The sequence below is a fragment of the Aequorivita marisscotiae genome, from assembly GCF_029814825.1.
GTDB lineage: Bacteria > Bacteroidota > Bacteroidia > Flavobacteriales > Flavobacteriaceae > Aequorivita > Aequorivita marisscotiae.
On record NZ_CP122379.1, the window covers coordinates 2,950,172 to 3,065,514 of the forward strand.

91 protein-coding genes and 2 pseudogenes (1 of these 93 cut by a window edge) are annotated in these 115,343 nt (G+C 38.9%); 36 read left to right on the top strand and 57 right to left on the bottom strand.

The window, feature by feature from the left end; genetic code table 11:
• The first annotated feature begins 488 nt into the window (after nucleotides 1-488).
• A complete protein-coding gene (locus QCQ61_RS13210; RefSeq protein ID WP_279448114.1) occupies nucleotides 489-1,130 on the top strand; it encodes a DUF6266 family protein in 642 nt (213 codons plus the stop codon).
• 165 nt (nucleotides 1,131-1,295) lie between these two features.
• Here the strand turns inward: QCQ61_RS13210 and QCQ61_RS13215 are convergent, their stop codons facing one another.
• Nucleotides 1,296-1,442, bottom strand: a complete 147-nt coding sequence (locus QCQ61_RS13215) for a hypothetical protein (RefSeq protein ID WP_279448115.1) — start codon at nucleotides 1,440-1,442, stop codon at nucleotides 1,296-1,298.
• A 449-nt stretch (nucleotides 1,443-1,891) separates the two neighbouring features.
• Between QCQ61_RS13215 and QCQ61_RS13220 the strand changes: the two genes are divergently transcribed.
• The 3 genes from QCQ61_RS13220 to QCQ61_RS13230 all read left to right on the top strand — a co-directional run bounded on the left by QCQ61_RS13220 (nucleotide 1,892) and on the right by QCQ61_RS13230 (nucleotide 5,979).
• The gene (locus QCQ61_RS13220) at nucleotides 1,892-5,029 is read left to right on the top strand and encodes a PAS domain S-box protein (protein ID WP_279448116.1); all 3,138 of its coding nucleotides are present in this window, start codon (nucleotides 1,892-1,894) and stop codon (nucleotides 5,027-5,029) included.
• A complete protein-coding gene (locus QCQ61_RS13225; protein ID WP_279448117.1) occupies nucleotides 5,022-5,387 on the top strand; it encodes a response regulator in 366 nt (121 codons plus the stop codon). The genes QCQ61_RS13220 and QCQ61_RS13225 overlap by 8 nt, the downstream gene beginning before the upstream one ends.
• Before the next feature lie 163 nt (nucleotides 5,388-5,550).
• Nucleotides 5,551-5,979 (top strand): FKBP-type peptidyl-prolyl cis-trans isomerase, encoded by a 429-nt coding sequence (locus tag QCQ61_RS13230; protein ID WP_279448118.1) that lies wholly within the window; start codon nucleotides 5,551-5,553, stop codon nucleotides 5,977-5,979.
• A 1,049-nt stretch (nucleotides 5,980-7,028) separates the two neighbouring features.
• On the opposite strand, the gene QCQ61_RS13235 is transcribed toward QCQ61_RS13230, so the two are convergent.
• The gene (locus QCQ61_RS13235) at nucleotides 7,029-8,579 is read right to left on the bottom strand and encodes an NAD(P)/FAD-dependent oxidoreductase (protein WP_279448119.1); all 1,551 of its coding nucleotides are present in this window, start codon (nucleotides 8,577-8,579) and stop codon (nucleotides 7,029-7,031) included.
• A gap of 113 nt (nucleotides 8,580-8,692) precedes the next feature.
• Between QCQ61_RS13235 and QCQ61_RS13240 the strand changes: the two genes are divergently transcribed.
• Complete coding sequence (locus tag QCQ61_RS13240; RefSeq protein ID WP_279448120.1) at nucleotides 8,693-10,816, top strand: TonB-dependent receptor; 2,124 nt, start codon at nucleotides 8,693-8,695, stop codon at nucleotides 10,814-10,816.
• Here the strand turns inward: QCQ61_RS13240 and QCQ61_RS13245 are convergent.
• Nucleotides 10,765-11,169, bottom strand: coding sequence for a hypothetical protein (locus QCQ61_RS13245; protein WP_279448121.1), 405 nt, complete (start codon nucleotides 11,167-11,169; stop codon nucleotides 10,765-10,767). The genes QCQ61_RS13240 and QCQ61_RS13245 overlap by 52 nt on opposite strands.
• A gap of 32 nt (nucleotides 11,170-11,201) precedes the next feature.
• Between QCQ61_RS13245 and lplA the strand changes: the two genes are divergently transcribed.
• Complete coding sequence (gene lplA / locus QCQ61_RS13250; protein WP_279448122.1) at nucleotides 11,202-12,200, top strand: lipoate--protein ligase; 999 nt, start codon at nucleotides 11,202-11,204, stop codon at nucleotides 12,198-12,200.
• A gap of 778 nt (nucleotides 12,201-12,978) precedes the next feature.
• Here the strand turns inward: lplA and QCQ61_RS13255 are convergent.
• The 10 genes from QCQ61_RS13255 to QCQ61_RS13300 form a co-directional block, all read right to left on the bottom strand.
• Nucleotides 12,979-13,380, bottom strand: coding sequence for a hypothetical protein (locus QCQ61_RS13255; RefSeq protein ID WP_279448123.1), 402 nt, complete (start codon nucleotides 13,378-13,380; stop codon nucleotides 12,979-12,981).
• A 277-nt stretch (nucleotides 13,381-13,657) separates the two neighbouring features.
• Nucleotides 13,658-14,170, bottom strand: coding sequence for an azurin (gene azu / locus QCQ61_RS13260; RefSeq protein ID WP_279448124.1), 513 nt, complete (start codon nucleotides 14,168-14,170; stop codon nucleotides 13,658-13,660).
• A gap of 1,457 nt (nucleotides 14,171-15,627) precedes the next feature.
• Entirely contained in the window at nucleotides 15,628-17,994 is a 2,367-nt protein-coding gene (locus tag QCQ61_RS13265) for a GumC family protein (RefSeq protein ID WP_279448125.1), read from the bottom strand.
• Nucleotides 17,995-18,197: 203 nt separating this feature from the next.
• Nucleotides 18,198-18,560, bottom strand: a complete 363-nt coding sequence (locus QCQ61_RS13270) for a four helix bundle protein (RefSeq protein ID WP_279448126.1) — start codon at nucleotides 18,558-18,560, stop codon at nucleotides 18,198-18,200.
• Nucleotides 18,561-18,745: 185 nt separating this feature from the next.
• Nucleotides 18,746-19,537, bottom strand: a complete 792-nt coding sequence (locus tag QCQ61_RS13275; RefSeq protein WP_279448127.1) for a polysaccharide biosynthesis/export family protein — start codon at nucleotides 19,535-19,537, stop codon at nucleotides 18,746-18,748.
• 1,742 nt (nucleotides 19,538-21,279) lie between these two features.
• Nucleotides 21,280-23,319: a polysaccharide biosynthesis protein gene (locus QCQ61_RS13280; RefSeq protein ID WP_279448128.1), complete on the bottom strand. Its 2,040-nt coding sequence runs from the start codon at nucleotides 23,317-23,319 to the stop codon at nucleotides 21,280-21,282.
• 4 nt (nucleotides 23,320-23,323) lie between these two features.
• On the bottom strand, nucleotides 23,324-24,460 hold the full coding sequence (locus QCQ61_RS13285; RefSeq protein ID WP_279448129.1) for a DegT/DnrJ/EryC1/StrS family aminotransferase: 1,137 nt from the start codon (nucleotides 24,458-24,460) through the stop codon (nucleotides 23,324-23,326).
• Between the two features lie 2,300 nt (nucleotides 24,461-26,760).
• Nucleotides 26,761-27,003: a hypothetical protein gene (locus QCQ61_RS13290; protein ID WP_279448130.1), complete on the bottom strand. Its 243-nt coding sequence runs from the start codon at nucleotides 27,001-27,003 to the stop codon at nucleotides 26,761-26,763.
• A 366-nt stretch (nucleotides 27,004-27,369) separates the two neighbouring features.
• Nucleotides 27,370-27,993 carry a hypothetical protein gene (locus tag QCQ61_RS13295; protein ID WP_279448131.1) on the bottom strand — a complete coding sequence of 208 codons (624 nt, stop codon included), beginning with the start codon at nucleotides 27,991-27,993 and terminating at the stop codon, nucleotides 27,370-27,372.
• A gap of 77 nt (nucleotides 27,994-28,070) precedes the next feature.
• Nucleotides 28,071-30,479 carry an aminotransferase class I/II-fold pyridoxal phosphate-dependent enzyme gene (locus tag QCQ61_RS13300; RefSeq protein ID WP_279448132.1) on the bottom strand — a complete coding sequence of 803 codons (2,409 nt, stop codon included), beginning with the start codon at nucleotides 30,477-30,479 and terminating at the stop codon, nucleotides 28,071-28,073.
• Between the two features lie 426 nt (nucleotides 30,480-30,905).
• Here QCQ61_RS13300 and QCQ61_RS13305 point away from each other — a divergent pair, with 426 nt between their 5' ends.
• The 5 genes from QCQ61_RS13305 (at nucleotide 30,906) to QCQ61_RS13325 (ending at nucleotide 35,661) form a co-directional block, all read left to right on the top strand.
• Complete coding sequence (locus QCQ61_RS13305; protein WP_279448133.1) at nucleotides 30,906-31,280, top strand: DUF7793 family protein; 375 nt, start codon at nucleotides 30,906-30,908, stop codon at nucleotides 31,278-31,280.
• A gap of 14 nt (nucleotides 31,281-31,294) precedes the next feature.
• Nucleotides 31,295-32,233 (top strand): helix-turn-helix domain-containing protein, encoded by a 939-nt coding sequence (locus QCQ61_RS13310; RefSeq protein ID WP_279448134.1) that lies wholly within the window; start codon nucleotides 31,295-31,297, stop codon nucleotides 32,231-32,233.
• A 235-nt stretch (nucleotides 32,234-32,468) separates the two neighbouring features.
• Nucleotides 32,469-33,149, top strand: coding sequence for a hypothetical protein (locus QCQ61_RS13315; RefSeq protein ID WP_279448135.1), 681 nt, complete (start codon nucleotides 32,469-32,471; stop codon nucleotides 33,147-33,149).
• Between the two features lie 297 nt (nucleotides 33,150-33,446).
• On the top strand, nucleotides 33,447-34,913 hold the full coding sequence (locus QCQ61_RS13320) for a MauE/DoxX family redox-associated membrane protein (RefSeq protein ID WP_279448136.1): 1,467 nt from the start codon (nucleotides 33,447-33,449) through the stop codon (nucleotides 34,911-34,913).
• A gap of 487 nt (nucleotides 34,914-35,400) precedes the next feature.
• Entirely contained in the window at nucleotides 35,401-35,661 is a 261-nt protein-coding gene (locus QCQ61_RS13325; RefSeq protein ID WP_279448137.1) for a DUF6520 family protein, read from the top strand.
• A 30-nt stretch (nucleotides 35,662-35,691) separates the two neighbouring features.
• Here QCQ61_RS13325 and QCQ61_RS13330 read toward each other — a convergent pair whose 3' ends face one another.
• The 3 genes from QCQ61_RS13330 to QCQ61_RS13340 form a co-directional block, all read right to left on the bottom strand.
• Nucleotides 35,692-38,247 carry an alpha/beta hydrolase family protein gene (locus tag QCQ61_RS13330; RefSeq protein WP_279448138.1) on the bottom strand — a complete coding sequence of 852 codons (2,556 nt, stop codon included), beginning with the start codon at nucleotides 38,245-38,247 and terminating at the stop codon, nucleotides 35,692-35,694.
• Nucleotides 38,248-38,282: 35 nt separating this feature from the next.
• The gene (locus QCQ61_RS13335; protein ID WP_279448139.1) at nucleotides 38,283-39,509 is read right to left on the bottom strand and encodes a RagB/SusD family nutrient uptake outer membrane protein; all 1,227 of its coding nucleotides are present in this window, start codon (nucleotides 39,507-39,509) and stop codon (nucleotides 38,283-38,285) included.
• A gap of 195 nt (nucleotides 39,510-39,704) precedes the next feature.
• Nucleotides 39,705-42,695, bottom strand: coding sequence for a SusC/RagA family TonB-linked outer membrane protein (locus QCQ61_RS13340; protein ID WP_279448140.1), 2,991 nt, complete (start codon nucleotides 42,693-42,695; stop codon nucleotides 39,705-39,707).
• A gap of 704 nt (nucleotides 42,696-43,399) precedes the next feature.
• Here QCQ61_RS13340 and QCQ61_RS13345 point away from each other — a divergent pair.
• The 4 genes from QCQ61_RS13345 (at nucleotide 43,400) to QCQ61_RS13360 (ending at nucleotide 45,247) form a co-directional block, all read left to right on the top strand.
• Nucleotides 43,400-43,621, top strand: coding sequence for a helix-turn-helix domain-containing protein (locus QCQ61_RS13345; protein WP_279448141.1), 222 nt, complete (start codon nucleotides 43,400-43,402; stop codon nucleotides 43,619-43,621).
• A 206-nt stretch (nucleotides 43,622-43,827) separates the two neighbouring features.
• Nucleotides 43,828-44,187, top strand: coding sequence for a DUF4411 family protein (locus QCQ61_RS13350; protein WP_279450267.1), 360 nt, complete (start codon nucleotides 43,828-43,830; stop codon nucleotides 44,185-44,187).
• A 521-nt stretch (nucleotides 44,188-44,708) separates the two neighbouring features.
• Nucleotides 44,709-44,951 (top strand): hypothetical protein, encoded by a 243-nt coding sequence (locus QCQ61_RS13355; protein ID WP_279448142.1) that lies wholly within the window; start codon nucleotides 44,709-44,711, stop codon nucleotides 44,949-44,951.
• On the top strand, nucleotides 44,933-45,247 hold the full coding sequence (locus QCQ61_RS13360; RefSeq protein WP_279448143.1) for a type II toxin-antitoxin system RelE/ParE family toxin: 315 nt from the start codon (nucleotides 44,933-44,935) through the stop codon (nucleotides 45,245-45,247). Before QCQ61_RS13355 ends, QCQ61_RS13360 begins: the two co-directional genes overlap by 19 nt.
• 85 nt (nucleotides 45,248-45,332) lie before the next feature.
• On the opposite strand, the gene QCQ61_RS13365 is transcribed toward QCQ61_RS13360, so the two are convergent.
• The gene (locus tag QCQ61_RS13365; RefSeq protein ID WP_347814835.1) at nucleotides 45,333-45,917 is read right to left on the bottom strand and encodes a VapC50 family PIN domain-containing toxin; all 585 of its coding nucleotides are present in this window, start codon (nucleotides 45,915-45,917) and stop codon (nucleotides 45,333-45,335) included.
• Nucleotides 45,886-46,347 (bottom strand): helix-turn-helix domain-containing protein, encoded by a 462-nt coding sequence (locus QCQ61_RS13370; RefSeq protein WP_279448144.1) that lies wholly within the window; start codon nucleotides 46,345-46,347, stop codon nucleotides 45,886-45,888. Before QCQ61_RS13370 ends, QCQ61_RS13365 begins: the two co-directional genes overlap by 32 nt.
• Before the next feature lie 359 nt (nucleotides 46,348-46,706).
• Between QCQ61_RS13370 and QCQ61_RS13375 the strand changes: the two genes are divergently transcribed.
• The 7 genes from QCQ61_RS13375 (at nucleotide 46,707) to QCQ61_RS13405 (ending at nucleotide 52,955) form a co-directional block, all read left to right on the top strand.
• Nucleotides 46,707-46,835, top strand: a complete 129-nt coding sequence (locus QCQ61_RS13375; protein WP_279448145.1) for a hypothetical protein — start codon at nucleotides 46,707-46,709, stop codon at nucleotides 46,833-46,835.
• A gap of 315 nt (nucleotides 46,836-47,150) precedes the next feature.
• A complete protein-coding gene (locus QCQ61_RS13380) occupies nucleotides 47,151-48,311 on the top strand; it encodes a T9SS type A sorting domain-containing protein (RefSeq protein ID WP_279448146.1) in 1,161 nt (386 codons plus the stop codon).
• A 47-nt stretch (nucleotides 48,312-48,358) separates the two neighbouring features.
• Nucleotides 48,359-49,588, top strand: a complete 1,230-nt coding sequence (locus QCQ61_RS13385; protein WP_279448147.1) for an IS256 family transposase — start codon at nucleotides 48,359-48,361, stop codon at nucleotides 49,586-49,588.
• Between the two features lie 643 nt (nucleotides 49,589-50,231).
• Complete coding sequence (locus QCQ61_RS13390; protein ID WP_279448148.1) at nucleotides 50,232-50,987, top strand: hypothetical protein; 756 nt, start codon at nucleotides 50,232-50,234, stop codon at nucleotides 50,985-50,987.
• Nucleotides 50,988-51,005: 18 nt separating this feature from the next.
• Nucleotides 51,006-51,416, top strand: coding sequence for a DUF5675 family protein (locus QCQ61_RS13395; RefSeq protein ID WP_279448149.1), 411 nt, complete (start codon nucleotides 51,006-51,008; stop codon nucleotides 51,414-51,416).
• Nucleotides 51,417-52,493: 1,077 nt separating this feature from the next.
• Nucleotides 52,494-52,772 carry a hypothetical protein gene (locus QCQ61_RS13400; protein WP_279448150.1) on the top strand — a complete coding sequence of 93 codons (279 nt, stop codon included), beginning with the start codon at nucleotides 52,494-52,496 and terminating at the stop codon, nucleotides 52,770-52,772.
• Between the two features lie 12 nt (nucleotides 52,773-52,784).
• Nucleotides 52,785-52,955: a hypothetical protein gene (locus QCQ61_RS13405; RefSeq protein ID WP_279448151.1), complete on the top strand. Its 171-nt coding sequence runs from the start codon at nucleotides 52,785-52,787 to the stop codon at nucleotides 52,953-52,955.
• Nucleotides 52,956-54,149: 1,194 nt separating this feature from the next.
• Here the strand turns inward: QCQ61_RS13405 and QCQ61_RS13410 are convergent.
• A pseudogene (locus QCQ61_RS13410) lies at nucleotides 54,150-54,368 on the bottom strand (acetyltransferase); the annotation flags it as partial.
• 14 nt (nucleotides 54,369-54,382) lie between these two features.
• Here QCQ61_RS13410 and QCQ61_RS13415 point away from each other — a divergent pair.
• The 3 genes from QCQ61_RS13415 to QCQ61_RS13425 all read left to right on the top strand — a co-directional run bounded on the left by QCQ61_RS13415 (nucleotide 54,383) and on the right by QCQ61_RS13425 (nucleotide 56,379).
• A complete protein-coding gene (locus tag QCQ61_RS13415; RefSeq protein WP_279448152.1) occupies nucleotides 54,383-54,649 on the top strand; it encodes a hypothetical protein in 267 nt (88 codons plus the stop codon).
• A gap of 324 nt (nucleotides 54,650-54,973) precedes the next feature.
• On the top strand, nucleotides 54,974-55,969 hold the full coding sequence (locus tag QCQ61_RS13420; RefSeq protein ID WP_279448153.1) for a HipA domain-containing protein: 996 nt from the start codon (nucleotides 54,974-54,976) through the stop codon (nucleotides 55,967-55,969).
• Between the two features lie 5 nt (nucleotides 55,970-55,974).
• Complete coding sequence (locus QCQ61_RS13425) at nucleotides 55,975-56,379, top strand: HipA N-terminal domain-containing protein (RefSeq protein WP_279448154.1); 405 nt, start codon at nucleotides 55,975-55,977, stop codon at nucleotides 56,377-56,379.
• 299 nt (nucleotides 56,380-56,678) lie between these two features.
• On the opposite strand, the pseudogene QCQ61_RS15560 reads toward QCQ61_RS13425, so the two are convergent.
• The 3 genes and pseudogenes from QCQ61_RS15560 to QCQ61_RS13440 form a co-directional block, all read right to left on the bottom strand.
• Nucleotides 56,679-56,888, bottom strand: a pseudogene (locus QCQ61_RS15560) (ATP-binding protein); the annotation flags it as partial.
• The gene (locus QCQ61_RS13435) at nucleotides 56,861-57,073 is read right to left on the bottom strand and encodes a hypothetical protein (RefSeq protein WP_279448155.1); all 213 of its coding nucleotides are present in this window, start codon (nucleotides 57,071-57,073) and stop codon (nucleotides 56,861-56,863) included. The gene QCQ61_RS13435 and the pseudogene QCQ61_RS15560, both read right to left, overlap by 28 nt.
• Complete coding sequence (locus QCQ61_RS13440) at nucleotides 57,064-57,474, bottom strand: LuxR C-terminal-related transcriptional regulator (RefSeq protein WP_279448156.1); 411 nt, start codon at nucleotides 57,472-57,474, stop codon at nucleotides 57,064-57,066. The genes QCQ61_RS13435 and QCQ61_RS13440 overlap by 10 nt, the downstream gene beginning before the upstream one ends.
• A 260-nt stretch (nucleotides 57,475-57,734) precedes the next feature.
• On the opposite strand from QCQ61_RS13440, the gene QCQ61_RS13445 reads away from it, so the two are divergent.
• Nucleotides 57,735-57,947, top strand: a complete 213-nt coding sequence (locus QCQ61_RS13445; RefSeq protein ID WP_279448157.1) for a hypothetical protein — start codon at nucleotides 57,735-57,737, stop codon at nucleotides 57,945-57,947.
• 12 nt (nucleotides 57,948-57,959) lie between these two features.
• On the top strand, nucleotides 57,960-58,130 hold the full coding sequence (locus tag QCQ61_RS13450; RefSeq protein ID WP_279448158.1) for a hypothetical protein: 171 nt from the start codon (nucleotides 57,960-57,962) through the stop codon (nucleotides 58,128-58,130).
• A gap of 116 nt (nucleotides 58,131-58,246) precedes the next feature.
• Here QCQ61_RS13450 and QCQ61_RS13455 read toward each other — a convergent pair whose 3' ends face one another.
• The 28 genes from QCQ61_RS13455 to QCQ61_RS13590 all read right to left on the bottom strand — a co-directional run bounded on the left by QCQ61_RS13455 (nucleotide 58,247) and on the right by QCQ61_RS13590 (nucleotide 86,875).
• Nucleotides 58,247-58,834 carry a sugar transferase gene (locus tag QCQ61_RS13455; RefSeq protein ID WP_279448159.1) on the bottom strand — a complete coding sequence of 196 codons (588 nt, stop codon included), beginning with the start codon at nucleotides 58,832-58,834 and terminating at the stop codon, nucleotides 58,247-58,249.
• Between the two features lie 36 nt (nucleotides 58,835-58,870).
• Nucleotides 58,871-59,713: a sulfotransferase family protein gene (locus tag QCQ61_RS13460; RefSeq protein ID WP_279448160.1), complete on the bottom strand. Its 843-nt coding sequence runs from the start codon at nucleotides 59,711-59,713 to the stop codon at nucleotides 58,871-58,873.
• 4 nt (nucleotides 59,714-59,717) lie between these two features.
• Nucleotides 59,718-60,923, bottom strand: a complete 1,206-nt coding sequence (locus QCQ61_RS13465; protein WP_279448161.1) for a glycosyltransferase family 4 protein — start codon at nucleotides 60,921-60,923, stop codon at nucleotides 59,718-59,720.
• Nucleotides 60,924-60,925: 2 nt separating this feature from the next.
• Nucleotides 60,926-62,101 (bottom strand): DegT/DnrJ/EryC1/StrS family aminotransferase, encoded by a 1,176-nt coding sequence (locus QCQ61_RS13470; RefSeq protein ID WP_279448163.1) that lies wholly within the window; start codon nucleotides 62,099-62,101, stop codon nucleotides 60,926-60,928.
• Nucleotides 62,102-62,118: 17 nt separating this feature from the next.
• A complete protein-coding gene (wecB, locus tag QCQ61_RS13475) occupies nucleotides 62,119-63,252 on the bottom strand; it encodes a non-hydrolyzing UDP-N-acetylglucosamine 2-epimerase (protein ID WP_279448164.1) in 1,134 nt (377 codons plus the stop codon).
• A 116-nt stretch (nucleotides 63,253-63,368) separates the two neighbouring features.
• Nucleotides 63,369-63,737, bottom strand: a complete 369-nt coding sequence (locus QCQ61_RS13480) for a GxxExxY protein (RefSeq protein WP_279448165.1) — start codon at nucleotides 63,735-63,737, stop codon at nucleotides 63,369-63,371.
• A gap of 92 nt (nucleotides 63,738-63,829) precedes the next feature.
• Nucleotides 63,830-64,948: a polysaccharide biosynthesis C-terminal domain-containing protein gene (locus QCQ61_RS13485; RefSeq protein WP_279448166.1), complete on the bottom strand. Its 1,119-nt coding sequence runs from the start codon at nucleotides 64,946-64,948 to the stop codon at nucleotides 63,830-63,832.
• Nucleotides 64,949-65,056: 108 nt separating this feature from the next.
• Nucleotides 65,057-65,476 carry a WxcM-like domain-containing protein gene (locus tag QCQ61_RS13490; protein WP_279448167.1) on the bottom strand — a complete coding sequence of 140 codons (420 nt, stop codon included), beginning with the start codon at nucleotides 65,474-65,476 and terminating at the stop codon, nucleotides 65,057-65,059.
• 105 nt (nucleotides 65,477-65,581) lie between these two features.
• Entirely contained in the window at nucleotides 65,582-66,592 is a 1,011-nt protein-coding gene (locus tag QCQ61_RS13495) for a polysaccharide biosynthesis protein (protein WP_279448168.1), read from the bottom strand.
• Nucleotides 66,576-67,241 (bottom strand): CatB-related O-acetyltransferase, encoded by a 666-nt coding sequence (locus QCQ61_RS13500; protein WP_279448169.1) that lies wholly within the window; start codon nucleotides 67,239-67,241, stop codon nucleotides 66,576-66,578. The genes QCQ61_RS13495 and QCQ61_RS13500 overlap by 17 nt, the downstream gene beginning before the upstream one ends.
• Nucleotides 67,242-67,243: 2 nt before the next feature.
• Nucleotides 67,244-68,302, bottom strand: coding sequence for a glycosyltransferase family 4 protein (locus QCQ61_RS13505; protein WP_279448170.1), 1,059 nt, complete (start codon nucleotides 68,300-68,302; stop codon nucleotides 67,244-67,246).
• 120 nt (nucleotides 68,303-68,422) lie between these two features.
• Complete coding sequence (locus tag QCQ61_RS13510; RefSeq protein WP_279448171.1) at nucleotides 68,423-69,547, bottom strand: glycosyltransferase; 1,125 nt, start codon at nucleotides 69,545-69,547, stop codon at nucleotides 68,423-68,425.
• A 96-nt stretch (nucleotides 69,548-69,643) separates the two neighbouring features.
• The gene (locus tag QCQ61_RS13515; RefSeq protein WP_279448172.1) at nucleotides 69,644-70,780 is read right to left on the bottom strand and encodes an O-antigen ligase family protein; all 1,137 of its coding nucleotides are present in this window, start codon (nucleotides 70,778-70,780) and stop codon (nucleotides 69,644-69,646) included.
• Nucleotides 70,781-70,860: 80 nt separating this feature from the next.
• Nucleotides 70,861-71,916, bottom strand: coding sequence for a polysaccharide pyruvyl transferase family protein (locus tag QCQ61_RS13520; protein ID WP_279448173.1), 1,056 nt, complete (start codon nucleotides 71,914-71,916; stop codon nucleotides 70,861-70,863).
• 64 nt (nucleotides 71,917-71,980) lie between these two features.
• Complete coding sequence (locus QCQ61_RS13525; RefSeq protein WP_279448174.1) at nucleotides 71,981-73,459, bottom strand: lipopolysaccharide biosynthesis protein; 1,479 nt, start codon at nucleotides 73,457-73,459, stop codon at nucleotides 71,981-71,983.
• A 278-nt stretch (nucleotides 73,460-73,737) separates the two neighbouring features.
• Nucleotides 73,738-74,745 (bottom strand): sulfotransferase, encoded by a 1,008-nt coding sequence (locus QCQ61_RS13530; RefSeq protein WP_279448175.1) that lies wholly within the window; start codon nucleotides 74,743-74,745, stop codon nucleotides 73,738-73,740.
• Between the two features lie 110 nt (nucleotides 74,746-74,855).
• On the bottom strand, nucleotides 74,856-75,875 hold the full coding sequence (locus QCQ61_RS13535) for an NAD-dependent epimerase/dehydratase family protein (protein ID WP_279448176.1): 1,020 nt from the start codon (nucleotides 75,873-75,875) through the stop codon (nucleotides 74,856-74,858).
• On the bottom strand, nucleotides 75,875-77,284 hold the full coding sequence (locus QCQ61_RS13540) for a nucleotide sugar dehydrogenase (protein WP_279448177.1): 1,410 nt from the start codon (nucleotides 77,282-77,284) through the stop codon (nucleotides 75,875-75,877). Before QCQ61_RS13540 ends, QCQ61_RS13535 begins: the two co-directional genes overlap by 1 nt.
• A gap of 50 nt (nucleotides 77,285-77,334) precedes the next feature.
• Nucleotides 77,335-78,591: a sulfate adenylyltransferase subunit 1 gene (locus QCQ61_RS13545; RefSeq protein ID WP_279448178.1), complete on the bottom strand. Its 1,257-nt coding sequence runs from the start codon at nucleotides 78,589-78,591 to the stop codon at nucleotides 77,335-77,337.
• A gap of 53 nt (nucleotides 78,592-78,644) precedes the next feature.
• Complete coding sequence (locus QCQ61_RS13550) at nucleotides 78,645-78,992, bottom strand: four helix bundle protein (protein ID WP_279448179.1); 348 nt, start codon at nucleotides 78,990-78,992, stop codon at nucleotides 78,645-78,647.
• Between the two features lie 46 nt (nucleotides 78,993-79,038).
• Nucleotides 79,039-79,944 (bottom strand): sulfate adenylyltransferase subunit CysD, encoded by a 906-nt coding sequence (gene cysD / locus QCQ61_RS13555; protein WP_279448180.1) that lies wholly within the window; start codon nucleotides 79,942-79,944, stop codon nucleotides 79,039-79,041.
• Nucleotides 79,941-80,537: an adenylyl-sulfate kinase gene (cysC, locus tag QCQ61_RS13560; protein ID WP_279448181.1), complete on the bottom strand. Its 597-nt coding sequence runs from the start codon at nucleotides 80,535-80,537 to the stop codon at nucleotides 79,941-79,943. Before cysC ends, cysD begins: the two co-directional genes overlap by 4 nt.
• Nucleotides 80,538-80,547: 10 nt before the next feature.
• Nucleotides 80,548-80,964, bottom strand: a complete 417-nt coding sequence (locus tag QCQ61_RS13565; protein ID WP_279448182.1) for a DUF2061 domain-containing protein — start codon at nucleotides 80,962-80,964, stop codon at nucleotides 80,548-80,550.
• Nucleotides 80,964-81,773, bottom strand: coding sequence for a 3'(2'),5'-bisphosphate nucleotidase CysQ (cysQ, locus tag QCQ61_RS13570; RefSeq protein ID WP_279448183.1), 810 nt, complete (start codon nucleotides 81,771-81,773; stop codon nucleotides 80,964-80,966). The genes QCQ61_RS13565 and cysQ (QCQ61_RS13570) overlap by 1 nt, the downstream gene beginning before the upstream one ends.
• A 40-nt stretch (nucleotides 81,774-81,813) precedes the next feature.
• Nucleotides 81,814-83,025: a UDP-N-acetyl-D-mannosamine dehydrogenase gene (wecC, locus tag QCQ61_RS13575; RefSeq protein WP_279448184.1), complete on the bottom strand. Its 1,212-nt coding sequence runs from the start codon at nucleotides 83,023-83,025 to the stop codon at nucleotides 81,814-81,816.
• Nucleotides 83,026-83,221: 196 nt separating this feature from the next.
• On the bottom strand, nucleotides 83,222-84,358 hold the full coding sequence (gene wecB, locus QCQ61_RS13580; protein WP_279448185.1) for a non-hydrolyzing UDP-N-acetylglucosamine 2-epimerase: 1,137 nt from the start codon (nucleotides 84,356-84,358) through the stop codon (nucleotides 83,222-83,224).
• A gap of 62 nt (nucleotides 84,359-84,420) precedes the next feature.
• Nucleotides 84,421-85,419, bottom strand: a complete 999-nt coding sequence (locus QCQ61_RS13585) for an SDR family oxidoreductase (RefSeq protein WP_279448186.1) — start codon at nucleotides 85,417-85,419, stop codon at nucleotides 84,421-84,423.
• Nucleotides 85,420-85,498: 79 nt separating this feature from the next.
• Nucleotides 85,499-86,875, bottom strand: coding sequence for a nucleotide sugar dehydrogenase (locus QCQ61_RS13590; RefSeq protein ID WP_279448187.1), 1,377 nt, complete (start codon nucleotides 86,873-86,875; stop codon nucleotides 85,499-85,501).
• Nucleotides 86,876-88,428: 1,553 nt separating this feature from the next.
• On the opposite strand from QCQ61_RS13590, the gene QCQ61_RS13595 reads away from it, so the two are divergent.
• Nucleotides 88,429-89,658 carry an IS256 family transposase gene (locus QCQ61_RS13595; RefSeq protein ID WP_279448147.1) on the top strand — a complete coding sequence of 410 codons (1,230 nt, stop codon included), beginning with the start codon at nucleotides 88,429-88,431 and terminating at the stop codon, nucleotides 89,656-89,658.
• Nucleotides 89,659-89,740: 82 nt separating this feature from the next.
• Here QCQ61_RS13595 and QCQ61_RS13600 read toward each other — a convergent pair whose 3' ends face one another.
• Nucleotides 89,741-90,388, bottom strand: coding sequence for a hypothetical protein (locus QCQ61_RS13600; RefSeq protein WP_279448188.1), 648 nt, complete (start codon nucleotides 90,386-90,388; stop codon nucleotides 89,741-89,743).
• A 278-nt stretch (nucleotides 90,389-90,666) separates the two neighbouring features.
• The gene (gene cysQ, locus QCQ61_RS13605; RefSeq protein ID WP_279448189.1) at nucleotides 90,667-91,458 is read right to left on the bottom strand and encodes a 3'(2'),5'-bisphosphate nucleotidase CysQ; all 792 of its coding nucleotides are present in this window, start codon (nucleotides 91,456-91,458) and stop codon (nucleotides 90,667-90,669) included.
• Between the two features lie 1,458 nt (nucleotides 91,459-92,916).
• On the opposite strand from cysQ (QCQ61_RS13605), the gene QCQ61_RS13610 reads away from it, so the two are divergent.
• Nucleotides 92,917-93,408, top strand: a complete 492-nt coding sequence (locus tag QCQ61_RS13610) for a Dps family protein (protein WP_279448190.1) — start codon at nucleotides 92,917-92,919, stop codon at nucleotides 93,406-93,408.
• 1,294 nt (nucleotides 93,409-94,702) lie between these two features.
• Here QCQ61_RS13610 and QCQ61_RS13615 read toward each other — a convergent pair.
• Together QCQ61_RS13615 and QCQ61_RS13620 are read right to left on the bottom strand one after the other, a co-directional pair.
• Nucleotides 94,703-98,416 carry a metallophosphoesterase gene (locus tag QCQ61_RS13615; RefSeq protein WP_279448191.1) on the bottom strand — a complete coding sequence of 1,238 codons (3,714 nt, stop codon included), beginning with the start codon at nucleotides 98,414-98,416 and terminating at the stop codon, nucleotides 94,703-94,705.
• A 6-nt stretch (nucleotides 98,417-98,422) separates the two neighbouring features.
• Nucleotides 98,423-102,100: a bifunctional metallophosphoesterase/BamA family protein gene (locus QCQ61_RS13620; protein ID WP_279448192.1), complete on the bottom strand. Its 3,678-nt coding sequence runs from the start codon at nucleotides 102,098-102,100 to the stop codon at nucleotides 98,423-98,425.
• Nucleotides 102,101-102,152: 52 nt separating this feature from the next.
• Between QCQ61_RS13620 and QCQ61_RS13625 the strand changes: the two genes are divergently transcribed.
• Complete coding sequence (locus QCQ61_RS13625; protein WP_279448193.1) at nucleotides 102,153-103,337, top strand: Pycsar system effector family protein; 1,185 nt, start codon at nucleotides 102,153-102,155, stop codon at nucleotides 103,335-103,337.
• 1,032 nt (nucleotides 103,338-104,369) lie between these two features.
• On the top strand, nucleotides 104,370-105,056 hold the full coding sequence (locus QCQ61_RS13630; RefSeq protein ID WP_279448194.1) for an SIMPL domain-containing protein: 687 nt from the start codon (nucleotides 104,370-104,372) through the stop codon (nucleotides 105,054-105,056).
• A 1,345-nt stretch (nucleotides 105,057-106,401) separates the two neighbouring features.
• Here QCQ61_RS13630 and QCQ61_RS13635 read toward each other — a convergent pair.
• On the bottom strand, nucleotides 106,402-107,514 hold the full coding sequence (locus QCQ61_RS13635; RefSeq protein WP_279448195.1) for a redoxin domain-containing protein: 1,113 nt from the start codon (nucleotides 107,512-107,514) through the stop codon (nucleotides 106,402-106,404).
• A gap of 165 nt (nucleotides 107,515-107,679) precedes the next feature.
• Between QCQ61_RS13635 and QCQ61_RS13640 the strand changes: the two genes are divergently transcribed.
• Nucleotides 107,680-110,019, top strand: coding sequence for a GAF domain-containing protein (locus tag QCQ61_RS13640; protein WP_279448196.1), 2,340 nt, complete (start codon nucleotides 107,680-107,682; stop codon nucleotides 110,017-110,019).
• 34 nt (nucleotides 110,020-110,053) lie between these two features.
• On the opposite strand, the gene ychF is transcribed toward QCQ61_RS13640, so the two are convergent.
• A complete protein-coding gene (ychF, locus tag QCQ61_RS13645) occupies nucleotides 110,054-111,148 on the bottom strand; it encodes a redox-regulated ATPase YchF (protein WP_279448197.1) in 1,095 nt (364 codons plus the stop codon).
• A 308-nt stretch (nucleotides 111,149-111,456) separates the two neighbouring features.
• Between ychF and QCQ61_RS13650 the strand changes: the two genes are divergently transcribed.
• Nucleotides 111,457-111,930 (top strand): hypothetical protein, encoded by a 474-nt coding sequence (locus QCQ61_RS13650; protein ID WP_279448198.1) that lies wholly within the window; start codon nucleotides 111,457-111,459, stop codon nucleotides 111,928-111,930.
• 270 nt (nucleotides 111,931-112,200) lie between these two features.
• The gene (locus QCQ61_RS13655; RefSeq protein ID WP_279448199.1) at nucleotides 112,201-112,728 is read left to right on the top strand and encodes a hypothetical protein; all 528 of its coding nucleotides are present in this window, start codon (nucleotides 112,201-112,203) and stop codon (nucleotides 112,726-112,728) included.
• 86 nt (nucleotides 112,729-112,814) lie between these two features.
• Here QCQ61_RS13655 and QCQ61_RS13660 read toward each other — a convergent pair whose 3' ends face one another.
• Entirely contained in the window at nucleotides 112,815-113,165 is a 351-nt protein-coding gene (locus tag QCQ61_RS13660; RefSeq protein WP_279448200.1) for a 4Fe-4S binding protein, read from the bottom strand.
• A 63-nt stretch (nucleotides 113,166-113,228) separates the two neighbouring features.
• On the opposite strand from QCQ61_RS13660, the gene QCQ61_RS13665 reads away from it, so the two are divergent.
• Together QCQ61_RS13665 and serC are read left to right on the top strand one after the other, a co-directional pair.
• The gene (locus QCQ61_RS13665; protein WP_279450272.1) at nucleotides 113,229-114,236 is read left to right on the top strand and encodes an acyl-CoA reductase; all 1,008 of its coding nucleotides are present in this window, start codon (nucleotides 113,229-113,231) and stop codon (nucleotides 114,234-114,236) included.
• A 175-nt stretch (nucleotides 114,237-114,411) separates the two neighbouring features.
• Nucleotides 114,412-115,343, top strand: the 5' portion of a protein-coding gene (serC, locus tag QCQ61_RS13670) for a 3-phosphoserine/phosphohydroxythreonine transaminase (RefSeq protein WP_279448201.1). 136 nt of this gene lie beyond the right edge of the window; only the first 932 of its 1,068 coding nucleotides appear in the window; its start codon is at nucleotides 114,412-114,414; the stop codon falls past the right edge of the window.

Genomic DNA, 115,343 nt, shown 5'->3' on the forward strand with positions numbered 1-115,343 from the left:
CAACCCTCCCAAACCCGCCTTATTAAAAGCTTTCTCTTTTATTTTTTTTCCTTTTTTCTTTTCTCTTTTGAAAAAAAATATGGGAAATGGATGGCTGTTGAATTTGCGAACATCTTTGAAAATGCAAATTGAAGTGGGCAATCGCGGCAGGCAAGGTTTTATTGGCTCACTGTATGAAAACGTTTCAAATCAGACCTCATCGGCCGTTTGACACTTGTTCCAACCCCATTTTTTTTATCCAAGATATGGGATTGACTTCCGGAAGGCAGATTATCTTGTAGAAACTATTTAGCCAATCATTCACATCCTGAACTCGGTAAATGTCAAAAAATCAAATTCCACAAGGCAAACAAAAGCAAATAGGAGCAACAATTCCCTTGCCCGAACCTTAGCATATATATTGAAGTAATTTTGAATGAAAGGGCAAAAGCCGAGTCAAGTCCGTGCCAAGTCCGAACATTTGTTTAACCCATAAATACATATAAATTATGGCAATCATCAATCAAGGTATTCTCGGCGGTGTATCCGGAAAAATCGGGAATGTAATCGGTGGGACCTGGAAGGGCATCGATTACCTACGAATCAAACCTTCCAGCGTAGCGAACCCCAAAACCGAAGGACAAGTTGACCAGCGCTCAAAGTTTTCAACCGTGCTTCGTTTCCTGCAACCTATGACAGACTTCCTACGGGTTGGTTTCAAATTGTATGCAAACAAGATGACCCAATTCAATGCTGCAATGTCTTACAACTTGTACAATGGAGTAACAGGATCCTATCCTAACTATTCCATTGACTATGGAAACGCTTTGGTAACCCGTGGTAATCTAACCGGAGTAGTTGGCGGTGCCGCGGCTTCCACAGTCGCATCAACGGTTGACATTAACTGGACTGACAATTCAGGAAGTGGAAGTGCAATGGTAACAGACAAAACTTTGATCTTGCTCTATAACGAGTCAAGAGGAGAAGTAGTCTTTACCACCGCTGGACCAACAAGATCAGCCGGAACAGAAAGTATTTCAGTACCACCTGAATACACCGGCGAAGATGTGGAGGTGTTCTTAGGGTTTATTTCCGAAGATGGTTCTAAAGTGTCCAATAACGCTTATTTAGGTTCTGTAACAGTTGCGTAAAAGCGATTGACGTTTTCTTGGAAAACCGTCCTCATTTGGGGGCGGTTTTTTTATCTTTACACCTCCCGATTTTCTTATCTTTAGTCTTTAATTAGCTATAATTCAACACTTCTTGTTGCTTATTTGTATCTATTGATAGCTAATTAACTGATAATCAAACATACATTACATTTTGCATCGGGAAGTAACCACTTGGTTGGCGACGGCAAAGGCCAAACGGAGCACAAGAACCGAAGCTGTAGTAGCATATTCTGTTTTTATGGCCTTTGAGAGAAAACTTGCAGCTGGTGTTACAATTTTAAAATATTGCATAGGAGAATACTACTATTTACTTCAATATTCTTCTATAATAAGTCCGATAATTTCCGTTGAAAAGGGTTAAACTTACATTATGGGGGGGTTTTATTTTATTTATGTTAAATTTTCTTTAACTTGTACCTTTGGTATTGTTTTGGTAAATGGATATTAAACAGTATCAAGGTATTACCTTTTGGTATTAAAAAACAGTATAGCAGAATTTCATTGAGCAACAAATCTATTTTAGCATGATTAATCTTTACAAGGCAATAGATAGGAAACTATTATCTAAAAAATGTGAGTTTGCAAATTCATTTTCAGGTGCCACAACAATTGGTTGGCATCCATTTCTCTTCTTCGAAAATGTAATTATTAGCCATTTCGGCAAACATCGATTTCAATTCAATTTGTTTTATAGGTATTTACCGGTATAGCTTTTTCGCTTAAAACAACCATTTTTATCTATGAGCAGTTCTATTGAGAAATACAATTTCCCAGATCAGGAAATATTTGATCTATACCCTTTCCCTATGTGGATTTACGACGTTGAAACACTTCGGTTTTTAGCGGTAAATCAAGAGGCAATAAAGCATTATGGCTATTCGGAAGCGGAATTTATGTCGATGACCATAAAAGACATTAGGCCTGAAGAGGAAATTCCGAGATTATTAAAGGCGGTAAAGGAAACGCGGGCTAGAACAAAACAATACAAAGACTATCTGTATGTTCACCAAAAAAAAGATGGAAGTCTTATTCGGGTTCAAATAAAAAGCAATCTACTTCATTTTAAAGGCAGGCAGGCAGATATAGTTACTGCCATAGATTTAACGGAGCACTATTTACAGGAAAAGCGAATTAGTGAGCAAAAGCAATATCTGGCAATAATTGGAGAGCTGAATCAGCTATTGTTACGGTCGGAAAATTGGGTAGTGGCTTTAAACCGTTGTTTTCAAATTGTGGGCGATACGCTTGAAATAGATAGGGTTTATTTTTTTCAGAATAATTTAGAGAAGAATACCACCTCCCAGCGTCTTGAATGGGTTCGGGATAGCAGCGATATGCAAATAGACAATCCGGAGCTGCAGCATATACCCTACTCCCAGTTTCCACTATTTATAAACCAGTTACAGGAAGGTAAATTGTTTGAGGCCATTGTATCAGAACTGCCCAACACCCCTATAAAGCACATTTTACAAAAACAGAACATACGGTCTATTTTAGTGCTTCCCGTGATGATTAACAGGGAATTTAGCGGGTTTATTGGAATAGACGACTGCGTACATGAACGAAGGTATAAGGAACATGAATTAGCGCTTTTAAAAAACCTCGCATCCAATTTGGGACATGTTATTAAAGCGAAGCAGGCACAGCAAAAGTTAATAGATAGTGAGGCACGGTTTAGGTCGCTCGTTCAAAATGGAACCGATTTAATTGCCATTATTAACAAGGAAGGATTTTATACCTATGTAGCCCCGAATTCGACTAAAGTACTGGGTATTCCGCCAAAAGATTTTATAGGTAAAAATGCATTCGATTTTATATATGAAGAAGATGCGCCCCGCTTATTAAAACATCTGGAGGAAATTTTAACAACGGAAAGAGTATCTATTGCCCCTTTTAGGTTTCCGGATGTCCATGGAAATTGGCGGTGGATACAAACTGAATTAACGAACCATCTTCAAGACCCAGCCATAAACGGCATTGTGGCAAATACGAAGGATGTAACCCCAGAGGTTGAAAAAAACCTAGGAAAGGAACTTGTAGCCTCCCTCACCAAACACATTAATGGCCCTGGGTCGTTATCCACTTGTTTGACGGAGGCCTTAAAGGAATTGATTAAGTTATCGGGAATTCATATTAGCGAAGCTTGGCTAATTTCGGAAGACAGCGCGACGTTGAATTTAATTTCAAAATGGCAACAGGATATTGCACTTAACGAGTTTTACGACAGCTCGAAAGAGGTTCACAGTTTTAAGATAGGCAGTGGATATCCGGGGCATATATGGCAATCTAAAGAATCGTTTATATGGCAGGATATTCAAAATTGCAACACTTTTGTTCGGACTGATGCTGCAGATATCACCAATTTAAATTCGGCTATAGGCATACCCATTATTTTTAACGAAGAATTTTTGGGATGTATTATCTGTTTTTCACAATTTGAAGATCAGTATCTGTCAGAATATCTTAAAATTTTGGTGGACGTAGGGCAACAGATAGGCGCCGTGGTAAAGCAGAAAATGATAGCGGAGGAATATCATAACTTCTTCGATATTTCGCCAGATCCACATTGTTTGGTTGGTTTGGATGGCACCCTAATAAAATACAACAAGGCATTTAAGAATTTATTGGGCTATACCAATGCGGAGATAAAGAACAGTCCGATTTTAAAATATGTAATTTTCAAGGAAGACAGGGCTGCGTTTATAGAGATATTAAAGACCAATCCCGATAGTATAAGTTCATTTGAATCTAAGTTAAGAACAAAAAGTGGAGCAATAAAATGGTTGCGATGGAGTGCTACAATCAATAAGGAAGCTAAGGTTATTGTGGCGGTTGCCAAGGATATTACGGAACAAAAAATTGCAGAACAAAGTTTAGAAGCCGCGTATTTGCGATTACGGAATGCACAAAAAATTGCGAAGTTAGGGTATTGGAGTAGAAATTTAGATACCGATTTATCAGATTGGAGTGAAGAAATGTACGCTATATTTGGGTACACAGTTTCAAACTTCACCCCTACTTTAGAGAATATTGCGCGTACTTTTCATCCTTCTGACCGGCATTTATTTCTAGATAATATTATTGTTGATTCACTTAAACCCGGGCAGGTTAAAAGTTTTGAACACCGCATTATAACTGCGACAAACGAAGTTAGATGGGTACGTCAGGAAGCTCGCTTAATACTAGACGACGCAGGCAAACCAGCCCGGCTGGAAGGTACCATACAGGATATAAACGAGAGCAAGGAAATCCAACAACAGTTAGCCTATAGCAATGAACGGTTTAGGTTGGCAATGCAAGCCAGCAACGAAATGATCTGGGAAATAGACCATCAAAAACAAACTGTTTCGCGGGGTAAGGGGTATGAAGGCACTTTGCATTACGACACCAGCGAACCTTTTGTAATAGACAATTCGTGGTTTGGAAATGTACATCCGGAAGATCTACCCGATTTATGGGAGTCGTTGCAAACCGCTTTCCGCAATAAAGAAAAAAAATCGTGGGAAAGGGAATACAGACTGCTTAAAGAGGATGGGAGTATTGCATATTTTGTAGATAGGTGCTATATTATACGAGACGAAGAGGGCAATCCGATTAGATCTATTGGTTCGGCCTTAAATGTTACCATATCGCGGCAGCAACTGGAGCAAATAAAAAGACAGAATACTAATTTACGTGAAATTGCTTGGATGCAGTCGCACGTAATTAGGGCCCCACTTTCCAAAATCATGGGATTGATATATCTTTCGGAGCTTGAGGATAAGGACCAGGCGACCAATGAAATTTTTAAAATGATTTCTGATGCCGCCCATGAGCTCGATGAGGTTATTCATAAGATAACGCATAAAATAAATACCATTGAAAACGAAGATGCGTGAAATATTATTAATTGACGACGACCCTATCATTAACTTGATTAATACAAGGGTAATTAAGTCGCAATTTCCAGATTTGCCCATTACGGCTCTAAAAAGCGGTGTTGAGGCGCTGGAATATATTCGTGAGCATCAAACTGATTCGTATCTTGTTTTTTTAGATATTCATATGCCAGAGATGAATGGGTGGGAATTTATAGCAAACATCAGAAAGGAAAAAATTGAGCGCAACTTACAGATACATATACTCACCTCTTCCGTAGATAATACCGATATTATAAAAGCAAAAGAAAACGCGGAGGTACTTTCGTACTTATTAAAACCTTTAAAAATAGAAGTCCTTTCCTCTTTAGTTGGCTAATCACAAAGCATAATCCGCAATTATTTTTTATAATAACGCAGCGGAAACCGATACGTTAATTTTTCCTTAATCTGTTATATTTAGGCATTATTCTGTGGAATTGGCAACTCAAACCCATAGTTTTGCCAACTTATTGATTAAATAATCGAAAAAAACAAATATTATGAGTCAAGTACAAGGAAATGAAACCGTAAAACTTCACTACACGGGAAAATTAAATGACGGGCAGGTGTTCGACAGTTCTGTGCAGCGCGAGCCATTGGAAGTAAAATTGGGTGAAGGCCGACTTATTCCTGGTTTTGAAAAAGGATTGGTAGCAATGAAGGTTAATGAAAAGAAGACCATTACCATTCCAAAAGAAGAGGCATACGGGGAAGTTCAAAAAGAGCTATTCCAGAAGATACCCAATGAAAACTTACCACAGGAAATAAAGCCTGAGGTTGGGATGGGGTTAGTATCTAAAAATCCTGATGGAACTGAGCGTCAGTTGCGTGTTGCAGATGTAAAGGACGATTTTATTATTGTAGATGCCAACCACCCTTTGGCTGGACAAGACTTGACCTTTGAACTGGAATTACTTGAAATAAAGTAGATTACTAGCACTAATACTGAATAATTAAGAAAAGCTTCTCTGTAATGGAGGGGCTTTTTTTTGTCGGGTGTCTGTTGTCGGTTGTCGGTTGTGGGTTGGCGGTTGTCGGTTGGCGGTTGTCGGTTGGCGGTTGTCGGTTGTGGGTTGTCGGTTGGCGGTTGTCGGTTGGCGGTTGGCGGTTGTCGGTTGGCGGTTGTCGGGTGTCTGTTGTCGGTGGTCGGTTGTCTGTTGTCGGTTGGCGGTTGTGGGTTGGCGGTTGTGGGTTGGCGGTTGTCGGTTGGCGGTTGTCGGTTGTCTGTTGTCGGTTGTCGGTTGGCGGTTGTGTGTTGTTGGGACTGTGTAATTGGTTAATTGGTTAAATCGGGGAGGATTAAAGCGGAGATGGGTTATTTCCCCCTTAGAAAGAGGGTTGGGGGGATGTTTTTAGGGGGTGATTGTGGGTTTTTTTGTGTTTTTAGTGGTAGGTGCTAGCATGTAGAGGTTGCCGCGGTCGTGCCTCCCTCGCAATGACCCGTCTACTTCGTGCCGGGCAGGCGAGTTAGTATCAATAAAAATTCGAAATGGTTGTTGCGCTGCGCTCGCAATGACCCGTCTACTTCGTGTTGGGCAGGCGAGTTAGGTTTTATTGAAATTTGGATGGATTACTTTGCTTCGCTGGCAATATTTTTGAGCAATTGTATTACTTCGTTTCAATTTTGATAGATTGAAACTAGTTGCCTGTGCCGTAGGCACAACATATGGGTAGAAAAAATAGTAATGAGTAAACCATTGTTCTGTAGGGACAACATATGAAAAGCCGGGTTTTTTGGAAATGATTGGTTTTTTTAGTTTAGAGTTGAGGGGTGTCGGGTGTCTAATGTCGGTTGTGAGTTGTCGGTTGTGGGTTGTCTGTTGGCGGTTGTCGGTTGTCTGTTGTCGGTTGTCGGTTGTCTGTTGTCTGTTGTCTGTTGGCGGTTGTCTGTTGTCTGTTGTGGGTTGTGGGTTGTGGGTTGTCTGTTGTCTGTTGTCTGTTGGCGGTTGGCGGTTGTCTGTTGGCGGTTGGCGGTTGGTTATTGTTTTTTGGCGATGGCGTCTATGCAGTTAATGCCGTCTATGGCGGCGGAGATGATGCCACCGGCGTAGCCAGCGCCTTCGCCGCAGGGATATAGGCCTTTTATTTCGCGGTGTTCTAAGGTATCGGGGTTTCGGGGGATATTTATTGGGGAAGAGGTTCTACTTTCAGGGGCGTGTAGTACGGCTTGGTTGGTATAATAGCCGTTAATTTTATTGCCGAAATCTACGAATGCCTTTTTGAGACGTTTTGAGAGTAATGGGGGAAGTACTTTGTTTAAGTCGGCAGAAACAATTCCGGGTTGATAGGATGTTTTTGGGAAGTCTTCGGATATTCTACCTTCCACAAAATCTATCATCCGTTGGGCGGGGACTTTTTGGGTCTTCCCTCCTGCTTCCCAACAGCGCTGCTCTACTTCTTTTTGAAAGTTTAAGCAAACAAATGGATCGCCTGGTGTATAATTTGGCAGATCTTTGGGCGAAACACTTACCACTATACCTGAGTTGGCGTATGGATTGTTGCGTTTGCTCGGGCTCCAACCGTTGGTTACCACTTCGTCCTGAGCAGTGGCACAGGGAGCAATAATTCCGCCGGGGCACATACAAAAGGAATACACTCCAAGACCATCTACCTGGGTGACCAAGGAATAGCTGGCTGGCGGTAGATACGGGTTATCGTCATTGCCGTGATATTGAATATAATCTATTAACGCCTGCTGATGCTCTACCCGTACGCCAATAGCAAAAGGTTGCGCTTCAATTGCGATGTTTTTTGCATGTAGTAGATAAAAGATATCGCGTGCGGAATGGCCCGTGGCAAGGATTACGTTTTTAAAGGGAAACCAAGTTTCATTATTAATTTGAATAGCACTAATAGCCTCCGCCTCCACTTTTAAATCGGTTAATTTTGAATTAAAGTGTACTTCTCCCCCATTTTCTATAATGGCCTCCCGCATGCTACTTATAATTTTTGGCAGCTTATTGGTGCCAATATGCGGATGGGCATCAACGAGAATTGATGGATCGGCTCCAAAGTGTACAAACCACTCCAAAGCCTTGAGAACATTGCCGCGCTTTTTGGATCGGGTATAAAGCTTACCGTCGGAATAAGTGCCGGCCCCTCCTTCGCCAAAGCAGTAATTGCTTTCTGGGTTTACACGGTGGTCTTTATTTATTGCCGCTAAATCTCTTCGGCGTTCGCGGACGTCTTTTCCACGTTCAAATACTATAGGTTTTAATCCCGCCTCCAGCGCCCGAAGTGCCGCGTAAAGTCCGGCGGGACCAGCGCCAATGATAGCAACCGGTTTAGCTTCCTTTACATTTTGAGGAATAAAGGGCGGAATGGTTTCGCGCGTTTCGCCCTGTAACCACAACTCAAGCTGTAGGTTTATTTTTATAGGCTTACGACGCGCATCGATGGAGCGTTTGCGAATTCGCCAATCGCTTATAGCGCCCTTTCGGAGTTTTGCCTTTTCCAGCGCAAGGTCTAGAATAAAGGCATTATCCTCTTGTTGATGCGGTAAAACGGAAATAGCAACCAATCTGCTCATGAGGAGCAAAGGTAAATGTTAATTCGTTACTTTGTATAATGGAAGGTGGATTATTGAATACGTGTTGCGTGTTTTAATTTGTTAGAAGAAATCCACTGAAATTGTAAAACTGTATGAAGACTTCACCTTATAAAATTTTTATATTTCTATTAATAGCCACAATTAGCTATGGCGCAGTGGCACAAGACGACAGAAAGAATGACAAAGCAAAGGATAGTACCGATTTAAAATTTCAATATTTAGAAGAAGTGCAAGTGGCAGGTTTTGGAAGAAAGGATTCGCTAAGCAGGTCCAATGCCAATATAATTATCCCTACAGCGATTCTTTCCACCGAAAAAATAGAAGCCTATAGTCCCGTTGAGCTAGTTTCGGCAATAAACGAAATCCCGGGAGTGTATATTCAGCGTGGGGCCATTAACACCAATAGAATTACGATTAGAGGGGTGGGATCGCGAACGCTTTATGGCACCAATAAAATTCGCGCATATTTTAACGGCATCCCCATTACAAATGGCGGTGGGGAAACGGCGATTGATAGTTACGATCCCGAATATTTGGAGGCAGTAGAAATTGTAAAAGGTCCGAAAGCCACTGCATACGGCACTAATTTAGGGGGTACCATTTTGCTCACTTCAAAAGAGGTAGCAGCGGGGAAAACTGAATTTAATAGTAGCTTAACCCTTGGCTCATTTGAGCTTTTTAAAAATACGATTGCCGTGGCAACTGCTACGGAAAAGTGGGCCGTAAACCTAAAGTACGATCATCTGCAGACGCAGGGATTTAAGGAAAACAATTATTACAATAGAAAGGCGCTGCTACTAAATTCGAGTTATAAATTTAACCGACATTGCACCGTATCGCTATTGGCAAAATACACAGATTATTACGCGCAGATACCCAGCTCCATCGGGAAGACCGCCTTTGAGGAAGACCCTACGCAGGCCGCTTTTAGCTGGAAGGCCGCACAGGGCTTTGAAGACAATCGGCAAACCTTAATTGGTATCGGTTTTACACATCAGTTTTCTGAAAACCTCAGCAATAGCAGTAGTGTTTTTTATAGTTATTTAGACCATTACGAGCCCCGGCCATTTAATATTTTGGATGAATACACCCATGGCTACGGTGCCCGAACAGTATTTACCGGCGATTTTAAGCTGTTGAAGAAAGTCGTTACCTTTAGTTTGGGGAGCGAATATTACAAAGATGAATACAATTGGAAAACCATAGAAAATCTATATGAAGAAAACAATGGCAACGGCAGTTTGGAAGGTTCGGTAGCTAGTGAAAATTTGGAACTTAGAAGTAATTTTAATGCTTTTGCCACAATTACCACAGTGTTTTTAAAAAAGCTTAAAACCCAAGTGGGGCTTAACTTTAACGCAACGGAATACACCTATAGAGATCATTTTAATACTGGAGCGGCCAATAAAAGTGCAGACAGAAACTTTAAGCCTATTTTGGCCCCCAGCGTAAATTTACATTATACGTTTAGTGAAAACCTGCTTGGATATTTTAGTTTTAGTCGCGGGTTTAACTATCCTTCCCTAGAAGAAACCCTTACCCCAGATGGAATTATCAATCCGACCCTCGGCCCTGCAAAGGGGTATAATTATGAAGTGGGAAGCAATGTATTTCTCTTTAACCGAAAGCTTTCCCTAGAAGTTGCAGCTTATTTTTTGAGTATAACCGATCTGTTGGTTGCAGACCGAATTGGAGAGGACCAGTATATTGGCAGAAATGCCGGAAAGACCCATCATAAGGGTATTGAAATTGGGGTGCGTTATTTTCAGAAAATGGGTAGGGAGTTTACTATTTCACCGTATATAAATTCGGAATTTACGCGGCATAGATTTATTGATTTTACAGACGGGGAAAGTGATTATTCGCAGAAGAAGCTCACGGGGGTACCGGCATTAAAAGTAAGTGGAGGCTTAAACTCAAACTTTAATCAATTTACATTAAACGCTAATTTTCTGCACGTTGGAGAAATGCCGATGACCGATAGTAATTCGTTATATTCTGATGCTTACACTGTTTATAATTTAAAGACTACCTATACGCAGGAATTAGGCAAGCGGTTACAATTGCAATTGCATTTGGGCGTAAATAATATAGGCAATAAAAAATACGCTTCTTCCATTTTAATAAACGCCACTAGTTTCGGTACTTCTGAACCACGGTATTATTATCCCGGGTTGCCTCGAAATTGGTATGGAGTGGTGAGTTTGTGGTTGTGAGGTTGGCGGTTGTCGGTTGTGGGTTGTCTGTTGGCGGTTGTGGGTTGTCTGTTGTCTGTTGTCGGTTGTCTGTTGGCGGTTGGCGGTTGGCGGTTGTGGGTTGGCGGTTGGCGGTTGTCTGTTGTCGGTTGTCTGTTGTCGGTTGTGGGTTGTCTGTTGGCGGTTGTCGGTTGTCTGTTGTCTGTTGTCTGTTGGCGGTTGACTGTTGTCGGTTGACGGTTGGCGGTTGGCGGTTGGCGGTTGTCTGTTGTGGGTTGTCTGTTGTCTGTTGGCTGTTGGGAGTTGGAAGCTGGAAGTTCATGGGGAAAGGATGGGTTGTTTTTTGGGATTGGGAATTGGGTTGTGCTTATCACAATTAATTATCTTTGTATAAAACTACATTACAATGATTTTTATAGAGAACGAGAACAATACTAATCCGCGTTTAAACTTGGCACTGGAGGAATACGCATTGCGAAATTTTAGCGCCGAACACGATTATTTACTGTTTTATATCAACGAACCTTCCATTATAATCGGTAGAAACCAAAACACCCTAGAGGAGATAAATCACGAGTATGTGGATAAGAATAAAATCCATGTAGTACGCAGAATATCGGGTGGCGGTGCCGTGTATCACGATTATGGGAATCTCAATTTTAGTTTTATCACCAATCACGATATAAAGAGCTTAAACAATTTTAAAAAGTTTACCGCGCCCGTTATAAAAGTGCTGAAGAGCTTAGGGCTTGATGCCGAATTAAAAGGGAGAAACGACATACAGGTAGAAGAGAAAAAGATTTCCGGAACCGCGCAGTTTTCTACTGGAAAGCGAATGGTAAGTCACGGGACGCTCCTACTGGACACCAACTTGGGAGAGGTAGTAAATGCGCTTAATGTAAAGATGAGCAAAATAGAATCCAAAGGTCATAAGTCTGTGCGTAGCCGTGTGGCCAATATTTCGGAATACTTAAAAACGCCCTTAAAAATTGAAGCCTTTAGGCAGCTTTTATTAGAAGGCTTATACGAAGAGAGCGAACCGTTTGAGAGCTATCATTTAAGTGCGGAGGAATGGCAGGCAGTACACAAATTAAAGGAAGAGAAGTACGATACTTGGGATTGGAACTACGGGCGTTCGCCAAAGTTTAATATTCAGCGGAGCAAGCGTTTTCCCATAGGGGAAATTGATTTACGCATTTTTGTGGAGAAGGGATATATAAAAGACTTTAAGATTTTCGGGGATTTCTTCGGAAAGGAGCCCACGGAAAACCTTGAAGCCTTGTTGATAGGAAATAGATATGAAAAGGAAGGTATTTTGGAAGTACTGAAAGATGTTGATGTGAAGGAGTATTTTGGAGATATTGGGAAGGCGGAGTTTATTGAGTTGGTTTATGGGGGAAGTTAGGTTGTGGGTTGGCGGTTGTGGGTTGGCGGTTGTGGGTTGTCTGTTGTCTGTTGTCTGTTGTCTGTTGTGGGTGGCTGTTGATTTTTGATTGTTGATTGTGTAATTGTTTAACTGTTTAATTGGTTAACCACAAAGGACGAAAGGATGAAAGGACGAAAGGATGAAAGGACGGAATAGAGTTGAATTGTTCAACTTTGTAACTGGTTAATTGTTCAAGTTTTTGAAGATTAAAGCCGATGTGGGTTATTACCCCCTTAGAAGGGGGGGTTGGGGGGATGTTTTTAGGGAGTTGATTGTGAGGTGGTTTTGTGTTTGGTGTGGTAGGTGTTAACATGTAGAGGTTGCCGCGCTGCGCTCGCAATGACCCGACTACTTCGTGCCGGGCAGGCGAGATATGTTTAATTGAAATTTGGATGTATTGCTTTGCTTCGCTCGCAATATTTTAGAGCGATTGTATTACTTTGTTTGAGTTTTGGTATATTAAAATTAATTGCCTGTGCCGTAGGTACGGCATATGGGTAGAAAAATTAGTGATGAGTAAGCCATTGTCCTGTAGGGACAACATATGGAAAGATGTGTTTTTTAGAAATGATTGATTTTTTAGTTTAGAGTTGTGGGGTTGATTGTGGGGTGGTTTTGTGTTTTCTTTGGTAGGTGCAATCATGTAGAGGTTGCCACGGTCGTTCCTCCCTCGCAATGACCCGACTACTTCGTGCCGGGCAGGCGAGATATGTTTAATTGAAATTTGGATGTATTGCTTTGCTTCGCTCGCAATATTTTAGAGCGATTGTATTACTTCGTTATAGTTTTGATAGATTGTAATTAACTGCCAGTGCCGTAGGTACGGCATATGGGTAGAAAAATTAGTAATGAGTAAGCCATTGTCCTGTAGGGACAACATATGAAAAGATGGGTTTTTTTGAAATGCGTGAGGGTTTGGTTGGGGGGTGTCTGTTTTCGGTTGTCGGTTGTCGGTTGTCGGTTGTCTGTTGTCGGTTGTCGGTTGTCGGTTGTCGGTTGTCTGTTGTCTGTTGTCGGTTGTCTGTTGTCGGTTGTCGGTTGTCTGTTGTCTGTTTTCGGTTGGCGGTTGTCGGTTGTCTGTTGTCTGTTGTGGGTTGTGGGTTGTGGGTTGTGGGTTGGCGGTTGTGGGTTGTCGGTTGGCGGTTGTGGGTAGATGCATTTATGATTTGGGAATGATAGTTTGATATTTGTTGTAATGAAATTGATATTTTATATACTAGCAGCGATAATTACGATTATTGGAGTGGTGACGGGGAAGTTTTTGTTTCTTTTAATTTGGTTGCCACTTGGATTATTTAGTGGGAAGAAGGAATAAAAAAAGCCGCAATTGAATTGCAGCTTTTTTAAGTAAAGTATTAGACTGTGTTTGGTCTAATATAGTTTGTAATTCTGTTTCTAGCGTATTGTTGGACACTAGGAAAGATTTATCGCTTTTATTACTCTACGATAAATTTACCTTGCATTAAGGCGTAGTGGCCTGGGAAGGTACACATAAATGTATAGGTCCCCGGGGCAGGAGCGTCGAACTCTATAGTGTCGGTTTCGCCGCCACCAAGCATTTTGGTATGAGCGATAATTTTATCGGTCATATCGGTTGGGATATAGTCTGAGTCTTTTGCTGAAGCAGCAGCTTGACCTACAGCAGCCATATCGGCATCTTGTGTAAGCAGTGCCCAGTTGTGGCCCATAACAGTAACATCCATTGTTCCTACGTGTTTTAAGGTTAGAACTACCTTTTGACCAGCTTTAACGCGAATTTCAGATTTGTTGAATTTCATTTGGTCGTTTCCTTCTATGGTAATATTGGCTACTGTATCGTCAGTAGTTTCGGCTGGGGCAGCCTTTTCTTCCACTTGGGTACCAATTTGAATTCCAGGTTTTTCTTCTTTTTTGTTGTCGCCGCAACTAATTGCAACTGCGGCCATAAATACTAAGATTAACTTTTTCATTATATAGAATTTAGATTAATTATAAATTAGAGACAAAATTAGCTTCTATTTTTAGGATTGCAAAATATACGCGCTATGAATTGTGAAAATTTAGGAATGTTGTAACATTTTTTTAGGAGGAGATTTGTTTTGAGATTTGAGATGTATTGTGTTTGTGGTGGTAGGTGGGATCGTGTCGAGGTTGTCGGTTGGCGGTTGTCTGTTGGCGGTTGTCTGTTGGCCGTTGTCGGTTGTGGGTTGGCTGTTGTGGGTTGGCTGTTGTGGGTTGTCGGTTGTCTGTTGGCGGTTGTCTGTTGTCTGTTGTCTGTTGTCGGTTGTGGGTTGTTGGTTGATTGAGTAATTGTTTAACTGTTTAATTGGTTAATTGGTCAAATTGGGGAGGATTATAGGCGAGGTAGGTTATTCCCCCCTTAGAAGGGGGGGTGGGGGGATGTTTTTGGGAGGTTGACTGTGGTTTTTTTGTGTTTGGTGTGGTGGGGGTTTTGTGTTTGGTGTAGTAGGTGCTGTCATGTAGAGGTTGCCGCGGTCGTGCCTCCCTCGCAATGACCCGTCTACTTCGTGCCCCGGGCAGGCGAGATAGTATTAATAAAAATTCGAAATGGTTGTTGCGCTGCGCTCGCAATGACCCGACTACTTCGTGCCGGGCAGGCGAGATATGTTTAATTGAAATTTGGAGGTATTGCTTTGCTTCGCTCGCAATATTTGAGAGCGATTGTATTATTTCGTTTTAGTTTTGATAGATTGTAATTAACTGCCAGTGCCGTAGGTACGGCATATGGGTAGAAAAATTAGTAATGAGTAAGCTATTGTCCTGTAGGGACAACATATGTAAGGCCGGGTTTTTTTGAAATGCGTGAGGTTTTGGTTGAGGGGTTGATTGTGGGGTGGTTTTGTGTTTTGTGTGGTAGGTGCTGACATGTAGAGGTTGCCACGGTCGTGCCTCCCTCGCAATGACCCGTCGACTTCGTGCCGGGCAGGCGAGTTAGGTTTAATGAAGATTTGGAGGTATTGCTTTGCTTCGCTCGCAATATTTGAGAGCGATTGTATTATTTCGTTTTAGTTTTGATAGATTGTAATTAACTGCCAGTGCCGTAGGTACGGCATATGGGTAGAAAAATTAGTGTGAGTAAGCCATTGTCCTGTAGGGACAACATATGGAAAGATGGGTTTTTTTGAAATGATTGATTTTTTAGTTAAGATGTTGATTTGTTGAGAGTTGATGGTGGGTATGTTTTGTGTTTGGTGTGGTAGGTGTAATCATGTAGAGGTTGCCACGGCCTACGGCCTCGCAATGACCCGTCTACTTCGTGCCGGGCAGGCGAGATAGGTTTAATGAAAATTTGAAATGGTTGTTGCGCTGCGCTCGCAATGACCTGTCGGCTTCGTGCCGGGCAGGCGAGATAGGTTTAATGAAAAATTGGTAGATGCTATATGTTAGATGTTTGCTTGGGATTTAATTAGCGTTTGCCGAAGGCTTTTTGCCAGAAGGTTTGTTTCTTTTGGCCGTAGGTGTAGCCGTATTTGTTGCCGTAGCCGAAATTGGCCATGCTTACGTTGTTAAGAACAAATGCTACGTGTTTTAGCTTTTTAGTTTTTTCCTGTTCTATTGGGAAATCTAGGAGTTTCTTTTCGGTGTAGCCGGCTCTTAGGGTGTATAGGGTAATGTCTGCGTATTTGTTGATAAGAAGGGTGTCTGTTACCAACATAGATGGGGCGGTATCGACCACTACATAATCGAATTGGTTGGAGAGCTCGCTAAAAAGTTCGCCGGCTCTTTTTTGCATCCACAACTCTGCAGGGTTTGGGGGGATGGTACCACTCATCATTAGCCAAAGGTTGTCCTGGATTTTTGAAGGTTGTAAATACTCCTTGGCAGTAGAATCTTTATATACTAAATACTCCACTACCCCACTGTTTATATATTCGTGATGAATATAGCGTTGTAATTGCGGATTACGAATGTCTGCACCCACCAGGGCTACTTTGGCACCACTGTTTGCCAAAGTGATGGCGAGGTTGGAGGAAACGAAGGTTTTCCCCTCTCCCTTTACCGTAGAGGTGACAAAAATTACCTTGCCCCGCTCTGTTGCTTCTTGCTTGTCTAATACCAAATATTGGAGGTTAGTACGGAGAATTCTAAAGGACTCTGCAAGAATAGAGTAATCGTTTACCTTAATTAGCTCGTCATCCTTTTTACTGAGTTCAGGCACTTCCCCAACTATAGGGATGTCGCCGCCATTGCGCTCAATGTAGGCGCGGTTTCTAATTTTGTTATCCAACAATTGGCGGATATAAATTACGAGAAACGGAATTAACAGCCCTAAAATAAGTGCTGCTAAAAGAATTATCTGCGTTTTTGGCGATACTGGGCTTGAAGAACTATACGCATTATCAACAATTTTTGCCTTAGGGGTAGTAACGGCTAAAGAGATAGCGGTTTCCTCGCGTTTTTGCAATAAGTAAAGGTATAATGCCTCCTTAATTTCCTGTTGGCGGCTAATGCTTCTAAACTGTTTTTCCTTCTCTGGAATGGCCGAGATGGCCCCTCCTATTTTAGCGCCCTGTTGATTTAATCTATTGCGTTGAATTTGTAAACCGTTTTTTACATTGGAAAGGCTTTGTTTAATGTTGGCGCGCAAGCCAGCGATTTGATCTTCAAGGCCAATTACCAAGGGGTTTTTCCTGGTGCTACTTTGTAAGAGCTTGTTGCGTTGAAGGATTAATTGGTTATACTGGCTTATTTCCTCGGCAAAACCTTCTTTTTCAACCCCTAGATTTGCTGGAAGAAGATTGTCTGGGCTACCGTTATTTATGTATTCCTGCATGGTATTTACCAAGGCGATCTGGGTTTCGACCTCCAATTGTTTTTTGTTAAACTCACTGGCGTTTTCCAAGAATAATTGCCCTTCGGCAGCAATATCGGTTAACCTATTGCTTTCCTTAAACTCCACTTTGTTAGTTTCTACACTATCCAGCTCAGTGGTGATAATCTCCAAACGGCTTTGAATAAAGTCGGCTGTATTGCGGGAAATCATGTTTTTATCGTCTATAGCATCCTCATTGTACTGCTGTATTAATTCGTCTAGAATAGCTTTTGCTTTTTCAGGCACAGGAGAAACCAATTCAAGACCTATAACGGTACTGTTTTTACTTACCTGTGTAGCTTGAATATTTTGCCTAAGATTATCTACAACTGCATCTTTATTGCTGATGCTTACTCGTAGCTCGTTGCCTTCAACACCTTTATTTAAAACTGCGAGATTGGGAGTGACGATGATGCTGCCCCAATCAAAGCTTATTGGTTCTCCGAAGTTGTGGGTTTCCTTGTTTTGACCTTCAACTTTAAGGGAAAAGGTAGTGGTTGAAAGTGGATCTATATATAAATATCCTAATGGAGTACCACTCTTCTCCGACGTGGGAAGCAGTTTTACATTAAAGGGGCGATTGCTAAATACTTCTGCATCGCGCACGTTCCCTTCTTTGTAATAGCGAATCTGTAAGTTTAGCTCCTCCACCACTTTTTCGGTAAGGGATTTGGATTTTAGGATTTCGAGTTCATTATCGAAATCGGAGGTAGAAAGCCCTGCCAAGCCCATGTCCTGAAAAGCAGAAAGTTCGGTAAGGGCATTACTTTTTTCATCTTTAATTAAGATGGTAGCCGTTACCTTATAAGAAGGAACGGTATAACGCAGGTATATATAAGCACCCGTTAAGGTCAATAAGACCGCAATAATAAACCAGGGCCAATAGCGCAAATATGTTTCCAGTTGCTCCCGGAGGGTTAGTTCCTGCTCTTCATTTGGGTTTTGGGGTAGGTCTTGCATGTTGTTGTCTGTTGTCTGTTGTCGGTTGTCTGTTGTCTGTTGGCGGTTGTCGGTTGTGGGTTGGCGGTTGGCGGTTGTCGGTTGTGGGTTGGCGGTTGTCTGTTGTCTGTTGTCTGTTGGCGGTTGTGGGTTGTCTGTTGTCTGTTGTCGGTTGTCGGTTGTCTGTTGTCTGTTGTCTGTTGGGTGTTGTCTGTTGTGGGTTGTTAGGTTCTCCAGTTTTCTTCTACATATTTTATAAAAGTAAAAATTTTTGCACCTAAGTTATCATATTTTATTATTAAATCGGGTATTTCTGGGATGTTGTAAAGTTCGTTAATCGTTTCTAATTGACCTTTACACTCAAGTAAAGACGCATGCGAATATGTCAAAAATTTAATGAAATCATTTTTATATGCTTTTCTACCATAACCCTCAATAATATTATCTTTTATACTTTTTGACGACCTTCTAAGTTGGCTACCTTGCTCGTATAATTCAAATTTCGGCATTTTTAATGAGACGTGATGTACCTCAATGCTATATTCGAAAGCCAAATTGTAAATGTCGAGATCTTTGTAGGATTTCATCGGTTGTCGGTTGTCGGTTGTCGGTTGTCTGTTGTCTGTTGGCGGTTGTCGGTTGTCTGTTGTCTGTTGGCGGTTGTCGGTTGTCTGTTGTCTGTTGGCGGTTGGCGGTTGTCGGTTGTCTGTTGGCGGTTGTCGGTTGGCGGTTGTGGGTTGGCGGTTGTGGGTTGTGGGTTGTGGGTTGTGGGTTATCTAAAAATAATTACCAATACACTTAACAAGAGCGAGGCTACGCTGATATAGATGCTGGTGTTTCTGTTAAAGCTACTGCTTTGAATTTGGGCGTTATTGGGTTCAACGTATACTACATCATTTTGCTGTAAGTAGTAGAAATCGCTGTTTAAAACATCGGAATCCCGAAAGTCTAAATACTTATACTCCTTGCTGCCTCCATTGTCGCGAATAACCAAAACATTGTCCCTACGGCCAAAGATTGTCATATCGCCTGCCAAGCCAAGGGCTTCGGGCAAGGTGAGCCGCTCCCCTTCTACATTATAAGTACCGGGACGGGCTACTTCGCCTAATACACTTACCTTAAAGTTTACGATGCGTATGGTTACTATAGGATCCTTTACATATTCCGAAATACGTTGAACGAGCATTTCGCTCAACTCCGTACGGCTTAGGCCGGCTACTTTAATCCGTCCCAAAACCGGGAAATCGATGGTGCCGTCTTCGGCGGTAAGGTAGTTTTGTTGTTGGGCAGTACCTGATGCTAAACCAGCATACCCTGTTGTAGGCCGTGTTTCACTAATTAAATTAAAAGGTCTAACAGCTTCTAGATCGTAGGCGGAGACTACGATGTTTAACAGGTCGTTTGGTTGTATTTTAAAAGTGTTTTGGATGCTATCCATCAAGGCTTTTTGCTGCTCTAGGTCTTGGAAGTAAACAATTTTTTCTCGAGAAACACAAGAGGCTCCCAGAACAGTAATAAGTAGTAATAATAAAAGTTTATTAAACACTGCTTTTATTCCCTTCATTTGATTTGATTTGATTTTTTGCAAAGATATGGTTTCTAATAGTATTTATGGAAGTTTTTTTTTCGGTTGTCGGGTGGCGGGTGTCGGTTGTCGGTTGTCGGGTGGCGGTTGTCGGTTGTCGGTTGTGGGTTGTCGGTTGTGGGTTGGCGGTTGTCTGTTGGCGGTTGTCTGTTGGCGGTTGTCGGTTGTCGGGTGGCGGTTGTCTGTTGGCGGTTGTCTGTTGGCGGTTGTCTGTTGTCTGTTGTCTGTTGTCGGTTGTCGGTTGTCGGTTGTCGGTTGTCGGTTGGCGGTTGGCGGTTGTGTGTTGTTGGGACTGTGTAATTGGTTAATTGGTTAAATCGGGGAGGATTAAAGCGGAGATGGGTTATTTCCCCCTTAGAAGGGGGGTTGGGTGGGTGTTTTTGGTGGGTTGATTGTGGGTTTTTTTGTGTTTGGTGTGGTAGGGGTAATCATGTAGAGGTTGCCGCGGTCGTGCCTCCCTCGCAATGACCCGTCGACTTCGTGCCGGGCAGGCGAGTTAGGTGTAATGAAAATTTGAAATGGTTGTTGCGCTGCGCTCGCAATATTTTAAAGCGATTGTATTACTTCGTTTTAGTTTTAATAGGTTAAAATTAATTGCCTGTGCCGTAGGCACAACATATGGGTAGAAAAAATAGTGATGAGTAAGCCATTGTCCTGTAGGGACAACATATGTAATGCCGGATTTATTAGAAATGATTGATTTTTTAGTTTAGAGTTGAGGGGTTGATTGTGGGGTGGTTTTGTGTTTTCTTTGGTAGGTGCAATCATGTAGAGGTTGCCACGGTCGTTCCTCCCTCGCAATGACCCGTCGACTTCGTGCCGGGCAGGCGAGTTAGGTTTAATGAAAATTTGGATATTGCTTTGCTTCGCTCGCAATATTTTAGAGCGATTGTATTATTTCGTTTTAGTTTTGATAGATTGTAATTAACTACCAGTGCCGTAGGCACAACATATGGGTAGAAAAATTAGTAAAGTAAGCCATTGTCCTGTAGGGACAACATATGTAATGCCGGGTTTATTAGAAATGATTGATTTTTTAGTTTAGAGTTGAGGGGTTGATTGTGGGGTGGTTTTGTGTTTTCTTTGGTAGGTGCAATCATGTAGAGGTTGCCACGGTCGTTCCTCCCTCGCAATGACCCGTCGACTTCGTGCCGGGCAGGCGAGTTAGGTTTAATGAAAATTCGAAATGGTTGCCGCGGTCGTGCCTCCCTCGCAATGACCCGTCGACTTCGTGCCGGGCAGGCGAGTTAGGTGTAATGAAAATTCGAAATGGTTGTTGCGCTGCGCTCGCAATGATCCGTTTACTTCGTGCTGGGCAGGCGAGATAGGTTTAATTATAATTAGGAGGGTTGGTTTGAGGTTGACGGTGTTTTGTGTTTTCTATGGTAGGTGCAATCATGTAGAGGTTGCCGCGGTCGTGCCTCCCTCGCAATGACCCGTCTACTTCGTGCCGGGCAGGCGAGATAATTTTAATTATAATTAAGTGGGTTGGTTTGAGGTTGACGGTGTTTTGTGTTTTTTGTGGTAGGTGCTGACATGTAGAGGTTGCCGCGGCCTACGGCCTCGCAATGACCCGTCTACTTCGTGCCGGGCAGGCGAGATAGGTTTAATGAAAATTTGAAATGGTTGTTGCGCTGCGCTCGCAATGACCCGTTTACTTTGTGCTGGGCAGGGGAAATAGTCTTGATGAGGAAGGGGGTACTTTGGGTGTACTGAAATGTTTAATTACCGGTTTTGGCGTGGATGGGTTTTGGTTTTTGGGAGGGGAGAGTGTGGCCGTTAAGGACGGTGACGTCAACGGGTTTTTCTAATAAATCTAAATCGACGTAAACGGAGTTTTGGCTTTTAAATTCGGGTACGAGTTGTTTTAGGGTTTTGATGATTTCCCGCTTTTTTACTACTTTGTTTATCAGTATGTCTAAATTGTTTAAGGCTTGGCTTATATATTCGTAGTCGTACTCCACTACTCCACTGACCATAATTTTGGGATGAAAAGTTGTAAGGCTGCATTCGCCAGCGTTTAGAAGTTCTTCGTAAAGCTTTTCGCCTTCCCTAAGACCTGTAATTTCAATAGGGATATCGTCATAAGGTTTTAGACCGCTTAGTTTAATCATACGCTCCGCCATATCGAGGATACGTACCGGCTTGCCCATATCAAACACAAAAATCTCCCCTCCTTTTCCCATTGTGCCGGCTTGTAATACTAACTGACAAGCTTCTTGAATGGTCATAAAGTAGCGGATAATATCTTTGTGGGTAACGGTTACGGGGCCGCCATTTTTTATTTGTTCTTTGAAGAATGGAATTACAGACCCGTTACTGCCCAGAACATTACCAAAGCGGGTAGTTACAAATTTTGTGGTAACCCCAGGTTTGCGTTGTAAGGCCTGTACATACATTTCGGCGGCTCGTTTAGTGGCGCCCATTACATTACTTGGATTTACCGCTTTATCGGTAGAAATCATCACAAAGCGTTCGCAACCATAATCGCAGGCCAATTTAGCTACAATGCGCGTACCCATTGTATTGATGCGAATGCCCTCTCGAGGATGGTTTTCAATCATTGGCACATGTTTGTAGGCCGCGGCGTGATATACCACATCAAAATGGAATTTTGCAAAAATACCTTCCATCCGTCCCTTTTGGGTAACGTCTGCCAAGTAGCACTGATATTTTAATTTTGGGAAGTTTTTTTTAAGGTGAAGATCTATTGCGTGTAGGGCGCTCTCGGCATTGTCTAAGACTATCATTTTCTTAGGCTTAAAGGCCGCGATCTGTTTGGCAAGTTCGCCACCAATACTTCCCGCACCTCCGGTAACCAAAATGGTTTTGCCTTGAAGGTCGGAAGAAATTAGGTTTGAATCAATTTCTATCGGGTCGCGTTCCAGCAGATCTTCAATTTGCAAGGGTGCAATTTTAAGATGTACATCAGAAAGTTTGTCCCATTTCTCGGGCATAAACGTGTTATACACCTCTAGGCCAGCGGCAAAGGTTTTTTCTACGATGTTATTTTTTTCGGGAACGCTTAATGTATCGCCCACTAGCAAGACACCCTGGGCATTGTATTTTTCCTTAATACGTTTTAAATCGTTTTCAATGGTACCACAACACGTTAGGATGGGGAGGTCCATTATTTTAAAATTATGACCTTTTTCACTGGTGCTTAAAAAAGCTACAGGACGATAGGGAGAATGCGCATCGCCGATAAGAGATTGCGCCAAACCGATACTAGTATCTGAAACCCCAAAGACCAAGATGCGCTTTTTAGAGTTTTGGGAGGCGGTTTTACTTAAGAATCGATAGGTTTCCTTTACAAGAATACGGAAGGCCATTAATAACCCAAAAGACAAGCAGGTATATAACAGAAGGCCCGTACCCGCAAATACGTGTTGACCGGTATAGGAAGCATAGGCATTATTACCTACCATAGTCAATAAAAAGACTGAGCTCGAGGCCAAAGCTATTCTGTAAACATCGGTAAAGGTACTGTGACGAATAATCCCCGAATAAGTTCTAAACACACTAAAGCACAGTAATTGAACGACCAGGATAAGAAGCGATTTTTCAATCAAGGTCAATACCGTAGGGGTGGTAATTGGAACGCTACGAAGGATAAAGATTGTAATAATAAATGCAAAGAGACAGAGGGATAAATCTATGATCACCACCATCCAACGAGGCAAGAAGTTTTGCTCCAGAACAAAGTTTCGAACTCCAGCGTACTGTTTGTTTAAAAAAGTGAGCTTCATGTTTTTTTCCATAATACTATCTTTTAAAATATTTGAGGATAGCGTTTGCAATACGGTCGCGAGCCCCTTGGTCTAGGTTACTGCCAGAAGGCAGGCAGAGGCCTGTATTAAAGAGGGTTTCGCTGGTTGTATTGCCATAATATGGGGAGTTTTTAAAAACTGGCTGTAAGTGCATTGGTTTCCACAGGGGTCTGGATTCAATGTTTTCGGCCATTAATGATTCTCTTAGCGCATTAGGATTGTTATTTTTATCGGGTTTATTAAAGGTAATACAACTAAGCCAATGGTTGCTAAAAAGGTTGTTGTTGTATTCTTTAAAGACCTTAATTTCACTAAAGTTAGAAAAAAGATCTTTATAAAACAAGTTCATTTCTCTTCTAAGCGCCACATGAGCGTCTAGCACCTCCATCTGGCCTCTGCCAATACCAGCACAGATATTACTCATTCTATAGTTGTAACCAATGTGGCTGTGCTGATAATGGGGAGCATCATCGCGAGCTTGGGTGGCTAGAAAGAGCGCTTGGTTTTTATTGGATATATCTCTAGTAGCCAAGGCTCCGCCACCAGAGGTGGTAATTATTTTATTCCCATTGAAAGAAAGTATGGAGAAATGGCCAAAGGTGCCGCATTTTTGTCCATTATAACTACTACCCAAGGCTTCGGCACTATCTTCTATAACTGGAATATCGTATTTTTTAGCTATTGCTGCCACCTCATCTACCTTATAAGGCATACCATATAAATGTACCGCAATAATTGCCTTAGGCTTTTTGCCGAGGGCAATGCGCGCGTTAATAGCTTCTTCTAAATAATGGGGAGAAAGGTTCCAAGTATCTGGCTCGCTGTCTATAAAAATAGGAGTTGCGCCTTGATAGACGATCGGATTGGCAGAAGCGGAAAAGGTCATGCTTTGGCATAACACCTCATCGCCCGGGCCAACGCCAAGCATAATTAATGATAAATGGATAGCTGCAGTGCCAGAACTGAGAGCAGCGACATGGCTCTCTTGGCTTAAGTAAGATTCTAAAGCAAGCTCAAAAGCATTGACATTGGGGCCCAGAGGGGCTATCCAGTTAGTGTCAAAAGCATCTTGAACATAATTTTGTTCAGTCCCGCCCATATGTGGCGACGAGAGATAAATCTTTTCTTTCATAGCATAATATGCTAGCTTGGTTTAAAACTGTTTGTAACAATTTTAAACATTAAGCTAATGGTTATAGGCAAGTCCATTTATGTGATTGCGTTAAATGGACTTTCGGGGAGATGCAAATGTAGGAAAAATTAGGTTAATATTTTGGGGTTGGGGAAGGTTTTTGTGTTTTCTTTGGTGGGTTGGCGGTTGGCGGTTGGCGGTTGTCGGTTGTCTGTTGTCGGTTGTCTGTTGTCGGTTGTCGGGTGGCGGTTGGCGGTTGGCGGTTGGCGGGTGTCTGTTATCGGTTGTCGGTTGTCGGTTGTCTGTTGTCGGTTGGCGGTTGTGGGTTGTGGGTTGTTGGTTGATTGTTTAACTGGTTAATTGTGTAATTGTGTAATTGGTTAATTGGACAAATTGGGGAGGATTAAAGCGGAGGTGGGTTATTCCCCCCTTAGAAGGGGGGTTGGGGGGATGTTTTTTGGGGGTTGACTGTGGTTTTTTTGTGTTTGGTGTGGTAGGTGCTGTCATGTAGAGGTTGCCACGGCCTACGGCCTCGCAATGACCCGTCTACTTCGTGCCGGGCAGGCGAGTTAGGTTTAATGAAGATTTGGAGGTATTGCTTTGCTTCGCTCGCAATATTTGAGAGCGATTGTATTATTTTGTTTTAGTTTTGATAGATTGTAATTAACTGCCAGTGCCGCAGGTACGGCATATGGGTAGAAAAATTAGTGTGAGTAAGCCATTGTCCTGTAGGGACAACATATGAAAAGATGGGTTTTTTTGAAATGCGTGAGGGTTTGGTTGAGGGGTTGATGGTGGGTATGTTTTGTGTTTGGTGTGGTAGGTACTGACATGTAGAGGTTGCCACGGCCTACGGCCTCGCAATGACCCGTCTACTTCGTGCCGGGCAGGCGAGATAGGTTTAATGAAAATTTGAAATGGTTGTTGCGCTGCGCTCGCAATGACCCGACTACTTCGTGCCGGGCAGGCGAGATATGTTTAATTGAAATTTGGATGTATTGCTTTGCTTCGCTCGCAATATTTTAGAGCGATTGTATTACTTCGTTTTAGTTTTGATAGGTTAAAATTAATTGCCTGTGCCGTAGGTACGGCATATGGGTAGAAAAAATAGTGATGAGTAAGCTATTGTCCTGTAGGGACAACATATGTAATGCCGGGTTTATTAGAATTGCTTAATTTTTTCGTTAAGATGTTGATTTGTTGAGAGTTGATGGTGGGTATGTTTTGTGTTTGGTGTGGTAGGTGTAATCATGTAGAGGTTGCCACGGCCTACGGCCTCGCAATGACCCGACTACTTCGTGCCGGGCAGGCGAGTTAGGTTTAATGAAAATTTGGATATTGCTTTGCTGCGATTACAATATTTTAGAGCGATTTTATTACTTCGTTTTTAGTTTTGATAGATTGAAATTAATTGCCTGTGCCGTAGGCACAACATATGGGTAGAAAAATTAGTGATGAGTAAGCCATTGTCCTGTAGGGACAACATATGGAAAAATGGGTTTTTTTGAAATGATTGATTTTTTAGTTTAGAGTTGAGGGGTTGATTGTGGGGTGGTTTTGTGTTTTCTTTGGTAGGTGCAATCATGTAGAGGTTGCCACGGCCTACGGCCTCGCAATGACCCGTCTACTTCGTGCCGGGCAGGCGAGATAGGTTTAATGAAAATTTGGATATTGCTTTGCTGCGATTACAATATTTTAGAGCGATTTTATTACTTCGTTTTTAGTTTTAATAGGTTAAAATTAATTGCCTGTGCCGTAGGTACGGCATATGGGTAGAAAAATTAGTGATGAGTAAGCTATTGTCCTGTAGGGACAACATATGGAAAGAGGTGTTTTTTAGAAATGATTGATTTTTTAGTTTAGAGTTGAGGGGTTGATTGTGGGGTGGTTTTGTGTTTGGTGTTTTTTGTGGTAGGTGCTGACATGTAGAGGTTGCCACGGCCTACGGCCTCGCAATGACCCGTCTACTTCGTGCCGGGCAGGCGAGATAGGTTTAATGAAGATTTAGAGAGGGTTTGGAAGGTTTGGCCACGAATTCACGAATTGATTTTTGGTTAGTATGAATGGTAAAACGTAGTGGTGTGGAAGACGCACGAATTATTTTCCTTCGCTGGCGCTCGAAAGGAATAAACACGAATTCGTGATTAAACTTTAAGTTGGAATGAAAGGTTGACCGCAGGGGTTGGGGATTTGGAAGTTATTAGAACAAGGAGGTTCGACTGCCCTTCGTCTGTGCTCAGGACGGGCTGCTTGCTGACATTTTGCTTGCTCTGACATTTGGGTTGCGTTTTGGGGTTGGGTTATTTTAGGTGGTGTTTTATGATTTCGGGGTTGATGCCGGTGTAGTCTGCGAATTCGTAGATGGTGAGGAGGTGGTGCTTTTTTTTGTGAAGGTAGTTTCTTATTTCTTTATTTAAGTAGAGGGCATGACGGTATGACTTTCCGGTAAGGAGTTGGATGTCCTTTGGATAAATTACTATTCTAGAGGTACGGGAACTTTTTTGGGAAGTTGGAATTTTGCTATTTTCTTCATCGGGGTACATGGTGGTTTTTTAGAATAGTAAATGTTTGCGGAACATTTCTATAAACAGAAATGATTAATTTGATGTGACAATTATTTATCATTGAAAATTATTTTTAATGAATTAGAACCAAGATTTATGATTGCTATTATTTTGGTTTTAATTAAGGAAAAACGGGGTTTTAGATTTTAACACAGTAGTGTGATACTAGGGGTTGACTAGGGAAACACTAGCATGAATGTAGCACTAGAGTAGCTTGAAAGGTATAGGGAATATGCATTAATTGAGAATGAAAGTAGTATTGATTGCTCTCCAACCATACATTCATATTTTTTAAAACTACTTTAAACAATTTGAAAGTAGCATTGATTTTCTTATGCTTAGGAGTTAATTTAGATTTTTGTATTGAATGAGGTTTTTGAGTTCCTCTAAAGGCAAAAAGCGAATAGCAGAATATTTACGACGAACAATTTTAAATCTGCTGATGTGATTAAAATAAAGCACATCTCCTAAAAAAAGCATTAAGATACCGTCCATAGCCGCTTGTAGATCGAATTTAGAGTACCTTCTATCCAATTCCATATATATGATAAGATGGAATTTATTTGACGACTTATAAATTTTTTGCACTGCAAAATAAATCTGAAAAACAGTGGTAGGTAGATCAAAGAAATTTATTGTTGAACAAAGTTGTATAATGGAGCCATTATATGGAGAAACACCTATTTGAAACTCCCAAAAATCTGAATACGGAGCTCGATTAACAATTTTGAAAATAAGCGCTTTTAATTGGTTGTTGCCATGTGAGGGGAATACTAATTTGGCCCTGATATTTTCTCGCATTATGTATAAGGCAAAAATTCTTATCTTAGGATGGATTTTGACCGCTTTAGTGTTTAAAGTATCAAAAAGCTCGCTATGTAGTTTTAAATTCTCTTTACATTGAGTCTCAATTAAATCAGTTTGAATAGCTAAAAAGTGATTCCAAAAATCAGTTATCTTTGTTTCCATGGTTCTCTATTTTAATAAGGTACGGGGGAATGTTTATAGTATTCTATAAATTTTGATTTGTGTAGCACACAATAATTCTATCGCATTATTTCTAATCTTTCTAAAACAAAATTATCTTCTGCTTGTATGTAGGCGTGCATTGGGATGATGGTAGCTCCTAATTTTTTCTTTTCGAAACTGGCTGAAATACCGAAGTCTATGGATTTAAAATTTTGTGCAGTAGCTATAAGGATTGTTTGATAAAGCAACTGACGGTAAGTCTGATATTTTTTTAATTGGGAATAATCTAATCCGACTAATGAGGGCACATAAATATTATTACTGTTTTTATAACAAAACATTACTCCTAATGGGGTTTCTACTCCTACTCCGGTTTTAGGGTATAGCAATATGAATTCCCATTGTGCACTTTTATTCATATTATGAAATACTTCAAATGGATATGTATAAGTGTTTATAGCAAAATTTTTATTCTTTACATTTTTATACAATTGGTAGCACTTTATTAAGGTAGCTTGTGGCAGGGACTGCATTGTCTGAACCACAACCAATTCTTCATAAGGCAAAATATCTTTTCGATAGTGTTTTGCAGACCTTTTTGATAGTGACTGTATATATTTTGTTTTATCCTTCCAGGTAATTTGTGGGATGACGCAGGCGTCTGGCATTTGAATTTTTATAAAACCTTGTTCGATAAAAAAATTATTTAAAGGTGAGGTTGAATTTTTAAAATCTCTTAATACAGTAATTTGGCTACCTTCTTTTTTAGCTGTGATTTCGAGGTGATGCAATATTTTTCGCCAAGCCTGATGCCATTCTGGATGATCTATATTAGTGTACTGATGCGTGCCTTCGGAAAATAGAGACCCCATAGCTGTTACCTTTTGAGAAGCATAATACTTATCTACCTTCCGCTTTTCCTCCATTTTTTGAGATACTGATAGAGGGGAAAGCATATCGTCTTTCCAAATAGCCGTGGTAAAGAAGGTTATAACGACAGGAACATTATTTTGGTCGAAAACGATATAGAAGTGAAAATTCCAATTATGTTCTTTATCATTATTTTGTGAAAATGCTTCAAATAAAAATTGTAATCCCTCCCAATCACAAATATTGTTATTCCCCATATATGTATTCCAAAACTTTTTGTCGATTGCGCCGATATTGGATTGATATGTAAGGTATATATCAGATTCGTTTAAAGTTGATTTTCCTTGACCGTTGGATTGGAGTTTAAACAATTTTGAAACTCGTTGGAGTGAAGTTTGAGTGTCTTGAAGGGCTAGAGGAAAATGGTATTCCATTGCTGCAACCAATTTTTTCATATCCTCTTTTTGATTATGGCGAGCAATGGTAATTCGGACTCCTGTATTTTTAACTGGTACTGCAGGAAAAAGACCGAGGTTTACGAAGAAACCTTCTTTCAACAATCTTTTTACAAAATTATAGCCGGTTGCCGGCATACCTGTACCGATATAAAAGACTGGGGAGCTGTTTTTATCTACCAATGGTAAGGAGGTATTTTCTAGTAATTCATTAAAATATATAATTCGTTCTTGCAATTGATTTTGGAGAGAATAAATTTCATCGGATAGATGAATATCTGCAGAAGCGATAGCCGCAGCTACGGATGCGGGTTCTAACTGAGCTGAAAAGGTAAGGGGTCCGCCAAAGTTTTTAATGTATTGGTGAAATTTTTTATTTGGACAGACTAAAACAGCACCACTAGCGCCGAATGTTTTGCTTAGTGTGGTGAATAGAAGTATATTTTCTGGCAGGGATTGGAAATTACTTGCTACGAACCCTGTGCCGTGTTTTCCCCGCCAACTCATGCCATGGACATCATCAATATATAGATGAAGTTGAGGATATTTCTTAGTGAGATTCATTAATTCTGAAATAGGTGCAAAATCGCCAAACATTGAGTAGACTCCATCTGCCATATACCAGATTTTATTGGCTTTAGTGTTAAGCTCCTTTAATTTTGATTCGAGCATATTTAAATTATTATGACGAATCATTTCGACTGGAACGTTTCTTATTTTTAAATTTTGGACTGCACTTTGAACCGACCAGTGTACTTGATGATCGAGAATTACTGCATCTTCATCTCTTACTACGGTGGGTATAACTGCCATATGACCTAAAGTGCTATTTTTAGTTACTACTATTGGTTGCTTATACATTTCATAGAGTTTTTCTTCTAGGGAAGCATATAAGGGATGTGATATATAGGTTTTAGACAAAGGGAATTGGGTACCATAATCGTAGATTGCTTTAGAAGCGGCATCTTTTAAACGAATATCCTGCTCCAGCCCCAAATATCCTGTAGTGCCGAAGTGATATAATTCTTTATTAGCGATACCAATTTTACGTCCGTTAAGTTTCTTTCCATCTGCATATAGATGGATTACTCCTTGTTGTTTTGCATTGCTTATTACTTCATCAATAGAATCCATAAAGTTGTTGTGTTTAATTTTTGCCATGATTTCAAATTTTGTTGATACATATTTAATTTAATAGGGAATGGAGAATTATTGAATTTTTAGCTTAGGATTTGGAGGGCGTGGGTAAACGGTGATTCTATAAATGCGCGTTGATATAAGTTGCCTTGAAGAACATACTTTGAGGCCGAAATTGATCCATATCATGATTAAGATTTTAACTATAAAAAGCTACTATTTTAATAAGGTTAGCAGGCTCTATGAATTAAAGTTTGCGAAAAAAATATAGGAATCCAAAATATTGGCAGGTGTAGGACTTAAAATAATCCCTTAGGTAACAAAATAAATCCCTTAGAGTAAAAATTTCGCTTAATATGATGGTTTTCTGACCCTTAGGCACACAATAAATTTTATTTTTTTGAAAAATATTTTTTAATTTGGTAGGGTTACTAGGAAAAATCTGGACCAATGGAACGGGTACACGAAACAAATTTCTGTAAGTTTTGGACTGATGGAGATATCTTATTTGTTATATATAAGCCAATCCCCTATCTGAATATTGATATAGCAAAAAATATTGTTGCAAGTAGATTACAATTTCAGGAAGGAAAAAGGGAGGCTATTTTTTGTGACACCCGTGGGATTATGGACAGCAGTAAAATGGCAAGAGATTATCTGGCTTTAGAAGGCTCTGTATTAACGCGAAGAATCGCAATTTTTGACGATAGAAATATCGCGAAGGTGATGTTAAAATACTATTTATTCCGAAACGTGCCCTTAGTACCTACTGCTGTTTTTACCGATCGGGATAAAGCAATTATTTTTCTAAAAATAAACCAATAAAATGCAAATCACCCATGAGAAGCATAGATATTGAAAGGCTAAAGGACATCCAACAAGTAATACAGGCTATGGCTCAAGGAGATTTTAGCTTAAGAGTTGCGCGTACTGCAGAAGATGACGCGATTGAAACAATAAGCGTGGTGCTCAATATGATGGGAGAAGAAATGAAGGAGACCTTAAAATTTTATAGCGATATGCGAAGAAGAAGTTCGCAAAATGAGCATATCCACATGGTATTTATTTTAGATAATAACTATAAGATTTTATTTGTCACGAATAATGTAAATATGATTTTGGGCTATGAAGCTACAGAATTAATCAATAAATCATTTTCAACAATCTTGTCTGAAAACTATATAGAGTTATGGAGATTAGTTGGCAGTAAAATACTATTCTCGGAGAGGTATAATAAGCAACACGAGATGATATTACGAAGTAAAAACAATATAGAGCGCGCGTATTCTTGTGGAGTAGTATCTATTTATGACAAGATTGCAAAAGCACAATATATTATGATAGATAGCTATCAACCATTGCTTAGAAGTAAAATGCTGGAGGATATTAAAAAACAATTAACTGAATCGGATACCATAAAGAGCAAAAAAAAATTGCCAAATACGTTATTACGACCAAAAGACAGATACGCATTGCAAAATATTTATAATTACATATTAAAAAATCTAGATAAACCACTTCCTCATTTAAAGGACTTAGCTCATGAATATGCAATCAATGAATTCAAACTTAAATACGGTTTTAAAAAATTGTATGGCACATCTGTATTTCGATTTTGCAAACAAGAGCGCATGAAAAAAGCAAGATTATTAATAGAAAACACCAATTTATCAATGGGCGAGATTGCAAAAATTTGTGGCTATAAAAGTCAGACGCATTTTAGTAAGGACTTTAGCGCTTATTTTGAAATAGCTCCCAGCAAAATAAGAAAGGCATAGAAACGAAAGGACTTGCGGATTGGGGGATTAAAGTAGATGTGGGTAAGATTTCGAACAAATTACAGAATACATTTAGACAACTACTCACACTTACTACTCCATTTAATTTGCTGGTTTATATTCGGGTGCAAATATCCCATTTTAAAAAAAATCCTTTAAATACAAATTTAATTTAACCAATTGCATAGCTGTGTTGATTTGAAATTTACTCAGGCTGTTAGTTGGTAATGAGATTATGGGAACTAAAGTTTGGAAATATCTTATTCTAGAGCATCTACCTGTTTTGATAGATGTTTATAGCAATGGTTTAAATGAGATTTCACGAAATCAGGTGGATTCTACTATTAAGACGACTTGGATTTCTGAAATTGATATTGAGAGCACCAATCTTCAAGAGCTTATTGAGAAATATAGGTATGACTTTATCTGTGTCAATTTTAATTTTCCTTTTAGTAATCAGAAGAAACATCAATTAGCAATAGATTTTTTGGCATTTGTTACTAACCATTATCCAGCTATTAGAATTATGGTAAGTGTACAAAACACAACTGTTTATAAAATGAAGATGTTGTATCAGAAGATAAACCCCACGTGTATTATAGATGTAAGAGACTGTACCCAGAAAACAGTCAATAGCGCTTTTAATGACCTAAGTAGAGGAGAAATATTTTATAGTAAGACTGTTTTACAGTTATTCCATAAATATTTAGAGGCAAATGGAGTAATGGATAGTTTGGATTATGAAATTCTCTATGAGCTTTCTATTGGGACGCCAATAAATGTTCTTCCCAAGAAAGTTTTGCTCTCCGCTTCAGTAATATATAGAAAAAAGATTAGAATAAAAGAGTTTTTTGGAGTTGCGGAATTAACTGATAGTGAGCTGGTGCAGGAAGCACGGAGAAGAGGTTTTGTATGAGTTTGTGGTCGTTTTGTGTTTGTGGTAAAGGTGTTGGGTGCTGGATGCTGGATGGAAGTTTGTTAGTTGTGGGTGTGTGTTTGGTGTGGTAGGTGTAATCATGTAGAGGTTGCCACGGCCTACGGCCTCGCAATGACTCTTCGGCTGCGCGAAGGGCAGGCTCGGTAAGATTTATCGTGAACGGAAAACGGTATATTTTGAACGGGAAACGGTTTATTTATACCGAGAATCGGTGCGGGTTTTGTTTTAGTTAGCTCTAATTTTATCTCGCTAGAAATTACTCAGCTTAAGGATATTATGGCATTACCAAAGAACAGAACTTTCTTCAGAATTATGGTTAGGCTTGTTTCCTATCTATTTATACTACTTTTTGTTTATGCGGCTATTAGCAAATTATTAGATTTTGAAACATTTACTGTGCAACTAGCGCAGTCTCCCCTACTCAGTGCCTATGCTGGCTTTATAGCTTGGCTAGTCCCAGGAATAGAAATGGCTATTGCCTTGTTATTGATGGTGCCAAAATTTAGAACAATTGCCCTTTACGCCGCCTTTACCCTAATGGCCATGTTTACGGCCTATATTTTTATTATTCTAAATTACTCTGACTTTATACCCTGCTCTTGCGGAGGAGTTTTGGAAAAAATGAGTTGGACACAGCACTTTATCTTTAATCTTGTTTTTATAATCCTAGCGGGAGTAGTGGTTTTTTTCACTACCGAAAAAAATAACAAAGCGAAATTACTTTTGCTTGCCACTCTGATTGTTATCGGAATTGGGATAGTTACTTTGCTGTTTGCCTTTTCGGAGCGAAAGATGCTCAGAAATAATGCCTTTATACGTAGGTATCCACCTACACGTGCGGTTTTTGACAAGGCGGTAGATCTTGCGTTTAATTCGTGGTATATAGCGGGAGCGGATGGAGAGCAAGTATATTTGGGAAATTCAACTGCGCCGCTTAACATAAAGGTTCTAAATACCGAACTTACCCAAGTTGGAGAGTATAGAATATCGCTTGATGAGATGGAATTACCTTTTACATCTGTAAAAATTAATGTACTCCCTCCCTATTTTTATGTGGCTGATGGGATGGTGCCTGTAATATTTAGAGGAAATATTGCAGATTGGAAGGCAACCCGAATATTAACAGACACCATATTCTTTACCAACAGCATACCGATAGATAGTGTAAAAACAGCTATTAGGTTTGTAGGAGGTAGAAGTTCGATAAATGAAATTGGCATTATTGATTTTAGAGACACGCTTCGATTTACTTATACAGATAATATATTAAAAAAGCAGGTGGATGGGCTGTTCGATACAGATGGACAATTACTTTATAACCGGCAGTTAAACAGCCTTGTTTATATATATTTCTATAGAAATGAATATATCTGCTTCGCTCCTACTCTAAATAACATAAACCACGGTAAAACCATTGATACCGTTTCTATAGCGCAAGTTAAGGTTGGGAAAGATAATGCAGGGAATTTAAAATTGGCCTCTCCCTCCTACCCAATAAATGTATATGCTGCAACTTTTGGCACTTATTTATATGTACAATCTGACAGACTTGGAAGATTTGAGCCTAAGGAAATGCTTAAGGAAGCTTCAATTATTGATGTTTATGATTTACTTGATAACACTTATCTGCACAGTTTTTATATATACCACCACAAAAAACATAAAATGAATTCTTTCACCGTAAATGGCGATAAACTGTTTGCTATAATGGATAAGTATCTGGTTGTTTATGAGCTTAGGTGAGTTCCTAAGCTAGGGCTGTGAAGTGAAAATGAATATGAAGTAGGACGGTAAGACGTAGGACGTAAGACAAAATGGAACCACGAACCACGAATGAAGGGAATCAGGGCTAGCCAAGACGATCACTCGGGGATCTTTGGGTGTTAGGTTGGAAATGAAATCGAAATCGAAAACGAAAACGAAATCGAATCAGCTTATTTTGGAATTCGTTAATTTGGGATTCGGGGTTTGTTAGAATGGAAGGTTTGGCCACGAATTCACGAATTGATTTTTAGTTGGAGTGAAAGGTTGACCGGGGGGTTGGGGATTTGGAAATTGTTGATTCATCTGAACGAGGGGTGCGACTGCCCTACGTCTCCGCTCAGGACAGGCTAGCTCACCCTGACAATGGCGGATTGCCCTTGATAGTGGTTATAAAAATATCTTGCAAGAACAGGGAAGGCCGAAAACCTGATAAAGAGAGTAGGCATTAATTTAAATTTACATTAATATGAAAAATTTGATAAGTAAAATTGTATTACCGATTGCGGTATTTATGGTAGCCATCGTGGCTGCCTTTGCTTCCAAGGGAGCCGATAGTGAAAATACTGCATTAGAGCAGGGTTATATTCACGCTAGTACACCTTGCGAAGTTTCGATTGAGTGCAGTCCCAATGGGTTAACTGTTTGCAAAGTTGGCAGCAAACAGGTGTTTGGGATGAATGCTGCTTCGCAGTGTACACGCACACTGTATTTGCCGATACAGAATTAGTAAGATTGGCGTCCTGTTAGGGCGCCATTTTTATTTTAAATACGTATCAAACCATTCGATTATTTTTTGGCTTAAATCTCTTTGATTTTCAGAAATATCTATATCGTGGGCTTCACCGGGGTACACGTAAAAGGTTACAACCTTATTTAATCTACGGAGGGCTAAATACATTTCTACACTTTGAAACCAGTGGATATTTCTATCTTGATCGCCTTCCCAAATCATTAAGGGGGTATTTATGTTTTTTATATGTTCTATAGGCGAATTTTGGCGGTATGCTTCGGGATCATCAAAATACGATTTACCCATACGCCATTGTTGATGTTCCATGCGCCAGATTTGCGGTAAACCATCATCAGAATTTATACTCAAATAATAGCTCAACATATTCGTAACTGGTGCTCCAGCAACTGCAGCCTTAAATATATTGGTTTGACCCACTATAAAGGCTGTTTCGTACCCTCCATAAGAATGACCTAAGAGCCCTACCCTATCCTTGTCAACCACATTAAGTGAGAGCACTTTATTAACGGCTGCCGTTACACATTCCACTGCAGATATACCGGGATTGCCAATGCGATATTTTATATCCGGTTCGAATACAAAATAGCCTTCAGCAGTAAGACTTTCTGGATTATAGCCATCTCTCGTATATAAGGACGGGAAACAATAGTTGTAGAAATTATGTGATTGTACTTCATAAATTTTAACAATCATAGGGTATTTTCTATCGGGCTGATAGTTGTCGGGATAATACAGAATTCCGTTTAAGTTTTTCCACACTCCGGCTTTATAAGTAATTAACTCTCTCTTGCCATTTACGAAATTTTTATATTGAGGGTTGGATTGGTAAATCAGTTTTGTCGATTTCTCGGAATCCTTTATATAATATAACTGCGGAGGTGTATTTGGGGATTCGGTTATGAAAACATAAGCTTTTCCATCCTTTGCTTTTTGGAGGCCGTGTGATTTTGAGGCGAATATTCCAAAATTTTTAATCATACCGTTAGGTGATAAAACAGCGTATCCAGAAGATTTATCAGTCCCTTTTATCGACATAATTAATTCTTTAGAAAGGTCAATTTCGTAGGAATAAAACTCTGGGGTTCGAATTGGTGGGTAACCTTTTAATAAATTGGTTGGTAATCGATAAACAGTTTTAGTTTCTCTACCACGAGTGAGACGCTTGTATGATTTACCATTTATGGAAATATGCCATATATCGTAGGCATCATAGATTAAAACACCCGTATCGTCCTGTGTCCATCCCACCATCCCATACGGGATTAACGGTTCTGGCCTATCATGTTTTTCTTTATAAAGAACGGTTGTAAATCGTTTTGTAAGGTTTGTAAATTGTTGCTTAGATATGCTATAATTTATCCAATCATTCCCGTTAAAATAAGCGATATTGTTTCCACTTGGTGACAGTTGTATATACCCTCCCCCCGTTTGTTGTTTTGCAATAAGCAATTTTTCTTCTCCAGACTCTAAGTTTAATAGATATATATCGACTTTTGGATGTTGCAGATATAAAGGCTCATAATCCATTATATTAAATCGAAGTGCATATTTTTGATTTGAAGTAAGCACTATTTGAGGTTTTTCGGGAGAGGCTATTTGTTGTAATTTTCTTTTAATAGGATTCCATGAGCATAGCATCTGCCAATTTTCTGGCGTACTTTCAATTATTTTTCTAGGATAAACCCATTTATCGGAGCCTTTCCAGGTTTGCACACTTGGTAAAGTATCGTTGGCATTGACAGGTATAATTTTCCTATGCATATAGAAAAACACCCTCCTTCCGTCTTTGGAGAAAAACGGAGCAAGAAAACCTATATGCATATTTTTAAAAAGTGGGGCTTTTAGCGATTGAGAAATTAGCTTTGTTGGATATTGTGCATTTCCATAATACAATATAGAATCATTTTGCACAAAGAAAAATTGCTCTCCCGAATCGCTCCAAAGCAATTTACTATAAGATTCTGCCCGTTCATTTAAAACTATACTACTTCCGTCGGAAAGGTTTAATAGATTGACAGATACATCTTCATTTCGACTAGCGATGTATAGCAGATATTTGCTATTTGGGCTAAAATTATAGGCTGAAACTCCTTCAAGAAACAGGCTGTCATTTTTAGATAGGTTGTAAAGAAGTAGGCCTTTTGGAGAATTACCATGATGCCCTGTGGTTTTTAAGCCGAGCAGGTTTCCATCCTCAGAGAATTTATATGAAGTGCCATCGAGATTATATTTTAACTTTCCGGTATTTAGATTTAGAAGTCCAAAGCCTTTTTGTTGGTTTTTAAAGGCAAACCATTGTGCATTATTACTGAAATTCGTGCCATAACTCTCGGGAAAAGCATAAACTTTACTACCATCTGTGGCTACAACTTTTACAGTATCTACTGTCTCTTGGGAGAATAATTTAAAACTGCTCCACTTACCGTTTGGAGATAAAATGGGCGTTGACATTTCTGTGAATTGTAAATAATCATTTTGAGTAAGCAATTTTTTAGCAGGAGCTTGCCCCCAAAGAAAGCAAGCCCAACTGGCTAAAAAGTAAACAAAAAAATATATTTTCAAAAACTTCTGTTTTATTGCTAAGGATTTACGTAACATTAGTAACCGGGGTTTTGCGGTAAGAGATTGGGGTTAGCAAGCAATTCAGATTGAGGTATTGGCAAGAGCACATCTGTGGGTTGCCAAGCAGGTTTTATAGGTAGCAAGGTTTCCGTTGCGTTTGAGGTTCTGGTTAAGTTGAACCATCTTAAACCGTGTTCTGAAAAAAACTCATGAAATACTTCGGTGGCAATGGCATTTAATATTTCTTCTTGAGACGTGGCCGTGATGGGCGGTAAGCTAGCCCTCTGTCTGACTGCATTTAAATCGTTCTTTGCTTCACTGAGTATTCCTAAGTGTGCTCGTGCTTCTGCTCTTATTAGATACATTTCTGCCAAGCGGAATACAATGGAGAATTCCTCGCTTCTTCCTGGGGTATTCAATTTATATTTGTTAGGGTAATACCAGGTATCAGAACCGTTAGTAACCTCCCCTATCCATAAGTCTCTGCGTGTATCCATAGGTTCAAAAGCACCAACAAACTCTGGTCTAAGAGCGGCAAAGGGCGGTGGACCAACAGTAAAGATGAAAGTCTGTCCTTCCATAGTATTATTGCCTTCTCGTGGTTTTAATTGCCAGATGGTAGCAGGGCTATTTTTTAGAAAAACATTTTCAACGTTTTCGCCAAGTTCAAATGGGCCATCTTCTATTAACATTGTAGTGGCTTCAATGGCCAATTGCCATTGCTCTGTTTCCAAATAAACCTTTGCCAATAATGCTGTAGCGACTGTGCCATCTACATATATATGATTTCCTATAAAGTTTTCTTCTGGCAAAAGTGAGCGGGCCTCAAGAATATCGTTAACTATATATTCTAATACTTCTTGTATCGGTAAACGCGAGACGGTGCTATTTACCGTGTAGTCTGTTGTAGTTATATATGGAATATCGCCAAACAATCGGGCTAAATTAAAATGTGTAAGCGATCTAATAGCTAGAGCTTCCCCTTGAAGGGGTTCAATATCTTCAAGGCTTAGTTTGGTAGATTTTTCCAAGCCTTGTAAAATGGCATTACATCCATAAATTATACTATAGCTAGAATTCCAGAAACTGGAAACTTGTTCGTTGGTAGATAAAATGGTATGATTGTAAAATTGTCCCACAGAACCTACTGGTGTGCCATAATAATCAAGTTCGTCGGCATACAAGCCCATTAAAACCCCCAACCCACCAGTACCGCCACTGACAAGGCTATTGTCGCGCAGTTGGGCATAAATCTCTGACATAGCAGCGCGAGCGGTTGCAATGTCCTCAAAAACAGCTACTCCCGTGAGTTGAGATTCGGGGAGGCCGACATCTAAACTTTTTTCACAAGAGCAAAAAAGCAATGTTAGTATAGGCCATATTGCGCACATTTTTCTTAAAAAACGAAATCGACATTTTTTGTTATTGTTATTACGTTTCATCATTCTCAGTTTAAATTAGAAATTAAGTTGCACTCCCCCACTAAATCTTCGCAGGGGTGGCAGAAAGCCTGTAAGTTGTTCAGGATCTCCTCCTTTGTAATTGGTAATGGTTAGTAGGTTTTGCGCTTCTAAAAACAACTTGCATTGCATTTTTTCAAAAGGCAGGGTGTAGCTAATGGAAGTGTTTTTTAAGCGTATGTAAGAGGCATCGCTAAAAGCGGCACTGCTAACACTAAATTTGTAAAAGGCATTTACTGCCTCTGCATTTGAGCCAGTAGTGTACAATTGGGTTTGGGCGTTATCTCCGGGTTGTTGCCAGTGATCTAACACAGCTGTAGGTTGGTTAACCATTGTTCCGGCTGGGGAACCTGCGTACCAATAATTAAAACTTTGTTGTTTACTAAACTGGAAAAAAACATCGAATTGCCAGTTGCCGTAACTCCATGTGTTTGACAGGCCGCCATAAAATTTTGGGGCGGTATCTACTATATACTGTCTATCGTCAGGGGAACTGATTGAACCATCGCCATTATAATCCTCAAACTGATAGATACCTGTTTGTGGGTCGACTCCTGTAAAATGATATAGTTTGCGTATGGTGATGGGTTGGCCGAGTACGTAACGATTACTATAAGTGCTTGCCTCCAGACCTGGAAACGCTAGCAATTTATTTTTAGGAAGGCTTATATTAAAAATGCTATTCCACTTAAATTTTTCACCTTTTACGTTTAAAGTTCGCAGATTAATTTCCCAACCGGAATTTTCAACCTTAGCGCCAAGATTGGCCTGTATGGATTGGAAGCCTGTAGTACTAGGCAATGGCATTCCCACTAATTGGTTGGTGGAGCGGTTGCGGTAGTAATTGGTTTCAAGGTATATTCTATCTTTTAGAAAACCCAATTCCAAAGCTATTTCGGCCTTATAGTTTATCTCCCAACCAAAATTTGGGTTAAAAAGTTGGGTAGGAGAAAGCCCTATAGTACCGTTATAAGGATTACCGCTAACGGAATAGGTATCTAGATATTGATAGTCGCCTATTTGGTCGTTGCCCGTACTGCCATAACTACCCCTTAATTTTCCAAGATTTAAAAAAGGTAGATTTTCTTTTACAATTTGTTCTTCGTTAAATAGCCAAGCAGCGCCAATTGCACCGAAATTCGCAAAACGATTTCCCGGGCCAAAACGACTGGAGCCATCTCTTCTCGCTGTGAGATTGAGGATGTATTTATTTTTGTAATTGTAATTTAATCTACCAAATACTGCCTCATATTTATAATCGGTTGTATTATCGTTAATAATAAACTGTAAACTGGCAGCAGCAAGGTTGCCCAACAAACTATTACTTGGGAAACCGTAAGCGAGCTGCGAAAAACATTGACGTGTTTCACTTTGAAAAGAACCCCCTATCAATATTTCTAAATTGCCTCCTGCCAGCTTGTGGCTATAATTGAGTTGGGGCTCGGCAATCCACGAATTACGGGAACCCTGATTACTATCTACAGAAGAGGAACTACTATCGAAGCCATAAGCAGGGTTATATATGGTGCTTGGCAGGATTCGGCGTTCGTCTATTCTAGAATCTTGAAATCCAAAAGTGCTTTTAATATTTAGATCTTTAAACAGTTTGTAACTGACATTTATACTTGAAACTAGAGTATTTCGTTTGGAAGTATAACTGGCATTGAGCTGTGCCAAGGGGTTGTCAAAAGTGCCATTTTCCCAATTGAGGTCTCCATTTTCGTCATAGAGGGTTGGGGCATTGGGTGGCAAGCCGATTGCTTTAAAGGTAAGGTCTCCGCTTGGGAGATTATTGTCTTCTATGGTATATCCAGCAGAAAAGCCTATATTGAATTTAGAATCCTTACTACTATGATCTAACTGGGCACGAACCGATGTACGCCCATATTCGGCATCGCCCATAAAGACCGTAGTTTCATTACGATGTGCGGCACTAACTAAGAAGTGGTTGTTTTTAGAACCACCGCTAATTGAAGCTTCCCAAGTGCGCAGTCTAGCCGTTTTGCCCATAAGTTGTTTTTGCCAATCGGTATATCTATTCGGATCCCAAGTACCATTTATATCATAGGCATATTCTGGATATTCTGTAATGCCATCATTGGCAAAGGCTTCTTTCCGCATTTTTAAATACTGTTGGGTATTTAGCGTATTTACACCTCTTGTGATATGAGCCACACCTGAGGTTGCACTTACTGAGTATTTTGTATCTCCTGCTTTACCACTTTTGGTAGTTATAAGTACAACGCCATTAGCACCTCTAGACCCATATATGGCAGTAGCATCTGCATCTTTGAGTACTTCAATACTTTCTATATCGTTTGGGTTTATCAAGCTTAGGGGACTTAATTGTCCTCCGGGCAAAATAGCGCCAGAAAGGCTTTGGTCACTAAGCGTACTAGAATTATAGGGTATACCATCGATGACATATAGGGGCTCATTCCCTGCAGCAATACTGCTTTTTCCACGGATATTAACGGTATAGCCACCACCTGATAAACCCGTAAGGGGAATTATATTTAATCCAGCCACCCGTCCCTGCAAAGCGGCCAGCGGATTATCTACTGGTTGGTTTTCAATTTCTTTGGCGGAAATCTTGGTAATACTACCGGTTTTTTCTCTATCGGAAACTTTATAATACCCAGCATTAATAACCACTACGTCCAATGCAGTAGCATTAGGCTGCATCGCAAGATTTATAACACTATTGATACCCACTGCAACTTCGACAGGCTTATACCCCAAATATTTAAAAACAAGTGTATCGTTTGAGGATGCAGTAACCGAATAGCGCCCCTCAAGATCGCTAATACTTCCTCGGGAAGTATTTTTTACCAAGACATTGACTCCGCTAAGAGGGCCTTGTGCATCGGTAATGGTACCACTAATAGATTTTAGTGGTAGGTTCTGTGATAAAAGTGGGGAGTTATGCGCTAGAGAAAAGACAAAAATACCTGCAAGGAGCAGCCTTTGCCTATGCTTATTTTTCATAGTTTTGCATGGTTAAGGTTTATATTAATTTTAACTTTCTGGCCTGCTCCGATTGTCGTCGAAAACTGGGGAGCGGGTCTTTTTTTTGTCGGTTGTCTGTTGACGGTTGTCTGTTGTCTGTTGTCTGTTGTCTGGTGTCGGTTGTCGGTTGTCTGTTGTCTGTTGTCGGTTGTCGGTTGACGGTTTGATGATTTTAAAATCCCTTCAACCTCCCGAAGGGTTCGGGAGGAGGCTTTATTACTAGGGTTTGGAACGGCCTAAATTTGAAGGGACAAGATTTTTCACTGCATAGGCACGAATTTTAAATGATTAATGTTTAATGTCTAATTGAGTATATGCAATTTTTAATTTATCAATATTGCGAGGACTAGTGCAGTGGAAGAAGCGTATGACTTTGAAGGAAAGTTGAGAAGAAAATATCAGCCAAGCCAAATACAAAAAGGCGTGGAACTCAACTTACCGGATTGGGGTACTGGTATACCTGACAACGATAAGAAAGCCACGCCCGGGTCGTGAACAATCTGCTTATCGTCTCATTGTCTAAAAATTACCAGTTTTCAATCCGAGATTCAAAGCGAATGCTTCTAATATTTTTGCTTATAGAAGAATCGCAAATTTATGTTAATGAAACAAATATAAAAAAAATATTTGATTAACACATATATGTGTTAATAAAATTCTTTTGCAATTGCAACTTTTATGGAATGGGAAATGATCACTTCAATAAAATTCGAATCCATATAGGCTGTGTTGTCAAAAAATACCGCGAGGAAAATGAACTGTCACAGTTTAAACTAGGATTGGAAATTGGAAAATCTGCTAATCAAATAGGGCGCATTGAAAGAGCGGAAAGTAATCCTACCGTAGCAACGTTAGTTGACTTAGCTGATTTTTTTAAGATTGATATTAAGGAGTTTTTTATTTAAGTTATGTTTTGGTTTAAACTATGCATATGTCCCCACCCACCCGCCTGCCGGACGGGCAGGAAACTGCCAGAAAGGGCTGTTTTGACCTCCCCAGAGGGAAGGTAGGCTTGAGTTTTAAAATAATGTGTTTCTGGAGATACTGTTTAAACTTCTGGCATTATTTGAATAAACTGAATTATGCAAACATATCGCATTAAAGTAACTCAATTTTAACATGTAAGCTTCCTTTAAAAACAAAAGATTTACTTCCACCTTCAACAAAGAAATTTTACAACCTTTTAAATGATAATTTCAGAACACCTTTATCGAGACGACTTAATGATGCTGAATTTGAAGAGCGTAAAAAAGAATTTTTAGAAACAGCTGATGCAAGAATGATAATACTTGCTTTGATAAAGAAAAGTGAAAAGGAGGAAATTGTTATCATTACGGAAGAATCTGAAAATGGAAATGACCACAAAGCATTTAAAAAAATACCTTCTATCTGTAAGATGCTTGACATTAAAGTAATGACACTACCTGATTTATTAAAAATCTATCAAGGTATTGACATTGAATTCAAATAAAAGCCAGCGTACAGCAACGGCAACCGTTGCACAACCCCATAATTTATAAAAACCCAACTCATATAAGCCGCTTTAAGCGGCTTTATTTTTTTGTTCAGATTTGAAAATGGGTAAGATTTGGGATCCTTAGAAGGAATGCTTAATCCCCGCCACCGCGCTCCCGAGACTTGGGGAGCATCGCGTGTGCCACAACATTATATTTCATTCCCACTAGCGCCTTTACCAAGCAAAATTGAATCAGAAAGCGTATCAATTTATTGTTGCATTTATATTGCTTTTCATTGGCTTTTGAAACCGACAAAATATTTATATTTGGTATTCTCCCTGGTTAAAATACACACTATTACGGTTTTCCGTATAAGCGGAAACGGATTTTGACTTATATTTGAAAAAGACAAACAAAACTACAACGCGCTACAAGTGCGATATATACGTCACTTTTATGTTGTATATACGCATGTTGTGCAACATTAGGAAAAACAAGAAACTTTTCGGATATTTATAACTTAAACTTAAGTAAAATGGCAACTGTAGATAATATACGAAACGGACTGATAGACAAGATATTATCCATTAGGAATAAAGATTTTTTAGTCGCTTTAGACAAATTAATCACTTCAAGTTCTTCGGAATCTGATATTATTGAATTGACGAAAGAACAAAAAATTATGCTCGAAATGAGTGAACAGGATATTAAAGAAGGAAAACTGATTTCTCAAGAAGCTATGGATAAAAGAAATCTAGAATGGCTAAACGCAATGTAATTTGGACTAGAACAGCCGACCTTCAATTTGTAGGAATTTTAGAATATTGGGTAAATAGAAATAAATCGAACACATATTCAAAAAAACTCTTGAAATTAGTTTCGGAAAGAACAAAACAAATAGCCGAACAACCATTAATTTTCAAAGTGACTGATTTTACAGATACGAGAGTAGCTTCACTTGGGAATTTCAGCATTTTCTATAAATTTAATGATAAAGAAATAATAATAACAGCAATTTGGGATAACCGACAAAATCCTAAAAAACTGTTGAAAATTTTGGAAAACAAAAAATAAGGTTGCCCCCGCACTGCCGCGCGATTGCAATAATATTGAATTTCTGCACTTATCTTGACGGTACCCTTGGCAATAATTTGATTGACTACAACTGGGAATGAAGAAAATCGGCAGTATCTTTTAACCCTCTCTTTCTAAGTATATCCAAAACTTGAAACTCATCCAAATCTGGATTTCTTCTATTTAAAACTAATTCTTTAAAAGCTTTAACTGCCTGTTCCGGATTTAAATCGATTATATCTGTCAAAAAATCATCCGCTGTTTTTACTGTTAACCCAAAAGACGATAAATATTCTTTAGGAAAATCCTTTATATTGTTTGTTACAATAACATTTGCATTTGTTTTAATTGCTGCTGCAAGTACATGTCTGTCTTTAGGGTCAGGTAATTCTAAACTACCAACTAAACCAGAATAATTTTTAACTAAAGCATCTGGGAACGCTTTATTTACTCTATCTACTCTTTTATTTGCTTCTACCTCATTAATACCTTTTCTTGACGTCACCGCTTTCCATTCATTAAAAATATGTGTACTCCATTTTGGAGTAAACAAATCATAATAGGCAAACCAAAATAACAGGTCCCGGATTTCAATTGGATAAATTACATTGGTATCTAAAACACATTTAAATCTAACGCTATGAATTATATAGTCCCAATTCTTCGTCAGACTTCATAATATCAATAATATTTTGTTTCTGAATTTTCTTCATATTCTTTTTATATCTCATAACATCTTCGAACTTAATTCTTCTGTGTTTACCAACTTTAGTATATTCTATTTGCCCGTCTTCCAGCAACCTAACTATATGAGGTCTTGAACAACCTATGATTTCAGCTGCCTTTTGAGTTGTAACTTCAGTTGCAACAGGAACCAATGAAAATGGTTTACCTTGACTCATCGCTTTTAGTATTTCATTTAAAAACTTTAAGGCACTTAAAGGTATTTTAATCCTCTCTTGTGTTTCTTGAATTTCAATCTCTGGATTTTTTGACCGTAATTGATCAATAACAGAAGTCAAAGCATCATACGATTCTACAGCTAATTTTTGCTCGTCCTTTGAAAGTTTATTAATTTTAATGAAAGTTTCCTTCGTCACTGCCGTTTTTAGATAGTTCTACCCAATATTAATCGAAACAGCCATATATTTTAAATTTAAAAACTACAACGTATCATATAGAGGCATAGATGGCACGACTCCTAAGTGGGAACGGAATGCGCCTCTTACACCACCGCACCCTTCGGTTCCGCTTCGGAAAAACCTGCGGGTGCCTCAAATACCACGATTCAAATATGTAAATTATCATTCGTACTACTCTACTAAACAAACATAACCTTTTCTCATTAACCTATTTACGGTGATTGTAGCGCGCAATATGAGGCTTGGGGCTACACCTTCCTCAAATTTGTTAATTTTGTTCGATTTATGCCAGTGATTTCAGTTTAAATTGCGCATATATGTCCCCACCCACCCGCCTGCCGGACGGGCAGGAAACTGCCGGAAAAGGCAGTTTTGACCTCCCCAGAGGGGAGGTAGTCTGGAATTTTAAGGCAATGTATTTCTGGCGATTCTATATGGACTTTTAGTGTTATGGATATACTTGACTGAGCGAATTTAAAGTTTAAAGTTACTTCTATCTTTATAACATCTAATATGATATAGCCTACTTAACCAAAAATTATTATATTTGATATTCTCCCCAATTAAAAAAAAACCCACACTTACGGTTTTCCGCAATGCGTGGGTTTTTGTTTAGATAGCATTTGTCACAATTAATTGCGTTTAGAACGCTTGGCACTTATATAAACTTACATTTTTAGGACACCAATAATTATGATAAATAATCATACATTTGACGCAAAACAATCACAGGCTATTTCTATATGTTACAATTCCTTTTTATGTTAATGACACTTTTTAGCGGTCAATTTTTGGCGGCACAGATAGTAAACATTCCGGATGCCAATTTTAAACAAGCGCTTTTAGAGAACCACCCGGTTATAGATACCAATGGAGATGGGGAGATACAGGTAAGTGAGGCTGAAGCTGCGACCAATATTTTTGTACACGACAAGAATATAACGGATCTTACGGGGATTGAGGCTTTTGTAAATATAACGAGTTTAACCTGCTCCTCAAACCCAATAAGTACAGTAGATTTATCAAATAATCCCGATTTAGAATTATTGGTTATTGGTAGAACGAACTTGAGTAGTCTTGATATTTCGCAAAACACAGCCTTGTTTACTTTATATATAGATAATACTAACATCACAGAAATTGACACTTCGAACCACCCTAATCTGGAATTTTTGAATGCAGCCTATGGGAGTTTGGAAAGTGTGGACTTATCAAACAATCCCAATCTTGTAATTTTAAAGCTAGAGGACACCAATGTTGAAACTCTGGATTTATCGTCTAATCCACTTTTGGAGGCGCTGGGAATTTACGGTACTGTGATTGACGATCTGGATTTTTCACTACTGCCGAACCTAAAGATTATAAGTCTAGGAAATAATAACATAGAAACTATAGACTTTTCAGAAAATCCCGATTTATGTTCCGTATTTATTGGCAATTGTCCTGCTTTGGAATATATCAATCTAAAAAATGGCAATAATGAGTTGTTAGTGCCCAATACAGACTGTAGCATAAATGTAACCCATGGCGGATTATCATCTACCTCGGGTTTAAATGTTATAAGCAATAACCCAAATTTATCAACTATTTGCGTAGATGATGTAGATTTTGCGGAGCAGAACTTTACATTGGTGCCACCACAAACCCAATTTACTGAAGACTGCAATCTCGCTATTAATGAATATGCTTTTACTTCACTTCAATATTATCCCAATCCAGTTGGAGATGTGTTGAATATAAACTTGGATCGAATGATTACGAAGGTTGAAATATATTCGGTTTTAGGGAAAAGAATTAAGGATTACACTATTGATACCAAGCAGGCACAGTTAAAGGTTGATGACTTAACAGAAGGCATTTATTTTGTTACTGTTTTTACTGAGGATTTTAGGAAAGTGTTCCGAATTGTAAAGAGCGGGTGAGTCTATTCAATTAAGTGTGTCAATTTATAATTTAATAAATTAGACATATGAAAAGTACAGAAAGTAATTTAGATATGGAAGCTCTCATAAAACAAATGGGCGAAGAGCTTCGATCCGGCAAACCACTTACAGGAACTGGTGGTGTTTTCACTCCATTGATAAAAAAAGTGATAGAATCGAGTCTCGAGGGCGAAATGGATGCCCATCTCAAACAAGAAGGCAAGACATCAAAGAACCGTCGCAATGGGCGGGGGCGAAAAAATGTCCTTAGCTCTTCTGGTGGGCTGGAAATTTTTTCGCCGCGTGACCGCAATGGTACGTTCGAGCCCCAAACAGTAAAAAAGCGACAGCGCAGGCTTGATATGGATCTTGACAAGAAGATTCTGTCCCTTTACGGTCGCGGGATGAGCTACCGTGACATTCAGGACCAGTTAAAGGAAATGTATGATGTTGAGCTGTCCGTAGGCACCCTGAACGCAATAACCGATAAGATACTTCCAGATATATTGGAATGGCAACAACGCCCCTTGGAGGGCGTATATCCAGTAATGTGGCTCGATGCAATGCACTTCAAGGTAAGGGAACACGGAAAAGTTGTTACAAAAGCTGTTTATAATATCTTGGGAGTCAATCGGGACGGAGAGAAACAGGTTCTGGGGATTTATTTTGGTGATAATGAATCCAGTAGTTTTTGGAGAAGTGTCCTTCACGAGCTTAAACAACGTGGTGTCCAGGATATATTTGTAGCCTGTATTGATAACCTAAGCGGTTTTGGCGATGCCGTTGAGGATATCTTTCCCCAGACCGATGTACAGTTATGTCTGGTACACCAAATGCGGAACAGCATAAAATATGCATCCCACCTTGATGTCAAGCCTTTGGTAAAGGATCTGAAAAAGATATACACAGCTCTGAATGAACAAGCGGCCGCTCAATATCTGGTACAAGCTGAGGAAAAATGGGGAAAGAAGTATAAAGTTATTTTTAGAAGTTGGAACAATAACTGGGTCAGACTGACCAATTTTTATAAATACCCGCCAGCACTCAGAAGAGTAATCTATACCAACAATCCCATTGAAAGCTACCACAGAATGGTACGCAAGACAACAAAAACAAAAGGGGCTTTTACATCAGAAAATGCAATTGTAAAACAATTGTATCTTGCAACAGTAAATGCACAGACTAGATGGAATGGAACTATGTTTGCATGGACATCCGTGAGAAGAGACCTCGTAGATTATTTTGATAACAGATTTTTAACCGATGACACACTTTAATGAACACTCCCGAGCGGGTCTAGATAATAACTTCACCGAATTATAAAACTTCTTTTTCTTTAATATTTTCTGAAACATAGACAACTTCTGATTATTGTTTTGCTGCACGTGCTATAATATGCATTATTTGCCTTCCTATTCTATTTAATACAATTTCAACATTATTTGAACTTCTGCTGAGAGGTTTTTTATTATTTAATTTGGAGGCCTGAATTCTATCCATATACTTTTTGGGTTGGTAGAAACTGTTCTACGTCCCTACCCGCTTGCGATTCTGTTGGACAGGAAATTGCCGATAAGGAGTCACCCACTCGACTTACTGTTTGGTCGGAAACCAGCAGGGCAATATAGCCCCACCAATCCGCCTTACCGTCGGCTAGGAAACCACCAGCAAACACACCCAAAATCATCAAAATCCCTACCCGCCGATGTACTATTGGGTGGAAGACCCCACCCAAAACCGCCTGAAATGGCGGTTTCGACCTCCCCGAAGGGGAGGTAATTCGGAATTTTAAGGTGAATTTTGTGCGGGTGCAAGAATATGCAGATATATGCAAAAATATGCAATCTGTGTTTTGAAAAATTGTATTGGAGGGTTGTGGTTGTAGGTTTGGGCTATGTTTAACCCTTAAAATTTGTTATTATGGCAAAACAAAAAGGAATTGTAAAGTTAAAAGGTACGATAGGAGATTATACCTTTTACAAATCTGAGGACGGGTTTATGGCCCGTCAGAAAGGCGGTATTGAGAAGAACCGCATTTTGAATGATCCCGTATTTAAGCGAACACGCGAGAACGGGATGGAATTTGGAAGAGCCGGAAAAAGTGGACAGCTAATTCGGAAAGCAGAGCGCGTGCTCTTGAGACAGGCGAGTGACAATCGCGTTACCTCGCGATTGGTGAAAGTGTTGATGGCGATCATTAAAACCGATCCGTTGAATAAGCGCGGTAGCCGAACCGTACAGGACGGAGATATGGCCTTGTTGAAAGACTTTGACTTTAACCTGAAAGGGAAGCTAAATACCGTGTTCTTTAACGGGTATAGTTTGGTATTTGACCGTGCTGCAGGTAGCTTGGATGTTGAAATTTCGGAATTTATTCCCAATGAGACCATCGATGCTCCAAGGGGTACCACCCATATTCAAATAGTGGGAGGTATTTGCGCATTGGATTTTACCAATAAAAGTTTTGAGGAAGATCATACTTTTTCGGCAATTATTCCTTGGGATACGACGCTACAAGCGCCCATTACCCTTAGCAGCACCATTAGCCCGGCGAGCACCTTACCGGTAATCCAGGTTGTTGGTGTAAACTTCTTTCAAGAAGTGAATGGGGAAATGTATCCGCTTAGAAACGGAGCGTTTAATGCCTTGACGATAATTGAGGTAGATCAGTTGTAATCTTTAAATGGAATCGTTATGGAATTTTATCTTCATAGAATTCATTATAAAGGCGGAACAAACGGCGCGTTATTTCATAAGCAACAGTTTCTGTGCTTCTGCATAGAGTTGCCTTGGCGATTGAACGCCCGGAATGTTTCCTGTATTCCTGACGGCACCTATGAGATGCGACCATTTTTCTCTCTGCGTTTTAAACATCATTTACGATTGATAGACGTACCTGGGAGAAGTGGCATACTATTGCACCCGGCAAACAATGCTCAAACTGAGCTTCGGGGCTGTATAGCACCTGTGTCGCAGTTAACAGGCATTGGCAGAGGTCTTGGATCTCGAAGAGCTTTGGATAAGGTCTTAATGCGGATTGAAGGGCATCGGGAAACGCATGAAGCGATTACGTTGACAGTGATATCGGAGTTATCCGGTAGGTAGTCCGTTGGCGGTTGTCAGTTGTCGGTTGGCGGTTGTCAGTTGTCTGTTTTCGGTTTTCGGTTGTCGGTTTTCGGTTGTGGGTTGGCGGTTGTCGGTTGTCAGTTGGCGGTTGGCGGTTGTCAGTTGTCTGTTTTCGGTTTTCGGTTGTCGGTTTTCGGTTGTGGGTTGGCGGTTGTCGGTTGTCAGTTGTCGGTTGGCGGTTGTCAGTTGTCTGTTTTCGGTTTTCGGTTGTCGGTTTTCGGTTGTGGGTTGGCGGTTGTCGGTTGTCAGTTGGCGGTTGGCGGTTGGCGGTGTTCTCCTAGGCTGAAGCTTCGGGGGACGAAGTAGTGGTAATTGCTTTTGCGATGAGGGTGGGACGTGGGTAAATGGGGGGAATGGTGGATTGGTGAATTTGTTAATTGGTTAATTGGTTAATTGGTTAATTTGGGATTTGTTAATTGGTTAATTTGAAAATGGAAAAGCATTTCTTTACCCCAGCCCTAAAGGGTGGAAATGCTTTTTGGATAGTTAACACGATTAGTATTAAGAGTTCCACGTCATACGTCATAAGTAACCCTTCGACTGCGCTCAGGGGGACGGGTTTGGGGATTTGTGATTTGTTAATTTGGGATTCGTTAAATTGTTAATTCGGGATTTGTTAATTCGGGATCTGGTGATTGGGGATTGGGGATTCGTCAATTGGTGATTTGTGATTTGGGGTTGGGAAGGAAAGCATTTCTTGCCCCGACCCTAAAGGGTGGAAATGCTTCTTAAGTTTTGATTCTACGACTGAGCTTACTTCGACTCCATTCAGTGATCGGGGTTTGACCCTTCGACTGCGCTCAGGGCGGCAGTTCTTTGGATTTGTTAATTTGGGATTCGTTAAATTGTTAATTCGGGATTTGTTAATTCGGGATCTGGTGATTGGGAATTGGGATTGGTTGAATTTGGAATTCGTTGATAAGTGCGGTCTGAGGAAAGAAACAGGACTGTTGTGGTACTGGGAACAGGAAGCTCTTCTAGCCTTTCCAGTAGTAAAGGTGGGACAAGCTCTTCAAAGGATGGAAATAAAATATGTATAATTTAAAAAATTAGATTATGAATTTATTTGAACGAATAGTGCGGCCTACGCCACGATTTTTTAGGAGGCTGCGGAATATTGGGATTGGGTTGTCGGCTATAGGTGGGGCTATAGTGGCGGAGGCTTATTTTTTGCCGAGCGTGCTGACTAAAATTGCTGGGTATCTGATTGTTGCAGGTACAGTGGCCTCTGTGGTAAGCCAGACGGTGATTAATGATAAAAATGATGATGACTATCCCCCACCCGATGGAATGGCAGCTCCAGGACCGAATCCGTTATTGGATGTTAATCGATAAATACGAGAAATTATGGACAATTATAAGATAAGTATTTTTGGAGGAACGGTATTTGGGATATTACCTAATTTACCGATAGAGGATATAATGGTAACCGTTTGTATGGCTATTATTGGGACTATTAGTAGTTATGTGGTAACCGTGCTACTGAAATGGATTAGCAAGCGGTTGGAAAAGCTGTAATATTTTAATATGTTTTTTTGAGAAGGGGGCTTCTGGGTGACTGGGGGCTCTTTTTTTTGGTTATTTTTTATTATTTATTATTATTATTTATTGGTGGCTGCTGAATTGGTTAAGTTTTGATTCGTTAATTGGAAACCACGAATACACGAATTGTTTTTCTTTACATTGCTCGAAAAAGTGGCACAAATCAAACCGTTATAGGTTTTTCGGTCGTAGACAAACTGGCACAGTTTGAACCGAAATCAGTGGCACAAATTGAACCGAATTAACCACAAAGAACTCTAAGAAGGCACAAAGGACACAGAGAGGTTGTTAGTTTGTTAATTGGTGATTCGGGATTTGTTAATTGGTTAATTCGGGATTGAGGATTTGGGATTCGGGATTTGGGATTTGGGATTTGTTAATTGGTTAATTTGTTAATTCGGGATTCGGGATTCGGGATTTGGGATTTGTTAATTGGTTAATTTGTTAATTCGGGATTCGGGATTCGGGATTTGGGATTTGGGATTTGTTAATTGGTTAATTTGTTAATTCGGGATTCGAGATTCGGGATTGGTTAATTGGTTAATTGGTTAATTGGTTAATTGGTTAATTAGAAAATAAAAAAGTATTTCTTTGCCCCAGCCCTAAAGGGTGGAAATGCTTATTAGGACTTTTACGGTTTGACTGCGCTCCCTTCGACTTCACTCTGGGACTGGGGTTATTTTTTTAGTTATAGTAGATTGTCTTTGGTTGGTAGTTATGAGTTGTGAGCTGGTTGACGGTTGTAGTTGGTTGTTAGGTGTTTTGTTAATTGGTGAATTGGGGATTTGATGCAAATTTTTATGATTATATCGAGAGTTGAAATTCACACAGATACCATTGGTTAATACTTTTAAGGTGTGTTAGCAGAACTATCAAGGTTTACAAACACTACAAGCCGTATAGCCTGCGTCTTTAGCATTTGTTTTGCTAGTCTTTATTTTGCTCTTTTTAAGATAATGGCAGGTTTCTTTGTGATACTTCGTGCCGGTTTTGGTGATATAGACTACCTCTTGGACTGGATGTATTTGAGAGATTGGCGCTGGTAACGGGGCGTTGGCAAAATTGGGGAAAATGCAGAATGCAAGGAATAAGAAAAATAAGAGTAGTTTTTTCAACATAGTAAATGCTTTTGAAGGCTAGGTGAAAATAATAAATTAATGATGGATTCAGCTAGTTTTTGTTGTACTTAACAATCCTCCCAGGATTGCCAACAACAACCGCCCCATCAGGTACATCTTTTAAAATTACCGCCCCTGCTCCTACAGTGACCCATTTTCCAATTTTTACTTCTGGTATCACACAGGCTCCAATCCCAATATGGGTGCCTTCTCCTACGTGTACTCCCCCGGCTAAGCTAGCATTAGGCGATATATGTACAAAATCTTCAAGCGTACCTAGATCAAGTGGAGTTTGCTCAAAAAATTGATGTATCTGAAGGTTATATAGGAAATATTGAGAATTCAAAAAATCCGGCAAAAGCAAATACTAGATTGATTGCGAGAATTGCTTTAGCACTTAAACAGACCTCTTATTTTGAAATACTACCCAAACAAATCGTTAAAAACGATATTGTTAAATTAAGACTTGAATTATTTGATATAAATACTAGAAATCAAGCACTTGATAGTAAGGGCAATGTTCCAGAGAGGTTAAAAATACTTTCTAAATAAATTTTAACTGATGAAGAGTTTAAAATTTTCAAAACAGAAAAATTGCCCTATTGTACAATAGTAAAAAAATAAAATCTTGATTATATAGCGTAGTATTATTAGACTAGCATTTATGTCTATGCCTTTGTTGGAATTCCTATACAGGTATTGTATTTAGTTAAACGGTCATTAAACGTGTTACAAAAACTTATTCCTTATAATTATAATTTCACTCCTGTTAAATTATTTTGTTACGATTTTCTGAAATTGAACGGGGTTTAATTAGGTTATAAAAAAAGCTATATTGCAATTAAAATACTGTAAGTTTTCTAATCATTGTTTTTAATGTCCACTCCACTTACCAGAGAATCTGTGATACACAAAAGCGGCACTAATCCTACACACGGGGTAATCAAGCCCATGCGAAAGAAATATTATAAGGTTTTAACTGAATCTGTTGGCGGCGATGCGCCGAAAGATGTAATAAGATTTTATGAGTACGGAAGAGGAAGAGTAAAGAATTCGAAGTCTTGGCCAAAATACATTGCCAAAATAGGTCATAAATGGTATCCAAATGAGAGCATAACAGAGCATTTTATGACAAGTATCGGTAAATCTTTCGGCATAGAAATTGCAAATTCAAAGTTAGTTTTTGCAGAGGGCTATGTGAGGTTTTTGAGTGAGCATTTTCATAGTGAAGAACAATCTCTTATTCATGGAGCAAACATTCTGTCTAGGTACTTGTCTGAAAAAGATACAAAATGGTTAGATGATTTAGACAATCAAAAATTGCTCAAGGGGGAAATCAATATACAAGATGTAATTTTAGCTCTTCAAGATGTTTTTCCTAATGAAACTATATTGGATTGCTTTGTTGATATGTTATTGTTTGATTGCTTGACTGGAAATAATGATAGACATTATTATAATTGGGGAGTTGTGACTCACATTCGGAATACTCATGCCCCTTACTTTTCTCCTATTTACGATACGGCACGAGGATTATACTGGAACAGGGATGAAAATTTTATACTATCTTTGCACAGGGATGCAGAATCGACACAAAATAATAGACTTAATAAATACGTTAATAAATCAGTACCCAAGATAAGTATACCAGAGAATGAAAAGTGTAATCATTTTCAACTTATTACATATCTAAGGGAAAATAACTTTATAAAAGAGCAACATATAGTCCGATGGACTAATAGTACAAGTTTAGAGAAGACACTACATATTCTTAGGAAGGATTTTATGAAACTTTTCACAAAGGAAAGAAGTGAAATTATTGAGAAAATTCTTAAATTAAGATTTCAAAAGCTTCAAGACATTATTAAGTAGAAACTATGTTAAAGCAGTTTAAAAAATATATCAAGTCACAGTCCAAGGCTAAAGATTTACCTTGTACATATGAACAAATAAATCAGAATCCGAAATTCCAATTAAAATATAATGAAAGTATTATTGGATATTTGGACTATGATGGTACTGTATGGTCTTTCATTTATTCTACATGGTTTAAGGACCAAAGTGAGTTGGAGCCTCTATTTGAGTTTCCTTTAAAAGACAAAGTTTATATCTCATCAGAATTATGGCCATTTTTTGAAAGTCGGATCCCTTCACTCAAACAACCCAAACTTCAAGAATATTTGGAATCGCATCCTTCTGATCGTAATAATAAAGTTAAGCTGTTAGAACTTTTTGGAATAACTTCAGTAAATAATCCTTATAAGTTAACTTTGAACCTTTAAGGAGAATTTTTTAGTTTTTATTCATCTAATATACAACTTGCCACTAATAGGATTATTTCATCTCAATAATTAGTTCGGCTTGATTTATACAAGCGATAATAATTTTATAGTGTTTGGCTTTGGGGTTAAAATAACATTTTAGAATCTATCGATTACCGCCAATATTGAGCGTGTAGATAGTCTGCGTCCAGCCACAGCTGTCAAAGCTCATCCGCTGGCTATTTCGGAGTGATGGTGCCACCTGTTTCGGTCAAACCGTGCCACTTTAAAAGATACTACAATTATATAAAAATTAAATGTTATTCGTTCCTTAAAGCTCCTTTTCTTAAGGATTCCCCTTTGAGGTCGATCCTGTGGGAGGAATTTACGATCCGGTCCAGGATAGCATCAGCAATAGTCCCCTCACCGATGATATCATATCAAGCGGAGACTGGGATCTGGGATAGGATGATGGTCGAAGATCGGTTGTAGCGGTCATCGATTATGTCCATAAGTGATTCTCTTGCATGGCATAGAGAAAATCCTCTAGTTTTTGGCTTGGGACAGCCATGGCAAAGCTATAATCAGAATAAGGAAGGCAGGCCACAAAGACCTGTACGGAGATGATTTCTCCAGTATAGCGATTGATATAAGAAAGTGGTTTTCCAGCAAAATCAATATAAAGCTTGTCCCCTGGATGGTGTTCTAATACCATTGTAGGTTTACTGCTTTTATGTATTGCTGTAAGTGATAACAAAACTGGGAATAACTGTATGGATTTGCGTTATCCACACAATATTCCTCATAAAGCACTTTTCGATTTACACCGACTTTTTTAAGCTCTTTAGCAAAATACTTTAATCGGACTTTAAGCGGCTCATAGCGATCATCTTTGAAGGATGGATTTCCTGCTAAAAGCTTCGCTTCTAGAATTGGATCCTCCAATTTTAGCAGCTCAGCTATCGGCACGTTGCCAGTTTCGACTTTTCTGATGTACTCTTTTACCGTGTTCTTGCTTATTTGCAAGTTGCGAGCAATGGTTTTTATTCCTTTGCCTTTAAGGCGCATACGCAGCATTTGTTTGACTTGACTCATAGGTTTAGGTTTTCCTGCCATTTTCTTATCCTTTGGTTATTCACCAAATAAACCTAAAAATCAAATAGAATCTCTTTAAAGAGGGGTCAGCTTGCTCCGGAACATCAGGTCCACTTTTAAACAAAGGGGGTCAATTTGCTCCAGAATCTTACCCGTAAAGAGCTTCTGTATTTATGTGAAGGGGGGCAGCATCCGCCAGAATGGCAAGCTGAAATATACAGCCAGTAGAGGGGTCAGCTTAGTCCAGTCTATCCAGGAGGCTGCGGAATATTGGGATTGGGATGACGGCTATTGGAGGAGCAATTGCAGCGGAGGCTTATTTTTTACCGAATAGTCTTACGAGAATTGCGGGATATCTGATAGTGGCAGGTACGGTCGCAAGTGTGGTAAGTCAAGCGGTGATAAATGATGGGAATGATGACGATGATGAATATCCTCCATTTAACGGTTTTTCCACCCCAGGACCTAATCCACTTTTGGATGTTAACCAATAAAAATTCGAGATTATGGACAATTATAGAATTAGTATAGTTGGCGGAATGGTATTTGGAATATTGCCCAATCTACCGATGGAAAATATTATGGTAACAATGTTTATGGCTACGTTTGGAACTATTATCAGTTTTGTAGTAAGTGTGTTACTGAAATGGATTAGCAAACGGCTGGAAAAGCTGTAATATTTTAATATGTTTTTTTGAGAAGGGGGCTTCTGGGTGACTGGGGGCTCTTTTTTTATAGGGTATCATTTTGGCGGAGCCATTTAAACAAAAATATCCATTAGAAGGATTTTGGATTAATCTCGCTGGAAAATAGTATCAATAATATAGCCAATATCCTTTACAAGAGAATAATTGTTTATGTAGTATATATTCAATCTAACCTTTTCAGGCCAAATTACTTCTATATTATATTTTTCAGGATCTTCTTGTTTAGCTAACAAAACTTCCTCATTTTTAAATATAATAGACGCAGGACCCGTAATTCCTGGCCGAATTTTAAGAATAAGTCTTTCCTCTCCTTCGAGCTTGTCAGCCAAACCGGGAACATCAGGACGAGGACCTACAAAACTCATATCTCCGAGTAACACATTCCATAACTGGGGCAGTTCATCTATTTTTGTTTTACGCCAAAAACGACCAATTTTGGATATTCTTGGATCCCCATCTGTAGTAACGGTAGTAACAATACCAGGAATATGGCGCATGGTTCGTATCTTTATAAGTTTGAACAATTTTGCGTCCCGTCCAACACGAGTTTGTATAAAAAAACCGCTTAATCCTGTATCCAATTTTGAAATTAAGGCGGCTAGAATTATAAGCCACCAAAAACTCATTAAACCTATGAATGATACAATGATATCAAACAATCTTTTAACTTTCATTTCATTTTGTGTCATATTTCCCAGGTGTATGCTTATCTATTTTATATATCCCAATTTTATAAGAGTTGATTTCAACCTATTATTTAATTCTTCATAATCTTTATTCGACAATTTATTTTTTGATTTACCAATATTAGAAGATTTTAATGTTGAATAGTCAAAATCTTCTTCATTTAAATTTAGAAAGTCTGCAATACGAAAAAATTCGTTCTTTGGATTTTTAACTAAATTTTCATAATAAATGTCAAGCCTGTTTTCTACCTTTATTTTTGCTCTATGCTTAATTATAGATTCTGTACATTGATTCCATTGTTTTGTGCAAAATTCCAAAGCAGTGAATTTATCTAGGTCATTCCAACAACCCTTATACTGCACTCCCCATAAATATTTTTTACTTGGGACAAGACCCAATTTAATTTTTAAGGTATCGTATGCATAAGTTAATAGAAAAGGAAAAACTTGAAAAATTGGGATGGAAAATAATTTTTTAAATAAGTAGCTATTACTAGGAGCTTCCCCCCATTGTCTAACGACAGATTCTACCACATCCCTGCCATCTCTGTATAGAATAATAAATTTAGCATTTGGAAAAATTTCAAGTAAAAAAGGTATTCTCAAAGAATTACCCACAGTCTTTTCAATAAGAAATGGTTTATTTTTAGCTTTTTTGTTAAAGTATTTAAAAATAAATCGTTTAAATTGAGGCTTTACATCTCTAACCTCCAATTCATCATGGTCAATATCTTCATTGAATCTCTTCCATATAAAATTTATGTCATACTCAATTTTTTCAATTTCAGAATTTGTAGCAATTGTATCTCTTAATATTTTTGTTCCAGAACGAGCTGCACCTATAAGAAAAATTGGTTGATATTTCATATCGTTAAATGCTGTTTATTAATTTAGACCATTTATTCAAGATTACCTCTTCTCCAAATTCTTGTTGTGCTATTTCTTTAATATAACCTTGATTTGAATTTTCATTCTTTTCATAATATTCTATAGTAGCACGTTTCATTTCATTCAAATCATCGGGTGCAGCTACAAAACCAATTTTTTTATCAATAATAAATTTCGCTAATTCTGAAGATTTATTTAAAATTGCAAGAATAGGTAATCCTGCATTTAGATAAGTCATTGTCTTGCTTGGATAGGCAGTTTTATAGGTAGGTTCAGAAATAGATACAACTCCAATATTTGATTGTTCCAAGGCTTTGGATGCAATTTCAGATTTTAAATATCCTAAAAAGAAAATTGATTTATTTAATAAATTACCTGCTTGATTAATTAAATTTTTACTTTCTACCCCATCCCCTATAAACACAAACTTAATTTGATGATAATTTTCACATTTTATAGCCAATTTTATAATGCTATTTAAATTTTGCAGTTTTCCTAAATTGCCACAGAACACCACAATAAAATCGGTATCTTTTATACCGTAATCGTTATAATTAAAATATTGTTCGTTAGTTGTTTCAGTTCGAATAAAATTATTTATAATTGTAATCTTTGAATGGTCTATTCCTCTTTCCTTAACTAAGGTGTTTTTCATATCTTCAGATAAGACCACTATTTTACTTGCTTTTTTATTATTTTTTTTATCAATAAATCGCAAAACATTGAAAAATATTTTGGAGTTCAAGTTTTTATTATAATATGCAATTTCAGGGTAAATATCTTGACAATGATAAAGGTATTTACTACCCTTAATAGAAGATAGAATACGTATTACAGTCGCTATAATTATAGGAGGGGTAGTAGCTACTGTAATGAGATCATATTTGGGTCGAAATAAGATTTTGAAAAAAACATTTATCGCGAATAAAAGAGTATTAATTATTCGTATAACAAAATTTCTATTTTTTTCAGGTAATAACTGAATTCGAGAAATATTGATTTTATTTAAGGATTCCTTTCGCTTAACTCCTACGGTAGAAGCTCCATAATAGGACGGCATGCTGGATAGCACCTCTACACTATGTTCAGTAGATAAATGTTCAGCAATTTTTTTTAGCATCACTGCATATGCTGGTGTATCTGGATAATAATACCGGTGAACAATTAAAATTTTCTTGGTTTTATACATAGTTATAATTCCTCAAACGACACAATTTGGCTGCGCTGAATTTCTAAAAAATCTGCTATACGCTTTTTAAGATTATTATTAACCGAAAAGTCTGTTGGTAGATTAACTATATGATTAGCTAATTTTTCAGATATCGGATATTTGTTTGGTATTAAGAACCATTTTTGAAAGTCTTCCTTAATAGGGTGAATTTGACTAATAAACCAATCGTGAATTGGTAGTTTATATTTTTCAGCCTCTTGTAGAAAAAAATCTCTATCCTTAACAAGAATTGGGTATTTTGTATAAGTATGCTCTGCATACGGAGGTGCAAAAAGTTTTTCTTTACCTAAATCAATTAATATGTTGTCATAATATTTCGCAATATTTTGTCTAAAAGTGACATTATCTTTAATTCTCTTTACTTCAAAAACTCCTTTTTTACATTGAACATTACTTAAACCTTTTAAATAATCTGTAGGCATTTCAGTCGATCCCATTTCTCCACCAGAAGAAGAACCAATAACTATATTTTTTTTTGACAAGTACCTATATAGCTTTAAAGCATTCCAATATAATGCTTTGTAACCTAGAATATTTTTAGCGAAAAGTTGAATTTTTAGAACTATTTCATCCTTTAAAGAAGGAGTTACAAGCTGCCTTTCAAACTCATTCATTTTTTCTCTCAAAATGGGGTTTTTAATAATTGCGAAGCCCCCAATTCCAGTAGAAAACATTTTGTTCCACTGACTTGAGAAAAAAGCAGCATCCACTGTAGTGCCATTGAGGTGGTTTTTATAGCTACCCCCAAAACCATGAGTACAATCTTCTATTACAAATAAATTATGTTTTTTAGCAATAACTTTTAAAGCATCCATGTCACTAGAAAGCCCAAAAGTATTCTGTGCTAAAATTACTTTTGTTCTATTAGTAATGGCATTTTCAATTTTTGAAATTTCAATATTATATGTCTTTGGGTCAACATCCACATAAACGGGCTTTAAGTTATTATAAATAATGGCGTTAGGCACGACGACACATGTAAATGCTGGTATAATGATTTCATCATTCTCTTGCAATTTTAAAGATTTTAATATGCCAAATAATGATACTCGACCTTTCCATGTTAATATTACCTCCTCTACTTCACAATTTAAAAAAGCAGCTATTTCCTTTTTTAATGCTAATTGATAGTTCATTTTTTTTATTATTTACTTTATTCGCTCCAAACTGTTCGCTTTATATAATCTGTATAAGAAATAATAATCCTCACAACTTTTTCAGATACATTAGGCATGCTATAATCAGCAACTCTCCTAAAATTTCTTTCAGGATCTAAGTTTTGTGTTTGCAGTTGCACTAAACCTTGAAGAATGCGATCGGTATTTAAGCCAACCATCATTACGGAAGCTTCTTCCATTGCCTCAGGTCGTTCATGTGCATCGCGAATATTTAAGGCTCTAAAATTGAGTATAGATGACTCCTCACTGATTGTGCCAGAATCTGATAATACAGCATAAGAATTCTTTTGTAAGGCATTGTAGTCGTGAAAGCCTAGAGGTTTTAAAAACTGAATGTTAGAATGTGTTTCTGCTTTTTTCTTTTCTATCATATTACGTGTCCGAGGATGCGTAGAAACAATAACTGGATAGTCGTACTGCTCAGCAATAGTGTTTAGACTATCAATCAAACCCTTAAAGTTCTTTTCTGAACTTATATTTTCTTCCCGATGTGCAGATACAACAAAATATTTGTGCTTTTCCAAATTTAATTTGATCAAAACTTCTGAAGCTTCTATTTGAGACAAATAATGATTTAAAACCTCAAACATAGGGGAGCCAGTCTTTATGATTCTATCTGCCGGCAAACCTTCTCGTAATAAATATTCCCTTGCAATATCGCTATAAGTTAGATTTATATCGCTTACGTGATCTACTATTTTCCTATTTGTTTCTTCTGGAACTCTTTGGTCAAAACATCTATTACCAGCTTCCATATGAAAAATAGGAATACGACGTTTTTTAGCGGCAATCGCACAAAGACAGGAATTGGTATCGCCAAGAACTAAAAATGCATCTGGGTTTACTTCCTCAAGTACTGGGTCGATATTTATTAATATCTGTCCTGCTGTTGTAGTGGCGTTAGTTCCTGCAGCATTTAAAAAGTGGTCTGGTTTGCGGAGGCCAAGGTCTTCAAAAAAAACTTCGTTAAGTTCGTAATCGTAGTTTTGTCCTGTGTGAACTAGAATGTGTTCGATTGCTTCAGATGCATCTAGGGCGGCTATTACTCTGGATAATCTTATAATCTCAGGGCGGGTGCCGACTACTGTCATTACTTTTAATTTCTTCATTCTGGATGGAACGCGGAATACACTGACTTAACGGATTCTCACGGATTTTTTTAATTTATAAATACTTTTTTTTGGAACGCAGAACACACGGATTTAACGGATTCTCACGGATTTTTTTAATTAGTATATATTTTTCTTTTGAACTGAGGTTTCTTTCCAAAATTCAATAACAGTCCAATTTCTATCTCTGTAGCTTTTAAATAGTTTAATAGTTGAAACTCATGTTCTTCACAGAGATTTTCAGCAGCTTTAAGCTCTATAATTATTCTTTCTTCTACCACTATATCTGCAAAATACTTACCAACTTGTTGCTTTTCATAAAACACGTTAATAGGCATTTGTTTCTGAACAATTAGACCCATTTTGCGAAGCTCTATCATCATTGCATTTTCATATACTCTTTCCAAAAAACCATAACCTAATGAGTTATAGACTTTATAGAATGCCTTGATTATCTTATCAGATATATCTTCATGTAACAGCATATTATATCACTATTTCTATGATTAACTATTATAGACGCAAATTTATAATAAATTCTGTGCTTATCTGCTAAATCAGTAAAATCAGTGTTCCCTTAAACTTCTTCAAAATAAGTATCAGCATCATTCTCATCATAAAACTCATTTATCCAGAAATTGGTGTACAATACATCGTCACCAATGTTTTTGATGTTATGGGTGTACCAAATTGGCATATCTACATATGCCGGCTCTTCTCCGTCTAAATAAAAATCAAACACCTCGTCGGTTCCTATTTTTCGCAACTGAATTAATGCCTTTCCTTTAATTACCGCAAAACGTTCTATTTTACGGGTGTGGTAATGGTTTCCTCTAGTGATTCCTGGCACCGTGGTAGAAAAAGACACCTGCCCTCCCACTCCCAAACGGATAACTTCTACAAAAGAACCTCGTGGGTCCGTATGCTGTTTGAACTTTACAGGAAAGTAATTGGCAATATCCATATAACAGCGATAGGTGTTGAATAGATTTAATTCAAAGGAGTTGTTAATTGCAGGAATTTCTCCTCTGTCTTGATATTGTAATTTATAGTTTTGAAGCAAACTCAATAATTCAGATACTTTGGCTTCAGAAGTATGATCTACTGTATACTCAGCTTCATTTTTCGTCTCTCGAATTATTTTCAATATTTCTTCTACCAACTCACCCACATAGATAAGCTTCAAATCTCCATCAACTTGGATTTCTGGACTTTCACCATTTGCAATTTGATGCGAGAATGTGGCAACTACCGAGTTGTAGTATGGATGCCCAAAGGGTCCAAAGACATTGGGTATTATCATCCCTGTAAAAGTTGTGTTAGCTTCTTTTGCCCATTGAACAAATAGCTCCCGACCTTCTTTCTTAGATTTACCGTATAGATTATCTCGTTCTTCTTGAGATGAGGAAGACATAATTATATGTGCTTTGCTTTCTGTACGCTTTAAGGACGCTATTAGATTCTCTACAAGCTCTACATTTGTTTTATAGATAACTTCTTGATCATTGTGACGATTCAAGGCAGCAAGGTGAACAATCACATCACATTTTGAAACGAAAGTATCTAATTCCTTTTCACTCTTGAAGTATTCTTTTTGAAATTCAATTCGTTCAAACTCCTTAGGATGCAATCCTAGGGTGTTGTATAAATGTGTGCCAACAAATCCGTGTTGGCCGGTTATTCCTATTCTTAACATATGTACTCTATTATCATTTATTGTTTCTCGCAGATTGACGCGGATTTAAAAAACCGCAGATTTTCGCGGATTCTAAATTTTTATATGCGATAACCATTTTAATAAAAACTATGAATTAAAATAATCAATCTCAAATCGATATTCGTCCTCCACCTCTCCTATTAAATAATCTGCCATAACTAATAATTTTGAGCTGCGCTCTAATGCCTGAATCCTACTAACATATCCATTAGGAATGAATAGTACATCAAGTTTATCAGATAATAATTCAAATGAAGACAAATTGCAACCCTTAGCTGGGTTATCCCACTTATCTATAGCAATCAATTCAATTTTAAATGAACCACTTACCGCCGAAAACCAGCGTCTTTCAATTTTATGGCCTTGCCATCCTCTGAAGGTTCTAGTACTCCAGTTTTCAATTCTGTAAATACGTTTTACATCTGTTAGATTGAAATCGTTATTATAACAAAGTTGTCCTCGTTCATCGGTGTGTTCTCCGCCTTTAATTATATATGGTACTTCCATTATTATTTTCTTATTTCTCGCAGATACACGCAGATGTAAAAACCGCAGATTTTCGCTGATTTAATAATCTCCCAAATCAGCGAGAACTATCTCACAAGAACCCTCTTATGATTTCATCATTGACTGCACAATCGGAAGTCCTTTCAACAACTTCTTCATACCCTCCACATCCTGTTGCTCGGTATTATGTGAATTATAATCTTCAATTTCTGAAATGGCAGCTTCACCTTCAGAAAAATATTGCGCATAATTAAGGTCTCTATTATCTGCTGGGATTCTATAAAAACCACCCATATCTTCTGCCTTTATCATTTCCTCTCTGGTACAAAGTGTTTCATAGAGCTTTTCACCATGTCTAGTTCCGATTATTTTTATCTCACTGTCAGATTTGCAAAGTTCTTTTAATGCTTGCGCCAAATCGCCAATTGTGCCCGCTGGTGCCTTATTTACGAATAAATCTCCTGCATTGCCCTTTTCAAAAGCAAAAAGCACCAATTCAACTGCCTCTTCCAAAGACATTAAAAAACGAGTCATTTGAGGGTCTGTAATAGTGATAGGGTTTCCATCTTTTATTTGTTGTAGAAACAAAGGAATTACTGATCCCCGAGAGGCCATAACATTTCCATAACGAGTTAAACAAACAGTGGTTTTATTTAAATTACGAGACGCAGCTACAGCAACTTTCTCCATTAGAGCTTTAGAAATTCCCATTGCATTAATTGGATAAGCGGCCTTATCTGTACTTAGACATATTACTTTTTGAACATTATTTGCATCTGCAGCGTCTATAACATTTTGCGTTCCGAATACATTTGTACGCGTGGCTTCAATTGGAAAAAACTCACAAGAAGGTACTTGTTTTAATGCGGCAGCATGAAAAACATAATCTACACCACGCATTGCTCGTTCTATACTGTCATAATTTCTAACATCTCCAATATAAAATTTGAGCTTGTCACTTTTTAAAGCAATACGCATATCGTCTTGCTTTTTTTCATCCCGGCTGAAGATGCGTATTTCTTTGAAATGATCGGTATCTAAAAACCGATTTAATACCGCGTTCCCGAAAGAACCCGTGCCACCAGTAATTAGGAGGATCTTATTTTTGATTTTCATTTTCTAATCTTATAAGTTTATCGTTTGTCAATTCCTCAGTAAATAGAAAAATATTATTTTTGAGAATTACTTCTTTCATTTCCCACCATTTGATGGATTGTAGACTATTTATAACTTTATCTGGAAACCTCTTTCTTATTAATTTTGCGGGAACACCTCCGACAATACTATATGGCTCAATATCTTTGGTCACCACCGAATGGGCTCCTACAATAGCTCCATTACCGATTGTGATACCTGACATCACTGAACTATTCGCTCCTATCCAAACATCGTGACCTATGAAAGTTTTTTTAGGGGCATCATCATAAAATCTCTGATTTACCCATTTCGAACCTGTACCATTTCGTGGGCTAAAAAATATAGGAGAAGTTGAAATAAAGTTAATTGGGTGGGATGAGTAACCAATATTAATATTCCTTGAAATTGAGCAAAACGAACCTATTTCGACATTATTAAAGGTACAATTGGAGCCTACATATGTATATCTTCCAATTTTAGTTTTTCTCAAAATGGTATATCGATTAATCAATGAAGTTTTGTGAATCACTGAATCCTTATCTAAAATCGATAGGACGGAAATTTTTCTATTCAGAACTCTCATCCTAAGAGTAGACGGAGAAAAATATTGAAAAAATCGTTTAATCATAATTATTTATTATTTTCAATTGCATTACAAATTGATTTTGCCATCATTTCGGGTGTGCGAAAATTATGGTAATGTGCATATGCATTATCATTCATAATTCTATTCTTTTTCGGATTATCCAATATCCACGAAAGAACTTCTACCAGATCTTCATTTTTATTATACAGAATTCCATTTACATTATTTTCAATATTAAAAATCTCACCTCCAGTAATTGCATACTTACTGGTAACAAAAATAGTTCGGTTACCCATGGATTTTAAAACCGATAAACCCGCTTGATTAGGAGATATGCACGCTCTAGACATATTGAATATTTCTTCCAACTTAGTATCGTCATAAATTCTACCTAATAGTTTTACCCAATTAGAAAGATTATTTACTTTTACAAACAACTCAATAACATTTCTTTGTGGACCTTCCCCGACAATTAAAAGTTGTGGAACATCGTTTCTTAATTGCCGTAATTCTTTGTAGGCTTCAAGTAAAACTTCAAGGCCTTTTTGCGGATATAAAGTTCCTATAAATAGAAAATTAACTTTATTTAATTTACTGTTTTTAGTAGATGTTTTAACTGCTACAGAATTGTGGGCAACATATAATTTATTTTCACTGACTCCCGCATTCAGATACTTCTGAACTGGATAATCGCTATAAAAAATCGTAAAATCTGATTTTTTTGAGATGTAGTATCTAATTTTATTTAATATTTCACTGGAATCAAAATCACTAGTATACGAAGCCGTTACACCAATTCCCCAATATCCAATTTTATAATTTCTCCTGCGTTTAAAAGCTAAAAGCATTAAACTAATCCATCTAATATTCGATATTCCAATTACTACATCAAACTCACTCGCTATAATTTCCAATTTATCTTTATGAACATCAAATGGCCCAATTTTCTTTATTGGAAGATATAGGGTTTTAAAAGAATACGATTTTTCACAATACTGTTTGTCAGAGAAAGCAACTGTCAGGTCATGCTCTTTGTTAATTGTATTAAAAATTAATTCCCGATATGGCCAAATTTTATTGTAAATTATTAAAACCTTTTTCATTTTTGGAACTTTGATTTTCTTATTATAAATAATATTAAATAAATAAGAGCTTTACTGACAAAAAATTAAATTATATTCAATCTATCTTAAACATCAATTAGAAATCATTAGTATGTATAATTAATTACTAAAAGTATCAATTAATATTTGACTTATTTTTCTCGCTCTGACCTCTAAAGAACTTTCTCCACGCTTACGAAGTAAATTATCAATTAGTTCTTCACGAAATTTAATATCACTTTTAAGGTTTGAAATTGCCATAGTTATTTTTTTTATATCTAGGGGATCAACTAAAACTCCAGTAGATTCATCGATTTGTTCCGCTACCGAAGTTCCTTTTGAGCTAATTATAGGAATCCCACACGCCTTAGCCTCCTCAATAACATTGCAATGTCCCTCATAGAGGGTGGGCAATACAAATATATCAAACGCATTATACAATTCGGGAAGTTGATAATTTGGAACGGGACCAATTACTGTTGTGAAAGAATTTGGCTTTAAATCTCCCTTTCCGCCAATACAAACCAGTCGAATATCAGTATCATCAAGAAATTCAATGGCTTCGATAATCCTGTTAGGACCTTTTCGATGAATAAAATGACCTATAAAACCTATAACAAATTGATCTTTTGCCAAACCTAGTTTCTCTTTGCATTTAATTTTATCCAATGGCTTAAATAAAGAATAATTAACCGCATTTGGAATTACCGTCATTTTATTCTCATTAAAACCGAGATCCATCAATCGAATCCTATTGTCATTAGAAACACAGATAATATGATTAACTGATTTTTTTATTTCGTTTTTTATAGGTTCGGGCGTATCTACCCATGATCTATAAGTTGATTCCCCCGATGCAATTACTAAAGGAATGTTGTTTCTCTTTTTAAAGGCCAAAGCAGGAATGGCATTTGAAAGAAAATGCGTATAGATTACATCTGGCATTATTGATAATTTATTCAATTCTCTTTTGACTGCTTTTTCAAAAAAATAAGAGCTTATTTTCCCCGTATTTATTCCTAAAAAGGTCCTACTGCTTAAAGAAAGATAAAGAGGTCTTAACACCTTACATTTCTCATTTCCGTAAGACTTCTGCGTTCTTTTAAATATATCGTGGATTTTATAGGGTGCAATAATTGTAATCTCATGATGGATTGCTAACTCCTGCATCAGATTATAAACAAAAGCGCCAAAACTTGGTAGTGTTCTGGAAGGATAAGTATTAGAAATTACTAAAATATTCATGTTATAATTTAAAAAAAATTCAGCTCGCTCTTATATTGAAAAATACTTAACTAATTGATTAAAACCTTTATAATATTTTCTCAATTAAGTTTTCAATTATTTTTTTATGGAATTGTCTTTAGTGGCTAAAAGGTATGGCAACAACAATATTTGCGAATAAGCAAATGAAGAACCGTACCACCTAGATGTTAGTGAAGTTATAATCGCTATTCCTATGAGACAAATAAACATTATCTTCTTGTTAAAAACAAAATTACCAGAATAAATTTCTTTTAAAGCACTGTAGAAAAGTATAGCATAGATAGTAAATCCAAGTAATCCAAAACTGACTAATAGCTCAATCCAATCGTTATGAGAATTATTGGCAGATACATCAGCTGTGGTTTGAAAGCCATTACCAAACAAATAGATAAATATGTTATTACTTTCATACCACGTGGCAAAAGCTATTCGAGCAATATTATCTCGACCAGAAGAGTCACCTTCCATCATTGATTGCAACCGAACCATTAAAAATTCATTTTCTAATAAATATTCATAACCCCAATAACTTAATCCAAAAAATATGATGAGTATAACCGTGTAATTACGAATTTGATACCTACTATTAACAGTTTTTAATTGGTAATAAAAAAATAGCAAGATTCCAAATACCCCGCATACAATTGCAGCCCGTTTAGCACTTTGGACTATAAAAATCCAAAAGATTAGTAAAGCGATTATGGAAAATACCTTCCGTTTAAAAAGAAATACAAAAGGAATAAGGCCTAAGAACATATATATGGTGTTATCTATCACATCTTCTCGCTCTCGGATAGCTTGTAATGATATATTACTTTGAGTAAATCTATAAACAATCATCGGAGCAAGTATGATAAAAAGAACAATAAGATGCTTTTTTGTTAAAACATCCTTTTTCGAGAAATAATAAAAGGCATAAAAGGGTACCATATTAAGAAGAGTGCTTTGAAATCCCCTATAATTTTCGAAATCACCCTTTAAAAAGAATCCCGCTACAATTAATAATAATAAAGCAGTCCAAGCCTTAATAAAAAGAGTAAACTTAGACTGAACAAAGAACAACTCTTTTACAAAATAAACTAGGCTTATCAACATAATTAATAAAAGTGTGGTTTGAGATATTATACTTCCCATTGGATATATCACTCCTTGACTATAATAAACTAAAACCAGTAAAAGTAAAAAATTACATATGTATTTATCCTGTTGCATAATACTATTAAAAAATTTACTCTTTACTTTTTAAAAACCAAGATTACATAAAAAAACACTCTATGAATAATATTAAACAATTAAATAAAATCCAAAAATTTAAATAACACTTTTTTGTTCTTCATTGCGTCATCAAAAAGAATGTTATCTGAAGTAACCACGGAATCCAATTGTTCAAATTTATCACATAATAATTTAGTATTTATATCCTTTAACTGAATACAAAAATCCTGTCGTTTAATTTGTTCATAAAACCTGACAGTTTTACTGTGTTGGGGAATAGACAATGTTCGTTTCCCCAGTGCATACCCAACTATACCAACATGCAATTTTGAAGTTATAATTTTATCTATAACTTGAAGATTACTTATCATTTCTGCTGGATCCTTATAAGAAATTATTGGCAGTGCAACTCCCTGGCTACTCAAAATATCCTTCAAGCTATTGGCCTTGTTGCTTGAATACTGACCCTCACCATCCTCTAATAAAAAAATTTCATATTTCTCATTTATATTTTTGATAAAGCCAACAAATTCATCCAATTTGCCCGACTTCACTAGATTATCATTCGGATAATGGAGTGCCACTTTTGGTTTATCTCTTTCTACATTCGAACCTTTTGGCTGTAAAGTTAAAGCAACATCAGGTGCTAAATGAATTTTCTCTGTCGCTATACCCCAATCTATAAGGTATTGTCTTGAGTATTTATCTCTTACTGAAACAAAATCAGCTTTATCAAATAATTTAATAATTTTTCTTTTTAAGAAACTAAAAGAAATAGGACCAACGCCTACTCCGATAATCATATACGGAACTTTATGTTTATATAATTTATCATTCCAACTGATATGACGTCTATAGTTCCGTATTGACCACCATAATCTTCTTACAAAACTTCCCGGTTGTTCCCCAAAATATCCGCCTGGACCAAATACTAACCCATCCAGATCTTGAATTTTTCTGTTCTTATTTTCAGTATTCAGAATTTCTATTGCTTCCTTTTCAGAATTCACAAATGGCAGAGTTATATCCATTTCTGGAGAATGTTCCCTTACCCAATTTTTAATTATATAGAGGATAAGCGTATCACCAAAGTTACGGCAATAATATGATCCATGTATTCCAAGTTTTTTCATTATATGCTTTTTTAATTTAAATCAATTTAAGTTGAAATTTATTATATTTAGAAAAACGTCTTGCCTATTTTTCCCTCAAAAATTTTTTAAACTTTGATGGAATGGGTAAAATTTTCAAAAAACTTAATTTTTCCCAAAATAAGTGAAATAAAATTATACATATTATTCCATACGTTCCATAAGTAATTAATAAAATTAAAATATCAGAAGTCACAACACTCTTTGTAAGAACATTAATTCCTATAAAAAGAGAAGACAAAAATATCATTATTCCAATTTCTGAAAAAATTCCCTTAAGAAAGTATATCCAGTTAATTTTCAAAATTGTAAGGCTAAGCTGAATCATAAGAAAATAATTGACAGTTACGGCAAACAAGGTTCCATAAGCCACACCCACGATTCCCCAGTGTGATCCGATGTAACAGGCAACTAGAACGCAAAAGGCATAAACAAATTGACGCTTAGCCCTACTATATACATTTCCCGTTGCCCTACACAAGCTCTCACCCATCTTATAACCCATTCTAAAGAGTAAACCAGCAGTTAAAATCTGAAGAGGTATTATTACCTGTCCCCATTGCTCTCCTAGCAATACATTAACTATTTCGTTTGAACTAAAAATGATAATTACGGATACGGGAATACATAAGAAAGTTATCATTTTGGAGCCACTCATAAAAGCCATTATCAATCGGTCATTTTGATCTTGGCGTGCAGCCATAGCTGGGAATAAAGCCTTATCTATTGAACCTCCCAATAGGCTAACAGGTTTTGCCATAATAGCGTAGGCGCGACTATAAATACCTAAGGCATCAGCGCCTAAATAACGACCAGCGATAATATTATCACCTTGGTTAGCTACGTAATTAAAAAATCTCCCAAAGGTGAAGCCACCTCCAAAATATATAAGGTCTTTAAATTCTTGCTTGCTCCAAAATGGTACGAAGGAATGTTTTTGTAAAATAGTGTAGGCTATAACTTTAATTATTTCTTGCGCAAATATTGCGATTATCAATGCCCAGTAGTCAAACCCTAAGTATCCAAAAATGATCCCTATTAGCCCATACCCCAAAATATAGGAAATAATATCAATGACAGCCATCTCTTTAAGCCGCATGTTTCTCTGTAATAGCGAAGTGGAAACAGTTACAAAGCTTCCTGTCACAAATAATAAAGAAACAACCTTTAGTACCGGAGCGAGTTTATCGAAATTAAAAAATGAAGATATAAGACCAGAACATAGAAATATGGTCCCTCCTAATGCCAAACCAAGCATCAATGAAAAAGTAAACCCAACGCGAATATGTTTTTCCGTCAGTTCCTTTCTTTGAACCAAAGCTGGACCAATTCCCATTTGGCTTATAAGATTAGCAAACCCAACAACAATTAATGCAGCTTGAACAATTCCAAAACTTTCAACATTGATTAATCGGGCAAGAATAGCCAAAATTGCGATTTGCGCAATAGCAGATATCCCACTCCCTGCCGCCGACCAAAAGAATCCTTGAAAAGTTTTTTTTGTTAATGAGTCTTTTTTATTCATTGAAATTTATTCTGCTAAAAAAATTGGCCTTAGATATCTTTATACTAATAATATAATAATTTCTATTATAAATAGTGCTTACCCGTTTAAAATCATTAACTGATTATACAAAAAAGAAGTCTGTATTTTATATATATGTTTTGAACAATTTGTCTATTGTACTTCATTGTGGGGAGCACCCATATAATTTCTCGAGTATGCAAAAAATAAAAACATGTTTATAGTAAAGATACATTCTGTAATTCAAATCTAAATATATTCAAGCCTACTAACTCCACTTAAGATTTCTTCGATTTCTGCAATTCTTCACTCATTTTCTCTGCTAAACCAAAAGTACCTAGTTTATTAAATTCAACTTTTAAATGCTCTTTAAAGAATTGTCGTTTTAGTAGTCTTCGATCAATAGGGTCTATAGGCTTTCTCTTTAGGAAAGCCTGATTTATATATTGCCCAATAATCGCAAGACTTGGAAACGTTTTAAGAATAGACAAATATCCATAGGCAACCAATCGATCGCTCTTACTCATCTTTGATTTTTTATGTTTGGAGAATGACGTATTGATCGTGTAGGGCTTCGGCTCTCCTAAAGCAAACTCTTTAGATAGTCCTAAATAAGATCTTATTTTATTTTGAACTTTTTGTTTATCATTTATCAAATCATCAAACCTAATATGTAATAATTCTGAATCGTTTAAAAAATTCGTTTTAAGCAAATAGGTTTTAAACCATTGCTGAGTGTAACCTAGTATACCATAGTACTTGAATAAACCTTTTCGAGGTCTTGCGTGGTTTTTTCCAGGCATAAATTGGGCACTTATAAGAGCCGGCTCAAAATCTCTCTGAATACGTATAAACTTGACCTCATCATAAAACTCGTATAACGTCCTCAAAAAGAATTCAAAAGTCTTTGAATCCGTGAAAAAAGCAGAGTCTAGTTTCGCCATCCAAAATCCTTTTTCTAGAGTATGACAACAATGATTCATCATATCAAAATAGAATTCGAAAAAATTATTTCTTGGGTTTTCCAAATGAAATTCGAGATTCCCTTCAGCAAGTTGAAAATAATCACCTGAAGCATAATGATAAAGAAAATCTATATATTTATCCGGTTTACTAATATCCCCATGATATGCGTAGTTTCCATACAATTTTGCCTCGTGATTTCCACGATGAAGTTCATGTTCTATGCCCACAATCTCGGAGAAATCACTAATTATATTGGTCAATGAAGTTGTGCCATTCCGAGCTGCTCCAATAATAAAAACGGGGATTATCTTTTCACTCATCTCATCTAAAATTAATGTTGTTTTATTTTACTAGGAATTATATTTTCAAACTGAAGATAAAAACTGTCCTGCTTTGATTGTCTAATGTCAGAACTAAAAACTCCAGAGCCTTAACTATTACTATAGTTTTTGTACCATTCAACAAAATTTTTAATTCCTAGTTCAATTGACGTAGTGCTTTTATATCCTAATTTATTTAACCTTGACGTATCTGCCCAGGTTTGTGGAACATCTCCAGGTTGCAAAGGCAGCATTCTTTTTTTTACCCCTCTCTTAAACTCCCGTTCTAACGTCTCTATAAATTTCATTAAAGAGACAGGAGAACCGTTGCCTATGTTAAAAAGCTGGTAATAAGTCGAATCTTCTTCCTTTTTAGGTGGATTATGTAATATGATTATAATTCCCTGAATAATATCTTCAATATAAGTGAAATCTCTACTCATTTCCCCATGATTAAAAACCTGAATATGTTGATCTCTGGTTATAGCATTTGCAAATAGCATCGGTGCCATATCGGGTCTACCCCACGGACCATATACAGTAAAAAATCGAAGGCCAGAAGTTGGAATTCTATACAAATGGCTATAAGCGTATGCCATGAGCTCATTACTCTTTTTGGAAGCAGCATATAAACTTATTGGAAAATCAACTTTGTCATTTTCAGAGAAGGGCACTTTTGCATTGACCCCGTATACTGATGAGCTGGAAGCATACACCAAATGTTTAACCTTTTGATGACGGCAACATTCCAATATATTTAGAAAACCTACAATATTACTGTCAATATATGCCTCAGGATTTTCTATACTATAGCGAACGCCTGCCTGTGCGGCTAAATGAATTACCACATCAAAATTTTGTTCCTTAAATAACATTGGCAACTTCTCTCTGTTTTCTATGTCCATCCGAATAAAATGAAAGTTATTATATAAAGAAGATGTTGCAATAGTATTCCATTTCTTAGCCTCTAACTGCGATACCCCTATATCACCTAAGCGTGCATATTTTAAAACTATTGTATAATAATCGTTGATATTATCTAAACCATAAACAGTATAACCATCCTTCAATAACTGTTTCGTTAATGCATGGCCAATAAATCCCGCTGCTCCTGTAACTAATATTTTCATTAAATGTTATTTAAGATTGAGACTCCTATTGCATCGTATTGAAATCCAATGTCCTTCATGAATTGACCATCCAAAATCCTTCTTCCATCAAAAACAAAGGCAGGTTTAATAACCGAGGTATATATATTTTCCCAATCATATTCCACAAACTCATCCCATTCTGTCAGGATCGCTACCGCGTGCGCCTTTTCGCAAGCATGATAAGGCTCCATTACCACTTTTAGTAACCTTCTATTCTCTTCTGGACTTCGCGTATTCAAATAATCTAGATCTTCATAAATCCTTTCTTCACTTACTTTAGGGTCGTAAACGGTAATTTCGGCTTCTTCATTTAAAAGCGCATCTGCAACATAAATTGCAGCCGACTCACGCGTATCGTTAGTGTCTTTTTTAAAGGCCCAACCTAAGAAAGTAATTTTTTTACCAGAAACCGTATTGTAAAGTTTAGAAACAATATTTTCCGCAAAACGATTTTTTTGATGGTCGTTCATAATTATAACTTGTTCCCAATAGTCAGCAACTTCGTTTAAGCCATAAGATTTGGCAATATAAACAAGATTCAATATATCTTTTTGAAAGCAAGAACCACCAAAACCTACCGAGGCTTTTAAGAATTTGGGACCTATTCTACTATCCATTCCAATAGCTTTACTCACTTCACTTACATCAGCACCCGTTACTTCGCATAATTCTGAAATGGCATTAATTGAGGATACTCGTTGCGCTAAAAAAGCATTTGCTACTAATTTAGATAATTCAGAAGACCAAAGATTAGTCGTTAATATTTGCTCCTTTGGAATCCAAGTGGCGTAAATATCGACCAAAGCATTGATTGTCTCATTGCCCTCTTTGCTATTTTCTCCTCCAATCAATACCCTATCTGGATTTAACAGATCTTGCACCGCGGTGCCTTCGGCTAAAAATTCTGGATTGGAAAGAATCTGAAATTTCACGCCATTGCCAGTATGGTCTAAAATATTTTTTATTGCTTGGGCCGTTCTTACGGGAAGCGTAGACTTTTCAACAACTATTTTATCAGTAGTAGCAACTTTTGCTATTTGGCGGGCAGATAATTCAATGTACTTTAGATCTGCTGCCATCCCTTTTCCTTTACCGTAAGTTTTGGTAGGCGTATTTACTGAAATAAAAATCATTTCAGCCTCATCAATAGCCTTTTCTACCTCGGTGCTGAAAAATAAGTTTCTCCCTCTTGCCTCTTGAACCACTTCTTTTAGACCGGGTTCGTATATTGGTAGATTGTTTAAATCATTATCATTCCAAGCTGCAATACGGGCTTCATTAATATCTACAATTGTAATATTAATATCGGGGTTTTTTAAAGCCAGAACCGCCATTGTTGGGCCTCCAACGTAACCAGCACCAATGCAACAAATATTTTTAATCTTCATTTTTTTAATTCTTCGAGTCGTTCAATGGGTAATTTATAGATTTCAGTGATTTAAACAATCATCCCTGCAGCAACAGTTTCATTTGTATTATCGTCTATTAAAATAATACTACCCGTTGTACGGTTGGTGCCGTAGGAATCTATCATTAAAGGTTTGGTAGTTCTAATGGTTACTCTACCTATTTCATTCATCTCAAAAGTATCTTCATCCTTAATACGATCGTAGGAATTAATATCAACCTTATACAAAACGCTTTTTATCATCGCCTTTTGTGAGTTTTCGGTATGACATATAGTGTATTTTGCTCTGGGTTGAGAGGGTTTATTACTCATCCAACACAGCATTACATCAAACTCTTGTGATGTTTCTGGCCTATTGTTCGTTCTAACAATCATGTCGCCTCTACTTATATCTATATCATCTTCTAAAGTTATAGAAACAGACATTGGGACATAGGCTTCCTCAAATTCCTGTTCAAAGCCGTCAATACTCTTGATCTTTGAGGCGAAACCCGAGGGAAGTGCAATTACTTCATCGCCTACTCTGAATACACCACTAGCTATTCTACCGGCATATCCACGATAGTCTATAAATCCTTCTCTTTGTGGACGAAGCACAGTTTGAACGGGAAAGCGGGCATCAATTTTATTTAAATCGTTGGTAATATGTAAAGTTTCTAAAGTATATAATAAGGCTGCACCTTTATACCACAACATATTTTCAGAGCGGTTTACTACATTATCTCCGTGTAAAGCACTAATTGGAATATAAGTAATATCTTTTGTAACAAGTTTAGAAGAAACTTGCTCATATTGATTTACAATGTCATTATAAATTGCTTCATCATAATCTACAAGATCCATTTTATTAATACATACTATTAAATGCGGTATTTGCAAGAGTGAAGCTATAAAAGAGTGTCTTTTTGTTTGCTCTATTACACCTTTCCTAGCATCTATCAATATAATTGCGGCATTAGCGGTAGAAGCTCCAGTAATCATATTTCGCGTATATTGAATATGACCTGGGGTATCGGCAATTATAAACTTTCTTTTTGGCGTTGTAAAATATCTATATGCTACGTCGATAGTAATTCCTTGCTCGCGCTCCTCTTTAAGACCATCTGTAAACATAGCAAGGTCTATATTGTCATGCCCTTTTTTCTTACTTGTACTTTCAACTGCAGCTAATTGATCCTCAAAAATAGACTTTGAATCGTAAAGTAATCTACCTATTAAGGTGCTTTTACCGTCATCCACGCTTCCTGCAGTTGTAAATCGTAATAATTGATTGTTGTCTATGGCCATTTTTGTGAGTTTGTGAGTTTGTGAGTTTGTTATTATGTGAGTCTGTGGTGGTGTTATTCTTTTAAAGTTTGAATCAGCTTTATCAGCATTCTTTTAATAAAATATATTTTGTCTTTTAGTGTTTTTGAATCATCAATAAAACTTAATCTATTAGATATTTCAATTTGAGTTTCTAATTCAGAAGCTGAGCCAAGACTGATATATAAAAATCTTTTAAATTCCTTCTTTGTTTCCCATGCTGCGCCTTCAGCAATATTTGATGGAATAGATACTGATGCACGACGGATTTGACTTGTGAGTCCAAATTTTTCAGAATCGGGAAAATTATTGGTAACCTGATAAATTTCTGTCACCAAATCCATTGATTCTTGATACAGTCTTAAATCATTATGTGTTTTCATATAATATTTACTTATTCACTAATTTACAGGCTCACGAATTCACCTTTTAGAAGTACCCTTGTTTCTTTCTATCTTCCATGGCTGTTTCTGAACGCTTATCGTCAGAGCGATTTCCGCGCTCCGTCATTCGCATGGCAGAAACTTCCTCCGCAATTTTTTCTAGAGTATCAGCATCAGATTCTATACCTCCGGTGATAGTGATATCTCCCAAGGTTCTAAAACGGATTTTTTTGGTTTCTATTTTTTCGTTTTCTTCTAGTTTTAAATGCTCTGAAACAGGAATCCATGTATCACTTCGCCATACAACTTGGCGTTGATGTGCTAAATACAAGGATGGAATTTGTATGTTTTCACGCTTAATGTAGTTCCAAACATCCATTTCAGTCCAATTACTAATAGGAAAGGCACGGAAATGTTCGCCTTCAAAATATTTTCCATTAAGCAAGTTCCAAAGTTCTGGACGTTGGTTTTTTGGATCCCACTGCCCGAAATCATCTCTATGAGAAAAGAAGCGTTCCTTGGCACGTGCTTTTTCCTCGTCGCGTCTTCCGCCTCCGATAGCACAATCTACTTTATTGCTTTCAATGGCATCGAGTAGTGTTGTAATTTGAAGCGCATTACGAGTGGCATTTTTCCCTTTTTCTTCAGCTACTCTACCTGAATCTATTGATTCTTGAACAGAGCCTACTATTAACCGTACGCCAAATTCTTTAATTAGATCATCTCGAAACTTGATAGTCTCTGGAAAGTTATGGCCAGTATCTACATGCATTAATGGAAAAGGTATTTTAGCGGGGTAAAATGCCTTCTTTGCTAAGTGGGTTACCAGAATGGAATCTTTTCCTCCTGAAAATAATATTACAGGATTTTGGAATTGAGCATATACCTCTCGAAGTATATATATAGCCTCTGATTCCAATTCGTCTAAATAATTTAAATAGTACTTACTCATTTTCTTTCTATTTTTCCAAGTATATTTTTTACAATCAAAACTACAATAGTTTCCAAATCTAATTGGGTAGTATCAATTTCAATATCAGCTGACAAAGGTAGCTCATAAGGGGCATTAACGCCAGTAAAATTTGTGATTTCGCCTTTTCTAGCCATTTTATAAAGTCCCTTTACGTCCCGTCGCTCACATTCCTCTATGGGTGTATTGACAAAAACTTCCACAAAGTTTGTATTACCAACAATGGCTTTTACATTTTCACGATCTTCCCTATAAGGAGAAACGAAGGAAGCTAGTACGACTAAGCCGGCATCCAGCATTAAATTAGCAACTTCACCTATTCTACGTATATTTTCAGAACGATCCTCTGTCGAGAAGGATAAGTTGGAACAGATTCCTTTACGCACGTTGTCTCCATCTAATAAATAGGTATGAATACCCTTATTGAATAGGGTTTGCTCCACTGCATTGGCAACTGTTGATTTTCCAGAGCCGGATAGACCAGTAAACCAAATTAAAAGTGGGGCGTGGTTTTTAAGGCTGCTCCTTTTATCGCGATCCACATTAAACTGATGTGTAAATATGTTTTTCTCCATAAAAATGAAATTAATCTTTTAATCCGTAATTCAATCTATACCAAACTCGTTCATGTAAGTAGTACAAGATCATTTTAGTTATTAGTTCGGACATGCCGATTTTAAGGCCAGAAAGCGGATTTCCTGTTATTAACCAAGCTAATAACATTGTATCTAAAGTGCCAACACCCCTCCAGGTAAAAGTCTTTGCTATATGCCTGATTCTACTCTCTCTTATTATTCCAGCCTTGGACAAGTTTATTTTAAACCAAACGCGTTCATGCAAATAGTATAAAAACATTTTAGTAAACACCTCAGCCATTCCTATTTTCAGGCCTGTTAAGGGGTTACCAGTAATAAACCATGATATTAAAATGGTATCTATGGTACCTACAATTCTCCAGGTAATGGCTTTCGCTATATGTCTTTTTTGAGACCGTCCTATCATTAGCTGCGTACTAAGAAATAATTATTTAGGAGATTGCTTTTATTATAAGCTAAAGGTTTTCCTGTAGCTTGGTCTATCACTTTTAATCCCACTGCTCTGCAAATTGCATCTCCCGCGGCCGTATCCCATTCCATAGTAGGGGCGAATCTCGGGTAAATATTCGCTAAACCTTCAGCCACTAAACAGAATTTTAAGGAACTACCTTTGCTTACAATTTCAATTTTATTTTTTCCTTCTTCGACGGACGTGCTATTTTCGATTTCGTTAATAAAATTTTTAGTGTCTTCATTTAGGTGAGAGCGGCTACCAACAATTTTTATTACATCTGAATCGAGTTCAGGTTTGATAGTTATGGCTTTATTAAAGATTTCGTCAATTGCGATTTTCTCAGAGTCTAGAACAAGTTTTTTAGAACTATTCGCATCTTCAGCAGTAAAGTAAATTGTTTTTGTAACTGGCACGTAGATTACACCGAGTACTGGAGAACCATTTTTAACAAGGGCTATGTTAACTGTAAACTCTCCATTCCTTTTTATAAACTCTTTTGTGCCATCCAGCGGATCGACTACCCAGCATTGCTTCCAGTCTTTCCGTTGCTCATAGTTTAATTGTTTATTTTCCTCGCTAATAATTGGAATTTCTGTGGGTTGTAGGTAACGGTTAATAATATCGTTAGCATTTTTATCAGCTTGGGTTAGCGGAGAATCATCGCCTTTAACCTCTACTTTAAAATTGGTTTCGTAAACTTTTAAAATTTCAACTCCAGCTTCTATCGCAGCTTTAATCGCAATGCTTAGATTATTTTTCATACCTTAATTTTCTCTTTTAAAAGACTCTATATTTTAACAATTAATTATTTCTTACCCCACAATAATCTAATACAACCTGCTCCTCAGTAAACTCCAATTCCTTAAACTCATTATGCGCCACCAATAATGCAATAATATCGGCCTTTTCAGTCGCTTCTTTATAATCTGTAATCTTAAAAACTTGGTGATCTTTAATATTTGGCTCTACGATAAAATAGACCTCATCTTGAGATTCTTGTAGTACCTTTTGTACGATATACTTTGCAGGAGATTCACGTAAATCATCAATATTAGGTTTAAAAGCTAGTCCCATTAAGGCAATAGCTGGTGGGCGACCGTGTTCTAATTGAAAGGCATGGCGGGCTTTTTTAATCTGCTCTGCCACCCAAAAGCTTTTATAATTATTTATCTCTCTTGCCTTCCCAATAATCTGGGATTCTAATGGGAAATCAGATGTAATGAAATAAGGATCCACCGCTATACAGTGTCCTCCTACACCACAACCAGGTTGTAGTATATTCACACGTGGGTGCTTATTCGCTAAACGAATTAATTCCCAAACATTAATATCTGCCTTATCACAAATGAGAGATAATTCATTGGCGAAGGCAATTTGCACATCACGGCTCGAATTTTCGGTTAGTTTGCACATTTCCGCGGTTCGAGCATTTGTTGCGTGTAATTCCCCGTTTACAAATTGTTTATAAAAAGCAGTTGCTTTTTCGGTACTTGCCTCATTAACTCCTCCAATTACTCTGTCATTATGAACCAATTCATACATAACATTACCAGGAAGCACACGTTCTGGACAATATGCCAAGTAAATTTTACCTTTAAGTTCAGGTCGCTCTCTAAAAATTAGCTCCCTCATCTTTTCAGTCGTGCCGATGGGAGAGGTAGATTCAATAATATAGAGATCTCCTTCTTTTAAAAATGGTAAAACTGCACGGGTTGCCGACTCTACATAAGAAATATCCGGTTCGTGATTCCCCTTAAACGGAGTTGGTACTACAATTAGGTATGTGTCCGCTGCCACAGGTTTTACGTCTGCTTTTAAATTACCTGCTTTTACTGCTTTAGCTACAGCAACTTCCAAGTCCATTTCAATTATGTGTATCTTACCCTGATTAATAGTTTTAACTACCTCGGGGTTTACGTCTACGCCATGTACTTGCATTCCTTTGGAGGCCATTAAGGCGGAGGTTGGCAAACCTATATATCCTAAACCAATTGTTACTACGTCTGGGTTCATTGTTTGTTCTTATTTTTTATTGTTTATTAAAATTTTGACAATCAAGGTTATAATATAAACATTTGATTATCGATGCTTACTTTAAATAGGTCTCGACTGCGCTCGACCGGACATTCTATACTTCTTGTTATTCTAATAGGTCTCGACCTCTCGACTGCGCTCGAGACAGGCCCGCGCTCGACCGGACATGGGTAAATTATTTAAAATTTTTTACTAATTCCAATTCCTTCATAAACTCCACTATTCTTCCACAGGCCTTTCCATCTCCATAGGGGTTATGCCGGCTGCTCATTTCTTTGAAATGGGTGTCATCATCTAGCAGTGCAAATGTTTCCTGTATTATTTTATCTGTGTCTGTACCTACCAAAATTACCGTTCCTGCCTCTACTGCCTCGGGCCGTTCTGTGGTTTCGCGCATTACTAATACTGGTTTTCCTAGGCTTGGGGCCTCTTCTTGAACGCCACCACTATCAGTGATTATAATCTTGGCACGGTCCATCATCCATATAAAATCGTGGTATGCCAAAGGTTCTATAAGTTTGATGTTTTTAATATCGCCCAAGATACGGTTTACTGGCTCCAATACCTTTGGATTTAAATGTACAGGATACACTATTTGAACTGATGGGCGCTCTAAAGCGATGGTTTTTAAAGCTTCACAAATACGAATAAATCCGTCTCCATGGTTTTCACGTCTGTGGCCTGTAACCAATAACAAATCAGCTCCGCTTAAATCGTTATCCAATTGTTTCACTAAGTCGCTCGGCTCTTGCTTTACTTTTTCAACACTTTGCAATAGGGCATCGATGACGGTATTACCAGTAACTATTATGGTTTTTGTATCTATATTTTCTTTTAATAAATTTTCTCGCGAGGCATTAGTAGGTGCAAAATGATAATCTGTTACCCGTCCTGTAATTTGTCTGTTTATTTCCTCTGGAAATGGCGCATACTTGTTATGAGTACGAAGACCAGCCTCAATGTGACAAACTTTAGCCCCACTATAAAAGCCTGCAATACTTGATGCCATGGTGGTTGTGGTATCGCCGTGTACGAAAACATAATCAGGCTTGAAGTTCTCTAATACCGGCTTTAATTCTGTAATAATTGCAGCAGTTAGACCATATAAATCCTGGCCTGGTTTCATTAAATCTAGATCATATTGTGGGTTGATATCAAAAAAACGTAACACTTGATCAAGCATTTCACGGTGTTGCGCCGTAACGCAAACACGAGTATCAAAGTCAACTGGGTATTTTTCAAATTCCTTTACCAGCGGAGCCATTTTAATTGCTTCAGGTCTGGTACCAAATACAATAAGTACTTTTTTCATTTTTTAATAGACTTGTGAGATATTAGACTTGAGACTCTTCTATTCAATTTTTTTATTAGTATCTATTTCAAATTACTCCAATACCACTCTACTGCCTCTTCAATCCCAGCATCAATAGCATGGGTAGGCTCATATTTCAATAGTTTTTTCGCCTTTTCAACAGACGCCAATGAATGTGGAATATCTCCTTTACGATTGGGTCCAAATTTAATTTCAACTTTCGAAATTGAAGGGTCAAAGGTAGTCAAATGTTTTTTTAGTATTTCAGTAAGTTGTAGCAAGTCTGTTTTATCACCAACCGCTGTATTGAATATTTGGTTTAATGCCGCTTGGTTTTCTGTAGTAATAGCCAATAGGTTCATTTGTATCACATTATCAATATAGGTAAAATCACGAGAATAGCTACCATCGCCGTTAATAAGCGGACTTTCGTGATCCATAAACTGTTTAACGAACAGCGGAATTACGGCCGCATAAGCACCATTGGGATCTTGGCGTCTGCCAAAGACATTAAAGTATCTTAGCCCGATAGTATCTAAACCGTAGGTAGTATGAAAAATGTTAGCATATAGCTCATTTACATATTTTGTAATAGCATAAGGTGATATAGGCTTCCCAATGACATCCTCAAGCTTAGGCAAAGCTTCACTATCGCCATAAGTTGAACTACTGGCGGCATATATAAAACGTTTTACGCCTGCATCGCGAGCAGCAACCAACATATTTAAAAATCCACTTACATTCACATCGTTCGTTGTAATGGGATCTTCAATAGATCTTGGAACCGAGCCTAAAGCTGCTTGGTGTAGTATAAAATATTGATTAGCACAGGCTTTTTGACAAGTGTCTAAATCGCGAATATCGCCCTCTATGAAAGTGAAATTAGAATTTCCTAAAAAAGGTTGGATGTTATGATAGTATCCCGTTGATAAATTATCAAGACAAGTTACTTTTGCGTCTAATTTTAAAAGTACTTCACAAAGGTTAGAACCAATAAACCCCGCACCCCCAGTGACTAGAATCCTTTTATCTTTTAATATGCTGAACTGTTCTAAATTCACTACTATCTTCTATTTCTCTATTTATATATTACAATAAATGCTAGACTGAAACCATACGTTAATGCTATAATATTTTCAACTATAAACGTCCATCTGCTTGTTCTAAAACACCCTTTACATCGTACACAATCGATTTCTTCGCTTTAAGATTATTAAGGTCAATAGATAGAAACTGTTTATGCGCAACTGCTAGAACGATGGCTTCAAATTTTTCTTCAGGAAGTTTTTGAATTGTCTCTAATTTGTATTCCTGTTGTACTTGCTCTGGGGATGCTAACGGATCGTAAATAGTTACTGCTATTCCATAGCTTTCTAGTTCTCGAACAACATTAACTACTTGGGTATTTCGAACGTCAGGGCAATTTTCTTTAAAGGTGATGCCCAACATCAATATTTTCGCTCCTTTAACTTTTACATCCCTAGCCAACATAAGTTTTATTACTTGTGATGCCACATAACTCCCCATAGAGTCATTTATACGGCGTCCAGCCAAGATGATATCTGGGTGATACCCAACTTCTTGTGCTTTCTGCGCTAAGTAATATGGATCAACTCCTATACAATGCCCTCCTACTAATCCGGGTTTAAAGGGTAAGAAATTCCATTTAGTACCTGCTGCTTCCAATACATCTTTAGTATTTATTTCTAAGGGATTAAAAATTTTAGCAAGCTCATTTACAAATGCAATATTTAAATCACGTTGCGCATTTTCAATAACCTTAGCGGCTTCCGCCACTTTTATACTGGGCGCCATATAGGTACCTCCTGTAATTACCGAGGCATATAACTTATTAATTTTTTCTGCAGCTTCTGGAGTAGAGCCGGCTGTTATCTTTAGAATTTTATCTACCGTATGCTCCTTGTCTCCTGGATTAATACGTTCAGGGGAATAGCCTACAAAGAAGTCCTCGTTAAATTTAAGGCCGCTAACCTTTTCCAATACCGGCACACATTCATCTTCCGTAACCCCTGGATAGACGGTAGATTCATAAATTACCGTATCACCTGATTTAAGCACTTTGCCAACGGTTTCACTCGCTTTATATAATGGCGTTAAATCGGGGCGGTTGTTCTTATCTACAGGTGTAGGAACAGTTACTATATAATAGTTACAAGCCTGAATATCTAATAAATCTGTGGTACAGAAGAGTCCGTTTTGCACTTTTACCTCTTGTTCAATAGTTGAATCGGTAACAGGTAACTCCACTAGGGTATTCGATTTTAGTAGTACTTTTTGGAGAATAGCATCTTCCACTTCAAGCGTGCTATCATGGCCGTTTTGCAATTCTTCTATTCTATTTCTATTGATATCGAATCCAACAACGGGGTATTTAGTGGCAAAAAGTCGCGCTACAGGTAAGCCTACATATCCTAAACCGATAACCCCAATTTTAATAGTATTATCTATAAAATTATCTGCAGGAGAAGTTTTCGAATTCGTATTTAAAACTTCCATATATGAATTAAAAAATATTTTTTAAATGTTTAAGGATTACAGCTGTACGTGGGGAGAAATTGGCACTTTAAATTTTGAAGAAACAAAGATAAAAATAGATTTGGGTTTATGTAGGGTTTTTAGGGGAAATTTCGGGTGGCGGTTGGCGGTTGTCGGTTGTCTGTTGTCTGTTGTCGGTTGTCTGTTGTCTGTTGTCTGTTGACGGTTGACGGTTGTCGGTTGTCTGTTGTCGGTTGTCGGTTGTCTGTTGTCGGTTGTGGGTTGTCTGTTGTCGGTTGTGGGTTGTGGGTTGTCGGGTGGCGGTTGTCGGGTGGCGGGTGGCGGTTGTCTGTTGTCTGTTGTCGGTTGTGGGTTGTCTGTTGTCGGTTGTGGGTTGTCGGTTGTCGGTTGTCTGGTGTCTGTTGTCGGGTGTGGGTTGTCTGTTGTCGGTTGTGGGTTGGCGGTTGTCGGTTGACCGTTGGGGGGGGATTGTTTAATTGGTTAATTGGGATTAAAGGACTTAAAGGACAAAAAGAGAAAAAGACGAAAGGGACAAATGGACTTAAGGGATAATAGAAACAAAAAGACTAAAGGACGGAATGACTTGTAAAGGATTATGGCTCCCCTTTGGGGCTGGGGAACTTGGGAAAATGAAATCGAAATCGAAATCGAAATCGAAATCGAATCAGCTCACTTTGGGATTTGGGATTTGGGATTTGTTTTGGGTGGGGGTTTTGAGAGTTTGGCCACGAATTCACGAATTATATTACTGCGCTTTACTTGGAGAGGGTTGCCACGAATTCACGAATTGATTTTTGGTTGGAGGGGAAGTGTTTCCCTTTGGGGCTGGGGGACTTTTTGGGACGGTTGACTGTTGACTGTTGTCTGTTGTCTGTTGTCTGTTGACTGTTGTCTGTTGTCTGTTGTCTGTTGTCTGTTGTCGGTTGTCGGGTGTCTGTTGTCTGTTGTCGGTTGTGGGTTGTCGGGTGGCGGTTGTCTGTTGTCGGTTGTCGGTTGTGGGTTGTGGGTTGTGGGATTGTGTAATTGTTTAATCGTTTAATTGGTTAATTGGTTAATTGGTTAATTGGGATTTAAAGGACTTAAAGGACAAAAAGACTAAAGGACGAAATGACTTGTAAAGGACTATGGCTCCCCTTTGGGGCTGGGGGACTTGGGAAAATGAAATCGAAATCGAAATTGAAAAACAGCCTAATTGAAATTGGTTAAATGTTAAATTGTGTAATTGTGTAATTGAAGTCTCGTTGATGATTAAACACAAAGGACGCAAAGGACAAAATGACTTGTAAAGGACTATGGCTCCCCTTTGGGGCTGGGGGACTTTTTGGGACGGTTGTCGGTTGGCGGTTGTCTGTTGTCGGTTGTCGGTTGTGGGTTGTCTGTTGTCGGTTGTGGGTTGTCGGTTGGCGGTTGTCTGTTGGCGGTTGTCGGTTGTCGGGTGTCCGTTGTCTGTTGTCTGTTGTGGGTTGTCGGGTGGGGGGGGGGGTGTAGGCCTAATGTTGTGACTGAGTCTATTCAATTAAGTGTGTCAATTTATAATTTAATAAATTAGACATATGAAAAGTACAGAAAGTAATTTAGATATGGAAGCTCTCATAAAACAAATGGGCGAAGAGCTTCGATCCGGCAAACCACTTACAGGAACTGGTGGTGTTTTCACTCCATTGATAAAAAAAGTGATAGAATCGAGTCTCGAGGGCGAAATGGATGCCCATCTCAAACAAGAAGGCAAGACATCAAAGAACCGTCGCAATGGGCGGGGGCGAAAAAATGTCCTTAGCTCTTCTGGTGGGCTGGAAATTTTTTCGCCGCGTGACCGCAATGGTACGTTCGAGCCCCAAACAGTAAAAAAGCGACAGCGCAGGCTTGATATGGATCTTGACAAGAAGATTCTGTCCCTTTACGGTCGCGGGATGAGCTACCGTGACATTCAGGACCAGTTAAAGGAAATGTATGATGTTGAGCTGTCCGTAGGCACCCTGAACGCAATAACCGATAAGATACTTCCAGATATATTGGAATGGCAACAACGCCCCTTGGAGGGCGTATATCCAGTAATGTGGCTCGATGCAATGCACTTCAAGGTAAGGGAACACGGAAAAGTTGTTACAAAAGCTGTTTATAATATCTTGGGAGTCAATCGGGACGGAGAGAAACAGGTTCTGGGGATTTATTTTGGTGATAATGAATCCAGTAGTTTTTGGAGAAGTGTCCTTCACGAGCTTAAACAACGTGGTGTCCAGGATATATTTGTAGCCTGTATTGATAACCTAAGCGGTTTTGGCGATGCCGTTGAGGATATCTTTCCCCAGACCGATGTACAGTTATGTCTGGTACACCAAATGCGGAACAGCATAAAATATGCATCCCACCTTGATGTCAAGCCTTTGGTAAAGGATCTGAAAAAGATATACACAGCTCTGAATGAACAAGCGGCCGCTCAATATCTGGTACAAGCTGAGGAAAAATGGGGAAAGAAGTATAAAGTTATTTTTAGAAGTTGGAACAATAACTGGGTCAGACTGACCAATTTTTATAAATACCCGCCAGCACTCAGAAGAGTAATCTATACCAACAATCCCATTGAAAGCTACCACAGAATGGTACGCAAGACAACAAAAACAAAAGGGGCTTTTACATCAGAAAATGCAATTGTAAAACAATTGTATCTTGCAACAGTAAATGCACAGACTAGATGGAATGGAACTATGTTTGCATGGACATCCGTGAGAAGAGACCTCGTAGATTATTTTGATAACAGATTTTTAACCGATGACACACTTTAATGAACACTCCCTTGTGACTAGGGAAGTTTACCTATACTTATTACCTACTACCTATTTCTGCCATCTAATACCTAATCCCTACCTAGTACCAATCTGCGTGGTAGCGTTCTTCGCCTAGGTTGAAGATAACGCCTATGCTTACGTTTACAAAGCCGCCGGAAGTGCCTTTTTCGCCGGCATTAAGGCTGTTGCCGTTGTAGCCGTAGTGTTGTCTGATGTTGGAGATATAGGTCATATCGCCCATTAAGCTCATTTGGTTGCTGATTTTATATTGAGCGGTGAAGCCTGCGAGGATATTACCAATACGGTCGGTGCCGGTTGAGCCGGTTGGGTTTGAAAAAGTAACTCCTACCCCTGTGTGAAACAAGAGACCAAACTTTTCCCTGATATGGAAACTGACGTTAAGGAGTCGGCCTACATTTACTACGCCCTCTACCCCTAGACGGTTAAAACTTACGCCCATATCCTTTACATCTGGATCGTTAAAGCGATTAAAGGCATAATGGGCCTTTACTCCTACCCTTTTTGAAAACATATATCTACCCGCTAATTGAAATTGCTTAAAGGCAATATATTTACTTCGGGAAATGCCATCGCCGGGAGCAAATGGAACGTGAAGTCCTGTGGAAATTTCGGCGGAAAACCGATTGTAATCCTTTTGGGCAAAGAGATTAGCACTTAATAATAAGAAAACAGTTACTAGAAATAGGTAGTTTTTAGTTGAATTCATAAACTCAAATTAGGTTAAATTCGCACTATTGCAGCAAAAATTTTAAATGAGGCATGTTTAAAATTAATCGAGTTAACATGTTCGGGGTGTTTTATTTACTCGGTGCGCAATATATATTATTCTTTTGTACAACGTCAAATAAATAAAAAATATTTTGTCCAAAGTATCAATTTTAACGTTATCGTGCAAAAAATGTTGTTTTATTTTAATGAATTCGTTAAAAATTTGGAAAGATTTCTTCAATCTTTAAGTGACAGCACTACCAATTGGAACGTGCGTTAGACCGTACTTACCATAAAATTATTGTTTAACAAATTGGGCTTGTTGTACTGCATGGGTTTGGCGGTGGTTATATCTATAACCCTTACCCCTACCGCATTACAAATAGCCTGTCCTGCGGCGGTATCCCATTCCATAGTTGGCGCAAAACGCGGATAAATATGCGCCAGGCCTTCGGCTATTAGACAGAATTTTAAGGAACTGCCCCTGGCTATAACCTCAACCTCACGTTTGGCATTAATGGTTGCTATATAGTTTTTTGTCGCTTGGTTTAAATGCGATCTGCTAGTGGCAATTATTATTTTGGAGGTAGGTTTGGCGGGTTGGATAGCTGTAGCCGTTTGCAAAATTGTTTCAACAGAAGTATTTGTAGAAGTGAGTACGATCTTTTTGGAAGTCGGTTTTTCTGCGGAAGTAAAATACAAGGTCTTGCTTACGGGAATATAGATGACTCCAAGAATGGGACTGCCATTTTCTATTAGGGCTATATTAACGGTGAATTCGCCATTGCGTTTTATAAATTCCTTAGTGCCATCTAACGGATCTACAATCCAACATTGCTGCCAATGTTTTCGCACCTCATATGGCTGTTGTTTATTTTCTTCGCTGATAATGGGAATATTGGTCGGTCTTAAAAAATCCATTATAACCTCATTGGCCGTTTTATCGGCTATGGTTAAGGGGGAATTATCGTTTTTGAGTTCTACTTCGAAATTGGTCTGATAAATTTTAAGTATTTCGGCCCCTGCGTTTAAGGCGGCTTGAATGGCAATGGAAAGGTTTTTTGTCATTGGTGTTTTAATTTGAGGGAAAAGTTACGATTGTTTTTGTTATCTGTTGTCGGGGGGTGGTTGTCTGTTGTCTGTTGTCTGTTGTCTGTTGTCTGTTGTCTGTTGTGGGTTGTCTGTTGTCGGGTGGCGGTTGACTGTTGTCTGTTGTCGGTTGTGGGTTGTCGGTTGTCGGTTGTCTGTTGTCGGTTGTCGGTTGTCGGTTGTCGGTTGTGGGTTGTGGGTTGTCTGTTGTCTGTTGTCGGTTGTGGGTTGTCGGTTGTCGGTTGTCTGTTGTCGGTTGTCGGTTGTCTGTTGTCTGTTGTCGGTTGTGGGTTGTGGGTTGTCGGTTGTCGGGTGGCGGTTGACTGTTGTCTGTTGTCGGTTGTCGGTTGGCGGGGGTCGGTTGTCGGTTGTGGGGATTGTTTAATTGGTTAATTGGTTAATTGGTTAATTGGTTAATTGGGATTAAAGGACTTAAAGGACAAAAAGAGTAAAAGACGAAAGGGACAAATGGAATTAAGGGATAATAGAAACAAAAAGACGCAAAGGACAAAACGACCTGTAAAGGACTATTGCTCCCCTTTGGGGCTGGGGGACGTGGGAAATCGAAATTGAAATCGAAATCGAAATCGAAATCGAATCAGCTCACTTTGGGATTTGGGATTTGGGATTTGTTTTGGGTGGGGGTTTGGAGGGTTTGGCCACGAATTCACGAATTATGTTCCTGCGCTTTACTTGGAGAGGGTTGCCACGAATTCACGAATGATTTTTGGTTGGAGTGAAAGATTAATCGTAGTGGTGTGGAAGACGCACGAATTGTTTTCCTGCGCTGGCGCTTGGAAGGAATTATCACGAATTTGCGATTAAGCTTTAAATTGGAGCGAAAGGTTGACCGCGGGGGGGTTGGGGGTTGTGGGAAATTGAAATTGAAATCGAAATCGAAATTGAAATCGAAAAACGACCTAACCCCTTCCGTTAACTGGTTAATTGTTCAGATTCGTAAAGATTAAAGCCGAGGTGGGTTATTCCCCACTTTGAAGGGGGGTTGGGGGGATGTTTTGGGGGGATTGTTTAATTGTTTAATTGTTAAACTGTGTAATTGAAGGCTCGTTGATGATTAACCACAAAGTGCACAAAGTATTCACAAAGGACGCAAAGGACTTAAGGGATAAAAGGAACAAAAGGACACAAAGGACGAAATGAATTGTAAAGGACTATGGCTCCCCTTTGGGGCTGGGGGACGTAGGAAATTGAAATCGAAATCGAAATCGAAATCGAAATCGAAATTGAAATCGAATCAGCTCACTTTGGGATTTGTGATTTGTTAATTCGTTAATTTGGGATTTGGGATTTGGCCTTATTTGTATAAGGTGACTGGCAGTTTGGAAGGAAGGTTAAAAAAAGGCTAAAACGTCTTAAAAAATTGATTACCACTACGGGGTTGTTTATCTTTGGGGATAACCTTAAAACATAAATAAAATGGGATATTTAAATCTTGATAAAAAGAAAACTACAGCCACTGCAAAAGAGCTTAATGTACTTCTTGCAGATTATCATTTATACTATCAAAAACTTCGAAATTTCCACTGGAATGTAGTGGGGAAAAATTTTTTCGATCTTCATGTTAAGTTCGAGGAATTGTATGACGATGCGAAAATAACAATTGACGAAATTGCGGAGCGAATTCTTACCCTGCGCTTTCAACCCACCAGTAATTTTACAGATTACTTAAAAATGAGCAATATCAAGGAATCTTCTGAAGACACCAAAGATCTGGAAATGGTTAAAATATTACTGGACGATCACGGAAAGCTGCTAAAACAAATGCGTATAGTAGTTGAAACCGCAGATAAGGCCGGAGATGAAGGTACTATTGATATGATGGGTGGCTATATTGGCCATATTGAAAAAGTAAGTTGGATGCTGGATGCCTGGAGCATGAAGAGTGGAGATAACCATCCGGAGGCATAGGGAGAATTGAGATGTGAGACTTGAGATTTGAGATTTGAGACATTAGATTTGAGACATTAGACGTAGGATATTAGAAAAAATAAAACTGAGTGATTGGAAGTGAAATTCTGATTGCTTGGTTTTTTTTGTCGGGGGTCGGGTGGCGGGTGGCGGTTGTCTGTTGTCGGTTGTCTGTTGTCTGTTGTCTGTTGTCGGTTGGCGGTTGTCGGTTGTCAGTTGTCGGTTGTCGGTTGGCGGTTTTCTGTTGTCTGTTGTGGGTTGACGGTTGTCGGTTGTCGGTTGTCGGGGGTCGGTTGTCGGTTGGCGGTTGTGGGTTGTCGGTTGTCTGTTGTCTGTTGTCGGGATTGTTTAATTGTGTAATTGGGACTTAAAGGACAAAAAGACAAAAGGACAAAAGGACAAAATGACTTACAAAGGACTATTGCTCCCCTTTGGGGCTGGGGGACTTTTTGGGGCGGGTGTCGGTTGGCGGTTGGCGGTTGTCGGTTGTCGGTTGTCGGTTGTCTGTTGGCGGTTGGCGGTTGTCGGGTGGCGGTTGACTGTTGTCGGTTGTCGGTTGTCTGTTGTGGGGATTGTTTAATTGTGTAATTGGGACTTAAAGGACTTAAAGGACAAAAAGACAAAAGGACAAAAGGACAAAATGACTTACAAAGGACTATTGCTCCCCTTTGGGGCTGGGAGACTTTTTGGGGCGGTTGTCGGTTGTCGGTTGTCTGTTGTCGGTTGTCTGTTGTCGGTTGGCGGTTGTCGGTTGTCAGTTGTCGGTTGGCGGTTGACTGTTGTCTGTTGTCTGTTGTGGGTTGTCTGTTGTCGGTTGTCGGGGGTCGGTTGTCGGTTGGCGGTTGTCTGTTGTCGGTTGTCTGTTGTCTGTTGTCTGTTGTCGGTTGGCGGTTGTCGGTTGTCAGTTGTCGGTTGTCGGTTGGCGGTTGACTGTTGTCGGGGGTCGGTTGTCGGGTGTCTGTTGTCTGTTATCTGTTATCTGTTGGCTGTTGTGGGTTATCTGTTGTGGGTTGTCTGTTGTGGGGATTGTTTAATTGTGTAATTGGGACTTAAAGGACAAAAAGACAAAAGGATACAAAGGACGAAATGACTTGTAAAGGATTATGGCTCCCCTTTGGGGCTGGGGGACTTTTTGGGGCGGGTGTCGGTTGGCGGTTGGCGGTTGGCGGTTGGCGGTTGTCGGTTGTCGGTTGTCTGTTGTCGGTTGTCGGTTGTCGGTTGTCGGTTGTCTGTTGTCTGTTGTCGGTTGTCTGTTGTCTGTTGTCGGTTGTCGGTTGGCGGTTGGTGGTTGTTTTTAGAAATCGAAGCCTAGGCCGAAGGTTAATCTACTGCCTTCGGTGGAGTTGAAGAGGCTTAGGTTGGCGTTTAGGCCGCCGGAGCCGTTGATCCATAGGCCGCCGCCGCGGGAGTTATGCCACTTTTCGGAACGGACGTCTGCCAGCCACACCCTGCCTAAATCGGCGCCTCCATAAATTCCGACTTGGAAAGGGATAAGGCCGATTTTGAACTTGGGGAGGCTGTAGCGCAGATCGGCGCTTCCTACCAAGAACGACTTGCCCGTAAACCGCTGTTCGCGATAGCCGCGTAAGCCGTTGTTCCCCCCTAGGTTAGCGGCTTGATAAAACTGGTATTTTTCGCCTATATTATATTCGTATTTGAGGTTGGTTTTTAAAACCAAGGTTCTATTTCGTATTAAACTATTGTAAAACCCAAGGCGCGTTTTTAGATAGCCGAATAGATTATCCATAGCTTCCAAATTGTCTGTTAAACCCAAATTAAGATCGAACATCAGGCCTACGGTGGGGTTGAGGGGATCGTCGAAACTGCGGTAGTTGTAAATTCCTTCCAAGGTGCCGTAATAACTGGTTTTACCTTTGTTTTGAAGGTTTACGGTAGCGATAAAATTTGAGGGGGAATTGTTTACCTGATACGCATCGAAGGTAGTTTGCAGTTTGAAAAAACTACCGAAGTTACTATTGCGAAGCAGGCCAATATTTCCGGAGATATGTTGTACTTCTATCCTATTGTATTCATATCCTTTTGTTTTTTGGGGGTTGGTGGTTTCGTTGCCGAAGCCAAAGAAGTTCCTTGTAAAATTAGGACTGGTAAACCGAGCGCCGAAACTTAGGTTTAAGTCGTCTTTTATATTGGCGAATTCGCCTGAATAGGAAATTTCAAAACTATTTATATCGGTAAAATAGGCCGCGTTAATTTGGTGCTTTTGTGAAAAGGGGTTGCGGGTATAGCTATCTACCCGATAGGCGTATTGCATTGCCGCCCGAAAGCCATCGTCCGGATTAAAGCCGATTGCGGAGAGGAGCCCTTGGGAGCGCTCTATTTGTTTTCTATAATCGTAAGTGTTTAGGTTGTACACATTTGTAAACCGCAGGCTACCCCCATTTTTTTGGGTAATCTCAGTGGGGGCGTCCTGATAATCGTACACCTTTACCCTCCTACCCGCGTTTAAGGTATAAACATCCTCGCCATGGCCTCCAATAAGCCGGACAAAGATTAAATCATCGGCTTCGTTATTTACTTCAAAAGTATCGTTGCCCCCCAGGCCATAAATCCATAACTCCCGCGTGTCCTTATGGGAATAGGTTCGATTTATTAGGGTATCGGACTTTTTGCCGTTGATGACGGTAAAGCTTTGCACCTGAGTTTTACCATCGGGAAGGCGGGTAATTTGGAATAACTCATCGTAATCTGTGCCTACAATGGTTTGTAGGGTGGAGAAATAGCTGTAGTAGGCATCGGCAATTTCTACGAGCTTGGCCTTTCGCTGTTTTAGTTTCTCTTTAATATCCTGTAAGGCTTCGTCCTGTACTTCCGGGGGCACTTGGTTAAAGGCTTTTTCAATAACAGCATCGGTAAGGCTATCTTGTATGGCTTTTGCCAAATACTTCCATTGGCCGCGGCCTGAATTTTTTAGTATAGCCCTATCTAATATTACCCCTTCCTTATTAAACCATTCCAGGTCGGTTAAATTTTCGCTATAGACGTGTTTTTCGAGGCTACCGTTAAAGAGGGAACGGGTAATATCGAAAACGTTGCCCTCAAAGCTTGAGAAGGCATTGTCGCGATTATTGGGGATGGGGACATATACGTTTTTTTGAAAGCGGTTGTAGTATTCTGCCCAGCGCCAATGTCCCGGTTCGCGATCCCAATCGCCTATAAGCATATCAAAAAGTCGGGATTTAATATAGTTATCTTCATCAACCGCCACATCGCCTGTTTGGCGGAGTTTGATTAAAATATCGTCTGTAGTTTCAACATCGTCGGGGTATTTAAACAGGCCCTCCCCTTCACTTTTTTCTGAAGGTTCAATAGATATTAAATACAGGTCGTCGCCAAAATTTTCGTTGTAGCGGCCCAATCTTTTTTGTTTGGGTACATAAAACAATTGGGGGGTAGTATAAAAAATCCCTATGGCGCGGGCCATATCGGGAATTGCCATAATAGCATAGGGATGGGAGGCGGTGTAAAAGTTGACGCTCTGCCCTTTAATTGACGGGATGTCAATTTTTTCTTCTTCTGAAAATTCGGCTTTATTGTCGTTAAACACTATTTTTCGCGATACCTCCAAAGCGTTTTTACCCATGGCACGAAGGCGATATCTGTTGCCCTTTTTGTCGGCCAAAAGAAGGGAATTGTAATCGGCACCCTTGCTCTCCTGAATTACGTGCAGGCCGCCATAGAGGGTGTCTAAGGATGCCACTTTTGCGGTTACTGGCTGGGAGTAGGCATTTTCGTATTTTGCGCCCCAAACGGTTTTAAAGAACAGGGCTTCGTTTATACTGTCCTGTTTAAAAATGGGGACGGTATATTCCTGCGGAAATACTTCGCGGTATTGGGAGAGGTCGGGTTCAACGGGCGCCGGAATTATTTCCTTTTGAAACAGCAATTTTGGGGTATAGTTTTCACCTTTTACGAAATAGCGCACCCAAGAAGAGCCATCGTCAAAAACATCCAAAACGGCAAAGCCTTGGGCGCCGGTGCTAAAGAGGCCATCTTTCCCGATGGCGGCATAGGATTCCTTTGCCCCTGCACCTGAAACAATCTGCCGTAGGCCATCTTTTTCAATATACTGCATGTTGTGGTCGTGGCCGGAAACAAACACCAAGCGTTTGTTGTTTTTAACCAATTCCTGTAAGCGGTTCATCAGGTTGTTGTACAGCTCGTTATACCTATCTTGTACCGAGACTCCACCTTGGGAGCGCACTTGTACTACCAAAGATGCCAATACAGGCATAGGGATTTTTTTTTGCAGGGGGTATAGATGTTTTTCCAGAGCAAAATAGCCGCCGTGGTTCCCGTTGGTAAACATGGGGTGGTGCATGGCGAAGACCACCGTTTTATTTTGACTTTTCTCCAGCGCCAGTTGCAGTTCCAAAAAGAACTTTTCGCGAGTTTTTATGTCGCAGTTTTTATTGATGCTCGGATTTTTGTTCCAGTCTTCCAGATACCATTGGGTGTCTATTACAATTAATTGAATGGTTTCGGAAACGGCGATGCTTTCCAGCGGACAGCCATTGCTGGGCCTAAAGGCATCTTGGTCGGGAAAAAGCGACTCCACATAATTTTCTTCGCGCGCTACCCCTACTACCCCATTGTTATACCACTCGTGATTTCCGGGTAAAAAAATGGTTGGCCCTTGATAGTCCTTTACCGCTTTATATTGGGCGTCTATCATATTTTCAGATTCCTTACGGCGGGGGTGCCCTTCGGGATCCATCCCGGAAGGGTATATATTATCGCCTAGATAGAGGGTGTAGTTGCCGGGGGATTTTTCGGTTTTTAGATATTGGTTAAAGGTTTTAAGGGCATCGCTCATGCCTCCCATAGGGGAAAGGCCGGCATCGCCCACGAGGTAAAAGGATTTCTCTATTTTTTTATGTGAAGGAAATACCGCTTTTGCCTCTTTATCCTTATACTGCGGGGCATAGGTAGCACAGGAAGAAATGAGGAAAACCGTTGAAAATAGAAAAAAGCATTTTTTAAAAATCATAAATAACTACATTGAAAGCGCCAGACCAAAGGTAAAACGCATTCCTTCATCGCCCGTAAATAGGTTAAAGGTTCCACTTACAAGATCGGCAGAGTTTATCCAAAAGCCGCCGCCGTACGAACTGTGCCATACATCTGAAGTATCGTTAGGAACCCAAACGCGCCCTACGTCATAGCCTCCAAAGATACCAATCTGTACTGGCAGTAGGGCTGTTTTAAATTTATTGAAACTATATCTAAGGTCGGCAGCACCCACGGCGGCCGTTCTGCCCGTAAAGCGTTCATCTCTATAAGCGCGAAGGCCGGTATCGCTGCCCAATTGGGCACCTTGGTAAAACTCGAAGTTGTTACCAATATTGAATTGCCCCCGGAAATCGGTTTTTAAAACCAGTTTGCGATTGTGGCTTAAGGCGCTATAAAATACGAGACGCGGATGAACGTAGCCATAGATATTATCGCTTTCCTTAATATTTTGGGTACCCCCTGCCACTAGGCTGAAATCCATTCCACGGCTTGGGTTTACCTTATTGTCAAAACTTTGATATTGATAACTCCCTTCGGCAGTAGCGAAGTATTTGGTTTGTTCCAAATCGGTAGGGCTTGGTGTTACTTGGGTGATGTATCTATCGGCGGTAGCTTCTACCTTTACGCCTTCGAGCTTAGCTTTAAACTGAAATACGCTGCCGTAAGGGGAATCTTTCTTTATTCCCAACGAACCGCCATAGCCACCAATACGCACGCGGTTATAGTCCTTGCCCACTTCAAATTCATAGTCGGGATTAATGGTTTCATTCCCAAAACCGAAATAGTTTTCGGAAAAGTTGGGGTTTTTAAAATGCCCGTTTACCAAGAAGTTCCAACTGCCGAAGATATTTGCAAATTCACCTTGATAGTTGATTTCAAAACTACTGGTAGCCGAGTAATATCCTACTCCCAGACTGTGTTGCTGCGAAAACGGATTTCTCTTAAAACCGTATTGGGTAAGTACGTAGGAAGGGCCAATTTTAAATCCGTCGTCTGGATTATACCCCACTGTAGGAAGAAATAGGTTTACGGTTTTTATTTCCTTTTTAAAGTCGTAAGTGTTATAATCGTAATTATCGGTTAGCTTTATGCTGGCGCCTCCTTTTTCCTCGATGGTGTTCTTTTTGCTCTTTTGGTCGTACACCTTAACATTGCGGCCATTGGCAATTTTATAGGTATCGTTGTTTTGTCCGCCAATAATGCGAATAAAAATAGGGTTGTTGCCTTTTCCCCGAATTTCAAACACATCGTCATCGTCTAAGCCATACACCCAGATTTGTTTGGTTTGGTTAGCGTGAAAGGTGCGGTCTAACATTAAATGGCCCTTTTCGCCGTCTTTTATACGGTAGGTTTTAATATTGGTCTTGCCTTCGGGTAGGCGGGTAATTTCGAAATAGTCGTCTTTATCGGTTCCCGTAACGGTCTGCAATTTGGCGAAATGCTCGTAATACTCTTCGGCGATTTGCACAATATTATCGCGTCGGGCTTTTAGCTTTTGCTTTATTTCTTCGGCCACTTCACCTTGCACTTCCACCGGGAGGTCTTTAAAGGCACTATCTATTACCGCGTCTGAAACATTGTTCTTTATATATTGGGCTTCGGCAAGCCACGTATCTTCATCGGAGCGTTGTACCAGGGCGCGATCCAATTTAATACCCGCTAAGTTAAGTCCGCCGGTGTGTTTTACTTCTTCACTATACACCTGAAACTGTCGCGCGGTGCTAAACAAGGTACGGGCAATATCGAGCAAGGCGCCATCGAAATTGGAATACACTTGGTCGCGGTCTCTGGGGATGGGCTCATATACTCTGCTGCCATCGTCATTTTTATGTTCGGTAAAGCGCCATTGATCTGCATGGCGGTCCCAATCGCCTACCAGCATATCAAACACCCGTGCGCGTACGAAGGATTTTTCATCGAGGGTATATTTTTCATCTTCGCGAAGCTTTTCAAATAGATCGTCTGTACTTTCCATATCGTCCGGATAGTTAAAAATAGGGCCGGTAAAGGTTTCGTCGGGTCGCTCTACGATCATATACAATTCGTCGCCGTAGTTTTCATTAAAATTTCCCAAGGCGAATTGTTTTGGCACAAAATACAGTTTGGGTTTGGTGTGCAAGATATTGGCGGCCTCGGCCAATTTTGGAATCGTAAAGGCGCCATAGGGATGGGCTGCCGTATAAAAATCGAGAATTAACTCCTCGGGAATGGTGTTTACAAAATCGTTTTCTATCTGCTTGTCCTTTATAATTACCGTTTGCAAAAACTGTACGGCGCTCTTTTTTAGGGCGCGCATATTATAGGTTCGGCCATCCTTATCTTCCAAGCGCAAGGAACGGGTTTGGTGCCCTCCCCCAGCGCGCATTACTTTGAGGCCGCCGTAAAGCGTATCCAATAGCACCGTTGGAGCGGTGACGGGAATGCCATACACCTCTCTATAATGCTCGCCCCAAAGGGACTTGTAAAAGCCGGACTTGTTGATTAATTCGTCATTATACACTTGCGCCTTAGTGGTCTGCGGAAAGTTTTGATGTAGGATAGAGAGGTCGTAATCCTGAACTGGGGGGTGAATTTCGTTGTAATACACCGAACTATAGCCGCCATCGGGTCCGGCCTTATAAAAGGTAACTTGGGTAGCTCCCTTTTTGGAAACATCCAATCGTGCAAAGCCTTCATGGCCATAGCTAAACTTACTGAATTGCCCCAAGGCAGCAGCCGTAGCGCCAGATCCCGAGCCAGCAACAATTTGCTTTACAGAGCCTTCTTCATTATACTGTAGCGATTTATCGTGGCCCGAAACAAAAACCAATCTCTTTATATCTTTGGTAAGTACTTGAAGGCGTTGCATCAAATTATTATAACGTTCGTTATAGCGGTCTTGTTTAGAAATAGCCCCCAAACTTTTAACCGGTTTAATAAAAGTGCTAAAGAAATCTTTGTGGATTAATGGGTATTTGCCGCCGTGTTCGCCATAGGTTATCAGGGGGTGATACATAGCAAAAACGATGGTTTTGGTGGCGTTCTTTTTTAATTCGCCTTCTATTTCAATAAAAAGGCGTTCGCGGGTTTTAATCTGGCATTTGTCGTTCATCTTGGAATTGGTATCCCAGTCTTCCAAAAACCATTGCGTGTCTAACGCAATTAGGTGTACATCGTCGTTAATATCAATACTTTCGATGGGGCAGCCGTTGTTGGGTTGCAACACATCGGCATCGTTAAACTGCGATTTTAGAAAATCTTCTTCCAATTCCAGGCCATCTACTCCGCCCTTCCAATCGCGGTTGCCAGGGAGAACAACCACTTTGCCCTTAAAATCTTTTAGAGCGTCTATTTGCAGCTGCATAGATTTTTTGGCCTGTTGTTTGGCGGCTTCATCTTTGGGGGGCATGCCCGCGGGGTAGAAGCTATTTCCCAAAAAGATAATATAGCTGTCTTTTGAATTGTTTTCTGAAATATAATTTTGAAGGGATTTAACCGAATTTGAAACCTCATCACCTTCCTGACCGGTATTGCCTATAAGAAAAAACGTTTTGTTTATTTCGTCTTCTGAAAGCGTTTTGGGGGAGGTATTTTCTTCGTTTTTATAAAGCGGTTGATAAGTGGCACAGGCCGAAAAAAATACTGTGGCGAGAAAAGTTATAATGATGTTAATTTTATTCATATATATTCTTGTAGATTGAATTTTTATTACTTTGGATACCTAAATAATTTTTATGAGCAATATAGTTGAAGCGGCCGACAATTTTATATTTCAATTGTTTAAAGACGAGCTTCCGAGCACTTTTGTATATCACAACTACACCCATTCAAAACGCGTTTATAAAAGTATAAACGAAATTATTGAAAACTCCCAATTTGATGTTAAAGATGCTACCATACTGCGGTTGGCGGCTTTGCTGCACGATACTGGTTACACGGTAAAGCGCGAAGGCCACGAAGAGGAAAGCGCAAAGATTGCTGAAAAATTTTTAAGGGAACAGCAGGTTGAGGACGATATAATTGAAGGAGTGGTCGGGTGTATTCGCGCTACCAAATTTAAAAATACCGTACCCAAGACACAACTTGAAAAAGCGATTCGCGATGCCGATAGCTCGCATTTTGGGAAGGACTATTTTGAAGAGGCCAGTGAGTTTTTGCGGCAGGAATATCTGTTTCAGAATATTCACGAGTACACCTCGAAGGAATGGCAGGACGAAAATATAAAGGTGTTGGTTGAAGATCATCAGTTTTATACAGATTATGCCCTAAAAAATTGGCAACCCACCAAGGAGAAGAATTTATCGGATTTATTGGAGGACCGCAAAAAGCGGAAAGCCAAAATGCACAAGGAACGCGTAAAGGCGAAGCTGAAGGCGGAGTACAAAAACGACAGTCCGGAGCGCGGCATACAAACCTTTTACCGCACTGCCCTGCGGAATCATATGAAACTCAGTGATATTGCCGATACAAAGGCAAACATAATGTTGTCTGTAAATGCAATTATTATTTCGTTGGTGCTTTCTAACCTTATCTCGAAGTTAGACAATAACAACTACCTAATAATTCCGACGGCCATATTTATTCTCTTTAGTGCCATTACGATGATATTGGCGGTAATAGCCACGCGACCCAACGTAACCCGTGGGGAATTTACCAAGGAAGACGTCGCTAATAAATCGGTTAATCTTACTTTCTTTGGAAATTTCCACAAAATGGAGCTCGAGCAATACGAATGGGCGATAGAGGAACTTTTAAAAGATAGAAATTACGTGTATAAATCGCTTACCAAAGATTTGTATTTCCTTGGAAAGGTATTGGATAGAAAATACCGGATACTGCGATTAACCTATACCATTTTTGTTGCGGGCACCATTATTTCGCTTCTTGCCTTTGCGGCTTTCTTTTATGTTGAAATGTAGTTGGCGGTTGGCGGTTGGCGGTTGGCGGTTGGCGGTTGTCGGTTGTCTGGTGTCTGTTGTCGGGTGTCGGTTGTCGGTTGTCTGTTGTGGGTTGTGGGTTGTCTGTTGTCGGTTGTCTGTTGTCTGTTGACGGTTGTCTGTTGTCTGTTGACGGTTGTCTGTTGTGGGTTGTGGGTTGTCTGTTGTCGGTTGTCTGTTGTGGGGATTGTTTAATTGTGTAATTGGGACTTAAAGGACAAAAAGACGAAAGGACAAAATGAATTGAAAAGGACTATTGCTCCCCTTTGGGGTTGGGGGACTTTTTGAGACGGGTGTCGGTTGACGGTTGACGGTTGTCTGTTGTCTGTTGTCTGTTGACGGTTGTCTGTTGTCTGTTGTCTGTTGTCTGTTGTCTGTTGTCTGTTGACGGTTGTCTGTTGTCTGTTGTCGGTTGTCGGTTATGGGTTGTCTGTTGACAGTTGTTGGGATTGTTTAATCGTTTAATCGTTTAAATAAGCAAAATTATAGCCGGGGTGGCTTATTCCCCCCTTAGAAGGGGGGTTGGGGGGATGTTTTTCTGGGGGACGGAAAAGACAAAAGGACGCAAAGGACAAAATGACTTAAAGAATGAAATGACTGGTGAGGGACTATTGCTCCCCTTTGGGGCTGGGGGACTTTTGAGACGGGTGTCTGTTGGCGGTTGTCTGTTGTCGGTTGTCTGTTGTCTGTTGTCTGTTGACGGTTGTCTGTTGTCTGTTGTCGGTTGTCGGTTGTCGGTTATGGGTAGTCTGTTGACAGTTGTTGGGATTGTGTAATCGGTTAATCGGTTAAATAAGCAAAGTTAAAGCCTAGGTGGCTTATTCCCCCCTTAGAAGGGGGGTTGGGGGGATGTTTTTCTGGGGGACGGAAAAGACAAAAGGACGGAAAGGACAAAATGACAAAAGGACGAAATGACTTGCAAAGGACTATTGCTCCCCTTTGGGGCTGGGGGACTTGGGGCTGGGGGACTTGGTTGGGGGACTTTAATGCATAAAAAACAATAAAAAAATAATTATGAAAATGATAAAAACGATTTTAATATTAGCAATTACAACTACTACTCTTATGGCACAAAACACTTTACCGCCACCCACTATTGATGTTACGGGCGAAGGGATTGTTCGCGTTGTTCCGGATGAGGCAACGATTAATATTCGCGTTGAAAATACCGGGGAAAATACCAAGCTGCTAAAACAACAAAACGACGCTACCATTAGTGAAGTTTTAAAGTTTTTAAAGAAAATGGATATAGCCGAAAAAGATGTGCGTACCGAATATATGAACCTCAATAAGAATTACGATTACAACAGTAAGACCTATACATTTGCCGCCAACCAATCGCTTTCGGTAAAGCTGCGCGATTTAAATAAGTACGAGGCGGTGATGAAAGGTTTAATAGATACCGGGATCAATAGAATAGACGGCGTGACTTTTTCGTCGTCTAACGAAGAGACACTAAAAGTGGAAGCTCGAAAAAAAGCGATAGAAAACGCACAAATGAAGGCTAAAGATTATGTGTCTGTTTTAAATCAAACCGTTGGGAAAGCTGTTTCGATCAGCGAACTCAGCAACCCCAGTGGACCAAGGCCAATGTATAAAGCAGCGATGATGGATTCATCATCGGAAGGTAGTGATCCGACCATTGCGCTTGGGGTAATAGAGGTTAAAACCAGGGTTAATGTGAGCTTTCTTTTAAATTAAAGGTAATTGGGGGGAGGCGGCGTAATGTTTTTTTCTACCCATATGTTGTCCCTACGGGACAATGGGTTTGTTTGTCCGTTTTCTTTTCTACCCATATGTTGTCCCTACGGGACGGGTGGATGGGGTCGATGATTTGGGGATGCCGAGCTTGGTTATATGTTTTTTCTACCCATATTTTGTCCCTACGGGACAATGGGTTCGTTTGTCCGTTTTCTTTTCTACCGATATGTTGTCCCTACGGGACAGGTGGATGGGGTCGATGATTTGGGGATGCTGAGTTTGGTTATATGTTTTTTCTACCGATATTTTGTCCCTACGGGACAATGGGTTCGTTTGTCCGTTTTCTTTTCTACCGATATGTTGTCCCTACGGGACAGGTGGATGGGGTCGATGATTTGGGGATGCTGAGCTTGGTTAGACGTTTTTTCTACCGATATTTTGTCCCTACTGGACAATGGGTTTGTTTGTCCGTTTTCTTTTCTACCCATATGTTGTCCCTACGGGACGGGTGGATGGGGTCGATGATTTGGGGATGCTGAGTTTGGTTAGACGTTTTTTCTACCCATATTTCGTCCCTACAGGACAAATAGATGGAGCCAATGCATTCTACCCATATTTTGTCCCTACGGGACAATGGGATTCTATCTTTCGGGCTTTTTCTACCGATATTTTGTCCCTACGGGACAATGGGTTTGTTTGTCCATGTTTTTTCTACCCATATATTATCCCTACGGAACGGGTGGATGGGTCGATGATTTGATGATGCCGGGCTTGGTTATAGGTTTTTTCTACCCATATGTTATCTCTACGGGATAGGTTGATGGAGCCAATGCATTCTACCGATATGTTGTCCCTATGGGACACTGGGGTTCTATTATTCGGGCTTTTTCTACCGATATTTTGTCCCTACTGGACAATGGGTTCGTTTGTCCGTTTTCTTTTCTACCGATATGTTGTCCCTACGGGACGGGTGGATGGGTCGATGATTTGGGGATGCTGAGCTTGGTTAGACGTTTTTTCTACCGATATTTTGTCCCTATGGGACAATGAGGTTTATTTGACAGCTCTTTTTCTACCCAAATGCTGTCCCTACGGGATAGGCTGATGGAGCCAATGCATTCTACCGATATTTTGTCCCTACGGGACAATGGGTTTGTTTGACCGTTTCCTTTTCTACCCATATGTTGTCCCTACGGGACAGGTGGATGGAGCCACCGATATTCTGTCCCTATGGGACGGGTGGATGGGGTTAATGTTTTTTCCCATCTGTCAACCATAGGGACAGGATTGGTTATGTGTAGGGTTTTGTGTGGTATTAATTTTAGCTCAATGAATTTTTATGCTTTTATTCGCCTAAAAGGGTTGCGATTTTGGCTTCTAGGGCGGCGCCGCGTAGATCTTTATCGATTATTACGCCTTCTTCATCCAATAAAAATGTGGCAGGAATTGAACGAACGTTGTACTGCTTGGCGATTGGGTCTTGCCAAAATTGCAGGTTAGAAACATGGTGCCAATCCATTTTATCGTCGGCTATGGCTTGAATCCATTTGTCTTTTTGTTCGGCTTTATCTAGAGAAACGCTGATAATATTTAGGCCTTTATCGTGGTATTTATTGTACACTTTTACCACGTTCGGGTTTTCAATACGGCAAGGCTTGCACCACGAGGCCCAAAAATCTATAATCGTATATTTTCCAAGGGCATCTTTTAACGACTTCATTTCGCCCGTTGGGGTTGGAGCGCTAAAATCTGGAGCAAGGCTTCCCACTTCGGCCTTTTTCATATTTTCTATACTGGTTTTTAAATCGGTTACAATACCGCTGGTTGCCAGTTTTGGATCCATATTATCTATAAAAGCAGAAGCTTCGGCTGGGGTGAGTTCTTTTCTGCCTACCATTTCAGAAATAAGCATAGCGGCAAAAAGGGTATTGTTGTTCGCCTTTAAAAATTCCTTTTTATACTGGGTTTCTTCCGCAACAATATTTAGATTTTTACTTTGTATTTCGGCAATTTCGGCCGTATCGTTCGCCATGCGGGCTTCGCGGAAACGGTCCATGCTTTCTTGTTTTCTTTTATTAAAGGCCGTCATTTTATCGGCAAATTCGCCGTAGGCATTGTTTTGCTTTCCACCGGACACACGAGATGCCTGTATGCTATCTTTGTAAATAGTGGCTTTCATATCTACATTTTCAGGGAAAAATATTACTGAGCCGGGCACTTCATTCACTCTTAAAAAATTAAGGCTAGTGGCCTGGCTATTTGGATAGGTAGCCGAAAAGGCACCGCCGGTAACGGTAATAGTATCAATAATTTTAGGTTGCCTGTCTGCCAAGGTATAGACGTAAATCTCGGTACCGTCGGCAAAACCTTGAGCCTCGCCTTGTAGCACATAGCTGTCGGATTCCTGCGTACAGGAAAGTAATGAAATTGTTAAAAGTGGAGCTAAAATAAGTCTCATAGAATCTGTGTTTTTATTTGTGGGGCAAAAATAGCAGATTATTCTGGCAATGCGTGATATGGGCTAATATTTTGTTATTTATTAACATATCGCTTAATTTTTAACTCGTACTTTTATCCCCTTATGTTAAAAGACGATTTAATAGTAGAAAAAAGGGATTTCCCGATGAAGATAAAAGTGGGCTTCAAAAAGGTTTTTGACGCTTACAAAGCTTTGGAACCCCAGACTGCGATTGAAAAACAGCAGGCTGCGGAAATACTCGCTATAGAAAAAGAATATCCCAAACTAACTACGGGCTTAACAAAATGTACGGACCTCACCGAATACCAAACGCAAATAGACGCGGTGTTAAATCCGTTGTTCTCCCCGTTGTTGACCGAAAACGAAATTAAATTCGCCACCATTCCTTTTCAAAACATTGCCATTAAATGCACCCAACGTTATAAAAATTTAATTAAGGCGGCTGGAGAAAAGGTGGCATTGGAGATTATAAATTTTAATGCAGACCAATTTTATATTATGGGCTGTAGTATAATTTTAAATATATATTACGGGATAAAAGTTGATTTTAGACGTTCGTATTACTACAATATTCCCGATGAACACGGGATGGTAAAAAACTACAGGCTGCTCTATAATGCAGATTTTGTGGAAATTCAAAAAACCAATAAGGCAAAGGATATTTCGGAAGCGGATATCAACGAACTTTTGGAAAGCTACGAAAATGTTGCCATTTGGAAAGAAAAGTTTCCACCCGAAAGCTGGATTTTTAACGGTTTTGTTATCGCCTCGCTAACGGATGTTACCTTAAATGTATCCATTTCAGATTTTAAATCGAATTTACTGCGATTGGAAAAAAACGGGGGCTTTGAGGATACTGAGTTTAGCCGTATTTTCCGCTCTATTTTTCATTTAAAGGATTTGATGATAGGCTTTACCGACTATCACGAAGAAACGGAGACTTTTGAACGCACCCTGTTTAAGGAAATTTCGAGTTTTATACTCAATAATAAGAAATCGCAACGCTGCAAGGACGCCCTTTGTAGTGGTTCGTATTACAAGCTTTTTAAGCAGCGCGAATTTTACTGCATTACCGATGCCGAGCGTTACCACAAATTATACCCGGATAATCTGCTCTATAAAAAAATGCTGGACCAAGGTATGAAGAGTGCAATTTTTGCCTCGATAGTACACGAGGATAAAATTTTGGGGGTGCTGGAGTTGGTATCGCCCAACGCGAATGACCTTAATACCATTAATGCCAACAAGCTACGCGATATAATGCCGTTTTTAATTGATTCGGTTGTGCGCTCGAAGGAAAATCTGGAGAACGAATTGGAACTTATTATCCAAGAGGAATGTACTGCCATACACAGCAGTGTACATTGGAAGTTTCGGCAGGAGGCAAAGCGGTATTTAAACAGTAAAAACGAAGGCAACGCCAACTATTTTAGGGAAATTGTTTTTCAGGACGTGTTTCCGCTGTATGGACAAACCGATATAAAAGGTTCTTCCGAAGCTCGAAACGAGGCTACCAAGCAAGATTTAATGCTGCAATTACAGTATATAGACGAACTGCTGCAAAAGCTTTCAAAATACAATCCGCTGCTAATTTTTGAGCAGATGAAGTTTACCGTCGCGAACTTTTCAAATGAAATTACCGAAAACCTTCAAGTAGATACAGAGCGAAAAGTAATAGATTTTATCGCTTCTGAAATCATTCCATTTTTCAAACATATGCGGCTTAAGAATAATACGCATAAAAAGTGGATAGATGAATACAACGAACTGGTAGATCTAAATTCGGGATTGGTTTATAAATTTAGAAAAGACTACGACGAATCGGTTATGCAAACCAACAAAAGGCTTGCAGCGATTTTAGACAGGAAACAGCTGGAGGCACAGCAAATGTACCCGCATTACTTTGAACGTTTTAATACAGACGGGGTTGAGCACAATATGTATATAGGTGAAAACATTACAAAGCGTAGAACCTTTAACAAGTTATACCTTAAAAATTTAAGGTTGTGGCAGTTGCAGATTGTGTGCGAAATGGAGAATAGCTTTTATAATTTTAAGGAGAGCTTGCCCGTAAATTTAGATGTAGCCTCGATGATTTTGGTATTTAACGGATCGTTGTCGCTACGGTTTAGGATGGACGAAAAACGATTTGACGTAGATGGCACCTATAACGCGCGATATGAAGTGGTAAAAAAACGCGTGGACAAGGCCCATATAAAAGGAACTGAAGAGCGTATTACCCAACCGGGAAAAATTGTAATGGTATATTCGCAAAAAGAAGACGAGGAAGAGTATTTACAATATATAAAGTTTTTACAAAGTCAGAAAATGCTCGACGAGGGTGTAGAGATATTGGAATTGGAAGACTTACAGGGTGTTACCGGCCTAAAAGCCTTACGCGTAAAAGTGCTTTACAGCAAAAACACGAATAAGACGAAGGAGTATTACACCTACGAAGACCTAATCTCTGAATTAAAAGACTAAAGCGGCAACAAGTTTAGATTTGTGAATACGCTGTTTACACGTTAAAACGGAAGTGCATTACATCGCCATCCTTTACGATATACTCCTTTCCTTCTACTCCCATTTTTCCTGCTTCCTTTACTTTGGCCTCGCTACCGTAAGTAACAAAATCGTCGTATTTTATAACTTCGGCGCGGATAAAGCCTTTCTCAAAATCGGTGTGAATAACACCGGCCGCCTGAGGTGCTGTAGCACCAACGGGAATGGTCCACGCCCGTACTTCCTTTACACCGGCCGTAAAATAGGTTTGCAGGTTTAGCAGTTTATAGGCACTACGAATTAATTTAGCAGAACCCGCCTCGTCCAATCCCAAATCTTCCAAAAACATTTGGCGTTCTTCGAAGGTGTCGAGTTCGGTAATATCGGCTTCGGTGCCAACTGCCAAAACTAAAACCTCGGCATTTTCATCGGCTACCGCTGCTCTTACTTTATCCACATAGTCGTTGCCCGTTGCGGCTGCAGCTTCATCTACATTACAAACGTAAAGCACAGGCTTGTCTGTTATAAATTGGGAGTCGGCTATATACTCCTCACGTTCCTCGGCAGAAAGTTCAATTGCCCGAACGGAGATTCCGGCTTCTAGACCCGTTTTTACCTTTAACAAAGCTGCCTCTTCTTTTTGTGCTTCTTTATTTCCGGTACGAGCCGCGCGTTTTACTTTTTCCAGTTTTTTGTCTACCGTTTCCAGATCTTTTAATTGCAGTTCAATATCTATTGTTTCCTTATCGCGAATAGGATTTACGCTACCATCTACGTGTACAATATTATCATCGTTAAAACAACGCAATACATGAAGAATAGCATCGGTTTCGCGGATGTTGCTCAAAAACTGGTTGCCGAGCCCCTCCCCTTTGCTGGCTCCTTTTACAAGGCCTGCAATATCTACTATTTCAACAGTTGCAGGTAGTACGCGCTCTGGTTTTACCAATTCCTCCAACTTTAACAAGCGCTTGTCCGGTACATTTACAACGCCAATATTAGGCTCGATGGTACAGAAGGGAAAATTGGCACTCTGTGCCTTTGCATTGGACAAACAATTAAAAAGAGTGGATTTTCCAACGTTTGGCAATCCTACAATACCTGCTTTCATAGTAATAATCTTTATTTAATTTTAAAATGGCTTAGCGCGCTAAGTTTTAAAATGCTGGAAATATTTTTCAATTTAAAAATCGATTCCGAAAAACGTTTTGCGTTATACGCTTCAACCTATCTCTTATTAATTTTAGCTTTATATGCTGAAATTTTTAAGAGGTGCAAATATACATCTTCAAAGCATACAATCAAGACTTCGTTTAAAATGCTTTTCAGAAAAAGATTGGGGATATTTTCACTAAAATTTTTGAATAACTTAACTATTGTAACGCTATGTTTACACTAGAAACCTTAATAACCAAAATTATGAAACGTATTGTAATGAGTATAGCCGTGGCTGTTTTTACCTTTTCGGCACTACAGGCCCAGGAAAATAAAACCGTTCGGGAAGAATCTACCGTAAAGCGCGTTATTACCAAAGAAGGTAGTGATGTAAAGATTAAAGAGGTAAAAAACACCGATACCGAAAGCGGGGTGGTAGTTGTAAAGGACAACAACCAAACCAACCAGGAATTTAAGGAAACTACGAAAAGGGATTCCGATAAAAAAGTGCTGGTAGATGAAGTTGTGGTAGATCGGGAGAACGAGGCAATGATTGCTGCAAAGAAAGCGCAGGTACAGGCACAGTTGGAAGCTTCTAAAAAAGAACAGGCTGCTTTGGCTGCTAAAAGAAAGGCGGAATTCGAAGCAAAAAAAGCTAAGATGGCGCAGGAATTGGCCGAAAGAAGAGCGCAGTTGGAAACGCGTCCGAAAGGGATGGCCAAATTAGATAACGACTAAAAAACTATAAATACTAAGTTCCATTTCGGGATTTCGGTTGGAACATAGGGCTTTTGCGGTGGCTTATTTGCGATGAATATTCAATTTTATTTGAAAAATAGTATCGTAAAAATTATAGTTTAAAGCGAACATTAGCGATTATTTTAAGAAATTTTATTAAATAAGCAAGAATCGTTGAATATTTTAAGAATTAGTTATCATTTAATATTTCGTTTTAACAGCTACAGCAAATATATTTGTAATTAGAAAATCAAACCAAAATATAACACTATGAAAAAGACACTCTTAATTATTGCATTGGCAGCTTTTACGGCTGGTTTTGCACAAGAAAATAAAAATAAGAAATCTGAAACGGTAGTTACAAAGACTGCTGTAAAAAGTGAAAAAGGCACAGAGGTATCAACCAAAGCCGTTACAAAAACCAAAAAGCAGATTTTAGCTTTAGACGATAGTGACGCAAACCAGACCAACCAAAGTGTTGTGATGAAGCCCGCCAAGGTAAATACCGATGTAAGCTATGATTACGATGGCAACCGATTTCAGTTTTTAAATCAGAAAGACAAAGATGGGTACAGATTAATGACCGTAAAGGACAATGCTACCCAGGAAGAGTACGCAATTATAAAGCCTACTTCACAAAATGGTTATTATATAATGTCTAGGGATGGGAAGTCGTCTTTTGGATATTTTAATGCGGATGGAAACTTTGTTGTTGAGCGTTACGACGCAAATCTAGACGCCATTGTTTCTGACGTTTATAAGTTGCAGATGAAAAGCAATGCAGCGGTAAAAGAATAATTTTCGCTTAACTCCCCTACATACAAATCGCCCTTCAAATTTAATTATTTGAAGGGCGATTTATTTTTGTTGAAATATATAAAAATTTACTTTTTGTGCATAAAGGCTTGCTTGGCCAGTAGTTCCTCATCGGTTTCTACGTTGTCCTCATCGGGAACGCAGCAATCTACGGGGCATACGGCGGCACATTGTGGTTCATCATGAAAACCTTTGCACTCGGTACATTTATCTGCTACTATAAAGTATATTTCGTCGCTTACAGGTTCTTGAGCTTCATTAGCATCTACCTGTTTTCCATTTGGAAGCACAACATTGCCTTCCAAGTCGGTGCCATCGGCATAACGCCAATCGTCGGCACCTTCATATATTGCCGTATTCGGGCATTCGGGCTCGCAAGCACCGCAGTTTATACATTCGTCTGTTATTATAATTGCCATGGTATTTACTTTTTCTAACTTTGCACAAATTTAATGCCTATAAAGGGTAACTCCAAAGGAAGTATGCAAATAAAGGACAGAATTAACGCTTTTATCAAATTAGGGAAATTTCTTGGCGAAATTAACACCGAAACCAATCATATTTTAAAGAAAGCCGAAGCGGAAAACGGATGGTTTACCCCGGATAATATATCATTTGCCTTAAAAAATTGGAGTCAGGCGCTGAGTGAAGAAAATTTGGAGCAGTGGGTTGCAGCGTATAATTTGGAGGAAGCACAGCCAAAAACCGTCGCTATTATTATGGCGGGCAATATTCCATTGGTGGGATTCCACGATTTTCTCTCTGTGTTAATTACGGGAAACAAGGTTTTGGCGAAGCTTTCGTCTAACGATAAAACCTTACTGCCCTATCTGGCAAGCCATTTAATATCCGTTGAGCCCAGATTTAAGGATTTAATTGAATTTACCGAAGGGAGACTGCAAAACTTTGATGCGGTAATAGCTACCGGAAGTAATAATACGGCGCGCTATTTTGAATATTACTTTGGAAAATACCCGAATATTATCCGCAAAAACCGAAATTCGGTTGCAGTGTTAACTGGGGAAGAAACCGAAGCTGAACTCGTAAAACTCGCCGACGATATTTTTAGGTATTTTGGATTGGGCTGCCGCAACGTTTCAAAAATTTACATTCCCGAAAACTATAATTTTGAAGCGTTTTTTAAGGCTATGTATAGTTGGAAGGCAATTATAAACAACCATAAGTACATCAATAATTACGATTACAACAAGGCGGTGTATTTAATGGACAGTTTTCCGCTCTTAGACAATGAGTTTATGATACTAAAGCAAGATACTGGCTTCTCCTCGCCTATTTCGGTGGTTTTTTACGAATTCTACCCAGGGTTGGAAAGTTTAAAAGCAGATTTAAAGGCGAATGAAATGCAGATTCAATGTTTGGTTTCAAAAGCAGGGTTTACCAATGAAGTTGCTTTTGGGGAAGCGCAACACCCACAACTTTGGGATTATGCCGACGGGGTAGATACGGTGGCATTTTTATTAAAAATTTAATGGGATACCCAGCAACTACGGCAAGTATATTTTATTTTTCAACCTAAAAAGCAACGGTATTAATTTGGGAGAATTATATAATTCCTACGGTTGATACTTCCTTGATAAAAAAACCATAATTGCCCAATATTTTAACTGCATAATTCACATCTTTGTTGTATAAATTTCACAAAAAATGAAGAAACATAATTTTAGCGCAGGGCCTTGCATATTACCGCAATCGGTTTTGCAACAAGCTGCCGCAGCTGTAAAAAACTTCAACGATTTAAACCTTTCGTTATTGGAAATTTCGCACCGAAGCAAAGATTTTGTTGCGGTAATGGACACTGCCCGAAGTTTGGCATTAACGCATTTGGGGCTTCAGAATAAAGGATACCAAGCCTTATTTTTGCAAGGTGGGGCGAGTATGCAGTTTTTGATGACGGCTTATAATTTATTGGAAAAAAAAGCGGCGTATTTAAACACCGGCACTTGGAGCGACAAGGCCATAAAAGAGGCTAAGCTCTTGGGGGAAGTGGTGGAAGTAGCATCATCAAAAAGCGATAACTTTAATTATATCCCAAAAAACTATAGTATTCCGGGCGATGCGGATTACTTTCACTGTACCAGTAATAATACCATTTTTGGTACGCAACTACAGCAGTTTCCCGAAACCGACATCCCGATGGTTTGCGATATGAGCAGCGATATTTTTTCGCGGCAGTTGGATTTTTCAAAATTCGATTTAATATATGCCGGGGCGCAAAAAAATATGGGGCCGGCGGGAGCTACGTTGGTGGTGGTAAAGGAAGAAATACTCGGAAAGGTTTCGCGCGCCATTCCATCTATGCTTAATTACAAGGTGCAGATAGGGAAAGAGAGTATGTTTAATACGCCATCGGTATTTGCGGTGTATGTTTCAATGTTGACCCTACAGTGGTTGGAGGATGCTGGGGGAATTTCTGCAATAGAAAAGGTAAACAATCAAAAGGCCGCCCTTCTTTATGCCGAAATAGATAGAAACTCACTTTTTGAAGGCTATGTAGCCAAGAAAGAGGACCGTTCTAAAATGAATGCCACCTTTAATTTAAAGGACGAACAGTTAAAAGCCACCTTTGACGATACTTT

Coding starts and splice junctions, on each gene's coding strand:
- QCQ61_RS13210 (WP_279448114.1), top strand. CDS start 489: ATGGCAATCATCAATCAAGGTATTCTCGGCGGTGTATCCGGAAAAATC.
- QCQ61_RS13215 (WP_279448115.1), bottom strand. CDS start 1,442: ATGCAATATTTTAAAATTGTAACACCAGCTGCAAGTTTTCTCTCAAAG.
- QCQ61_RS13220 (WP_279448116.1), top strand. CDS start 1,892: ATGAGCAGTTCTATTGAGAAATACAATTTCCCAGATCAGGAAATATTT.
- QCQ61_RS13225 (WP_279448117.1), top strand. CDS start 5,022: ATGCGTGAAATATTATTAATTGACGACGACCCTATCATTAACTTGATT.
- QCQ61_RS13230 (WP_279448118.1), top strand. CDS start 5,551: ATGAGTCAAGTACAAGGAAATGAAACCGTAAAACTTCACTACACGGGA.
- QCQ61_RS13235 (WP_279448119.1), bottom strand. CDS start 8,579: ATGAGCAGATTGGTTGCTATTTCCGTTTTACCGCATCAACAAGAGGAT.
- QCQ61_RS13240 (WP_279448120.1), top strand. CDS start 8,693: ATGAAGACTTCACCTTATAAAATTTTTATATTTCTATTAATAGCCACA.
- lplA (WP_279448122.1), top strand. CDS start 11,202: ATGATTTTTATAGAGAACGAGAACAATACTAATCCGCGTTTAAACTTG.
- QCQ61_RS13255 (WP_279448123.1), bottom strand. CDS start 13,380: ATGCATCTACCCACAACCGCCAACCGACAACCCACAACCGCCAACCCA.
- azu (WP_279448124.1), bottom strand. CDS start 14,170: ATGAAAAAGTTAATCTTAGTATTTATGGCCGCAGTTGCAATTAGTTGC.
- QCQ61_RS13265 (WP_279448125.1), bottom strand. CDS start 17,994: ATGCAAGACCTACCCCAAAACCCAAATGAAGAGCAGGAACTAACCCTC.
- QCQ61_RS13270 (WP_279448126.1), bottom strand. CDS start 18,560: ATGAAATCCTACAAAGATCTCGACATTTACAATTTGGCTTTCGAATAT.
- QCQ61_RS13275 (WP_279448127.1), bottom strand. CDS start 19,537: ATGAAGGGAATAAAAGCAGTGTTTAATAAACTTTTATTATTACTACTT.
- QCQ61_RS13280 (WP_279448128.1), bottom strand. CDS start 23,319: ATGGAAAAAAACATGAAGCTCACTTTTTTAAACAAACAGTACGCTGGA.
- QCQ61_RS13285 (WP_279448129.1), bottom strand. CDS start 24,460: ATGAAAGAAAAGATTTATCTCTCGTCGCCACATATGGGCGGGACTGAA.
- QCQ61_RS13290 (WP_279448130.1), bottom strand. CDS start 27,003: ATGTACCCCGATGAAGAAAATAGCAAAATTCCAACTTCCCAAAAAAGT.
- QCQ61_RS13295 (WP_279448131.1), bottom strand. CDS start 27,993: ATGGAAACAAAGATAACTGATTTTTGGAATCACTTTTTAGCTATTCAA.
- QCQ61_RS13300 (WP_279448132.1), bottom strand. CDS start 30,479: ATGGCAAAAATTAAACACAACAACTTTATGGATTCTATTGATGAAGTA.
- QCQ61_RS13305 (WP_279448133.1), top strand. CDS start 30,906: ATGGAACGGGTACACGAAACAAATTTCTGTAAGTTTTGGACTGATGGA.
- QCQ61_RS13310 (WP_279448134.1), top strand. CDS start 31,295: ATGAGAAGCATAGATATTGAAAGGCTAAAGGACATCCAACAAGTAATA.
- QCQ61_RS13315 (WP_279448135.1), top strand. CDS start 32,469: ATGGGAACTAAAGTTTGGAAATATCTTATTCTAGAGCATCTACCTGTT.
- QCQ61_RS13320 (WP_279448136.1), top strand. CDS start 33,447: ATGGCATTACCAAAGAACAGAACTTTCTTCAGAATTATGGTTAGGCTT.
- QCQ61_RS13325 (WP_279448137.1), top strand. CDS start 35,401: ATGAAAAATTTGATAAGTAAAATTGTATTACCGATTGCGGTATTTATG.
- QCQ61_RS13335 (WP_279448139.1), bottom strand. CDS start 39,509: ATGTCAGAGATTTATGCCCAACTGCGCGACAATAGCCTTGTCAGTGGC.
- QCQ61_RS13340 (WP_279448140.1), bottom strand. CDS start 42,695: ATGAAAAATAAGCATAGGCAAAGGCTGCTCCTTGCAGGTATTTTTGTC.
- QCQ61_RS13345 (WP_279448141.1), top strand. CDS start 43,400: ATGGGAAATGATCACTTCAATAAAATTCGAATCCATATAGGCTGTGTT.
- QCQ61_RS13355 (WP_279448142.1), top strand. CDS start 44,709: ATGGCAACTGTAGATAATATACGAAACGGACTGATAGACAAGATATTA.
- QCQ61_RS13360 (WP_279448143.1), top strand. CDS start 44,933: ATGGCTAAACGCAATGTAATTTGGACTAGAACAGCCGACCTTCAATTT.
- QCQ61_RS13375 (WP_279448145.1), top strand. CDS start 46,707: ATGTCCCCACCCACCCGCCTGCCGGACGGGCAGGAAACTGCCGGAAAA.
- QCQ61_RS13380 (WP_279448146.1), top strand. CDS start 47,151: ATGTTAATGACACTTTTTAGCGGTCAATTTTTGGCGGCACAGATAGTA.
- QCQ61_RS13385 (WP_279448147.1), top strand. CDS start 48,359: ATGAAAAGTACAGAAAGTAATTTAGATATGGAAGCTCTCATAAAACAA.
- QCQ61_RS13390 (WP_279448148.1), top strand. CDS start 50,232: ATGGCAAAACAAAAAGGAATTGTAAAGTTAAAAGGTACGATAGGAGAT.
- QCQ61_RS13395 (WP_279448149.1), top strand. CDS start 51,006: ATGGAATTTTATCTTCATAGAATTCATTATAAAGGCGGAACAAACGGC.
- QCQ61_RS13400 (WP_279448150.1), top strand. CDS start 52,494: ATGAATTTATTTGAACGAATAGTGCGGCCTACGCCACGATTTTTTAGG.
- QCQ61_RS13405 (WP_279448151.1), top strand. CDS start 52,785: ATGGACAATTATAAGATAAGTATTTTTGGAGGAACGGTATTTGGGATA.
- QCQ61_RS13420 (WP_279448153.1), top strand. CDS start 54,974: ATGTCCACTCCACTTACCAGAGAATCTGTGATACACAAAAGCGGCACT.
- QCQ61_RS13425 (WP_279448154.1), top strand. CDS start 55,975: ATGTTAAAGCAGTTTAAAAAATATATCAAGTCACAGTCCAAGGCTAAA.
- QCQ61_RS13435 (WP_279448155.1), bottom strand. CDS start 57,073: ATGGTATTAGAACACCATCCAGGGGACAAGCTTTATATTGATTTTGCT.
- QCQ61_RS13440 (WP_279448156.1), bottom strand. CDS start 57,474: ATGGCAGGAAAACCTAAACCTATGAGTCAAGTCAAACAAATGCTGCGT.
- QCQ61_RS13445 (WP_279448157.1), top strand. CDS start 57,735: ATGACGGCTATTGGAGGAGCAATTGCAGCGGAGGCTTATTTTTTACCG.
- QCQ61_RS13450 (WP_279448158.1), top strand. CDS start 57,960: ATGGACAATTATAGAATTAGTATAGTTGGCGGAATGGTATTTGGAATA.
- QCQ61_RS13455 (WP_279448159.1), bottom strand. CDS start 58,834: ATGAAAGTTAAAAGATTGTTTGATATCATTGTATCATTCATAGGTTTA.
- QCQ61_RS13460 (WP_279448160.1), bottom strand. CDS start 59,713: ATGAAATATCAACCAATTTTTCTTATAGGTGCAGCTCGTTCTGGAACA.
- QCQ61_RS13465 (WP_279448161.1), bottom strand. CDS start 60,923: ATGTATAAAACCAAGAAAATTTTAATTGTTCACCGGTATTATTATCCA.
- QCQ61_RS13470 (WP_279448163.1), bottom strand. CDS start 62,101: ATGAACTATCAATTAGCATTAAAAAAGGAAATAGCTGCTTTTTTAAAT.
- wecB (WP_279448164.1), bottom strand. CDS start 63,252: ATGAAGAAATTAAAAGTAATGACAGTAGTCGGCACCCGCCCTGAGATT.
- QCQ61_RS13480 (WP_279448165.1), bottom strand. CDS start 63,737: ATGCTGTTACATGAAGATATATCTGATAAGATAATCAAGGCATTCTAT.
- QCQ61_RS13485 (WP_279448166.1), bottom strand. CDS start 64,948: ATGTTAAGAATAGGAATAACCGGCCAACACGGATTTGTTGGCACACAT.
- QCQ61_RS13490 (WP_279448167.1), bottom strand. CDS start 65,476: ATGGAAGTACCATATATAATTAAAGGCGGAGAACACACCGATGAACGA.
- QCQ61_RS13495 (WP_279448168.1), bottom strand. CDS start 66,592: ATGAAAATCAAAAATAAGATCCTCCTAATTACTGGTGGCACGGGTTCT.
- QCQ61_RS13500 (WP_279448169.1), bottom strand. CDS start 67,241: ATGATTAAACGATTTTTTCAATATTTTTCTCCGTCTACTCTTAGGATG.
- QCQ61_RS13505 (WP_279448170.1), bottom strand. CDS start 68,302: ATGAAAAAGGTTTTAATAATTTACAATAAAATTTGGCCATATCGGGAA.
- QCQ61_RS13510 (WP_279448171.1), bottom strand. CDS start 69,547: ATGAATATTTTAGTAATTTCTAATACTTATCCTTCCAGAACACTACCA.
- QCQ61_RS13515 (WP_279448172.1), bottom strand. CDS start 70,780: ATGCAACAGGATAAATACATATGTAATTTTTTACTTTTACTGGTTTTA.
- QCQ61_RS13520 (WP_279448173.1), bottom strand. CDS start 71,916: ATGAAAAAACTTGGAATACATGGATCATATTATTGCCGTAACTTTGGT.
- QCQ61_RS13525 (WP_279448174.1), bottom strand. CDS start 73,459: ATGAATAAAAAAGACTCATTAACAAAAAAAACTTTTCAAGGATTCTTT.
- QCQ61_RS13530 (WP_279448175.1), bottom strand. CDS start 74,745: ATGAGTGAAAAGATAATCCCCGTTTTTATTATTGGAGCAGCTCGGAAT.
- QCQ61_RS13535 (WP_279448176.1), bottom strand. CDS start 75,875: ATGAAAATATTAGTTACAGGAGCAGCGGGATTTATTGGCCATGCATTA.
- QCQ61_RS13540 (WP_279448177.1), bottom strand. CDS start 77,284: ATGAAGATTAAAAATATTTGTTGCATTGGTGCTGGTTACGTTGGAGGC.
- QCQ61_RS13545 (WP_279448178.1), bottom strand. CDS start 78,591: ATGGCCATAGACAACAATCAATTATTACGATTTACAACTGCAGGAAGC.
- QCQ61_RS13550 (WP_279448179.1), bottom strand. CDS start 78,992: ATGAAAACACATAATGATTTAAGACTGTATCAAGAATCAATGGATTTG.
- cysD (WP_279448180.1), bottom strand. CDS start 79,944: ATGAGTAAGTACTATTTAAATTATTTAGACGAATTGGAATCAGAGGCT.
- cysC (WP_279448181.1), bottom strand. CDS start 80,537: ATGGAGAAAAACATATTTACACATCAGTTTAATGTGGATCGCGATAAA.
- QCQ61_RS13565 (WP_279448182.1), bottom strand. CDS start 80,964: ATGATAGGACGGTCTCAAAAAAGACATATAGCGAAAGCCATTACCTGG.
- cysQ (WP_279448183.1), bottom strand. CDS start 81,773: ATGAAAAATAATCTAAGCATTGCGATTAAAGCTGCGATAGAAGCTGGA.
- wecC (WP_279448184.1), bottom strand. CDS start 83,025: ATGAACCCAGACGTAGTAACAATTGGTTTAGGATATATAGGTTTGCCA.
- wecB (WP_279448185.1), bottom strand. CDS start 84,358: ATGAAAAAAGTACTTATTGTATTTGGTACCAGACCTGAAGCAATTAAA.
- QCQ61_RS13590 (WP_279448187.1), bottom strand. CDS start 86,875: ATGGAAGTTTTAAATACGAATTCGAAAACTTCTCCTGCAGATAATTTT.
- QCQ61_RS13595 (WP_279448147.1), top strand. CDS start 88,429: ATGAAAAGTACAGAAAGTAATTTAGATATGGAAGCTCTCATAAAACAA.
- QCQ61_RS13600 (WP_279448188.1), bottom strand. CDS start 90,388: ATGAATTCAACTAAAAACTACCTATTTCTAGTAACTGTTTTCTTATTA.
- cysQ (WP_279448189.1), bottom strand. CDS start 91,458: ATGACAAAAAACCTTTCCATTGCCATTCAAGCCGCCTTAAACGCAGGG.
- QCQ61_RS13610 (WP_279448190.1), top strand. CDS start 92,917: ATGGGATATTTAAATCTTGATAAAAAGAAAACTACAGCCACTGCAAAA.
- QCQ61_RS13615 (WP_279448191.1), bottom strand. CDS start 98,416: ATGATTTTTAAAAAATGCTTTTTTCTATTTTCAACGGTTTTCCTCATT.
- QCQ61_RS13620 (WP_279448192.1), bottom strand. CDS start 102,100: ATGAATAAAATTAACATCATTATAACTTTTCTCGCCACAGTATTTTTT.
- QCQ61_RS13625 (WP_279448193.1), top strand. CDS start 102,153: ATGAGCAATATAGTTGAAGCGGCCGACAATTTTATATTTCAATTGTTT.
- QCQ61_RS13630 (WP_279448194.1), top strand. CDS start 104,370: ATGAAAATGATAAAAACGATTTTAATATTAGCAATTACAACTACTACT.
- QCQ61_RS13635 (WP_279448195.1), bottom strand. CDS start 107,514: ATGAGACTTATTTTAGCTCCACTTTTAACAATTTCATTACTTTCCTGT.
- QCQ61_RS13640 (WP_279448196.1), top strand. CDS start 107,680: ATGAAGATAAAAGTGGGCTTCAAAAAGGTTTTTGACGCTTACAAAGCT.
- ychF (WP_279448197.1), bottom strand. CDS start 111,148: ATGAAAGCAGGTATTGTAGGATTGCCAAACGTTGGAAAATCCACTCTT.
- QCQ61_RS13650 (WP_279448198.1), top strand. CDS start 111,457: ATGAAACGTATTGTAATGAGTATAGCCGTGGCTGTTTTTACCTTTTCG.
- QCQ61_RS13655 (WP_279448199.1), top strand. CDS start 112,201: ATGAAAAAGACACTCTTAATTATTGCATTGGCAGCTTTTACGGCTGGT.
- QCQ61_RS13660 (WP_279448200.1), bottom strand. CDS start 113,165: ATGGCAATTATAATAACAGACGAATGTATAAACTGCGGTGCTTGCGAG.
- QCQ61_RS13665 (WP_279450272.1), top strand. CDS start 113,229: ATGCAAATAAAGGACAGAATTAACGCTTTTATCAAATTAGGGAAATTT.